Consider the following 100939-nt stretch of genomic DNA (forward strand, 5'->3'; position numbering starts at 1 on the left):
TGTAGCATTTGTGGCAGGCCCAGTTGCCCGAAGGGTGCTGAAAACCGGGGCGCCTGTCCTGTTTGCGGCGGCGCTGGTTGGTGCTTTGGTCACGCTAGGTGCGGACACCGCAGCGCGCATGCTTCCTGTCGTTCAACTGCCCGCAGGGGTCTTTACCGCCGTGATTGGCGCCCCCGTTTTGATGTGGCTGCTCGTCGCCCAATTTCGCAAAGGAGCCCTCTAGACCATGAGCGCAGAACCCCGCCTCGCAGCCTGTGAGCTGAGCGTCAAGTTTGACCGAACCACTGTACTGGATCACCTGTCAGTCGGCTTGCCCGATGGTCAAGTCACCGCAATTGTCGGCCCAAATGCCTGCGGAAAATCGACATTGCTGCGCAGCCTTGCCCGGCTACAAAAAGCGAGTTCCGGGCAAGTGATCCTGGACGGTCAAAGCATCGCAGCGCAAAACAGCAAATCCATCGCCCGCCGACTGGCTATCCTGTCTCAGTCCCCCGTCGCGCCCGAAGGATTAACGGTGCGAGATCTGGTCCTGCGTGGACGCACACCGCATCAATCAGCTTGGCGACAATACTCTGTCGTGGATGCGGCCGCCGTTGCAGCAGCCATTTCTGCCACTGGCCTCAACGGGCTGGAAGAGCGCGTATTAGACACATTGTCCGGGGGTCAGCGCCAGCGCGCATGGATCGCCATGGCATTGGCCCAAGACACAGAGCTCCTGCTGCTTGATGAGCCTACAACCTACCTAGATCTGCCGCATCAGATTGAGTTGCTCGAACTCGTACGCAAACTCAACCGTGAAACCGGTCGTACCATCGCTATGGTTTTACACGATATCAATCTCGTGGCCCGGTACTGTGATCACATCGTTGCCCTACGCGGGGGACAGATCCACAGCACCGGCACCCCGCAATCCGTCATTACTCAGAACATGACGCAGGAGGTTTTTGGCCTGTCCTGCACGATTATTGCCGATCCAAATCACGGCACACCTCACATCATTCCAACCTGAAAAGGACGCTTTCATGTCCATACAAGAGCAGTTCCCATTCGCAGCGCATACTTTGCTGCCAAACCTCTCGTATCCGACCTTACGCAACGCGATCCAGCATCGTGCAAAGGAATTCGACTTACCGCTGGCGCAAGACAGCAAAACCGAAATTCAACTCAAAACCGCCTATGGCACCTATCGCTTTTGGCAAGGGGATGAGGCTCCTATTGCAGAAATCGGGTCGAGCCGGTCTGACTGGCTTTATGTGCTGAAAGAAAGCCTGCAGGATATCGTGCACGAACTGTCGCCCGAAATTGCAAAGGCAATTCATTGGTCAGATGCTCAGGAAAGTGCTGGCAACCGACCACCGAACTTTCAGTTTATAACGATCGAGGACGTGACAGCCTTGGCCGGTGGATTCTTGCGTGTCACCGCACTGGCAGAAGACCTGTCGCATTTCACCACAGACTCTATCCATTTCCGCCTCGCTCTGCCTGATCCCGAACGTCAGGAACCACAATGGCCGTATTTGTCAGACAGTGGCCAAACCATCTGGCCCAAGGGTGAGGCCGCATTGCATCGGCCAGTTTATACCGTGCGCGACATGGATATATCCACGTCTCGCCTCACCTTTGATATCTTCGTCCATGAAGGCGGACGCGCGACTGCATGGGCGCAGAACGTGACGCCCGGCACTCGCGTTGGACTGACGGGGCCAGGTGGTGGTGGCATTCCAGAGGTCAATCAGATCACGATGTATGCGGATGAAACCGGCTTTCCCGCCGTGGCGCGCATCCTTGAGGCACTGGAGCCAAACGCCAGTGGGCATGTGGTTTTGCAACAGACCTGCAGCGCCTCAGCCCATTATCCGATGCCAACCCACCCCGGTGTAAGCATCGAATATGTGCAAGAGTCAGATTCCGACCTTGGCGATCTGGCAATAGAAACGATGCGCAACAGACCCGATCAAATGATCTGGCTTGCAGCCGAAAAGGCAGCCGCGCAAAAATTGCGAGCCGCTTTTAAAACCGAGGGTCTGAATACCAAAGAGCATTATATCGCCGCATATTGGACCCGGCCTGCAATTTCCAATACGCAGGGTTAACTTGACAAAAATGCTATGCTAAATTAGGCGCCAATTCAGGAGGGCAATCCTCCACTAGCCATCTTCGGCAAGCACTATGATGCGCGCCGTGTAGCCAAGTCAGCCTGCCAGCGAGATGCCCCCTAAGAGCACCGTTGCGCCATGTATTGCTACACGGAGCCGAATATGAAAACGTCCCTACTTATCTCGACCTTTTTGCTGCTGCCGGGTTTTGCGCTCGCGCAGAATATCGCTCCAGAAGTAGAGACCCCGCAACCGCCTGTGCCGGAAGTCGGCACAGATATGGTTGCACCACCTGCGCCCGAAACGCCAGAATTCACAACGGCACCGCAGACAAGCGCAGCTGGTGATGCGAGTATGAGCGCGCCTGATGACGCTGCAACTTCAGCACCCGTAGCAGAGGCCGCCGTGGATGATCCTGCAGTGCAAGAACAGCCCATCCTCGAAGAGCCCGCAGCCCCTGACGACGTTCAATCAATGGCACGCGGCGCGTTCGAAGAAGCAAAGACATTCCTGCAAGATGGTGGCCCGTCCATTTGGGCCATCGCGGCACTGTCGGTTGTCACCCTTGCTTTGATCCTTTGGAAAATTTGGCGTCTTGCGCTCATTGGTGCATGGTCGAAGGGCAAAGCCCGTCAGGCAATTCTCGCCTATGAGGCGGGTGATGCGGATCGCGCGCTGGCGCTGGTTCATGGCCGCCGAGGCGTGCGTTCCAAAGTGGTGGCTGCAGCACTAGGCGCTCTTAAGTCAATGCCGGAGGCCCATGCACGCGAAGAAACAGCACGCGTCGCCAAACGCGAACTGGGCTCTGCGCGCAGCGGTTTGGGGGCGTTGGAGCTGATCTCGACCATTGCACCTCTGTTGGGTCTTCTCGGCACGGTGATGGGTATGATCGCAGCCTTTCAGGCATTGCAGGCCGCCGGGTCTAAGGCAGATCCGGCGATGCTCGCTGGCGGTATCTGGGAGGCCCTTTTGACCACCGCTGCCGGTATGGCCGTGGCGATCCCCGCCTCCGCCGCGCTGACGTGGTTCGAAGCCGTGATCGATCGTATCCGCCGCGATGTCGAGGATGGGGCAACGCGTCTCTTTGTCAGCGAACAGCCCAGCAAGATCCGCCTTGCGGCGGAGTGATCCGCAATGCTGTTAAACGACATGCCACAGCGGCCACGCCGCAAACCCAGCCTCACCCCGATGATCGATGTGGTGTTCTTGCTGCTTGTCTTTTTCATGCTGGCATCACGTTTTGGGATTGATGCTGCACTGAGATTGCCGCTGGCTGCGGGCGGTGGCGAATATACCGGGCCGCCCCGATTGATCGACGTCGCCCCAACGCGGGTCTTTGTGAATGGACGTCTCGTTCCAGAAGAGGCGCTCGCACCTGCATTAGAGCCCCTGATGGAACACAAAAGCGACGTTTTGATCTTGCGCGGCAAAGATGGTGCAAACCTGCAGCGGATCGTGACCCTGACAGAAAGTCTGCGCAGCGCTGGATTCACCTCAGTGGTGCTGGTGGAGTAACCGCAGATGGATTTTACAGACGCCCCCCGCCGCCCTCGCGCGGAATCAATTGTGCCGATGATCAACGTGGTGTTCCTGCTGCTGATCTTCTTCCTCATGACGTCCCGTTTGGCACAGCCTGACCCGTTCGAGGTCACCCCGCCAGAGGCGGCTTTGGACACTCCGCTCGAAGCCCGAGCCACGCTCTATGTGGATAAGAGCGGAAAGCTATCATTTGACGGCTTTGAAGGAGACGCCGCTCTGTCGCGGTTGGCAGATGTATCGTCGCAGGATGCCGTTTTACAATTGCGTGCGGATGCAGAACTAGAAGCCGCCGCCGCTGCCGGCCTGCTTGGTCAATTGTCGGCGGCAGGCTTTGCGCGTGTCGAACTGGTGGTGAGCCCAAGATGAAACATTGGATCGAAGGCAGCCTATTTGCTGGCCTCGCACTTGCTGTTCATGTGGCGATATTCGCCAGTTTCCCACAAAACGGCAGTGAGGCCGGTGGGGCTGGGGGCGAATATGTCGTCTCAATCGCCGGCGCTGCTCCGACGGTTCGAGAGATGGTGCAACAGTGGGAAAAACCGCCAGAAACGCCGCAAGTTCAGCAAGAGGTTCTGGATGCGCCAGAGATGGATACGCCTCCTCCACCCGAACTTGCGCAACTGGATAACACCCCTGCCCCCCGCGCCGAAGTGCGACTGGCTATGGCTGAACCTCAAAAGATAGATGCACCCGAAATCGATACGGAAACAGCGCCGCCACCACCGGAACCTGAGCCAGAACCGGAACCCGAGCCTGAGCCAGAACCGGAAGAAGCTCCTGAAACCGGACAAAAAGCGCAAAACAACAGCGCCGGGCGCACTGAACAACGCGCCGCCGGTTCGGGTGGCTCATCGCAGGCAGGAACCTCGACGAGCGCCAATACAACCCTTAACAAAGGGCAACAGGCAAAACTCGTTGCAGTTTGGGGCGCAAAAATTCGCTCGCGTATCGAGCGACGCAAACGCTACCCCTCAGGGGGGCGTGGCGACGGTTCGGTTGTTGTGCGACTGACGGTCAGCCGCGATGGGCAGCTGCTGAATTACGGTATCGCGCGGTCCTCAGGACAGGCTGCCTTTGATCAGGCGGCGCTCAGCGCAATCAAGAGCGCACGCAGGTTCCCCAAAGCGCCGAATAATCTGCCGGGAACTCAGTTCCCATTCTCCCTGAAGATCTCATTTAGCCGATAAGCTTTGGCAACAAACAGCGTGTCCGGGGTGGAACCATCCGCTCCGGGCGCGCGCTTTTTACGGCGCTGCCTGTCTGCTGTTCTCATGCCCCGGCTCAGTGATCAAACAGTGTTTCAATCCGCCCATCGCCAAGGGAACAATTTCCCACGTCATGCGTATTATTCACCATGTCGGACCTGTCTGCATGCGTGGCATTGAAGTTGCGCCGCCTGATCGATACCTGCGGGTCAAGTCAATGGAGCTTACCCATGAAGAAACAGATCGCCATCACCGCACTCACCCTCGCCACCGCATTCGGCACTGCCCATGCGGAAACCATCAATGTCGGCATGTCCGGCGGCTACTTTCCCTTCACCTTCGTCAAGCTGGATGAACTGCAAGGGTTTGAAGTTGATGTGATCAACGCAATCGCCGAAGAAACCGGCGATGAGGTGAATTTTGTCACCATGTCGTTCTCGGGCCTGATTGGCGCATTGGAATCCGGCCGCATCGACACCATCGCAAATCAGATCACCATCACGCCCGAACGCGAGCAGAAATTCGCGTTTTCTCAGCCGTATGTCTACGATGGCGCGCAGGTCGTGGTAAAACGCGGCAATGAGGGCACCATCAAATCCACCTCTGATCTGAGCGGGAAATCCGTAGCCGTGAACCTTGGCTCCAATTTTGAGGAGCTGCTGAACACACTTCCGAACGCCTCTGAAATCGAGATCCGCACCTATGAAAGCAACATCGCACAAGATACCGCTCTGGGTCGTGTTGATGCTTTTGTGATGGACCGGGTGTCTTCGGCGCAGCTGATTTCTGAAAGCCCGTTGCCACTTGCGCTCGCGGGGTCTCCGTTCAGCGAAATCCGCAACGCTCTGCCCTTCCGCACTGATGAAAACGGTATCGCGCTGCGTGACAAATTTGATGCCGCGCTGACCACGCTTAAAGAAGACGGCACCCTGTCGGAGATTTCGAACAAATGGTTCGGCACTGACATCACCGTGGCGGAGTAATCCTGTGCAAGGCCTGAATCTGGAATACATGTGGGATCTGGTTCCGATCCTGCTGGGCTACGTGCCCCTGACGCTGTTCATGGCTGTTGTCGGCATGGCCTGTGCGCTGGTGCTGGCATCGATCCTTGCAGTCGAGCGGGTCTTTCAGATTCCGGTTCTTGATGGTGTGGTACGGCTGTTCATCAGCTTCTTTCGCGGCACACCGCTGCTGGTTCAGCTGTTCTTGTTCTATTATGGCTTGCCACAGGTGCTATCGTTCCTTGGCACCATCAACGGCGTGACCGCAACGATCATGGGGCTGACGCTGCATTTCTCGGCCTATATGGCCGAGAGTATTCGCGCAGCCATTCTCGGGGTTGATCGCAGCCAGTGGGAAGCCGCCCAAGCGGTTGGCATGACGCAAGGCCAGATGATGCGGCAGATCATCCTGCCACAGGCCGCCCGCGTCGCAGCTCCGACGCTGGTCAACTACTTCATCGACATGATCAAAGGCACGTCTCTAGCGTTTACGCTGGGCGTCACCGAACTGATGGGCGCAACGCAAAAAGAAGCTGCTGGCAGCTTTCTCTACTTCGAAGCCTTTCTGGTCGCCGCCGCGATCTATTGGGGCATTGTCGAGGCGCTTTCTTATAGTCAGCGTCATCTGGAAACCTACCTGAACAAGGCGCACGCACGATGAGCGAGACCGCAGGCATCAGCATTTCCGGCCTCAGCAAATCTTTTGGCGAGACAACCGTTCTTCGCGATATCTCGCTTGAGATCGAACCGGGTGAGCGCGTGGTCATTATTGGCCCGTCTGGCACCGGGAAATCCACGCTGCTGCGCAGCCTGAACTTTCTCGACCAGCCGGACCGCGGATTGATCCGGGTTGGCGATTTGACGGTGGACGCCGCACAAGCAAGCCGAGCCGATATCCTCGCGTTACGGCGGCGCACGTCCTTTGTGTTCCAAAACTATGCGCTCTTTGCCAACAAGACCGCGCAACAAAACATCACACAGGCTCTGATCACGGTTAAGGGCCTCTCTCGCCCGGAGGCCGATGCGCGCGCAGAGGCGATTTTGAAAGAAACCGGCCTGTTGGATAAGGCGAACGCCTACCCAGCTGCACTTTCAGGCGGGCAGCAGCAACGGGTTGGGATCGGTCGTGCGATGGCATTGGATGCCGATCTGATGTTGTTTGATGAGCCAACCTCTGCGCTCGACCCTGAATGGGTGGGAGAGGTGCTTGATCTGATGCGCCGGGTTGCAGAAAAGGGGCAAACCATGTTGATCGTCACGCACGAGATGCAATTCGCCCGCGAAATCGCAGATCGGATCATTTTTATGACTGGGGGTGATGTGGTCGAACAGGGCCCGCCAGACCAAATTCTCAACACCCCCCAAGACCAGCGCACGCGCGCCTTTTTGCGCCGCGTCTTATAATTGCGCCTGCGAATGAACTGGTCCGTAGCCGCGCGACCGAAAAGGCCCCGAGCTCAGGATTGAACATTAGCCCGGCCCTGACGGGCTCGTCTGCCCACTGCCGAGACACAGCCATTCGGCAATGCCTCACAGCCGAGCGCTCAAAGCTGCAACAAGGCGCTTTCTCGCGACTTTAGCGTCAGGCGTGCGGAGGGGCCGTAATTTTGCCAATCTGACATGAGTTCCAGAACCTCGGCCCGTGTCTCGGTATCAAATGCCTCAAGCGTTTCGGCACCGGGGTGATAACTTTCACTTTCCAGCCCGTTTCCACACACGATTTCATGGCGGTCAAAGAGCAGATGCACATAGGATACAAGCGCACCATCTGCCTGAAACCGAATGGTATCACCATTGACGAGATGCTTTGCCTTAACCAGCACTTCGGATTGACCAAACTGCAACTCCGCCAGTTCAGACGTAACAAGAACGCGGTGATTGGGCGACAACGCCACTTGTCCGTGGTTCCCTAATGCACCGGAGGCAAAAACGACCGGTGCATTGTGCCCGGTTGCATAGCGCCGACTGCGCCCGATCCAGCGTAGAGGCTGTAGCCCGTGGTCTCGTGTCACAATCTGCATACCGATGCTGAGATCTTCGACCGCGATCGGCCCTACCTCGGTATTGATCAATGTGCCTGCCACAAAACAAGGTGGCGGCGTGACCTTGGTTTCTACCTGAACCAACCCGGTGTCACTGTGTCCTTGGTCGTCCTTGACCGTATAGGTGAAACTGCTGGTTTCATCATGGGGTGTGTCGTTGGTTATCGTGAGCGTACCATCCGCATTCAGCGTCACCACCTCACCGCTGCTCAGCGTCACCGTGTCCCCGGCGGAAACCGGCTTTCCTGCAATATGAGTGATGGTCAGTGTAGTGCCGTCGGGATGTTCGTCATTGCCCAAGATATCAATGGTTTCCGATCCATCCCCGGAAATCGAAATCACATCGTCAATGGCGACAAGCTCAGGCTCAAATGGGCCAGTCAACGTGTCGATATCGGACTTCCAGACCAGATCCCCCAACAAACCCCCACCCGGAAGGTCGGTGAAGTCAATCGTCATCGTGGTGTAGAGGTCGCCAACAGGTGCGTTGCCATTCAGGCCCGCAATACCAGAGTAGGTCGTGGTGATCTTACCGCTCAAATCCTCATAATCTGGGGAAAGTTGGAAAGGAAAACCCTCCTTCGACCCTGTCGTCGAGGGGTCATCTGGATTGCCGTCACTGGCGTAGGTAGTATCGAAAACAGAGTTTGCAGGCGCGAGATCAATTTGCAGCGATGTCAGGGTCTTGGTCGTGGACAATTCGTGCCAGTCATACCCAAAGAACATATCGATGTTGTCGCCGGTGGCTCCGCCGGCAGTGTAGGGGTCCAGCGCCTTCCAGGTAATGGTCTCGGTTGTTCCATCTGCATAGGTGGCAACAATCTGCGCCCCCTCAAGATCAACCCCGCGAGACGCCGTGTCCGCCCGAATGCCATGGTCGCTTTGCCGGGGATCCTCGTCGAGCCGGATAATGTCGATTTCGGGCATGGCCTACGCCTCTTCGTAACAAACACACTCTGCCAATGGCAGAATTAGGTAAAGATATCGAAACACCCCGCACACATGTGACCCACCTCATAGGCGGCGCAGGCACGCGATATGGCTTCGATGTATCCCGGCACTTTCGCCATGAAGGCGATGACAACCGGCATTCATTGCATGTGTTACGTCTTGGGTAGGCAGTGTGATATTATGATGGCAAAAACACATCATGTTTGCGGCACATACCATTCACGGAAGGTGACATATTCAGACGATGTCACAAAACTTGGCGCGCATCCGTCTCACCCATCTTGTTGATGCGTCGCCCAAGACCCCCCCATATGGTGAGGTCGTTTCCTGCAAGCATGTTTGGCAATCCTACATCCGAGACCTGTTGCCTCTACATCTCAATACGCGCAATGGCAGCGTTACAAGCGCCCTCAACCTGTTTTACCACGCCGTTGACCCGCGCCGGAGATAGACCCAGCTCGGCGGCAATATCCTTCTGACGCTCGTCCTTTAGACGACAACGCAAGAATATGTCCTGCTTTCGCTCTGGTTGAGCATTAAGCGCCTTTATCACCTCGCAGAGCGTTTGCTTGTCCTCCAGATGCACGCGCCCGCAAATCGGCGTTATCTCTGCCCAACCCGTCACTGCCTCATCATCAAAGTCGGTCGGCAACTCTCGTTTGTGTTTGCGCAGGTAGTCGATAGAGGCGTTGCGAACCATTTGTGCAACGTAACATTTCAGATTGCTCGGAGTTTGGCTCGGTGGCTTTATCATGCATTTTAGGGCGGTATTTTGAAGCACGTCTTCGGCTGCCTCCCTTTGTTTGACGACCTTCAATGCTTCACAAAGGTGCAGTTTTCGGCGCGCAACCAGCTCACGAATGAGCAGTTCGCACACCGGGTCTTGGTGCGGGAGAGACATGGCGAATCCTAGGGTCAAATGGCCGAAAAAGAACGCGGCCGGCTTTCAGAACGGGCGGAAACTGCCTGAGGTGAAATCGTCCCTAGGTTGTATCTCGCTCGATACTCGCTCGCGGCTTCCCGGTCAAATGGTTCCTGCTGCGGTCAACAGCAGTCAGCCAAATATCGCCATGTCTTGTCATCACTCCGCCGCTGTCAGAGCCTTCGGCATCGGCGTGAGCCCGGATATCAGGCTATGCGTAATTTCTTCGGCGCGTCTGGGCAAAATCGACAGCAACGTATCGCTCAGCCCATGGGTTGCCTCGCAGTATCCCTGCAGGAAAAGGCGCGGTTGGAAACCCTCACGCGTCGGCAACTGATAGCTGCGCTCGGCCTCCTCTGCGGTCAGCCACGGCGCTAAGTCCGACAATATCGTGTCATCAAGACGACGCGTGTATCCGGTGGCCAGAATGACAAGATCGTATCGTTGCCGAGACACGTCACCGCGCTGGCTCAGCGTGAGTTCGACTCCATCGTCCACCGCCAGTGCGGAATGAACCTGCGTATTGCGCCATAGCTTATGCGGCTCGGTGCCGGTGACGTCCTGTTCATAAAACACGCCATAGATCTGGTCGATCAGATCGCCATCGACCACGGCATAATTGGTGTGGGCGTATTCCGTCAGAAAGGCCTCGCGCACGGCCTTGGGGCGGTTGTATATGTCGCTGGTAAACGCAGAGTCGAAAATCTCATTTACAAAGGGGCTGTCATCCGAAGGCTTCAGCGCCTGACCGCGGAAAATCAGGTCCACATTGGGTTGCGCAGGATCGTTGACCAAGTCCCAGAAAATCTCAGCACCACTTTGCCCGCTGCCGATCACGGCAATACGCAATGGGTGTTCTGCAGATGCCAGTTTCGGTTTGCCTTGGGTCACATAGGACGAACTGTGCAAAACCGCTGAGTTTCGCCGCAAGTGGGCAAAGACCTCTGGAATATTAGGTGCGCCACCGATGGCCAGAACCAGATCTTTGGTGCGGCGGCGGCTTTCTCTGCCGCTTGCATCCGTCGTCACGACGTCCAGCAGCTCAACGGTGCCGCTGTTTCCCTGAACAGGCGCAACTGCCTCAACGCGCTGGTCATAGGCGCAGACGTCCTGCATCTGGTCCGCCGCCCATGTGAAGTAGTCGTTGAACTCATGGCGGCTTGGAAAAAATGTCTTGCGGTTCACGAACCGCTCCATCCGGCCCTTGGCATGGAGGTAGCTGAGGAAAGAGAATGGGCTTGCCGGGTTTCGCAGTGTCACCAAGTCCTTGATGAAGGATACCTGCATGTCGGAATTATCCAACAGCATGCCCGGATGCCAAGCAAACTCAGGCTTGGCCTCAAGGAACAAGGCGTTGAGCGGTGCGGCACATTCCTGCAGTGCAATCGCAAGGGCGAGGTTCGACGGGCCAAACCCAATCCCAATCATGTCGTAGGGCGTGTGGAGATCTGTCATTTCGTATTTCCTCGGGTCAACAGGGCAGAACAGGACAGGCGTAACGGGCGACCGGGGTCTTCTGGATCCGGGCGCGCCCAAAGGCGGGATTTGAAGAAATAGTCACGTTCCAGACGCACAAGCGTCGCGCGCTTATGCGCAAAATCGAAATCTTTCACGCGGGCAAAGCCCGACCGCGTCAGGTTTCGGATTTGCTGGTGATGACTCGCTGCAGGCTCTCCGACCAGCGCCTGCGTCCGAGGCTCTGCAAGGAACATGTAGTGCATCAGGGACGGTAACCATGCGGTGATATAGTCAGCGCCACGGGCGTGCTCTTCACCGACAAGAACATGCCAACCGCGATCCCAGGCCCCGGCCTCATAATGGGCACCAATGCGATTTTCACGCGCCCAATAGAGCTCAAAGTAAAACAGCGGCACCCCGTCCAGGCACCCAAACACCGGCATCATATGCGGATCATCAGCCATACGCGCCAAGTAGCCTCGGTGTTCCGCCATCGTTCCGGCCTCGTCAAAGAAAGCGGCCACTCGGGTGTCGTTCATCCAGTGGTGACACAGTGGAAGATCCGCTTCGCGCTCCAATGCGCGCAGGCTGAACACCTGATCGAGCCAAGGGATATATCGGTGATAAAGCGTACCAATAGGCTTTGCCGGGCGCAGCGGATGCGCGCCGTGCGGACCCGGCATCATCACCTGTGGAAACACTTTATGTGGTTCGGGCAACCAGAGATCCGGCAATTGCCACAAGAGCTCAGGAAAAACACCGAGTGCATCGCTATCCAGAACCTGAGCACAGCCGGATTTCAGCAGTTGCGCCTCACGCGCGCTCCAAAGCACACGGTCCAAAACCACCAATACCTCTTCGGTGGCGTGATTGCTCAGAGCTTCACAGGCCGCAAGTGTCTCATTGTGGGTTGGCACGCCCTCTGAAGCGAGTCTCAGCGCCAGCCGTCCACCGCCCAGATGGGCAACCGGCAGGTTGATCTCTCTGCCGTTGCCACGAACCTGAACCACATCACCGTGTCGTCGGGCGCGGATCGGCATGGGCTGTGAAGTGAGTGTATCCAGTGACAAATCATCCTCCGTTCGCAATCGCCTGCTCAATCGGGCAGGCTTGCTAAAGGGACGGAGGAAGTCGGCAGAAATTCAGTCCCACCACGCAGAAAATATGAGATTTACACGCGACCTTTTGCGCAGACGTCAACTCAAGGCAAATACCCGCTGGATCGCACGGTTCACAGCCACGGGCAGCACCGACATGTGGTTTTCCCCGCCATAGGTCTCATAGTCTGTGGTAAGGCCCGGATGTTTTGACAGGGCGGCGGCCATCTCTTGTGCGGCGGCAATTGTGCGGGTCTTTGCCTTCTCTTTCAAACGCTCTGCAGCATCGGGTGCTTGGGTTTGAAAGAGGGCCAGGTGGTCGCCCTCCCATTCGCCCGCCGACAAATGCACATAGGCTTGCGCCGCACCCGCATCAAAGCGAGACAAATGATCCAGTAGGAAACTCTCCTCCCAAGTGATCGCAGGGCTGGCCGCGATCCAGTGGCTAAAGGCCTTGGGGTTCTGAAACAGCAGCCAGAGCGCAAACAGACCACCAAAGGAATGACCAAATAACCCTTGATGCTCTGGATTGACCCGGACCTTCGCGGCCACAAAAGAGCGCACATCCTCCAGCAGGAAGCGCGCCATTTCGCCGCCGCCGCCGGTGCGCACCTCCTCACCGTCCTCCCAGAAAGGCGGGTAATTTTGCCCCGGTGGCGGGCCGAGGTCCCAGCTTCGACGAAAAGGATCATAGGCGTCGTCGGTGGGATAGCCAATCGCCACCAGAACACCCCAGCCGGTGTTGGTTCCCGAAGGGTAGCAGGCCTGTGCGCGCATTGCATCGATTGCTGTCGCGATCACCGCATTGCCGTCGGTCATATAGAGAACAGGCCAGCCCTCGGTCGGTGCTTTTCCTGCGGCCTCAGGCGGCACCCAGAGGAAGACACGTCGCACCGCGCGGCTTTCGCGATCTGCAAGGTCGTACCATTTTGCCCCGGCCCATGCTTCGCCCTCGGCTAGCGGTTTGATTTCCGTCACCTGCGACCCTCCTCTATGGCGTTCAGCACGTCCTCTACCAAGGCCTCTTGGTGTTCAAGCCCTGCCGTGATGCGAACCGATCCTGCCGAAGTGCCAAACCGCTGAAACACATTGGCCGCACCAGATAGCCCCAATGCAGCCTGCGCCGGGATCACCAAACTCTCGGGCCCACCCCAGCTCACGCCGATTTTCGCCACCCGCAAGGCGTTGGTAAATCGCGCGATATCGACGCTGTCATCCAGATCAAAGGCGAAGAGCCCGCCATAGCCTGACAGGCAGGCGTTGCCGGGGTTCGCCTCAAAGGCCGGATGGCGCACATGTGTCACCGCGGGATGGGCACTCAGAGCGCGCCCCAACGCCAGACCGTTTGCACAATGGCGCGCCATTCGCAGGTGCAAGCTGCGCATACCGCGCAGCACCAACCACGCGTCAAAGGGAGACATTTTGCCACCAAGGTAGTGATAAGCCTCATGATTGATCCGGTCCATCAGGGCCTTTGGCCCTGCCACCAGCCCGGCGATGGTGTCGGAATGTCCGGCGAGATATTTGGATGCCGCGTGTATGATGAGGTCGATGCCAAACTCTGCCGGTCGCTGAAACAGCGGTGTCGCCCAGCTGTTGTCGATCACCGAGACCACCCCGAGCCTACGTGCTTCGGCCCCTATGGCGCGAAGATCCTGCGTGGTGAAACTCCATGAGGTGGGGCTTTCCAGATAAATCAGGCTGGCACCGGGCAAGGCTGCCAGAACAGCTTCTGTATCGGTGCCATCCACGTAATCTGTGGTAACACCGAATTTTTTCAGCACGCACTCAAACAGGCGGAAGGCATCAGAATAGAGATTATTGACAGCCACCACCCGGCTGCCCGCCTCTACAAACGGCAGCACCGCAGATGCAATCGCCGCCATGCCAGAGGCGAAACCACGCGCGGCCTCGACCCCTTCCATGCGGGCGATCAGTGCCTCTAGTTCTGCCACAGTGGGATTGTTGCCTCGGGTATAAATGTAGCGATCAGATTGACCTGCAAAGACTGCGGCCATGTCCTCATAGCGATCAAACAGGAAAGAGGACGTCTGGAAGATTGGCACTGAACTGGCATCATGAGGCATCGCGGCCTCAGGTCCAATCAAGGTTTCAGTCAGGCGATCCAGATCGCTCAGGTGCGGGATTTCGTGATCTTTCATGCGAGAACTCCGGAGTTTGAGGGGCGTGGCATGCGCCACAGGATCAGCGCCGCACCGACGCCGGTCAAAAGCGTGGCGGCAGCGAGGCTGAGCGCGAGAGCATCAAAGCCAAATCGCGGAACCAACCAGATGAGCAGCGGCAAAAGCAGCCAACCCAGTGGAGCCAGTGCCAATACAGCAGCGAGCCGTACTCTGAGCGTGGCCTGCAACAGCACTTGCGTGGCGTGCCGCAGGGCGACGGCAGGCAGCGACATCGACAACAGGCAGACAGCGGGCACGGCAAGTGCTATGACGGTCTCGTTGTCTGTAAAGAACTGAACGAGCGGTAGAGGTGTCAGCAGCCCTGATGCCGCCATCAGCACACCGCCAGAAACGGAGACACCCGCGATCCAGAACATCGCGCGGCTCAATCGGAGCAGATTTCCAGCCCCGGCTGCATGTGACAGCAACGGCTGCGCTCCGAGGCAAAAACCCTCAACCGGAAGGCTCGCCATCAGCCAGAGCCGCAAGGCGATCCCCATGGCCGCCTGCCCTTCTGCCCCCTCAAGCCGACCTGCCATATGGTACATCACCACAAACGCAAGGCTCGTCAGCAGGACCGACCCCGCCTCTGGCAGCCCGACACGCAGTACCGGCCAAAGCCACGCCCGCGCCGCAGGGTTGAGGCTAGGGCGCAGACGCAATGCGCCGCGCTGGCGCGCGAAATACCACACATAAAGCATCAACGTCGCAAGCTGCGCGAGCACCGTGGCAAGGGCTGCGCCCGAAACGCCAAGCCCTGCGGTAAAGATCAAAAGCGGGTCGAGCAGGATATTGAGACCAAAGCACAGACAAAGCGTCAGTAAGCTAAACCGTGCGTTCCCTTCGCCTATCGCTATGAAATCACACAGGATTTGCACCATACCCAAAGCGGCGGAAAACGCCATGATCGAAAGGTAGGCCTGCGCCGGAGCTGCGACGCCCTCTGCCGCGCCAAGCAGATCCGGCAGCACCCCACGCCCGCTCCAAAGGACACCGGCTAGGATCGTCGCAAGAAGCAGACACAGTCCCATTGCCGCAGAGGCCACCTGCCCGGCTTCGGCGCGTGTCCCCGCGCCGAGCGCGCGCGCGACATGGGTGGCACAGCCTACCCCCAACCCGACCCCAAGCGCCGCAGTCACCCCCGCAAGCGGTAATGCCAGACTGACGGCGGCCAGAGCTTCGGGCCCCAGCTGACCAACAAAATAGGCATCCACCCCTTGATGGGTCGCGTTGATCGTAAGACCTCCGACTGTTGGCAATGCAATCCGCAACAAGGTGCGCCCCAGTCGCGGGCTGCCAAGGTCAATAGGGCTCAGGTGCGGCATGGGAGCAAAATCCAAATATGGGCGTTGGGTCGCGCGGCGCGGGTTTCGTCCCAATAGGACGCAAGAGCGGCCCGAAAATTCACTCTGGCCCGAGAAAATCTCTCCCGAAGGGTGAATTTCACGCGGCTGCTGACGTCTCAGACCCGATACGTTTTTAATGGGAGAGCCCGATGACGCACCCTGACCCCGAACTCTGGATCTGCGTGAAAAACACCGAAGACCGATGGTCGATCTGGCCCGCCGCGCTACCGGTGCCTGCAGGTTGGCAGGCACAAGGCGCACCCGAATGTCACGCCGATTGCCTTGCGAGGGTGGAGCAGAACTGGCAGGATCCCCGCCCTGCTGCGCTGAAGGAGGCTATGGCATGACGACGGATACCACCCTCCCCCACACCCATGATGCGCTCTCGCACGCGGAGGCACAGATTTGCGCCCATGATCAAGTGGGGCAACTCGCACCTTTTGTGATCCAGCGCCTACGTCTCGCCATTGATCCTCGGTGGAGTGTTGTCGATATCTGCCGCGCTGCGACGGAAATGATTGCGAATAATCCGGTTTTTGCCACCCGTCTGGTCCGCCAAGCTGGGGGCACCTTTCGGCGCAAGGAGACTGCCTCTCATCAGATCGCGGTGAGCGAAGTCCCAATAGAGGAGTTTGAAACCACCCTTACGAAGGCGCGTTTCTCTCTCGACTCAGGGCCGCTGGCCGCCGTTTACGTCGGCAGTGGTGAAACAGGCAGCCTCCTCGGCGTCGCCTTTCATCCGGTTCTGGCGGATCAGGGTGTCCTTAATCAAATTGCTGCCCGTTTTGCGCAGGCCTTAACCCAAGAAAGCACGTCTTCGGAAGATCTGCCGAAGCCGATCCCCGTATCAACCGAGACAGAACGCAAGCGCCTCGAACACTGGCGTAAGCTGCTGCAAGACCCCGAAATCCTGAATGTCCGCTTGCCACAGCGTTACAACGGCAAAGAAGGCACCTTCCGCGGCCATGCAAAACTCTCAATTGACGCGGAGACCCTCTCCCCGTTTGGGATTGACGCCACCGCGGCGGAAACCGCGATAGCTACTGCGCTTGGCATTGTGCTGATGCGCTACAGCGGTCAAAGCCGCCTGCGCTTTGCGCTTGGAGAGACCCGCCTCTTCAGCCAGCGCCGCAGCGAGGATCTCCTGCCGCTTTGTCTTGCGCTAAACCCTTATGCATCATTCCCCTCAGCGCTGCGCCATACAGCCGACGCGATATCAGAGGTACGCGCGCGGCCACTTTCGTCTGCGCAACTGGTACAGGATATGTTGCGCAGGGATGGGGCAGATCGTCATATCATGGGGGCCGTCACGTTGCATGTCGTGGGTGATCAATCCCTGCCAGAGGGGCTTCGCCGCCTTGATCCCCCGCAGCCTGCCACACAGGGCGAATGTCTACTGATTGCGCAACAGCACCAAGACGGCGGTCTCACTTTACACGCCAATTACGCTCGTGACCTGTTCGAACCCGCGCTTATCGAGCGGTTGCTCACCCATCTGGCGCGGGTTTTGTGCACCGGCCTCAAAGAGCCCGAACTCCCGGTGGCGCGCATCCCACTTCTTATGGAGGATGAGCTTGACCACCTCTCTGCGCCTTATGCGGACGACGCGGAGAACGATCCCCGTCCAGTTCACGACCTGATCGCAGAGCACGCGCGCCTGACACCGGAAAAAACAGCACTGATTTCAGATGGCGAGTCCTGGAGCCACGGTCGCCTGAACCGCAGCGCCAATCAATTGGCTCACCACCTCATCGCGCGTGGTGTGCGCGCCGAAGTGCCAGTGGCGATTATGTTGGAACGCGGGATCGACGCTGTGATGGCGATCCTCGCCGCGCTGAAGGCGGGTGGGGCCTATATTCCAGTCGAACCAGACCACCCGGAGAGCCGCAATCACCATATTTTGACGGATGCGGGTGTCGCTGTTGTGGTGACCCGTCGCCGCTATCTGAGCCGCCTCCCGCAGGGGATCGCGGCACATGTCTTGTGCCTTGATGATGAACCCGGCGCGGAGCAGCCAGAACATAATCCCGAGGTCACCATCCACCGCGAACAAATCGCTTATATCATGTATACCTCCGGCTCCACCGGCAAACCCAAGGGGGTCGCGGTGGAACACGGCCCGCTGAGTGACCACCTGCAAGACACCGCTCGTGTCTACGAGATGAGCGCCGAGAGCCGAGAACTTCCCTTCTTGCCGTTTTCTTCTGACGGTGGTCACGAACGCTGGATGAACCCGCTGATGATGGGCGGTTCAGCAGTGATCCCCCATGGCCCGCTTTGGACGCCAGAGCAAACCTTGGCCGCGATGCGAACCCATGGCTGCAACAATGCCTCGATCCCGACGACATACCTACAGCAACTGGCCGAATGGGCGCGCGAAACTGGCGAAGCTCCGGAAATGCGGCTTTACTCCTTTGGCGGTGAAGGGCTCGCTCAAAGCACCTTTGATCTGCTGTCAGATGAACTGCGCGCGCCCCTTCTGATCAATGGTTACGGACCAACAGAGACGATTATGACGCCGATGGTCTGGAAGGTGCGGGCGGGCACTAAATTCGAGGGCGCATACGCCCCTCTGGGACGCGCTGTGGGGCACCGCCGCGCCTATGTGCTTGATGCAAACATGATGCCCTGCCCAATCGGTGTCGTGGGTGAGATCCATCTCGGTGGCGAAGGTGTTGCCCGCGGCTATATAAACCGCCCCGGCACCACCGCAGAGCGGTTCATTCCCGATCCATTTGCACCCGATCTGGACGGACGGGACGCTGCGCGTCTTTACAAATCCGGCGACCTTGGGCGCTGGCGTGAGGATGGCACAATCGAGTTTCTGGGCCGCGTCGACCTGCAGGTCAAACTCAACGGGTATCGCATTGAACCCGGTGAAATAGAGGCCGCATTGTTGGAACAGACAGATGTCTCTGAAGCTCTGGTGCTGTTGCGCGAAGATGACGGACACAAACGTCTGGTCGGCTATGTAGTCGCGCCGCCTCAGGTGCGGGAAGAAGATCTGATGCGGGCGCTGGAAGCGCAACTGCCTCGCCACATGCTCCCTGCAGCGATTGTGGTACTGGACCGGATGCCGACCAACCCCAATGCCAAACTTGACCGCACCGCCCTGCCCTTACCCGGAACGCGCCAGAACGCCACCAAGAATGTGGTGCCAGAAGGCGAGACCGAGACCACCATGCTCAGGATTTGGCGCACGCAGATCGGCAATTCAGCGCTTGGCGTCACCGATGACTTTTTTGCGTGTGGTGGCAAATCCCTGATTGCGCTCAAGGTGATTGCCGAAATGCGCAAGCACTGGCCGGCAACACCGTTGACCATCGCAGATCTGTTTGATGCGCCCACTGTGCGGCAACTGGCCGCGCGGATCGCAACAGGGCATTCCACAGGACGGCAGGCCATTGCACTGCGCGGCACCGGCCATCGGCCGATGCTTTATTGTTTTCCGGGGCTTTTGGTTTCCACCCGCGAATACATGCGCCTCACCGCTGCATTGGACGCGGACCAGCCTGTCACGGGTTTTCTCTGCCATTCACTCAACGAGGAAAAGCGCCTCAATGTCTCGGTGCCGGAGGTCGTTGCGGACTATGTTGATCACATTCGCCGCGAGAGCAAAGGGCGCCCTTGTGCTTTCCTTGGCTGGAGTTGGGGTGGCCTTCTTGCGTGGGAAGCGGCCCGTCAATTGCACGATGACGTCGATATTCAAATGGTAGGAATGGTGGATGTCTGCGATCTGGGTCGCGATTTTGCGCCGGGCGCAGTGCCAGAGTTCGCCCCCGGCGAACGGGAGCAACTGGAGGTGGACCTGCGGCGGTGGCTGGCTCAGACGCAGATGCGCGCGCAGTGGGATGCGCTGATCGATGTGATGGATGATCTGTGTTACGCGCAATTCCTGCGCTTTATCGGCAATGAGGCCGACCCTTTACCCATTGATGGGCCAGAGGTGTCGAGCCGAGAGCACACCTTTTGGGTGCTGATCGACAACGCATTGGTATTTCGGCGCTATCAGGTGTCGCGCTTGGATATCCCGGTGCGTTCTTACAGTGCCGGAGACAGTCTGAGCCGCGGCCTCAATCTGGTGGACTGGCGACGCTACTCCTCGCGTGCGTCAGCAGCCACGGTGGTGCCGGGAACCAACCACCTGCACATCATTGGCGATCAGATGTTCCACGCACAATTCCGAACAGATCTGAACCAAGCATTCGATTTGTGATGTCTCTAATTCAGCGGGCCTCAGTCTTTGGGCCCGCTGAATTACGATTGGCCCCAAAACGCCATCGAACATGCCAGTTCTGCCTCCAACCACGCCCGAAATACCCTTACAGCAGGGTTGCGCGCGGCATGGGGCGCGACGGCAAACCAATAGGTGGCCTTTGTGTCGGCGCGATGGGCTATAGGAGCAGAAACCTGCCCCCGCTCCAGCGCGTCGCACGCCAGAGTTTCCCATGCCATGAACACGCCCTGCCCGGTCATCGCCGCATCAAGGCAGAGCGAGGAATCCGCAAACGTCGGTCCGGCAGGGATTTCCTGCTCTGCCAGTCCAATGTGCGCAAGCCAAGGGGCCCAGCCATAGAGCCGCTCATCCTCCCGGATCACTGGAAAACGAAACAGATCTTCTGGTGCGCGGATCTGCGCTGCGATCTCAGGCGCGCAAACCGGGAACACCCGCTGCACCAACAGCGGCGTCGCCTCTGCGCCCAGAGGACCGCTTCCGCTGACTCGGATACCGATATCGACGTCAGAGGTGTTCAGATCAATCACATCCGCGGTGGGTATAACGCTGAGCCGGATGTGCGGATTGGTGTCATTGAAGCGCCGCAGCCGCCAGATCAACCATCGGCTGGCAAAGATCGGTGCCACCGTCAGCGTCAGCGCATCACCCTGCCGATTTCGCACCTCGCTCAGTACGGCAGACAGCTCTGCCATGGCGGCGGTCAGCCGGGGGGCGATCCGCGTGCAAATCTCTGTTGGGTGCAGACCCTTTGAGGTCCGGTGAAACAGCACGTGCCCCAAAATCTCTTCGGCCTTACCAAGGCGCTGGCTCAGCGCGCCGGAGGTGACGCCCAACTCCTCAGCGGCTGCGCGCAGGGTGCCATGGCGCGCGATTGCCTCGATGGTGCGTAACGCAGAGAGGGGAACGCTGTTCAAATTATGCATTTAGATAATCTAAACACTCACCTTCGCGAAGTCGATAGCCATACATGCGCTTCTGAGACAGCATAGACGCATGACACAGGTTTCTTTCTTCCGTTTTATGGTCCTCTGGTTGAGATGCAAAACGCGCATAAAAACCTGCGCGAGTAGGTCAATTTATGATCGTGACCCCCTGTCGCACCCGGACATTGCTCGGATGACCGAACGCGAAAAAGCCGACTTGCCGTTTTGCCCTGAACGTATCCTTGATAGTTAAACGCAAATAGCCCCCGGCTTTGCACCGGAGGCCTTTGTCTGAGCAGCGCTGGAATTAGAATTTGCGGCTCAGCGCTAAGGTAAGCTCACGCCCTTCGCCACTGATACAACCGTAAGAAACGGTTTCACATGTGGCCGCATAATCCTTGTCAAAGAGATTGGTCACGCCAAACGACACCCGATAATCATCCCATGCGTAGCTGACAGAAACATCCGCGAGGATGTAGTCATCGACTTTGCGGCTGTTGGCGTTGTCGCCCCAGTTCTCACCGACATAGCGCACACCACCGCCCAATTTCAGCCCCTCTAGACGCCCTGCGAAAGCGTAATCCAGCCAGAGCGACGCGAGATGTTCAGGCACTTTGGCAGCAGTATTGTCCTTGTCGCCGTTGTTGGACTCGGTGATCTTCGCATCAATGTAGGAGTAGCTGAAGATCGCCGCCAGTTGCTCAGTCAACTGACCACGCGCCTCCAGTTCCAACCCTCTGTGCCGGACCTCACCGGTTTGCACCTGAAAATTCGGATTTAAGGGATCAGCGGTCAGAACGTTGGTCTTGGTCACGTCAAACACCGCCGCCGACAGCATCAGGTTGCGACCCACCGGTTGATAACGCAGGCCAACCTCGAACTGTTCACTCTCGGTTGGTTTGAAGGCAGTCCCGTCAAAGCTGCTGCCGATATTTGTCGTGAACCCTTCGGCATAGGAGGCAAACGGCACATAGCCATTGCCGAGATCCCAAGTTGCCCCAAGTGACATGGTCAGAGCATCATCATCCTGCGAACTGGTGGTATTGGTGAGGCGATTTTCGGTCTCGGTTTCGACCCATGATTTGCGCAGACCCGCTGTCAGGGTGACGCCATTCTCAAACCGTGTGTGGTTTTGCACATAGAGGCCAGTTTGATCTTCGGTGGTCTTGCGGTCGATGTAGTTTCCCGGATCACTGACACCAAAACCATAGCTCGGGTTGGTCACATCAATCAGGTAGCCAGCGCCGAAACCTTGCGTGCCATCCACAATCTGACGGGTATAATCGAGCCCTGCGACCAGAGTGTTTTCAGCGGCACCCAAAGTCGCGCGATATTCGACCTGCGTGTCCACTGCGAAAGTCGATGCCGTTTCAAACACAGTGAAATCGTAAAACTGCATCTGAGTGGCGCTGGCCATACCGCTATAATAGAGGTGGCGGTAGGTCGTATCCTGCTCGCTGTAGCGCAGGTTCTGACGCAGGGTCAGTTGGCTGTTCACCTCATGGCGCGCCTGATAACCGATGGACCAGCCTTCGGTATCAAACTGGTTGAAGTCGTGCTGACTGTCGACAAAGCTCTGCGGCAAAGCACCAAAGCTGGCATCGTAGTCTTCGCCCGCGACAGGCAGGAACATATTTGGCGCAAGGTTATCTTCCTGATAGTGACCGAGGAACGTCACTTCGGTGCGATCAGTCGGCGCCCACGTCACACCAAAGGCACCAAGCAGCCGGTCATCCTGTGCGTCCTCCACCTCATTGCCGCCATTGCGCATAAGCCCCGTCAAGCGCCAGGCAAGGGTTCCCGCGGCATTACTATTGCCAAGATCAATCGCCGCCTGTGCGGTGTTGTGGGAGCCATATTGCAAACGCCCTTCGGCGAATTTTTCAAATCGCGGACGTTTGCTGACGATATTGACCATCCCGCCAGCCTCGCCGGGGCCATACATAACACCGGTCGGGCCACGCAGCACATCAATGCGTTCCACCATCCAAGGGTCGGTTTTAAAACCCGAAAAGTTGATGCTTTTCTGGATCAGCCCGTCGCGGTAGATACCCTTCGATCCAGTGTCAAAACCACGGATAGTGAATTGATCGTAACGGTCATCCACCCCCCAGTTGGAGGCACTGACACCCGGCGTATAGGCGAGTGCGTCCTCAATCTGCACAGGCGCACGGTCGGCGATTTCCTGTGCGGTGACCACAGAAACCGAACGCGGAACCTCTACGAGCGAGACCCCGCCCTTGAAACCTGCGGTGGTTTCTTCGGCTGTGTATCCGGTGCCACCCGACAGTGGCGAGGCCTCGTCAGCGCCCGTCACGACGATAGGCTGCAGTTCAGTTGGCGTGTCCTGCGCAAAGGCTGCGCTGCTTAGCAAAGTGGTGCCCATGAACAGCACCAGTTTGGAAACGCGCGGGCGGGCGCGGGTGATAGAATTATCTGTCATTGCGATCCAGTCTCAATCAAGCCGACTGGGTGTCTCCGCGACAAGGTCGCAAGAGTGGGAGAGTACCGGGCCAGTGGCAGTTGCATTTCAGGGCACACATGCCCTCGGGACTGCCTTGGTGGGATATCGATTCCGCGCCTCGGTTGAGCCGGTGCTATTGCACTATCCCTATGCGGTCAACGCATATCCTGCCGTCGAAGGGACTATTCTGTCGCGCCAGTGTTCGGATTGCCATCCGCCGCAGCCACCAAAGCGGGGACCAATTGATCCAGCGCCCATTCTATCGACAATGGCGACTGAAAGCTGAGTGCGCCGGTCAGCGTTTCATCTGCCCAAATGGACCGACCCTCCCGCGTGATCCTTAGTGCGTCATAACCCGGCAGGCTCTCGATCTTTGCACGCGCAGATTCATCCGTCAGCCAAAGCACAACGTCGAGATCAAAGAGATCGATCCGCTCTGGGCTGACTGTAAAATTCCCCCCCGGCCCGGCCATTTGATCAAAGGTGGCGGGGGTCTCCACTCCGAGACGGTGCAACAAACGATTGCCGCCATCCTCAGATCGATAGCCCACGATCTGCCCCCCGGCAAAATGGGCGACCGTGCCACTCAGCCCCTGCAACTGCGGATGTTGTACCGCAATTGCCGCTATACGTTGATCCAGATCGGTTATGATCTTTTCTGCGGTCGACACTTTCCCGGTCGCCGCCGCAATCAATCGCAACTCCTCCTCCCAAGGTGCCCCCCACATCGGGAAATCTGCGGGCGGCCCCACCACTGGCGCAATACGCGACAACATCGCGTAGGTGCGCTCGTCCAGTGGCGCAAATGTTGCGACAATCAAATCCGGTTGCTGCAACAACACCCACTCAAGGTCGATCTCAAATCCTCTCTGCACCTCCGGCATGGCGGCAAGTTCAGAGCGGGCAGGCTCTGCCCAAGGCCATGTCGCATAAGCGTGCCCACCAAACCACTCATGCACACCAACCGGCGCAACCCCCAGTGCATAAAGGAAATCCTGCTCATGATACCCAACCGAAACCACGCGCTGTGGCGCGGCCTGCACAACGGTCTCGCCATAGGCGTGTTCGATCCGAACCGGGAAATCTGCAGCCTGAACTGAGGCCGCAAGCGATAAAAAGAGGAAGATAAAGATCCGCATAACCGTTCCCAATGAAGAAGCATCAAGCAGACCTGGCAATGCGCAGTCTCGCGCTGGCTGGGAACGGGCAACGGCTACTTGGCGACAAAGCACGGGTCAAGCCCTGCTCTGCGGCACCTGCGCTGCCATCTTGCTTGACCGCACCACACCTTTGGTTCACTCAGGCGCGGCCAGCTTTCGCCAGCCCCTCTCAAGAATTGTCAGACAGGTTCTCTGGTATTGCGCGGCTCCATCTCTCGCTCCAAGCTTTCGATCTCTCTTCAGGGCAGCCTTTGCCTGACGGCCCTCGGGCTGGGGGTGATCGCATCCCTGAGCTTTGGTGCCAGAGATGTACCGGCCGCCGTGGTCTGGCAGGCCTTGTTTCACTTCGACGCCTCTGACCCACTACACGCGTTGGTGCGTGGGCTGCGATTACAACGTGCCCTCACTGCTACGGCCTGTGGTGCTGCTCTCGCCATTGCGGGCGTGCTGATGCAAAGCCTCACGCGCAATCCACTGGCAGATCCAGGGCTGATGGGGGTCAATGCTGGCGCTGCTCTCTCTGTGGTTGTGTTGACCTGGAGCCTTGGACCGCAACCCACAACAATCCTGACCCTCACCGCCAGCTTCGGTGCGGGGATTGCCGCGCTGACAGTATGGCTGCTGGCAGGAGGCACAAAATCGACGGTTGGTCGTGGCCTCTCCATCCGGCTCCCCCTTGCGGGTACTGCAATCAGCAGCCTGTGTCTGTCTCTGGTTGCAGCCATTGTCCTCCTGCAAACCGAAAGTCGCGAAGTTTATCGGTTTTGGATGGTAGGAGCGCTCGGGCAAACTGATTTTGAGACTCTAACCTTAGTCTTACCATTCCTTCTGTGTGGGATTGGGCTTGCGGCCCTCTGCTGCCGAGGCCTGAACGCGATGGCGCTCGGGGGGGATATTGCATCTGGTCTTGGGGTGCATCCCGCATTGGTCGCAACCCTCGCCCTTATTTCTATAACGCTTCTGTCGGGGGGCGCTGTTGCATTGGCTGGGCCTATCGGTTTTGTCGGCCTCGTCATCCCACATATCGCACGCGCAATCTCCGGAGCCAGTCTTGGCACCACCCTCGCGTTTGCCGGTCCGATGGGAGCTATACTTGTGCTGGCGTGTGACACAATTGGACGCATCGCTGCCCGCCCCTCAGAAGTCCCCATAGGGTTGGTTCTGGCCTTAATCGGCGGCCCTGCTTTTATGATCGTGCTTGCGAAAATTCTGGGGGAGCGATCGTGAAACCGGTACTTGTCATAGCCGCCCTGCTTGGCCTGCTGCTGCTCGCGCTCTCGGCTGGGCGAGTTTGGCTTTCACCCGATCAGCTTTTGATGAGCCTGCGCGCCGGGGCTGAGGAAGATGTGTTGCTGTGGCATTTGCGAATGCCGCGCGCCCTCGCAGGGCTTTTTATCGGCGCGGGCCTGGGCTTAGCGGGCGCAGTGTTTCAGTCATTGCTGCGCAATTCTCTTGCTTCGCCCGATATCATCGGCGTTTCTCAGGGTGCGGCGCTGGGTGGGGTGGCCGCCCAACTTGCCGGGATCGTCACAATGCTGGGCGCACTGAGCGGAGGTGTGTTGGCCACGGCTTTGATTTTTTCGTTGTCGCTCTCTCGTAGGGCGGGCCTCGATCCACGCCGGTTGATCCTCTACGGAATCGGAGTTGGCATCACCTGCTCCGCCGCACTTAGCATCCTGTTGATCCAGGCAGGCGACGCGGCAGCAGGACAGGCGATGGCATGGCTCGCAGGGTCCCTTAACGCTATGGGCTGGCAGGAGGTTCAAATTGCCGCGCTCGCACTTGCGGTAGGCGCGCTCATATTATTGCCCGCAGCCCACACACTTGACCGCTTGGAATTCGGTGATGACCCGGCCCGTGGGTGGGGGCTTGCAATCCACCGATTGCGGCCCCTCCTCTTATTGAGCGCGGCTCTTCTTGTCTCGGCTATGGTGGCTTTGGCAGGTACTTTTAGCTTTGTGGCATTTGTATCAGGCCCGCTTGCACGAAGGATGGGGCGGGGGCAGGTGAACTTGGTCGCAGCAGCGGCTTTCGGTGCCGGATTGGTCACGCTTGCCGACATAGCAACACGCGTACTCGCCCCATCAGCCCTCATGCCCGCCGGAATTTACACCTCTTTGATCGGTGCTCCTTTGCTGGTGTTGATCCTCCACCAAAAAGTTATTCGCGACCAGATCTGATCAGCGCGCAAGCGGCCACTATTGGCACTCTAATCCCACCGACCCTCTAAGCCGTCGGCTCGACCGACTGGCAAAGGCCGTGGAGCGCGACATTCACAAGATGCACGCCTTCGCCCGGTTTCGCGAATTGCCCACGAGTGGCGCGCGCCGCCGCTTTGCCGCGTGGTTCGAGCCAGACCACCGCATTTTGGAGGCCGCTTCGCCATTCTTCGCGCGCCGCTTTGCCGATATGGACTGACTAATTGCGACCCCTTTCGGATCGGCTTTTGGACGGCCAGCTTGATTTTGATCTGCCGGAGGATGCATCAGAGGCGCTTTGGACGACGTATTTCATCCATATATTCAACCCGGCGAGGGTAAAGATTGGGGCAATGAAATCCGAAATGCCGCTGAAGTACTGGAAAAATCTCCCCGAGGCCCGCGCGATCCCGACCATGTTGCAAGACGCCGAAGCGTGCGTGCACCGGATGCGGGACGCGCTGCCGACAGAACTGATCCTCCCCCACTGAAGTGGTGCACCCCTATAGTTAGGAAACAGAGGATCAAACATGGGGATCAGACTTGTCCAAGACCGGGATGTGGGGAGCAACCTGCTGGTCAACCAAAGCCCAGCATCGGGGCCGAGCCATACCCGTTAGTATACCATCGATAGTGCGCAAAAACGGAAGAAGCGATATCTGAAGTGGTCCCGGTTTTCCGGAAAGCTCAGCGGCTGATCCAAGGTGTATCCGGTTTAGGTCTCATGCTGCTCTCGGTCGCTCCAAGCCTGCCCAACATGCGTCGTCCGGCGTTCGCCAATCAGGCGCGAAATTGAGGGCGCTTGGTGTTTTAGAAGCTCATCCAGTCCTTGATAGCACGCCAAGCTTGGAAGCCATCGGCAATTTCTTCGAGATAAATAGACTCCTGCTTCAGTGATCGCCGCAAGCGTTCGACGAAGTTGGTCTAAAGCTGGCCTGTGAAGTTTTGGCGTTTCGCCATGTTCGTATCTCTTCAAAGGTCTAGGGTACCCTACTTGCGCCACATGTTTCTGACCGGGATCATACCTGCTGCTTTACTGTTTTGGCCGCGCATCACATATGCACGGGTCCGGGGATTGCTGTGGAGATTTCCGCTGACCATAGCGGCGAGTTTCCTGCTGACATTTGGGTTCTTGTTCGTGAACCTCAAGGCGAATGTTTCCATCATTCGCGAGCATCACGAGCTGCTGGGTAGTTACCAGCCCGGTGCCACGATCGGCGCCGTTGTGCGGTATGCAAAAATGGAACTCCGTGCCGGGAATGTCGAAGTTAATCCGCTGGGGCAGGATGCGGCTAAGGGGCCTGCTTTGCTGGCGACAAAGAAGCCGGTTTTGCTCGTCCTGTTTGCTGGTGAAACGGCACGTGCGCAGAACTTTGGGCTGAATGGATACAGCCGTAACACCACGCCAGAGCTGGCCCAACTCGATGTCTTCAATTTCAAAGACGCCACATCCTGTGGAACTTCGACCGCAGTGTCATTGCCATGTGTGTTTTCCCCATTTGATCGCTCGGACTACAGTCACGAGCGATTTATGGGCAGCGAAAATCTGTTGGATGTGCTCGCCCACGCAGGTGTGGACCCGGTGTGGGTTGACAACAATACAGGCGATCAGAATATCGCCAGACGGACAGGCGCACGGATGGTCGATGTGACATTGAATCCAGCCGCATGTGCTGATGGCGAATGCACTGATGCGGCTCTGTTGTCGGAACTCAGCGCCCAGATCGGCAGCATCACTGAGGATACGGTTCTGGTTCTACATATGATCGGTAGCCATGGTCCCGCGTACTACCTGCGCTATCCGGAAGGTTTTGCACCGTTTGTTCCAGACTGTCGCACGGCTGAGTTCGACTACTGCAGCCAGCAGGAGATCGTGAATGCCTATGACAACAGTATTGCCTTCACCGATTATATCGTCGCCAGCGCCATTAAAATGCTGGACCAGCAGGACCGCGTGTTGCCCGCTCTGTTTTTCCTGTCTGACCATGGTGAGTCTTTGGGAGAGGCAGGGCTATACCTGCATGCTGCTCCGATGTTCATGGCACCCGAAGTTCAGACGCAGGTGCCTTTTCTGATGTGGTTGCCACAACAATTCCAAGAAACCATGCACGTTAACGCTGCATGCCTGACTGACCGCACTTCACAACCGGTCAGTCAGGATAATCTTTTCCATACAGTACTCGGATTGATGGACATCTCCACTGAGGCCTATCGGCCAGAGCTTGACTTAACTGCCAACTGCCGCACCGAAAGGACCCCGGCGTGACACAACCTACAGCTTCACAAAAGACGTCTCCGCAAATCCCACCTAAGGTGACAGGACTTGCGCATCTGTTTGCCGCGGCTCGCTATTCTCTGGGCGGTTTTCAGCGGCTGATCGAAGAAGCTGCGGCAAGGCAAGAACTTGCAATAGGGGGCGCAGCGATCATTTTACTCTGGGTTTTGGGTGTGCCGGGAATGCAGATTGGAGCATTTTCCATTCTTTTCCTGTTGCTACTAGCGATTGAAGCGCTCAACACTGCCATCGAAGTCCTGACTGATTTGGTTTCGCCCGAATGGTCTCAACAAGCAAAGCACGCAAAAGACCTTGGATCGCTGGCGGTCGCGCTCTTGATTGGGGCAAATACCGCCTGCTTTGCCATCATTCTGCTGTCACTCCTGAATTAGGCTCGGGGCACTTCTTCGACCAAGTATCTAGCCTTGGTCCAGTAAGGCAAGCCAGGCGATTTGTTACGGCAAGCTCTCGCGTTAACCTCATAGCGAATGGCAGCTTTTGCCACTGCATAAGCAGCCAAACCGTTCATCGGGCCCCTAAGTTCTACGACCTTGCAAAGGGTGCTTTCTGCGCTTCGCTGTAATTCGACCAGGGCGCAGCACTGTCCGCGGTAGTTGTCCCAAAATGAATGTCCGGTTCAGGGTGTTTGGCCACGAGTGTTCGCGCCCGCAGCAAATTCTTATCTGAGCCTGGTTCGAATGTCGCGAAAGGGCTGGAAGCTCCTATCATCATGGATGATCGCTGCCCTGCATGGTGGCGGCGCAATCACTCTGGTTTGTGTGACGCTCTCGGGCATCGGTTGCGGGCACGCCCTGGAAGGGGCATGTGGAAGGTTAATCTCCACTCCTGTATCGGCATGATATGGTTTCCCAGCTGCCCCTTGGGGCAGGTTCTGACCGAGGTGGAACGCGAAGGCAGCGAAACACCACATATGGTCGCCGCATTCCGGCTGTTGATCCTGACCGGCTGCCGGTTGGGCGAGATCCAAACTTTGAAATGGGACTACATCACCGCAAACGGAATGGAGCTGCCCGACAGCAAAACCGGGGCGCGGCGTATTCCCCTGCCCCAACCAGCGCGGGAGGTGTTGGCGCGCCTGCCGCGCAAGCGACGTGATCGAGACCAACCGGGCCGAACACATGCGTATGCTGGACCGACAAATCCTTGGCCTTCTGGTGTCCCGTGCAGCAGAGTCAGAGGTTCAGCCGCATGAGTTCGCGGAGTTTCTGGACACGCATATCGAAGCGATCCGGCGTTTGTCTGAAGAACACCCTACGCCACTGGCAGAGCGTATCGGCAAGGCAGCGGGGCGGTACCGGTTCAGGTAATCCTGAACCTGTCTGCGCACCGCTTCAAAAGTCAGCAAAGCGCAGGAAAGTGACCTTTGCAAAGTCCCCTGAACCCGAGGCAGCGCGAAAGACCTATGCTGCACGAGCACTAGGCGAAGCCGACCTTCTCCGCGGATGGCGTTACCTTGCCCATATTTAAAATCGCATGCTCGCACACGGGGCCGCAGACTTTGGATGCTTCAGTCGCCAAAGCTAACATTTGGAGAACCTGCGTCAGCCGCGCCCCCGCATGATATTGCATCGCCCACACGACCAGCAGGTTTCCCGTTCACAAAAACTGATCCTGAGCCCCCCGACAAATTCCGCCCGTGAGCCGGAGCCGGGCAAACACCGCACCCATGGTCTGCATACGCATCACCTTGACGAACGACCGCGATGCCGTTCACGTACACGTCAGGAGAGGCTCCGGTCGATGGGGTCGGCGGGAAATGGCACCCGTGCCCGGAGCCTATGTCACCTAGGACATGTTGACAAAAGGGATTCACACTGGGGCTTCGACGTGATTCAAACTGGTATCTGCTATGGAGATCAGCTTGCCCCGAAACCTGATGAGCGACGACGAGTGGTCGCTGTTTGAATACTTCATTCTTGCGATCCGAGCCCGGAATGGGCGCAAGCCTACCAACCATCGCCTTGTACTGGATGGGATATTCTGGATTGCACGCACCGGATCACCTTGGCGAGATTTGCCCGAAGAGTTTGGCAAATGGTCCAGTGTTTACCGCCAATTCCGGCGCTGGACGTTGGCTGGGCTGTGGGAGGACATACTCGAAGCCTTGAACCAAAGCGGGGCCGTTCCAAACGCTCTCCAAATGATCGACAGCACTGTTATTCGCGCGCATCATCAAGCAGCGGGCGCAAAAGGGGGACTCCGAGACAGGGTTTTGGCCGTTCAAGAGGTGGCTTCACGACCAAGATCCACCTCCGCGTCAACGCGCACGGGTTGCCCATGAGAACAGACATCACACCGGGGCAAACTTCGGACTACCTTGGTTTTGATCTCGTCATGTCTGATAATCTGCCTGAGCCGAAAGTGCTACTGGCAGATCGGGGCTATGATGCTGATCGCATTCGGAAAAACATGAATGAACGTGATATCCTGACCCAAATTCCGATGCGAAAGACCCGCAAGATGCGCGTCGGCGTGGATCATGGGCTGTATCGATTGAGAAACCTGGTCGAACGGTGTTTCAATAAACTCAAGAACGCCCGCCGCGTTGCTACCCGGTATGACAAAACTGCAGAAAGTTACCTCGGGTTCATCGACATCACATCCATCCGGCTCTGGGTGCGCCATTTGTCAACATGACCTAGGTAAAACATTGACGGATCAGAGCGTTAGATCCTAGCCCCCGGCGCGACCGCCTGTGACCCGCCAGGGGGAGATTTTCCACATAAATGCGACCTGACGACGCCCTTAGCCATGAGTTTCGGGTCCTCGTCACCTACCGCACCCTCTATGATCAAGGGAACAGCCGCACCCCGGCACCAACCTTTGATCATGAGCGCTTCGGGCCAGCCCGCGAGCGGGTAGGAGACTTCGGCCAATGGCACGAGACCAAGAGAGATTTGCCCAAACTGGCCCATCTAATCCTGTGCGGGCGGGCAATGGCACAGCAACACCCCCTGCCCTCCGCTTACTTGTCCGCCTGCTCGCGCGCCATGCCGCAGAAGAAGATGCTGCCGAGATGAGGAAGGGCCCAGAACAAAAGGACTGATCCATGCCAGCCACTGCCCCTCTTCGCGCTGCTATCTATGCCCGCTATTCCACCGACAAGCAAAAAGAGACCTCCGTTGAGGACCAGTTCCGTCTCTGCCGCCGCCACTGCGACCAAAAGGGGTGGCAGGTCACCCAAGTCTTCGCCGATCACGGCATCAGCGGCACCAGCAGCCAACGCCCTGATTACTTGCGCCTTTTGCAGGCCGCAGAGCGCGGCGAAGTCGACATTATCGTGGCCGAAAGCCTCAACCGCCCGTCGCGGGATCAAGCCGACACCGCGCCTTTGTTCAAGCGGATGAGCTTCTTCGGGGATCGCTTGCACACTATCGCAGATCAGGACTTGGACGAGTTGAAGGTCGGAGTCGGCGGTCTCGTCTCCGCACTCTATATTAAGGACATCGCTCAAAAAAACCCGCCGAGGCTTGGAGGGCCGTGTTGTCTCGGGCAAGCCTGCCGGAGACAACAGCCATGGATATCGTGTAAAGCGAGAGATCCGCGCGGCTGGAACGGCCACCACCGAGCTGGAAGCGGAACAGTCGAGATTGCAGTCGGTGTTGGCGGAACGCGCCGAGCCCCCTGCCCTGCGGCTGCATCCCAGCCTGTCGACCCGGTACCGCGAGCTGATTGACGATCTCGCTCGCTCTCTGAACGCGCCCGACGTCAAACGAGAAGCTGCAGAAGCCCTTCGAGGGCTGATTTCAGAGGTTCGTATGGTGCCGGACCCGACAGCGCGCAATGGCCATGCCATTGAACTTATTGGGGAACTTGCAGGTATTTTGCGTTTGGGAGGACTGGATGCAACAAAGCCCCCGCGTTTTGCGAGGGCTTTGTCGGAAACGATGGTTGCGGGAGCTCGCATTGGTCACTGTTTCATTCAAGCCTAAACGATCAGCACAAGGATTTATTGGAACTGCTCCCATGAGATATCTAGTAACGGTCGGTCACCTGACCTAGTACAACGAACAATCTGCGACAGGCCTTAGTCTTCTACGCAACTTTGGCAACGATCGACGGTGCCAACGGGCTTGTCAGCCCGATCACTCGCCACTAGGTTGTTGATCACTTATATTGCTCGGCAGAGTAAGGCCGTATACGGATCTGCACAATTTTGATTTGAGTATTTTAAGAGGCCGTTTTGAACCAGCTTGAGGATGACTACTGGTTACGCTTGGCGCAGGATGGATCAGAGAACGCCAGTCACTTGGATAGCACGCCGGGCAAGCACCAGATAACACAGATTGACGGTGTCGAACCCTTAGACTCGCAGTTCGGCGTCTGGCCGGTCAAGACAGTGCCTGACAGATTGCTGGATCCGCTTTTCGGTTCGTTGGACCCTTTAGACGGCGACCGGGACCCTACAGCACCTGCATCTCAACAGCAAACATCAACCTACGCCATCCTCGACGCTGCCAAAATTCGAAATTTGCCAGAACGGCTGGAAACATCAGGCTTGCGGTTTCGTTGCCTTTTCAAAGGTGATGCATTCAATGAGTTGAAAGACGTCGCGCCGTGGATTGTGAAGCTCGAGGAAGATAACACATTTACTCAAAAATTGTTCACGCAGGTCGATTCTAATGCTGACGTATGGCCAGCAGAGGCCGGAATTTACCTCCGAGCCGATGGAACTCTGGAAGATCTTTGGCGTCATTTTCGACGGTTCACCAGAGTCCAAGACAATAACGGGAAGTGGTATTATCAACGTTTCTGGGAAAGCCACATGGCTGTGAGCTTGCTCCACAGAAACACATCTCCTTTCGTTAACATCGAACCAACGCGCATCCGATCCGCGATCTTTATCTCAGGCCGATCCGCACAGATAGCAGACATCAGCGCAATTTCCTCCGCACCCACACCACCCATACTTCTAAAGGAAGACCGCGACGCCTATGACATGGCGGTAGAGCAGAAATTTTCGATAGATTTCTCACATTCTTTGGCTCAATGCGTGCCCGAACAACTGCGAATTCTGGGATTGATAGATACCCTACCAATTTCTGCAATGATTACTGGTCTCATTGATGATCTACGGCCGCTAGGGTTCCGCCGCCGTAGCGATATCGGTCGCTTAGCTGTTCTAGGTCTTTATTACGGTAGGTGGTTTCTGGCGGACCCAAGAGTCGCACCTTCCTCACAAGAAATACTTGGTCAGCAGCATTCGTCTGCAGCTCTTCGGGCGCTGCGTATGGAGGAGACACTGGCACAACGGCAGTGGCACCAGCTGGTGACGACTCAGAAAGGATTGCAAAGCACGATTAAAGATCTGCGTGCTTTCTCAAACAACCCTGCCACGAGCCTCAGTTTGGAACCGGAATGGGACTTTCAAGATCAAAGTACCCGTGCCAGCTTTTCGCATACCTGTCATATGCAACAAGTGCGTCATTCACTTCCTGACGGAACTTACAACGATCACCGTCATATTCACACAATTCTTGCTCGTCTTTGGACGCCTTTTTTCTTGGATGATCCTATGCATAAGCCCTTGAAAGCGCTGTTTGATAGCCGTTCTGCCACGATTGCAATCGACATAATTGATATGCTTGAGAGCCGACTACCCCGCTCTCAGCGAGGGACAGATCATGGCTGATGGTGGATATGATGCAGCCCAAGCCGCTGCCGCTTCACAATCTGGGAATGCCGTCGGAGGCGGATGCGCAGAATGCCACACAGGTAACTGGATACATGTACGCTATGAGTACACTGAAGGTGATCCGGTTACAGATGCAGTCTATGTTGTTCAGACACCAAACGATGGCGCTGCTGGTGGTAGCGTCATTGCAGAAGGCGTAATTTCTATCGGTCCTGATGCCGAGCACAACTATGTTCATGTCGACTTAGGCGATCACTCTGGACCGGTCGAAGTATTTGTCTTCGATGATCCGACCGAACCCGCACCATATGAGGAGCCTCAGCCCGTAGAAGATGAGGCCGGCTGGTTGTCCCGCGCAGCTAACGCAGTGATGAGTGGTGCCGAGTGGACATGGGACGTAGCACAGGGTGATTTCAATGAGGACATGTCAACCGGGCAGATTATCACCAATGCGGTGGTGACAGCTGTCCCTGGCATCGATCAGGTCGCAGACGCTCGCGATCTGATTGCCAACGGCAAAGCACTGATCTGGGATCGCCGGTACACAGAGCTTGTGGTCTGGGTTGGCGTATTTGCGTGCTTGATTGGTCTTGTTCCATCACTCGGATCTTTGGCCAAAGGTGTCATAAAGCTAGTCTGGCGTAATGCAGGTGAAGTCGGCAAGATCCTGATTTACATCAACAAGGCACTTCATAAGACGGGTATGAAGATCAACGGCTATCGGTTCCTGAAAGAACTCGCGGATGAACTACCAGGGCACGTCGGAACCGTCACTCAGAAATTTAATAGCTTTCTCGATAGCTGCTTGCGTAAACTGCCGAGCTGGGGGGGCGCACAACTACGTGAGAGCATCGAACATGTCCGGGGTATGGCCAATTCTATGTTCCCCCGCGTGGCAGATGAGATCCAGCAGCGCCTGCTGCGCGGCCTTGCCAACTTCGCCTCCCGTGCATGGCGTGTCGTGCCCGGTCAGGGAATTATTGTGCGGCGTTCAATGCAGGCTACACGACAAGCCTATGACAGCTGGCAAGATACTATGCGACGAGTAGGGTTTGACAAGACGGCACTGGAAGCAGGGGCAGAGCCGATTGACGCCTCAACCGCACGTTTCTTGGTTGATATAGAAGAATTATCGGCCAAATGGGCTGAAGAATTTCTCGCCGACCCGAACCTACCGAGGTATTTGCGTGAACAGGCCGAAGCATCACCAGAATTCTTTCGTAAGCAATTAGCCACTTTTGGCAGCAAGCCACGCTACGAAACATTTGCGCCGGGTCAAAGCCTATACCGTGTGATAGACAATGCGGATGGGCACACCGGCGGTTTTTGGAGTAAGTCCATGCCGCCTGATGAGGAATCTGTGTGGCGCGCCCGGGATGCTGTATTGAATGACTGGAATGAAGCCGGTGCGTTTATCCGTGCAGAACTTCCCCCACCACCAGCCGGCTTCATCGGAGAAATTGCGCCTCAAAAACTCGCGGATGGTCAAATGCTGCGCGGCGGGGGAGAACAGGTCTGGCTTCCTGGACCACGTTCTGGATCCGTTTCTCGAGATCAAGTGAAAGATTACTGGCATACCACGTGGAATGATCGTGCCCCAACATCCCCTTCACGCGCATCGTTGCGTGCGGGTAACCCTAATGAGTGTGACCTATGAAACCACAAGTTAATTCTTTCAAGTCCGCTCTCGTGAGAATTGCAGACTATTCGAACATCCTGACGCAAGCGGCCCAGCACCTAAGCGCAGGAGACCGATCCGAAGACCTAATCGTTTCCTTAATGCGTGATGAAAAAGGCCATCTAGCAAGTGATTTAGTTGAAGGCCTGCGAGACGGAAGTACAAAGGCAAAGATCTATAATCAGCGTATATTGTCGTCATTAAAAAATGCCGATGCTAAAGAGGCTTACTTGGATGTCCTCACTGTCTCACGCTATCTTGACGGTTGCCTAGATAGATTTCTTGATATGCAAAGTCCGGCGCATGCGCGAGTACCTCCGCCCTATATATTCTTTAGGCCGATAAAAGTTCAATTTGCCGCGACTTTCCCTCGGAACATTGGTGACCCTGCCGATACCCCCACAGTTCTGGCGTTTCAAAAGTTCCTCGAAGGCCCGGACAACCCTTGGCGCTGATTGTTCACATAAGGCTCGTACGCAGTTCGTAGAGAATGCCCATTATGAACCGGCTTTTCTGCACAAATCGGGGCTGAGCGGGTTTTCCCTTCTCTGAGCAGGCTTAGGGTCAGGATTCATAGCCAATACATGGCGCTGTTGCACAAATTGGGGTCTGAGCGCGGTTCCCCTTTTCCCAGACGGACCTATGCTACGGGGCCTTGTTGCAGAAATCGGTTGAGGGATTCACTGCGTGAATCCAGCGTGATAGCTGGGATGCATGAACAGTTGGACCCCAACGAAGTATAAGACCACGAACTGGTCGACTTACAATGAGGCACTGAGGCGGCTCGGTTCGCTGACAGTGTGGTTTATCCCGATATGGTTTGGAAGCCGCCCGCGACGGGACAGCGAGGCCGGCCGCCGGTTTTCAGTGATGCCGCGATCCAGACGTGCCTGACGATGAAGGTACTCTTTGGCATGCCGCTGCGGCAGACGACCGGCTTCGTGCAGAGCCTGCTGCAACTGGTCGGGCTGGACTGGCCGGTGCCGGACTTCAGCACCCTGTGCCGCCGCCAGCGAAAGCTGAACGTGAGCATCCCCTATCGTGGCGGTGCGGGTCCGCTGAACCTGCTCGTCGACAGCACTGGCATCAAAGCCGAGGGTGTTCAAGAATTCATTGAGGAGGGAGCAGATGTCTTCGCCTTCGTTCCCGAAAAGGCACCGCAGCTCGGCGGACGCTAGCATTCCACGCATCCGTACAATCAACGTATTGCAGTAGTTCAATGTACTGTCGGCCTTGCCGCCAAACACCCTCGGATTTCGGTTGTCACTTGGGATCGCCGCCGCCCCCGCACTCTTTTCTCTGGGCTGATGACCTGTGGCTGCTGCGGTGGGGGCATTGCCAAAGTTTCAAAATCATCCTTCGGCTGTTCCTCCGCGCGCAACAAGGGCAAAGCGGTCTGCGCCAATATGCGCACCATCGCCCAGACGGATCTGGAAGCGCGGGTCCTGAACGCCCTGACCAATCACCTGATGGATCCAGAGGCGCTTGCGGCCTTTTGCGAGACCTATGCCGAAGAACGCAACCGGCTGCGCCGGGAGGCCAAGGGCGCGAGAGAGACCCTGGAACGCAGCCTCGCCCAGACCAAACGCGATCACCAAAATCTGGTGGACGCGATTATCGCAGGTGTTCCAGCGGAGCAGGTGAAGGAGCGGATGATTGAGCTCGATCAGCAACGGCAGCAGCTCGAGCGCAGGCTTTCCGCCTCCCCTGCCCCGGATCCGATCCTGATCCATCCATCAATGGCGGTGACCTACCGCGAGCGGGTGGCGGCGTTGATTGCGGGTCTGGGGAGAAGCGCAGAGATGCCCGCTGCGAAGGAAGCGCTGCGGGCTTTGGTGGATCGGATCGTACTGATCCCAGCGAAGGAGAGCACGGGCGTTGAGATCGAGTTGGAGGGAGATCTTGCGGCGCTATTGCGTCTTGCGACGGGGTCGGCGGCGGTCATTGCAACGCCGAAGGCCGCGCACTCTGGCGAGGCACGGCTGGAAGGCGTTGATATTGTTGGGGAATTAGTATTGGTTGCGGGAGCACACAACCGCCGCAACCTACCGACCCTTTCGGCTGCGGTTTAACTTGGGTGCAAGCACGGAATGAGCCGCAACCCTACAGAGCGTCGGGTCTGGGCAGACACCGCCTATCGCTCGGCCGAGATCACGATGGCAAACATAGTCTACAACATGGACCGATTGCGCTGGCTTCCCAGCCGAAGTGCGCCCGCCTGATGCCAAACCCGGGCAGAAGACCCACCGAACGAACTCAAAGTGCCGCGCAAGCGGTGCATCAAAGCCTTCGACCGGACAACCGCAGGCTGAACGGCGGGTTATCTGAGGTGTCCAAATCGTCACATCACCGCGCTCTGCCGCATCTGCCCTCTCACCGGGGGCTGCCGCCCGGCGAGAGGGCGCATGTTGACCGTGCGATTGCCCATATCGGGCTTGCCCCCCTGCGCCAGCGTGCCGCGTCGCGCCTATCGGGGGGAGAGCAGGCGCGGGTCCTGATCGCCCGCGCCTTGGCGCAGGACACGCCGCTTTTGATGGCAGATGAACCGGCGGCGGGGCTCGATCCCGCGCATCAGATCTCCACTATGGAGGTCTTTGCCGAACTCTCGAAAGCCGGGCGCGCGGCCTTGGTCTCCATGCATTACCTTAGTCTTGCGGCGCGCCATTGCACCCGCGTCCTGCTGATGATCGAGGGGCGCATCCTCGCCGATGGCCCACCTGCGGAGGTGCTGACGCCGGATCTGATGGCGCGGGCCTTTGGTATCTCCGTCTGGCATGAGCAGACCGGACAGGGGCCAGTGTTCCAGCCGCTTGAGGTGCTGAGCTGGGCGGTCAATCGGCCCGGATTCGTGGTCGCTGACGAAATCCTCTGGCGAGAGGTGCGCAACCGCGACCTGCCTCGTGATCTCGACGTCACCGGTTGGTTTTCGTCGGCATAGGCCGCATCGGTAAACCCCGCAGCCTCACCCGCGCCAGACTCAATACAGCACTCAAACCCCAGCTTCTGAAGATCAAGCGCCGACAATGGCGTCATTGCTACACGCGACTCACCCTCGGCTATCTCTTTTGGTGTGCCTATTCTCACCAGTCGTCCCCCTGGGAGTGGAGTGTGAATGATCTCGCTACGTACAGTCGTACTCAACCTTGTGCCTAGACGCATCAAGCAATCAAGAAACGAAAATGCCCTAACGCTTCTGCAAACCTGGGTCTCAACCAATGGTCGAGCGACACGGTCCCACCGCCAACAAACGCAAAGAGTGCTGTGGCAAACATCCAGAGTGCAGGAAACTCCCAGCCTCCCGTTGGCAGAACCCAAACATACCCAATCGAATAGTGCCCACCGAGCCCGACCGAGACAAAGAGATAGACTGTCGCTCCTACGGCCGCGATCCGCGTCATGAAGCCAAACGCAAGCCCGATGCAAACCGCAAGTTCGATGAGGCCGGCGAGAACTACAAAGGCTGACGGAAAAGGCAAACCGATCGAACCGAAATAGTCGACAAACACCGAGAACGGGATCGGTCCGCCGAATATATGCGCCGCGAAATGGGCAATGAACATCAGGCCGACATAGACCCTTAGCGCGGTCATGCCCCATTCGGCGGTGCTGACCTGGCACTGGAGAAACGTGCCTGAAGCGCCGGATCTGTTGCGACTGGTGATCAAGAGAAAGTGCAAGGCGAGGGTGATCACTAGAGCCGTCGCGGTATACGTGATCGATGGAAACCCCGGTCCGGTTTCGGCAATCAACAGTGGATCGAGGGCTTCAAGTGGCACATCGCCGTCTCCTTCGAGCCGCATTGTCGAAAACAGCCTTCCGATCACTAATGCCCCGAACAAGGCTGCAATCGTGGCGAATACGTTCATCCGGTTTCTGGCCACGGAAAATATGCCGCCGAGCATTATCGCGAGGAAACCAATGGACGAAATGCTTGTCCATTGCGCCACCGGCATCGTCACGATCGTCCAAACGGTCAACCCGGCGACGATGAGACCGAGGACCGCTGCAGCGGCGGCCGAAAGGTCGTAGGCAAACTTCATGGTATCTCTCCCTAGTTTGGACGGCAGCGAAAGGTCTGCCGCAAGGGTGGGTTGCAGAACTACGCTCCAGTATCGCTTTTCCGCGAAAGCGCTACGCGTAGTTCCGCGATAAGGTTAGAGGTCGCGCGGTGGGTTTTGAGGCGTATCCGCTTGTTCCATGGCGAATCTTGCGATCTCATCCTTTCGCATGAAGGCCACACCATCATGCTGGCGCGCATAGGTGAGGAAGCGATCGAGCGCATTGATAATACCGGGCGCACCGGCAATACGGTCATGAGTGCTGATAGACATCATTCTGCGACGCGTGGCGCCTTCTGCGTATAGCACGTCGAACTCATCCTTCAGTTCCTGCTCGAACGCAGCGGCCGTCATGCCCTGAGCTCCGAAGCGAACGATATCATTCGTTCTCAGCGTGTAGGGAACAACCATGAACGGCTTACCGCGAACCGGCGTGATCGACGGCTCGTTTCGCGTGAGGTCGTCGATGTGATAGAGAAAGCCCAGGTCCTGCAGGATTTCGAGCGTCGCAGGCGTTTGTCGCATCCAGAAGGCATTGAAGCCGATGGGACGTTCGCCTGTGATGCGTTCTACAACTTCGATGTTCTTCTCGTATGATGCACGTTCCTCGTCAGGGGTCATCGAATACTGGGGCGTCCAGCTATAGCCATGTGCGGCTGCTTCGTGCCCGCGCGCGACAAGATCTTTGGCGAGATCAGGTTGCAATTCGACCGCGCGCCCCACCATGTGCGATGTGACCTTGACATTGTGCCGGTCCCAAAGGTCGAGCAGCCTCGGCATACCCTCGGCCATGCCGTAGGCATACCAACTCGGCGTGATCGTATCGACATAGCCCGCTTCCATCGGAGGGAATGGCCCTTCGGCATCTTTGCCCTGTGCACCAGCTTCAAACTGTGACGAGATCGAGATTACCAATTGCGCGCCACCTGGCCAGAATTTCCCATTGGCATCCGGCTTCGCATCTGCCGCCGTGGTTTGAGCATTGGCCGCGTTTGCCAGAACGGACGCTCCTGCGGCGACGCCCACACCGGCCTTGATGAAGTCTCTGCGTGAGGTAGTCATTTCCCAATCTCCTTTGTTGCGGGGGAAGAAGTTTCTGGAACACCGGCATAGCCATCCGGCAGGTAGACGATGATGAGAGAAAGCACAGCCGCGCCGCCGATCGCGTAGGTTGAGGGAACGAGCGCCAAGCCGAGAGCGCCAAGCCACAGCAGAAGGGTCAGGATGCCGCGCTGATCCCACGCTCTGCCGCTCGCCAGCATGGCTATGGCACAGGTAATGACGATTGCGCGTAATACGCTGAGAGCTATGTCGGCGGTGTCGCCCTGCCCCAGAAGCCCCGGTATGAACAGGAACGCAAATGGCAGAAGATAAATCGCGCTGCTGAGCCGGATGGCCTGTTTGGCTACTGCGAACCATGAGGTTTTTGCGATACCGGAAGCCACGAACACCGCCACACAAACTGGTGGCGTAATCGCGGAGAGAGCAGCAAAGTACAGCACAAACAGGTGTGTTGCGAGCGGATCAAAACCGATGCGGATCATCGCCGGCGCCAAGATCGAAGCAACTAGGATATAAGCGGCGGTCGTCGGGACACCCATGCCGAGAACAAGACACGCCATGGCCACAACGACCGGAGCCAGCAAGGGCCAAGATGAAAACCCGTCCACGATCAGAGATGACAGGGCCACGCCCACTCCCGTTAGGTTGATGATCGACACCAGAATCTGGGCGCCGGCAAGCAAAACGGTGATGGTAACAAAGCCGATGCCGGCATCTTTTGCCCCCGCCAGAATAGCCTTTGAACAGATCCGCAGATCTTCTTTCCCGCGAATGTTAAGCGTCAGGTAGACACCTAGCAGAACCATGGTTCCAATGAAGGCGGAGAAGGCGATCGACCGGCCGCTGAACACGGCCACAATCAAGGCGGTCAGCCCGGCAATCAGTGGCAGCAGGCGTTTCAGATCCAGCGCTTCGCGCCAGGCCGGCATGTCCTCTTCAGGGACCAACGGCAGTTGCCAGCGCTTTGCAAGCAAATGAAGAATGACGAAGATGGACGTGTAGAACAGCAAGGCTGGAATGACCCCAGCCTTCACGATAGTCAGATAGCTGACGCCGACAAGTTCTGCCATCACAAAGGCGGCCGCCCCCATGATCGGAGGCGCAAGTTGCCCACCCGTGGAGGCGACAGCCTCTACCGCGCCTGACAGTCGCGCAGGGTATCCTAGCCGTTGCATGAGCGGGATCGTCAGGTTGCCCGTGGTGGCGACATTTGCCACCGCGCTGCCGCTAACCATGCCGAAGAGGCCCGAGGCGACCGTCGCCATTTTTGCAGCACCGCCGGGAGAGCGTCCACTGACCCGCATCGCGATGTCCATGAAAGTCTGGCCGCCGCCAGTATTCAGGATCATCGACCCAAACAGAACGAAGGGCGCAATTGTTGTTGCAGCGACGCCTGTAAGCAGCCCCCACAGGCCGATATCGCCAAGAAACAGTGTCTCCGTCAGGAACCAGATATCGACGCCACGGTGGCCAAAAGTACCCGGAATGACATTACCCCAAAGCGCATAGGCAAGCGCCAGGATGACAAAGCCAGGGAACGCCCAGCCTACCATCCGGACCATTAGGGTGATCGATGCCAACAGAAGGGTGATAAGAAGTACAAGGTCGAGTGGTTCGGCGAAAGGCAAGGAGGTTGCGATGATATCCGATCGCCAGATGATCGAGGCACAGGCAGCGGTGCCACCTGAAGCCAGGACAATATCGACGATCCATCCAGCTTTTCCCAAGTTTTTCGCGGGATAGAGCGCATACCCGAGCAAAATTATTAGCAACAAAAAGGCTGGGCGTTGGACGAGGTTGGTAAACTGACCAAATCCAGATGTTAGAGCGACAAAAGCAACGGCGCAGAGCGCCAGCACAATCCCCACCAAGGGCCGACTGCCCTCAGAAGTGGATGAGGTAGTATCAGACATGAGGCTTTTCCTCCCAGGAGGGGGCGGCGCCAGACGCCACCCCGGTCAGTTTCAGAGGGCGAATTCAGGGGCGCAAATCGTCCAGTACCTTGTAGCCCTTTTCTTCGAGGTAGCGGATCGTACCGGGATGCAACGGCGTCGTGGCGACATCGATAGTCAACTGAGCCAAGTCGAATTCTCCGGTAACGGCAAAGGCACCGCGCTGAATTTCCTGGTCTTCAAAGATCGCTTTGGCGATGCGATAGGCGGTCTCTTCATCGAAATCCGGCTTCACGACAGTGGCAAATCCCATCGACCAGGTCGTATAGGGCTCCGCACCTTCAATGGCACCCGCCGGCACGTCCATAAGGGTCACGTCGCTGACCTGTTCCGAGATAGACTGTTTTTGCTCGTCGGTAAGCCCCAAGATCTTCACCGGAACGAAGGACGCGAGATCAAGCGTTGAGCCGTCCACCTTGTACCCGACACCTGATTTGACGTATCCCGCAACGCGGTTATCCTTGATCGCGTCGACAGTATCCCCCGTGGAGCCGCGCACGAAATCAGGCTGAACACCCATTGCCGCAAAGACTCGTTCAGCGGTGCTCTCAGTGGCGGAACCACGGATCCCAGGGTTGTATTGGACGCCCTCGAGATCGGCGATGCTATCGATCTCTGCATCTGCCCTCACAATTACGTTTTGCGGCAGTTGTGCATAAATCCAGAGCGTCTGGGTATCGCTTTGCTGAGGGATCGATTCGTGCCCTTCGGCTGCCAATTTGGCGATATTCGTCGTGACGAGCCCCATATCCACCTGACCACGGTCAAGTCGCCGCAGATTGTCAAGCGATGCACCGGTTTCGACGACCTGCAAGTCGACCCCGACGGACTTCAAAACCTGAGCCACGGCAACGTAGTAGCCGTATTGACTTGATGATGATGAGGTTGTTCCGACCGCCAGGCGATCCTGCGCAAATGCCGGCGCGGCAAGAGCAAGACCTAATCCCAATATGAGGCCGTGTTTCAGGCCAGCAACAGTGTTCATGATATTCCTCCACACGATTGTCCTACAATCTACAATAGACATTCTATAGTCCATCAAGTAATCTTGCGTCAAGGACATGAGGAAAGGAGCTGACATGGCCATTTACGAAGAGCGAATTTATGAGATCCAACCGGGTCGTCTCGGGGAGTACCTGCAGCGCTACAAGGAACTGGGCTACGATGTTCAGACAAAGCATCTGGGCAGGCCGATCGGATATTTCGTATCCGAGATCGGAGACTTGAACCTTGTCATCCAGCTGCGCCGCTACGACTCACATGCGGATCGCGATTGCCGACGTGCTGCCATGGAATCGGATCCGGACTGGATTCACTACCGAAAGGTAAATTCCCTTCAAATCAGTCAAAAAAACCGGATACTCAAGTCACAGGAGTTTTGCCTGCTCAACGATGAAGAAGAACACGAATGACAGAAACCACGTCTCTTGCCACTGATCTGGAGCTTTTGCGCGGTACAAGCATCGCTTCACTGGTGCGCTCAAAAATTGAGGACGAGATTATCTCTGGCCTGAGGCGAGGTGGGGATCACGTAACTGAGCAAGAGCTTACAAGTAAATTTCGCATCAGCCGCGGACCTGTGCGCGAGGCACTCCGCGCGCTCGAAGGCCAGGGCCTCCTCGAACAGAAGAAAAACAAGGGCTGGTTTGTAAAGGTCCTAGATCAATATGAAGTCGAGTGCGTTTTTGAGATGCGCGCCATTCTCGATAATGGATTAGCTGCTCTTTTGATGTCAAAAAACGCCACTCGTTCCTGGGAAGAAGGTTTGAAGAACCTGAAACGCCAGGTCGCCGACATGGATAAAGCAATCCAAGCGAACGACACAGGTCACTATGCCCAGCACAACCAGGCGTTTCACGACACGCTACTCGGCATGGCTGGAAACGATCACCTGGCACGAACATATCGTAACCTGATGGGGCAACTCGCCTCCCACGTCGTGAATAGTTTGACGATCGGCAATGCTATGAAAAGCTCTAACGCTGAACATGTGGAGATGATTAATGCAATTTCCGACGGAGACGAAAAGAGATTGCGCCAAATCTTCACCTCACACAGGGTGGAGACCCTGAACAGAATGACCCATGTGTCAAACCGGAGCGCCGCAACGGGAAAGGCCAATTAGGTAAGTTTTGGAGCTGTGCTAAAATTCGACACAATGGAAGCAAGTAACGCCCGAACTCGGCGCGGTTGCGTGCGCCCTGCCGGCATGACGGCCTGCAGGGAGATAGGAGCAACTTCAAATTCTCGCAAAAGCGGGATGAGCCGCCCTGCACAAATATCCTGATGCACATCCCATTGCGATTTGCGCATAACTCCACGCCCTTCCAAAGCCCAGCGTCGTATCAGGTCGCCGTCATTGGCAATCCGGTCTCCCCGCACCGTGACCATTTGCCTCCCACCATCAATTGCAAAGGGCCAAGCACGGTCCACATCCGATCCAAACCTCATGAGAAGGCAATTATGGCTTTCTAGGTCGATGGGATGCACTGGCGTTCCAGACCGCTCAAGATAGGACGGAGCGGCGCAAACGATCCGCGAATTGTCGGCCAAACGCCGGACGACCAAACTACTGTCTGCCAAATCGCCATAACGTATTGCCAGATCGAAACCCGCTGCGGAGACGTCGACAAAGCCATCACTCAGATGCAGATCGACTGTAACTTCAGGATTTTCTTCAAGAAACTTGTCGATGATCTGGGCCAACCGATTGCGCCCCAGATCGGACGGCGCACTCACCCGGACTGGGCCGGCAATGCGTTCAACCCCAAGCCGGATGCGCGCTTCCAATTCGTCCGATTCTGCCAGCAAACGCTGCGCGCCATCAACCAATTCGCGCCCTTCTTCCGTCAGACTGATAGAGCGTGTTGTCCGGTTCAATAGCCGTGCGCCGTAATGTGCCTCGAGCGCGGCAACGCGTTCCGACACCGTTGCTGGCGACAACCCCATCTCACGTCCACCAGCCGCTAGCCCGCCCTTTTCGACGATACGCAGAAAGAGCGAAAGATTGTCCAGTATCATTGTTCGCGATTCCCGAAGTATTATTTCGAAAATTACTCAATTCTATTGATGCACCGCAAGAGGCAATTTGTTGACAACCGAAGGACCAGCACGATGCAACTTGACCATGTGACCATTCGCACCCGAAACCTCGCTGGCACGCGAGACTTTTTTATCGATGTATTCGGACTTGAAGAAAAGCCGCGCCCCAAGGTCATCCAGCGGATTCCGGGCCACTGGCTCTATGCCGGCGACGACCCAATTGTCCATTTGATCGGTTCGCGTGGGCTGGGTCCCAACGCAAGCCCCGAAGCCTGGGACCACGTCGGATTTCGCCTCACCGGCTATACCCCCTTTCGCAGGAGCCTCGATGAAAAAGGCATCCGGTATTCAACTATGGACCTGCCCGAATTGAACGAGCGGCGTCTATTTTTCCATGCACCTTGCGGACAGCTCATCGAAGCCGTGTTCCGCGAAACCACCCCCCTCCCAGGAGATGAAAATGACTAACATGATCGGAAAGAAAGCCATCGTGATCGGCGGTACGTCGGGTATCGGCGCTGCCGTGGCAGATGCCCTGGCTTCACGCGGGGCCGAAGTCGTGCGCGCCAGTCGCGCGACAGGACTTGATGTTTCAGACGGCGCCGCTCTGACCAGTTGGATCGCTGACCAAGGCCCGGTCGACCATCTTGTCTTCACCGCAGGTTCACAAGCGCCGGGCGGAGCCATTGCATCCCTCGATCTTGACGCCGCGCGCGCAGCCTTCGACATAAAATTCTGGGGCAGCATCCGCGCGGCTCAAGCTGTAGCCCCGAACCTACGTGAGGGCGGCACGATCACGTTCACCAGCGGATTTTTGGCCCGCCGCACTGTCCCCGGGACATTCATTAAGACGGCGATCAACGCTGCTCTTGAAGCCAGCACCAAGATCCTCGCCAAGGAGCTTGCCCCGATCCGCGTCAATGTTGTCAGCCCGGGCCTGACCGATACCGAGGCCTATGCGAACATGGAAGCCGGTGCGCGCAAGCAGATGCTTGACGGGGCAGCGTCCCGCTTGCCCGCCGGTCGCGTGGCCCAACCGCAGGACGTGGCAGCAGGTCATCTCTTTGCCATCGAAACCCCCTCCGTTACCGGCGCCGTGATCGACATCGACGGCGGTGCGTTGATCAACTGAACAGGAATATTCCAATGTCTACCGGATCAAATCTCCCCTTACAGGTCTGGATCCTCACTCTTTCCGCCTTTGCCATCGGCACCGCGGAATTCGTAATCGCAGGCCTGCTCACCCAAGTCGCCGAGGATTTGGGCATCACCGAAGGCCAGGCCGGGCAACTCATTACCGCTTATGCAATGGCGATTGTGATCGGTGGTCCGATCCTGACGCTCTGGCTTGCGCGGTTCGACAAACGCAACGTATTGCTCGGCTTGATGGGCCTGTTCATCGCAGGCAACATCATGTCCGCCTTTGCCGGTGACTATGCCACGCTTTTGATCAGCCGCATCATTGCCGGTCTGACTCAGGGCCCCTTCTATGGCATTGGGGCCGTCGTTGCTACGCGCCTCGTTTCCAGGGATATGGAAGGCCGGGCCGTCGGGCAGATGTTTGCCGGCCTGACTCTTGCCAACGTGCTGGGTGTGCCCGGCGGTGCCTGGGTCGGCAATAACTTTGGCTGGAACACCACCTTTCTGATTGTGGCGGTTCTGGGCGTGGTCGCCTCACTCGCCATCCTGTCCGCAATTCCGCGTCAGGGTCGTGAAGAGGTAACATCCATTCGGGACCAGATTGGTGTATTTGCCGACCGCAACCTGCTTGCGAGCCTCACCTTTACCGTTTTGGCTTGGACAGGATTCATGGGGTTCTATGGCTACATCGCCCCCGTGGCCGAGCAGGTCGCCGGATTTCCGCGCGCTGATGTGACGTGGGTTCTGGTCATCGTCGGATTGGGGCTGGTGCTGGGCAACACTTTGGGTGGCCGGACCGCAGACGCCAATCTGCGCCTGTCCCTGATCGGCTGGCCCATCGCGATGATCGCCTCCCTTGTCGTGGTTGGTATTACCGCACCTTCCAAATGGCCCTTTGTCGTCGCTGCTTTCCTCTTTGGCGTGATGAGCTTTGCCAATGTACCCGCGATGCAGATGCGGGTGATGAAGTTCGGCACAAAAGCGCCCGAGCTCGCTGCGACGGCCAATATCTCTGCCTACAATATCGCCAATGCGCTTGGCGGAATCATCGGCGCTGCCGTCGTCGACAGCACGCTGGGCGCAACGGCAATTCCCTTTGCAGCAGCTGTGGTTCCGATCCTCGGTGTGCTGTTCATCATAACGCAGGAACGCAAACCCCGCTTGGGCGCACAACACAAAGCCTGAGCCAACGAAACTGTCGTTCAGGCTTAACTTCTCCATAAAGGATAGAACAATGACCACTCTTTTTGATACAGCCAAAGTCGGTCCCTTTGATCTGCCATCGCGCATCGCACTTGCCCCGATGACGCGCTGCCGCACCGACCAGCCCGGCAACATCCCCAATGCGATGATGGCTGAATACTATGCCCAACGTGCCAATGCGGGGCTGATCATCACCGAAGCCACTCAGATCACCCAACAGGGTCAGGGATACTCTTTCACCCCGGGTATTCACTCGCAGGAACAGGTTGCAGGCTGGCGCAAGGTGACCGATGCTGTACATCAGGCAGGCGGACGCATCGTCAACCAGCTTTGGCATGTCGGCCGGATGAGCCACGCGATGTTCCATGAAGATGGTCAGCCCGTCGCACCCTCGGCGATTGCCCCGGATTCAACCGTCTGGGTCGTGGATCCCGAAACGGGTGAAGGCGGCATGGTGGAATGCCCGACACCGCGCGCGCTGGAAACAGATGAAATCGCAGGCGTCATTGCCGATTATGCACAGGCGGCCCGCAACGCCAAGGAGGCTGGCTTCGACGGGGTCGAGATCCACGCAGCCAACGGTTATCTGATCGACGAGTTCCTGCGCGCAAGCTCGAACAAGCGTACGGACGTATACGGCGGCAGCGTTGAAAACCGCATTCGTTTCGCGGTCGAGGCTGTCGAGGCCGTGGCTGCCGAGATCGGTGCGGATCGCGTCGGTATCCGCATCTCGCCCTTCATCACCCAGCGTGGGATGGACGACCCTGAAGCGCCGGATACAATCCTAGCGATGGCTAGGGAACTTGGGCGGATCGGGATTGCATACATCCATATCGCGGAAGCCGACTGGGACGACGCGCCGGAAACACCGCGTAGGTTCCGTGAAGCTCTGCGTGAGGTTTTCCACGGTGCGATCATCGTTGCGGGCGGCTATGACAAGGAAAAGGCCGGTGCCATTCTAGCCGAAGGCCTGGCTGATGTGGTGGCCTTTGGACGCCCCTTCATCGCCAATCCGGACCTGCCGCGCCGCTATGCCGACGACCTGCCGCTGGCCGAGTTCGACGGAGATACGCTCTTTGGTGGCGATCACAACGGCTATACCACCTACGGAAACTATGAGGTGGCGGCATGAGCCGCCCCCTTTCCAAAAGCGAGATTGAACGCGCCCTGGGCAACGATCGGATCGGGACCGAACTGGTTCCCGAAACCGGGGGCATGAGGATCTGACACTTGCGTCTCGCCCGTCGGCATAACCGGCCCGACACCTGAACGGTTCTGACCGATGGGCAAACCAGTTCCTGCTACAGGGATGGCCGCATCGAGAATGTCACATCTACCAATGGCCAGAGGCTGCACTTTCCCGATCTGTCACCTGACAAGACCTTTGTCCACGACCTGACCAATACCGGAGAGAACAAATTGGTCTTTGTCACCGTTGAAATGGGGAAACCTTGTGCATAGACGACTGAGCGTGTTGGGTGAACTGATCTGTGCGTCACGTGACGAGCCCTGAAAACATATCGACCACCGGTTTGGGCAAGGCCGCTGCGGCATCCATCACATAAATGCAACGATACTCACCAAAGCTTGGTATAACTGCCCTATCTGGTTGTACAATTTGTTAGGTCACAACAATGAATGCTGAAAAGCTTGATCTGTCACACCTACAGCATCAGGAGAAACTCGTCCAATCTGCATACGCGGCCTTTGCGGATAACCCGGAAGTCGTGGCAATCGTCTTGCTGGGTTCGCTTGCCAAAGGTGCGGGGGATCGTGTTTCAGATGCAGACCTCGTGGTGTTTACCCAGGATGGGTTTCACATGCGGGCATCGCATTGCTTTGAAACATTTGAGGCGGACAAGGACATCTTCTATCGGCTGGAAGGTGAAAATGATCAGGCCTCTTTCAAGAAATATATCTTCACCGATCTGACCAGCGCGGAAATCCATTGCATTGATACGCAAACCATCTTTCCGCTGGCTCACCCGCATGTCGTATTGATGGATAAGGGCAACATTGTTGCAGGAAGACTGACAGACGAAGCACCGCCACAACACGCGGACTTTCCGGTCTATACGTCAGGCGATGACGGTCTGATCTGGGAGCTGTTTGATTGCATCAAATGGCTGAGCCGCGGAAATAGCGACCTTGCAAAAGGATATTTGTTGAAACTGGCCGGGGAAATCCAAAGGCAGGTATGATCGCGCCATGCGACCAGAGGAAATGCGATGCGCAAGCACCGTTCGATCTATGCGCCAAAAAACACTCGGAAGGAGGCATCCCACATGCTTACCAAACTACAACTGACCGGCTTGATTGGAGCCATTGCAGGTCTTGTTTTCCTGCTTCTGGAACGGCTGTTCTACGGCGATCTCGACGAAAACGGCGTCCTGCAAGAAAGTTTCTTTTTGCCGCTGGGTTTTCTTCTCCTGATTGCAGGTATTCTTCTGTTCGCTATCGGCACAGTGAAACGGATGCTGGCCCATAAAATATAATGCAGCGATCCCATCTGAAACTTCTTTGAAAGAAAATGTTTCCCGCCATGATACGAAAACGACCCCTCTTTGCGCCCGCGCTAGTCGCGACGTTCGCCCTGCCATTGCTGGCTGGGTCAGTGCAGGCTGAACAGAGCGTTCTTCTCGACACCGAAGCTTACGAGTATATCCATCAGATCGATGCAATTACCATGAGCCAGGACGGAAGTTCTGTTTATGCGGTGCATGCGGCACCAGGTACGCCCTGGCACATTGTTCGGATCCCGGCGTCCGGCGGGGAACCGACCGAAGTTTTCGGCGCATTGCCCGGCAATGTCGGACCACTTCAGGTCGCCCCAGACGACACACAACTGGCTTTCACGTTCGACCAGGTTGGTGATGAACGCTGGAAGCTTCATATCGTTGATCTTGAACATGAACGGTTTCAGGTGGTCACCCCGGAAGGTATGCTCGACATGCCCTGCACCTACGCGCCGGATGGCAACGCAATCTATTCCGCACGCGGCAGCGCGATCTGGGGCGAGCGCGAAATCGTCCGCGTGGATACGGAAACAGGCGATGCAGAGACAATCTATAGCGAACCGCAGGCCGCGCTGAACTGTCTTGACCTCTCACCGGACGGGCAATCTCTGTTGCTCTCAAAGTATATCTCGAACGAGCTCCGGCATCTTGGTCTTTTTGATCTGGAAACCGGTGCCGTTGATTGGTTTGCGGAAGAAGATGCCAATGCGTCTGGAGCGTTCTTTCACGACGGGTTTGTCTATTTCACCTCAACCCGTGACGGCGGAACTGCCCGGGCGTGGCAGTGGGTGCCGGGCGGCGAGATTGAGCCAGTTTCGCTGCCGATCGAAGGTCGGCTGAACGGGTTTGTCATCAATCGTGCCGGCTTGTTGCTGGTGTCGTGGCGCGATGCACTTCAGCCGCGCACAGGGCTTTTCAAACGCGATGCAGAAGGCGGCTGGACGGAAATGCAGTTGGCTCCGGGCGGAACGATGCTGTCGGGTGTATCCATCCCGAAAGCCGCCGCTTTGCCGATTGTTTTTTCCGTCGAGGACGGCAGCCCACCGATTTTCTACGGAAAGGACGACGCCGGAACACATCTTTTGCTGGACACCGATGCGTCGGGCTTGCCCGATAGCGCATTCGCCAACTACGAAAGTGTCCTCTTCGAAAGCTTCGACGGGACGAAAATTCCGACACATATCCTCAAGCCAGCGCAGGCCTCAACCGACAATCCGCTTCCGATGGTGCTTTATGTACATGGCGGGCCCGAAGACCATGTCGACCCGACCTATTCAGCAGCGCGTCAGGCGGTTGTGAATGCGGGCTTTGTCGCGGTTCTGCCCAATGTGCGTGGGTCAAGTGGGTTTGGTCAGGATTACGCGGATATGGATGATGGCGACTGGGGCGGTGCCCATATTCGGGATCTCCTTGCCGTTGCCGACCATGCAGCGGAATTGGACTATATCGCGGACCGGCCACGGTTTATCATGGGCGGATCCTTCGGCGGCTTTTCGGTTTTGTCCACCATCACCCAATACCCCGACGCCTTTGATGGTGCCGTTGATCTGTTTGGGATCTCTGACATCGAAAGTTTCGTTGCTGGACTGCCCGCCGGGGTGACGCGCTATTTCCTCAAGGAAATAGGATTTGATCCTGCCGACGATCCGGAACGGGCCAGGGCTATGTCTCCGCTTTATGCGGTGGACCGGATCAAGACGCCTCTTCAAATTCATCAGGGCATACACGACCCGCGTGTACCCGTAGAGCAATCCCGCGAGATCGTTGAAGCCCTCACGGCGCGGGGCGCGGACGTCCGCTATTTCGAGTACGAAGCAGGTCACGGCTTCGCGTCCCCGAACGACAACCACATGTCACAGCAGCGAATGATTGAGTTTTTCAGGGAGTTGTCGCAATAAAGCGTTCGGCCAATAGCTGTAAGCCAGTTTTTTGGCGGACCGCTTCAAGTTGCCCTGAAGGATCAAGGCGGGAGTTCGCACGAGATGGGCAACGGCATTCTTTGCTGTGCCCAAACTATGATTTTGGGTGTGACCTGATGGTCCTGGATCGACTCCTTGCTAGCGTTTCCTGATTAACGACGCTATCAAGAGAGTGGGCTTATGACTTTCCCGAGATCCGACCTTCACCTTCTTGAGGATTTGGAGCGCAAGGCATTGTGGTTGTCGACCTGGACAGTGCACAACGCCAATGCAATCCGCCTGAAAACGGATGACCTGAAGGTCGGTGGACATCAGGCATCAAGCGCATCCCTGTCCACATTGATGGCAGTACTCTACGGAGTCCTGTTGCGCCCCGAAGACCGGGTTGCGGTCAAACCTCATGCTGCCCCGATCTTTCACGCTTGGCAGTACCTGTTGGGGCGGCAGACCCGCGAGAACCTTGAGAACTTCCGCGGGTTTGGCGGTGCGCAATCCTATCCGTCGCGCACCAAGGACGCCGATGATGTGGATTTCTCGACCGGATCAGTCGGGCTTGGCGGCGCGATCACGGTCTTTGCCTCCATGATTCAGGATTATCTTGCGGCGAAGAATTGGAACAAGGGAACGCCGGGTCGGATGATCTCCATCCTTGGCGATGCGGAGCTGGACGAGGGCAACCTCTATGAGGCGCTGCTTGAGGGGAAAAAGTACAATCTGCGCAATTGCTGGTGGTTCATCGACTACAACCGCCAGAGCCTTGATGCGGTTACACAGGATGCGCAAAATGTCCTGTATCGTGACCTTTTTACCTCGCTCGGCTGGGAGGTTATCGAACTGAAATACGGCCAACTGCTCAAGGCCGCCTTCGCAGAGCCCGGAGGCGAGAAGCTGCGTGCATGGATCGATGCCTGCCCCAATCAGGATTTTGCAGCGCTGACCTTCAAAGGCGGTGCCGCATGGCGTGCAAGGCTTATGGATGACCTTGGGGACCAGGGGGCGTTTACCCGCCTGATAGAAGCGCGCAGCGACGATGAGCTGGCCGCTTTGATGGCCAATCTCGGCGGGCACGACATGGGTTCTTTGTTGGATACTCTGCAAGGGATCGACCATGATCGGCCGGTCTGTTTCCTGCTTTATACCGTCAAGGGGTACGGGCTCCCGCTTGCGGGCCACAAGGATAATCATTCCGGCCAATTGAACGGCACCCAGATGGACGCTTTGCGCGAAGATCATGCCATCAAACTCGGTCACGAATGGGAGCCATTCGAGGGGTTGCCCGCTTCCAGAGTGGAGTATCAACGCCTGCTTGACAGCGCACCCTTCGTCGCCAAAGGCTTACGCCGCTACACGGCCGAGCAGATTTCTGTCCCGGCCTTGCCCGTACCTGCCACGCGCGGCCATATGTCGACGCAAGAGGCCTTCGGCAAGATCCTCGACGACATTGCAAGGGGCACATCGGATCTGTCACAGCGCGTCGTGACAATGGCCCCGGATGTTGCCACGTCGACTGGGCTGGCGGGATGGGTCAACCGCACGGGCATTTTCGCGAAAGCCCCGAAAGAGGACCGTTTCCGGGATGAAGGCATCCCGTCGATGCAGAAATGGGCGGCATCGCCCGAAGGCCGACATATCGAGCTTGGTATTGCTGAAATGAATCTCTTTACCCTTCTGGGGGCAGCGGGGCTGTCTCATGCGCTCTTTGGCGAACGGCTCATCCCTGTTGGAACGCTGTACGACCCCTTTATCGAGCGTGGCAAGGACGCGTTGAACTATGCCTGTTATCAGGATTCCCGCTTCATCGTCGCCGCCACGCCGTCCGGTATTACCCTTGCACCCGAGGGTGGTGCCCACCAATCCATTGGAACGCCGCTGATCGGGATCAGTCAGGACGGGCTGGCCAGTTTCGAGCCGGCCTATGTCGACGAACTAGCTGCAATCATGGAATGGTCATTCGACTATGTGCAACGCGACGGCGAAACCTCTCCTGATCCGGTCGACTGGCTTAGGGATGAGACCGGTGGCGCGGTCTATCTACGACTTTCGACCAACAAGCTAGAACAGCCTGATCGAAACCTGAGCGAGACGCAAAAGCGCGACGTCATCAACGGGGCCTATTGGCTGCGCGAACCTGGGCCTTCCTGTCGCCTGGTTATTGCCTATACCGGTGTCGTGGCCCCCGAAGCGATAAAAGCAGCAGGGGCCATTGCCCAGGATCAACGCGATGTTGGCGTGCTTGCGGTGACATCGGCGGATCGGTTGAACGCTGGCTGGCATGCCGCCGACCGCGCCCGCGCGCTGGGGCATATGGAGGCTCAGTCCCATATCGAGCAGCTGCTTTCCAACGTCAGTCGCGATGTGGATATCGTCACGGTCACCGATGGGCACCCGCTGGCGCTGTCCTGGCTGGGCTCGGTACTGGGGCAACGCGTTCGCCCGCTGGGCGTCGAGCATTTCGGACAGACCGGAACAATTGCAGACCTCTATCGCGCTCACCGGATAGACAGCGCCGCCATTCTGCGCGCGGCCGAGGTCGCTTGCGGGGGCCGGCCGTTCAGACTGTCACGCATCGCCTGAAGCACCACTAGGAGGAAACCATGAAACGCATTCTGACAACCCTAGCCCTAGGGCTGACATGCCTTGGCTCGCAGCCAGCACAAGCTGACGCAGACAAGACCGCCGAAGTTTTTGCCGAACTGCCCGAATCTGTTGGGAACGTGACGTTCACGCCCGATAACCGCGTGATCTATAGTCATCACCCATTCTTTGGGCCCGATATACGCGTGGCGGAACTGAATGCAGATCACACATCATATTCGCCCTTTCCAAATCTGGAATGGAACACACCCCGCGATGGTACCGACGGCTATTTCGACAGCGTGCTGGGCTTGCGCGGCGACGAAAACGGCATCGTCTGGATTCTGGACATGGGGCAGCGCAATGGTCTGACACCGAAGATCGTCGGCTGGAATACGTCCGAAAACAGGCTTGAACGGATTTACTATATTCCCGCACCTGCATCGCTGCCCGAAAGCCAACACAACGATCTTGTCGTCGATCACACGCATGGTGTGTTCGTGATTGCTGATGAAGGCATCGGCCCGGGTGGCGACGGCACCACGGCGGCACTGGTGACAGTTGACATGGTTACCGGAGCTACCCGCCGCCTTTTGCAAGGCCATGTCTCAACCTTGCCCGAAGATGTTCCCATCGTCGTTGATGGAAAGGCGCTGACGATCGCGGACGGCAATGGCGGTCAAGTGGCCATCCAAGTGGGCGCAGATGGCATTGCGGCGGACAAGGATTTTGAATGGCTTTACTACGGCCCGCTCAACGGATCCGCGATCTACCGGGTGAAATTCAGCGACCTGCTGGATGAAGACCTCTCCGCCGACGAATTAGGGCAACGTGTCGAACGCTATGCAGACAAGCCCAATAACGGCGGGCTGTCGATCGACGAGGCTGGGAACCTTTACCTGACCGAAGTGGAATCCAATGCCGTTGGCATCATCCCCGCAGATACACGGCAATACCGGCGCTACGCCGAAGCCGAAGGACTATCCTGGCCCGATGGTGTCAGCAATGGCCCCGACGGTTTCATGTATGTTTCTGCAGCTCAAATCTCCCGGGCGGCCCTGTTCAACAACGGCATGGCGCTGAACGAACCCCCTTATCTGATTTACCGGTTCCGGCCCGAAGCCCCCGGGCGTCTTGGTCACTGATTGCATTTACTAATCTGCGTGCCGAGCAATCGGCGCGCAGTCTTCGGTAGGCCTGAACTCAACTAGTGTAATATGCGGCCCCGTCAGTTTCCTGTCTAGACAAGCATCAAGCCAAAGAGTTGGATAAGCGGGATATGTCTTTTGATCTGAAATCGCTGGAATTGTTTGTCCGCGTTGCAGCACTTGGCGCCCTGGGGCGAGCGGGAGAGGAAATGAACCTTTCTCCGACAGCCACAACACAACGCATTCAGGCGCTGGAATCCGCGTTGGGAACGAAGCTTCTCAACCGAACGACCCGCGCCATTTCGCTGACAACCGACGGAGAGACCTTTCTGTCTCACGCGCAACAGATCCTCGATTGCGTTGAAAGCGCCCAAGCATCCATGTCCTCATCGCAACAACATGTGACCGGAGAACTGCGCGTGACCGCGTCCGCCTCTTTTGGCCGCAGCCAGATCGTGCCGCATGTTGGAGAGTTTTTGCGCCTTTACCCGGATATTTCGCTCAAACTCGACCTCAATGACTCCATGACCGATATCGTAGAACGCGGGTATGATCTGGCAATCCGCATCGGGTCGCTGGTGCCTTCATCTCTTCTGGCGCGCAAGTTGAGTCCCAACCGTAGAATGCTGGTCGCGTCACCCGGCTATCTGGAACGGGCAGGCATTCCGAACTCACCCGGTGATCTGAAGAATCATAGCTGTATCGTGTTGGGAGAAAGCCGGAACTGGAGCCTTGCGGATGGATCAGGCAATATTACCGATATCAGGGTTGCGGGATCGTTCACGACTAATTTTGGAGAAGCTATCACGGACGCTTTGTTGCAGGATCTCGGAATTGGATTGAAATCAGTTTGGGACATTTCGGAGCATCTTGTGACGGGACGGCTGGTGCCTATCTTGCCAGACTACACCGCTCTGCCAGAATGGCAGATTTGGGCTGTACGCCCTCCCACCCGGGTCATGCCGCTTCGGGCCCGTGCTTTCATCGAGTTCTTCGAAGAGAAATTCAAGACTGCGCTGAACCGTGGCTAGATTATTCGTATGAGGCAAAATATCTTTTCGAAAATCATGATATTATCCATTGCTGACAAATTACCTACCTTCTTGACAGTACGCGACGGCAATCCGTTGCATAACGAGAAGGTTCAAATTGATGCGTCTACCCACCCTGTTGCCGATGACCCTGATAGCCTTGATTGGCACACAGGCCTCCGCCGAGTTCCGCGTAACCAGCCCGGATCTGACGGCCGACCAACCAATTTCGGCCGCGCAATTCTGGAACAACTTCGGATGCACCGGTGAAAACCTGCGCCCGGCACTGAACTGGGTTGACGCGCCCCAAGAAGCAAAAAGCTTCGCGGTGACCTTTTATGATCAGGACGCACCTACGGGCAGTGGCTTCTGGCACTGGGTTGCCTACGACATTCCGGCAGATGTAACCGGCATCGCGGCAGATGCGTTACCCGAAGGCACCATCGAAGGCAACACCGATCTGGGCCAACCGGGTTTTTTCGGGCCCTGTCCCCCCATTGGCCGTCAGCACAGCTATACGTTCACGGTGCATGCGCTCGATACCGATCACCTTGAGGCACCCGAAGGTGCTACCGCAGCACTTACCGGCTTCTTTATCTACCAACACAGCATCGCTCAGGCCACTGTTTCCGTTCTGGCGGGCCCCCGCAGCGAATAAGGAGACACATTATGAACGCCATCACGAGAACCAAGGCCGTTGCCCTGACCCGCTATCTGCCAATCACAGAGCCCGACGCTTTCATCGACACTGATCTGCCCGTTGCTGCCCCCACCGGGCATGACCTTTTGGTCGAGGTGAAGGCAATTGCCGTGAACCCTGTCGACACAAAGGTACGCGCCCCGAAAGACAAGATCGAAGACCGCCCGCGCGTGCTGGGTTGGGATGCGTCCGGGATCGTCAGCGCCGTCGGCCCGGATGTGACGCTTTTCAAACCCGGCGATGCGGTCTTCTACGCAGGCGATATCACTCGTCCCGGCACCAACCAGCAATACCAGTTGGTTGATGAACGGATTGTCGGGCGCAAACCGACAACCCTTAGTCACGCCGAAGCGGCCGCCCTGCCCCTGACCACGATCACCGCCTATGAAGCCATGTTCGACCGTCTCGGCATCGACCGTGACGGCGCGGATGCCGGTCAGTCGATCCTGATGATCGGTGGCGCTGGCGGTGTCGGCTCGATTGCCATCCAGCTGGCCAAGCGCGCCGGTCTGACCGTGATCGCTTCAGCTTCGCGCCCCGAGACGATTGGCTGGGTTAAGGAACTGGGCGCGGATCATACGGTCAACCACCGCGAGGACATTGTCGCACAAACCCGCGCTCTTGGGTTCCAGAATGTCGATCACATCGCGATCTTCAACGACATGCGTCACTGGGAAGCATCCGTCGAATTGATCCGCCCTCAGGGCGGGATCGTGACAATTGATGACACTGATCTGCCCATGCCGATGGACGGCATGAAGATGAAAGCTGCAGCCCTGCATTGGGAGTTCATGTTTGCTCGCGCCATGCATCAGACACCAGACATGATCGGACAACACAAGCTGCTGAATTTTGTGGCTGATGAAATCGACGAGGGCCACATTCGCACCACGGTGAGCGAGATCCTCACGCCGATCAATGCTGCGAACATGCGCCAAGCCCATGCCGCAATCGAAGCTGGCACTGCAAAGGGCAAGATCGTGCTGGAAGGGTTCTGATGTCAGACGCCACAAAAAAAGACGGAGGCCGGTGCTCAGACCCTCCGGCCTCCATCACCCCTCGACCAACGCGCGCCTTCGTCATGCTCGGCTTGTCGGTTCTGTTGCTTGGCTTGAACTGGCCTGTAATGAAACTCGGGCTAGACCACTATTCACCCTTCTGGATGGTCAGCCTTCGCTTTCTGCTGAGTGCTCCCGTCGTTGCTGTCCTGATCGGCCTCGGCAGGCGCCGTCTGCCGATCCTGACACTAGGAGACCTGCCAGTCATATTGGGTGTCGCGGCCTTGCAGTTTGTAGGCATGATGGGTCTGGTGACCTTTGCGTTGACGTTTGTTCCGGCGGGAACGGCCAGCATTCTGATTTATACGACACCTGTCTGGCTCATCCTGATCGACATGGCTTTTGGCGATACCTCAATCGGATTGAAACGCAAGGCAACCGCAATGCTATCCGCCGCAGGTTGCGCAACCATTGTGCTTTCTTCGGGACAGCCCGGTGTATGGGGCGCACTTTTTCTTATCTTGATTGCCGCGGCCCTTTGGGCAATCGCCATGCGACTTGTAAACCGACACGAGTGGCACGGTAGTGTGCGCGACGCGCTGTTCTGGCAGATGCTGGTCACCGGACTGGTCCTTCTTCCGGTTGCCTGTATTATTGAGGGTCCCTTGGAGTGGCAGTCTTTGACACCAACCTCCCTTGCCCTGCTTCTGTTCATCGGCCCTTTGGCCAGCGGAGCGGGATTTGGGTTCATGATTGCGGCTGGCCGCAGTCTGACGACAGATAGCGTCGCCCTGATCAGCACCGGAACACCGCTTATCGGGTTCATCTCGGCAACTTTGGTCTTGAGTGAACCCGTGAACGTCGCCACGATAATTGGCGGCGGCGTGATGTTGATTGCACTGGTCCTGGGCGCAATGCCCGGAACGCGTACCCGTTCCTAGTGCCGCGCCGGTGCAGACCCGCCCTGGAACGACCTTGCATAAGCCGATGGTGTCCGCCCCACATATTCCTGAAACGCAACAGAAAAAGCCGAACTCGACGAAAATCCAACTTCAAAGGCCGTTTCCGTAATCGAGCGCCGCTCTCGGCGCAGCATCTCCATCGCTCGGTTCATCCGCATTTCGCGAATGAACTCGCGCCAGCTTTGCCCCAGCTCCGATTGCATGTGACGGCGCAGGGTCCGTTCCGACATGCCCGCATGTTCGGCCACCTCCGAAAGTGAGGCCGAGGGACCCTTTCGCCGCGTGTAATCGATCGCTTTTTGAAGTGCAGAGGTATTGGCATAAGGCGTCCACATGATGCGTTCATGCTTGAACCACTCCGGCAACATGCCACCAAGCGTGGTGAAAAACGCGCGTGCCTGGCGGTTTCCCGAGCTGGTATCCGCCCCCCATTTCAAACCGTAGTCCATCATGTTCGCTGCAAACTCCCGCACCGGACCAACCCAGCAACCGTCATGTGTCCAAGCTACCTCCCGGCGACAGAATTTGATGACCAGACCAGACGCTGGCGTTCGTGCGCGAAGACGAAACATCCGACCCTCGGGAATATAAACCATATGATCGGGTGGGATCACCCATTCACCAGCATGGCCGAACAGTTCAAGCTCACCAGTCCGGCAGCGCACAAGCTGACCACCGTTCTCAGCTTCGGTCATGAAGTCGAAGCGCTTGGTTCCAAAACACAGGGTATGGCTGGTCATTTCGTTTGTTACCGAAAAGGCCCCATTGATTTGTGCGCGTTCCATTCCACTCCTCCGTGCGTTCGTTTCAAAAGCGGTTTCTGATTTCCTACACAAACTGATGGTCACCACCAAAAGGTAATACGTCTCATGTCCGATTATCAAAGCAATTAGTCCGTTTATCGAATGCAGTCCGTGACCGGTCAGGGCAATGTTGTCTAATATCGTCGATCACAGGCCATGCCTTACGATGGTATGATGGGAGGAGTTACACAATATGGCACTGGATAACGCAGATTCTGCGAACGCAGCGGTATTGTCCGTGGCGGGCGTGAGCAAACGCTTTGGTGGAACGCAGGCCGTCAGCGAGGTGAGTTTTGCGGTGAATGCCGGCGAAATCGTTGCCCTGCTTGGCGAAAACGGCGCCGGGAAATCGACACTTATCAAAATGTTGGCCGGTGTCTACACAAGCGATGAAGGCAGCTTTAGGTTCAAGGACAATCTTTTTGATCCCCGCGATAACCATACCGGCATCGCCTTTATTCATCAGGACCTTGGCCTCATCGAATGGATGACCGTGGCCGAAAACATCAATCTGATGCAAAACAGCTACCCGGTGCGGTTTGGCCTGATCGACTGGAGGAAAGCACGCGAGAACGCACTCCAAGCATTGGCCGAGGTGTCCGAAGCCATTAATCCAGACATGCGGGTGCAGGATCTGACCCGGACTGAGAAATCGCTGGTCGCCATCGCCCGAGCCCTAGCGCGCAAGGCCACACTCTTGGTGCTGGACGAACCCACTGCGTCGTTGCCCCAGTCGGACGTCGAGATGTTGCATGACGTACTCTGCCGCCTGCGTGACAACGGAGTGGCGATGATCTATGTCTCGCATCGGCTTGATGAGGTCTTTGCCATTGCCGATCGCGTAGTGGTTCTGCGTGACGGCTTCCTCGTCGGGGACGAACCGATCGGCAAGCTCGATCCCGACAGCCTGATCCAATTGATCATCGGCCGCGATCTGGAAGACGTCTTTGTCCATACGGACCCGCCTGAAGACGCCCCTTGCGTATTGAAACTGGACCGGGTTCAGACCGAAGATGTTGGCCCAGTCAGTTTCGAATTGCGACGTGGGGAGATTCTGGGGCTTGTCGGGCTACGCGGCGCTGGCCAGGATGCAGTCGGTCACGCGCTTTTCGGGCGCAACCCGGTGCAGTCAGGCGAGATTCGTTTGGCCGACGGCAAAGGCTTTCATGCCACACATCCGCAGGATGCCATTCGGCAGGGCATCTGTATGGTGGCGGGTGATCGCAACGCCGAATCCGTGGCACAGGGACTAACCATCCAAGAAAACCTGTTTCTCAACCCCGGCCTGACAGGGCGTGGATTGGGGTCGTTCCGCACACCCGAAGACGAGGCTGTCGAGGCGCGCCGCATCGGCCAGACCTTCGATATTCGTCCAAACGACCCCTTTGCCCCCATCGAAACCCTTTCCGGCGGCAACCAGCAAAAAATCGTCATGGCTCGCTGGATGAGCGTGGGCGGACAGGTGCTGATCCTCGAGGATCCGACCGCCGGGGTCGATGTCGGTTCCAAGGCCGATATCTACGCCCTGCTGGTCCGCACCCTGAAGGAAGGTCTGGCTGTGCTGCTCATTTCCACCGATTTCGAAGAAGTCGCGGCCCTGAGCCACCGCGCCTGCGTCTTTCATGACGGCCGTATCGTGGCCGAACTGAGCCAGCGGAACATCTCGATCAAAACATTGTTGAATGCCGCCTCGATGGAGACGGCCCGTCAGGAGGGAAACTGATGCAATCTCTTGAATCCAACGCGCTGGAGCCGACCAAGTCCGAACTCGAAGGGCTGTCTTTCGGCGCCCGCCTGATCAGGTTGCTTCCCGTCTACGGCTTGCCGATCCTGACCGTTCTGCTGATCATCTTGTTTTCACTGATCCTGCCCAAGACCTTTCCGACCTTGCTGAACCTGCGGGCGATCCTGGGGGAAAAATCCGTCATCGCGTTACTTTCGCTGGCGGCGATGATCCCGATGATGACGGGCCGGATCGACCTGACGGTCGGCTATGGTATCGTCATCTGGCATGTGCTGGCCATCAGTCTGCAAACCGACTACGGCCTTCCTTGGTCCGTTGCAGTGCTGATTGTCCTGCTGGGCGGCTGTCTTCTAGGCGCGCTCAACGGGTTGCTCGTTGAGGTGGCAAAGATTGACAGTTTCATCGCGACGCTCGGCACAGGCACTGTGATCTATGCGCTGGCACTTTGGTATACCGGTGGTCGGCAGGTCATCGGAGCGCTGCCCGATGCCTTTACAGGTATATATACCACAACCCTTTTCGGCCTCCCAATTGCCGCCTTTTACGTACTGGCCATCGCGGTGGTCCTCTGGGTGGTTACCGACTATCTGCCGATTGGACGCAACCTCTATGCCATCGGTGCCAACCCTCGTGCCGCCGAATTAAACGGTATTCGCACACGGCGTTTCGTGATCGGCGCGTTTATTGCCTCGGGCCTGGTCGGAGCGATCGCCGGGGTGGTTCTGGCAGCAAAACTGCGGATCGGACAGGCCAGCGTTGGCCTTGAGTTCCTGCTACCAGCGCTGGTCGGAGCTTTTCTGGGCTCAACGACGATCAAACCGGGCCGCGTCAATGTCTGGGGCACCTTGATCGGCGTCATCATCCTCGCGGTGGGCATCTCGGGTATCCAGCAACTTGGCGGCGCCTTCTATGTCGAACCGCTTTTCAACGGGACCATGCTGCTTATCGCCATCGGCATTGCGGGATATGCGCAGCGCAAGCGCAGCTCGGTTAGGCACGCGCGCAAGCCATCCGACAACAAGTGAATTCACCCGTTCCAAGGAGGAGAGAACGCATGACCATCACACTGAAGCCCCTGCTCGCCACAGCCCTGCTGGCCAGTACCGCACTTGCCGGTCTTTCGGCCGCCGCCGATGCGGTCAGCGACGCCAAGGCCTTTGTCGCCGAAGCTGCCAAGCCCAACCCGCCCTGGACCGGCCCCACCACTGGACCTAAGGCACAGACCGGCAAGACAATCGTCTATGTCTCAGCCGACCAACGCAATGGAGGCGCTCTGGGCGTCAGCGAAGGCGTCAAAGAAGCCGCAGCTGCCATCGGCTGGGATATGCGCGTGATCGACGGTCAAGGTAGCGTCTCTGGTCGGTCCTCGGCCATGCAACAAGCCATCGCCCTGCAACCCGACGGCATCATCCTCGGTACTGTGGATGCCAACGAACAGGCCGAAGCCATCCGCCAGGCCGATGCTGCAGGTATCAAGGTCGTGGGCTGGCATTCCACCGCCTCGACTGGCCCATCGGACAAACATCCGATTTTTACCAATATCACCACAGACCCGCTTGAGATCTCCCGTGCTGCCGCATCGCTGGCCGTGGCAGACAGCAACGGTACGGCAGGCGTGGTGATCTTTACTGACAGCGTCTATGAGATCGCGATTGCCAAATCCGATGCCATGGCCGAGGTCGTCAAAGCCTGTGAGGGCTGCCAGATCCTGTCGGTTGAGGACACGCCACTTGCCGAGGCCAGCACTCGGATGCCGCCGCTGACCAATGCGCTGCTGCAGCGCTATGGCGACGACTGGACCTATTCGCTGACCATCAACGACCTGCCCTACGATTTCATGGCTCCGGCGCTGATCTCAGCCGGAAAACCCCAGGGCGGCAAGCCGCGCAACATTTCGGCCGGAGATGGATCCGAGGCCGCCTTCCAGCGCATCCAGCAGAATTTCTACCAGTATGCCACCGTGGCCGAACCCCTGAGCCTGCATGGCTGGCAGGCCGTGGATGAGATGAACCGCGCCCTGGCCGGTGAACCCGACAGCGGTTTCGTTGTGCCGGTTCACCTCTTCACGCCGGACAACATTCAGGAGGATGGCGGCGCCGACCTCTCCTATGACCCCGGCAACGGATATCGCGACATATATCGCGGCATTTGGGGCGTGAATTGATCCAATCCGGACGGCGCAGCCGATAGGCTGCGCTGTTTCCCCTAGTTTTTGAATAGGAGCGAACACATGACCAAAACCTACTGGCCCAACGACGCCCGGCTTGTCATCTCGATCTCAATGCAATTTGAGGCGGGCGGCGAGGCCCCTTATGGACCCGGCGGCCCCTTCTCCGGCTTCATCGACATGGACCCGGCCTATCCCGACTTCCCGACAAAAAGCTGGTATCGTTACGGCCATGTCGAAGGCATCCAGCGGATGCTGGACCTGTGGGACAAGCACGGCGTCAAGGTCACCTCGCACATGGTCGGCAGCGCGGTGGATCGCAGCCCGGAGGTTGCAAAAGAGATTGTCGAGCGCGGCCACGAAGCCGCTGCACATGGGCGGGACTGGATCATGCAAGTCGACCTGCAAGAGGCGGAAGAGCGCCGCTTCATTGCCGACAATGTTGCCTCGATCAAGCGCGCTACCGGCGTTGCGCCGGTGGGCTACAACGGTGCTGCAATGCGTGGCACGATCAACACGCTGAAGATCCTTCAGGACGAGGGATTCAAGTATCATATCGACGATGTCAGCCGGGATGAACCCTTCGTGATCCCTGTTCGCAACAAAGATTTCGCAGTGGTGCCCTATTCGGTGACGCTAAACGACATCATCCAGTTCGAGGGCTACAAGTTCACGACGACGGAATACGAACGCCAGCTCAAGGACGAGTTCGATCAGCTTTATGAAGAAGCTGGGCATCGCCGTCGGATGATGGCAATCTCCACCCATGACCGCGTGCAAGGCCGCCCCTACCGGGTAAAATCGCTGGACCGGTTCCTGGAATACGCGCTCAAACACCAGGGTGTGGTGGTGATGCGTAAAGACGATATCGCCGATTTTGCCCTGTCCGAGCCGAGCATTATTCGCGATCCCAACCCGCACGATGAATGGGCGGAGTGGGAACGCAAAAATGGTGATCAGAAGATCAACCCGATCACCTGATCGCCGCGCCGGGCGTGTGCCTGCTGCATGCCCGGCCACCGCTGGAAATCATGACATGACCGATATCACAATCATCGGCGGCGGCATCGTCGGCATCGCAACAGCTCTCGAAATCCAACGCGCCTGGCCTGGCCTGGCCATCCGTGTGCTGGAAAAAGAACAGGCACTTGCGTTGCACCAGACCGGGCGCAACAGCGGGGTAATCCACGCCGGTATCTACTATGCCCCCGGAAGCCTGAAGGCAGAGTTCTGCCGCCGTGGGTTGGAGGCGACCGTTCGGTTCTGCACGGAATATCAAGTGCCCTTCACGCAATGCGGCAAACTGCTGGTTGCGACCTCGCCTCTGGAAGAGGAGAGGCTAGCCACACTGACTGACCGTGCCCGGAAAAACGGGCTCAACGTCCGCCCAGTCTCGGGCGCCGAACTGCGCGAGATCGAACCGAATATCGCGGGCCGGGTCGGCCTGCTCAGCCCCGCTACCGGCATTGCCGACTATGGGGCCATGGTGCGCAAGATGGCCGAGCTGTTCACCGCCGCCGGGGGTGAAATAACCCATGAGGCCGACGTGACCGGTATCGTGGAAAGCCCCAATGAGGTGACCCTGAGCTTGGCCGACGGGCAGCGCCTGAAGACCCGCCGCCTGATTGCCTGCTCCGGGCTAAATGCAGACCGGCTGGCGGGTATGTGTGGGCTCGCCGACGACTTCGCGATTGTCCCGTTTAAAGGGGAATACTATCGCCTTGCCGCGCGCCACGATGAGATCGTCAATCACCTAATCTACCCGGTGCCCGACCCCGACCTGCCCTTTCTCGGCATACACCTGACGCGAATGATCGGCGGCTATGTCACTGTCGGTCCCAATGCCGTGCTCAGCCTGGCACGCGAGAAATATGGTAAACTGGGGGTCTCACCACGCGATCTGACCGCGATGGCCCGCTTTCCCGGCTTCTGGCGCACGCTTGGAGCAAACCTGTCCTCCGGCCTGACCGAAATGGCCAATTCCACCTTCCGCCGCCGCTACCTTCGGGCCTGTCAGCGGTATTGTCCGTCGCTCGAACTGAGCGACCTGCAACCGCACCCGTCGGGTATACGGGCGCAAGCGGTGATGCGTGATGGCACATTGCTGCATGACTTTCTGATCCGCAATACTGCCCGCACCATCCATATTTGCAACGCCCCCTCACCCGCAGCCACCTCGGCCATCCCCATTGCCGAACATATTCGCAACGAGGCTGCGCGCCTGTTTGAACTCAAGGACCCCGCCAATGCTCTATGATCTCCGCACCTGCCGCTGCCGTCCCGGTACAATTGGTAAGCAGCTGGGCCTCTATTCCGAACTTGGTTTTAACGCACAACGTCGCCCTCTGGGTGACCCGCTATTCTATGGTAGCGTCGAAACCGGCGATGTGAATGCCTATGTGCATCTATGGCAGTACCGCGACGCGGCCGATCGGCAAGCCCGTCGCGCCGCGCTCTACGATGATCCCGATTGGTTTGAATACCGCACGCGCGGTGCCGGACTTGGCTATCAGACGGAACAGCGCAACACGCTTCTACGACCTGCCGCCTTGTGGACACCCCCGCACCAGGAATGAAAGGATGCCTCCCATGACTCAATGGCGCGCTGATCAGCTTCATTGGGGCCACGGCCCCCGCGTGTTCGAGATGTTTCTTGAGCCAACCTGCCCGTTTTCCGTGCGGGCATTTGGCGAGTTCGATGAGTTGCTGGCAGAGGTCGGAGAAGATCGGATTACCGTCAAGCTGCGACTGCAATCTCAGTCCTGGCATATGTATTCTGGAGTTGTCACCCGCTGTATCATTGCAGCCTCAACGCTGGAACGGGGCAAGGAGGCCGCGCGGCGCGTGATGTAGGCTGTGGCGACGCACCGTGACACCTTGGAGTTTGAGGATCATTGCCGCGGGCCCAACCCGGACGTCACGCCGCGTGACATCATCTCCCGTCTCGAAGATCTGTCCGGTGTGGAGTTGGCCAAGGCTTTTAACATGCCTGATCTTGATCGCGAGGTTAAATGGCATTGCAAGTATGCGCTTCAGAATGGAATCCATGTCTCCCCGACGTTCATGATCGATTGTATGATACGCCCTCAGCTGAGCAGCGGCGATCCCGTCTCAAGATGAGTGCGAGAAGTCACTACGCGGTAAGCTTGCAAACAGGACTCATGCAAGTGTTTATAATCACCAGTTCGGATAGGTTAGGTATCGATAAACCAATCTGAGCGTCGGCCTTTTTGCCAACAGCATCAGTAGGCCGATCCTTCACAGCTACCTAAATGTATCAATGCAGCCCCGCTGGAGGTCAACTGAACCTCAAAGCGTTCGGTCAGCGAAATAGATATTCAGTCACGCGCGATAATACGACGATCGCACCGTCAGCTCATCGCCACGCCGACACAGGACGAACCGACCATGACGTTTGAGACTTAATTTTGCAGTGGCATGTTACCTCCTCACCGATGATGCCTTCGCCGCGCTAGCTACGTACCATTTTCGGAATCATCTGCATCCACGGGCGGGCTTGTTCAATCTCTCGGCAGAGCGCGAGCAGTCGGCCCTCTTGGCCGAAGCCTGCGGTAAGCTGTACGCCGATTGGTAGACCTGAACGATTGAAAAAAGTGGGAAGACTAGCAGAGGGCTGGCCGGTTAGGTTGGCAATCAGCGTGAAGCCTAGAAACTCGAAGAAGCGCTCCATTACCACATCGCCGTTCACTTGGGCTGCGTCGAAATAGCCAAGCTTCGGAGGTGGTGTGCCCAAAGTCGGGGACAACACGAAGTCGAAGTCAGCGTCATGCCGACAAATCTCGCGTGATCGTGCATGAAACCACGCGTGATCCTGAAGGTATTGCGCGGCAGAAATTTTGCAGCCGTGCTCGTAGAGGTGCTGGTTGAACGGCTCGCTTTCCGCCGCCACGGCGTCAGCCTGCCGCCCAGTGGCCGTAGCTGCCGACAGGATGCCGCGCGTTCCTGCCAGCGCCCAAAGCCGCGCATAACGGGTCCGGAATTCCTCGATTGGTAGAGAAATTTCGGTTTCTACGACGTCGTGCCCAAGGTTGCGCAAGAGTTGCGCGGCATCATCCACCGCCGCAACGCAATCAACATCTGTCTCGGTGCCCAGTCCGGTCTGACGACGAATGCCGATTTTCAGGGGTCCTGTACCGCGCATGCTGGCAGCCAAAAAAGTTTCCGCTGGAGGGGGTGCGGTGTAGGGATCGCCCAAGGCAGCACCGGCAGTGACGTCCAGAAGGGTCGCGCTGTCTCGCACTGACAGGCTTAGCACATGTTCTGCTACAATCCCCGACAGCCCTTCGCCGAGATCGGGCCCCAATGAATTGCGACCGCGCGTGGGTTTCAGCCCAAACACCCCGCAACATGATGCAGGAATTCGGATGGAGCCGGCACCGTCGCCGCCATGCGCCGCCGGAAGTATGCGGGCTGCGACCAAAGCACCGGCCCCGCCGCTGGACCCTCCGGAAGAGTGATCAAGGGACCAGGGGTTGCGCGTCGCGCCATGCATGACGGGTTCACATGTACCTAGAGTCCCAAATTCACAAGTATTGCTACGCCCCAGAATGCGCAGACCTGCGCGACGATATCGCCGGACAATTTCGGAATCGTGATCCACGACATTTTGCGCCAGCGCCTTGCAGGCTCCGGTGGTGACCTGCCCCTCTACATGGGCGTAAAGATCCTTGATAAAGAAGGGGACCCCGGCGAATGGCCCGTCGCCCGGTATTTCTGAAGACGGCGTGTCATAGATGGCGACAACAGCATTTATTGCCGGGTTGACCACCTCGATACGGCGGAGCACCAGATCCTGCAGCTCCTGTTCGGAGATCTGCTTTTCCCGGATCAGCCGCGCCAGATCGGTCATGTCACACGCCTGGAATTCGTCGTTGGTCAACGTCATCGTTCGCGCTTTCAAGATTGATAAAAAGATGCGCCCCCTATGAGAAGCTAGGGGGCGCACCAAGGTCTCAGCTGGCGGACAACCAGGTCTCGAACCGTTTCGACAAAGTCTCTTGGTTGTCGATCCAGAAATCCGAGCTGAGGGGGAGAGCTGATTGCAGATTGTCGGCAGCGGTGGGCAGCTGTGTCAGCGTCTCGGCAGGCAGACTTTCCAAGGCCTGTTTGTTGGTGATCCCATACAGAATTTTCTCAGGGAACCGTGCCTGTTGCTCTGGTTTGATCGCATGGGCGATGAATTGTTTCGCAAGATCCAGATGCGGAGTGCCCTTCACGATTGCCCAGAAATCCATCCCGTAAATCTGTCCAGCCCATTCCAGAGCAAAATCTTTGCCTTCCTGATTGGCATTGCTGACGCGGCCGTTAAACGCTGCGGAATAGGCCACATCCCCGGCCGCAAGCCGTTCGATCGGCTGAGATCCCGTGGTCCACCAGACGATATGCTCCTTGATGTCATCGAGCTTGGCAAAGGCACGATCCTGTCCCTCTGGTGTGGACAGCACTTGGTAGACCTGGTCAGGGGCGACCCCATCGGCCATCAACGCCAGCTCCAAGGTCATTTTGGGCGTCTTGCGCAAGCCACGGCGCCCCGGCCATGTTTCAACATCCCAAAATTCCGCCCATGTTTTAGGGCCGTTTTCGACCTTGCTGCGATCATAGGTAAAGACCATCGACCAGACGAAATACCCAACCCCGCAATCAGCCTGTGTCGCCGTTTCAACAAAGTCATCTGGATTGCCGAACTCGCTCCAATCAAGCGGCTCGAACAATCCTTCATCGCAACCAGTAACCACATCATCCTGTTCCACTTGCATCACGTCGTATGAAACAGTGTTTGTGCGTACCATGGCTTCAACCTTGGCCATAGCCCCGGAATAGCTTTCCTCATTCACTGTAACGCCAAATTCTTCGGCAAATGGGGCATAGTAGGCATATCTCTGTGCGGTTTGCAGGCTACCGCCCGCCCCAACCACATTCAGTGATTTTTCTTGGGACAAAGCTGGTGCCGCCACCAGAATCGCAGTCAACAAAGCGCCAACTGACGCCCCCAGCGAGCGTTTAATGGGTGTTGTTAAAGTCATGGCCTTCCTCCGATTGATGTATGATACATTATATTTTCGTTTGTACTCTTCCTCATTAAGGCCCTGTCATATCGACATGCACAGGTATTTCAGTTCCAGGTAATCCTCGATCCCGTATTTGGATCCTTCCCGCCCCAATCCAGACTGTTTGACACCGCCAAAAGGGGCCACCTCGGTCGAGATTAATCCGGTATTGATGCCTACCATCCCGTATTCCAGCGCCTCGGACATGCGCCAAATGCGCGACATGTCACGACTGTAGAGATAGGACGCCAGCCCGAATTCGGTGTCATTGGCACTGGTAATCACCTCGGCCTCGCTTTCAAACCGGAAGACGGGCGCCAAAGGCCCAAAGGTCTCATCCCGTGCCACCGCCATATCGGGCGTCATGCCAGAGATCACCGTGGGTTGAAAATATGTGCCCCCGAGCGAATGACGCCCACCACCGGTGACAAGGCTAGCTCCTTTGCTAATCGCGTCTGCCATGTGCGCCTCGACCTTGGTCACGGCAGCGGCGTTGATCAATGGGCCGATGGTGACGGCTGGATCGGTGCCCGGACCGACCTGCAGGTCAGCGACCCGTTCCGCCAGCCCCGCAACAAACGCGTCGTGGATACCGGACTGGGCGTAGATGCGGTTGGTACAGACACAGGTCTGGCCGCCATTTCGGTATTTCGACACCACGGCCCCTTCGACAGCGGCTTCAAGATCCGCGTCATCAAAGACAATAAATGGGGCATTGCCCCCCAGTTCCAGCGATAGTTTTTTGATCTGGCCAGCAGATTGGCGCATCAGGATCTGCCCGACCCCAGTGGAGCCGGTGAAAGACAGTTTGCGCATTTTGTCGTTTTCACAGAATTCACGCCCCGCCATCCGACTGTCAGAGGTTGGGACGACATTCAGAACCCCAGGCGGCACCCCGGCGCGGTTGGCAAGCTCGACAAGCGCCAGCGCTGACAATGGTGTTTCCTTGGCAGGCTTCACCACCATCGTGCAACCCGCCGCCAGGGCCGGAGCCGCCTTGCGGGTGATCATTGCGTTTGGGAAATTCCAAGGTGTGATTGCTCCGACGACCCCGACCGGCTGTTTTAACACCAACAGGCGTTTATCGGGCTGGTGCCCTGGGATCACATCCCCATAGACCCGGCAGGCCTCTTCGGAGAACCACCGAATGAAACTGGCCCCATACACGATCTCCCCCCTGGCCTCAGACAGGGGTTTGCCCATTTCAGCGGTCAGGATTGCCGCCAAATCGTCGGCATGTGCAACCACCAGATCATACCAGCGGCGCAGGATGTCCGCCCGTTCAGCGGCGGTGCAAGCGGCCCACGCTGACTGCGCCCCCTCTGCGACATCAATCGCAGAACGGATCATATCCAGGTCACAATCCGCAACCTGCGCGAGGATGTCCCCCGTGGCCGGGTCGCTTACAGTAAACTGTTGCGCGCCTGCGCACCAATCCCCGCCAATCAGGGCGTGTTGGCGCAACAGATCCTTGTCGGAAAGTGTCAGCATTTTGTTCATCCCGCCTCTGAAATGGGAAAGACCCGCGCGTGTCGGTCCGCAAACTGCACTCGCAACTGATCACTGGTCACATCTTCAATGGCACTAGCCGGCAGGCGTGCCGTGATCTCTTCACCCAACTGGGTACGGCAAATAACCGAAGCATGAGCGCCATGATAAATCGTTTCGACCCGCTCGGCGGCGATGCCAGCCTCACCCGCTTCCAGAGTAATCCTTTCAGGGCGCACTGAGACCTGCGTCGACTGCCCGGTCGAAAGCCCCCCGGCATTGGCCACCTCAACCATCGTGCCGTCCCGCAATTCGATTTGCGCCCTTTGCCCTGACACAGCCGCCACCGTTCCGCGCAGCATATTGGTGTCGCCAAGAAACGAGGCAACAAAGGCGTTGTCCGGTGCTTCATACAGGGTCGTCGGGTCAGCGATCTGCTGGATTCTCCCGTCATTATAGACCGCAATGCGATCCGACATGGTCAGGGCTTCATCCTGATCATGCGTCACGAAAACGAACGTCACGCCCAGGTTTTCATGCAGGTGTTTCAGCTCGATCTGCATCTCTTCGCGCAGCTTTTTGTCCAGCGCGCCAAGCGGTTCGTCCATCAGGATAATTTCCGGATTGAAAACCAGCGCGCGGGCCAGTGCGACCCGCTGTTGCTGCCCGCCCGACAGTTGAGCAGGGCGACGGTCAGCAAAATGTGACAGCTGCACCATGTCCAAAGCAGCACGAGCCTTATCGGCGGCCTCGGCTTTGGACACGCGTCGCATGGCCAGCGGAAAGGCAACATTTTCCAGAATGCTCATATGCGGAAACAAAGCGTAGTTCTGGAACACCATCCCGAAATTGCGCTTATGAGCCGGGATCGAAGCAAGCTCGCGCCCTTCGTAAAGGATCTGTCCCGCGGTCGGGCGCTCAAACCCGGCCAGCATCATCAGTGTGGTGCTTTTGCCGGATCCTGAGGGGCCGAGCAGGGTAATGAACTCGCCTTTTTCAATGGACAGGTTCATGTCGCGAACCGCGAAAACCTCGCCATCATAGGTCTTGTCGATATCGCGAAACTCGACAAAGGTGTCGGTGTTTCTTGTCATGTTTTCCTCCCAGTAAACAGATTGCCACGCAGCTCAGGCGGCAGCATGAAGATCAGCCCGCGTGGCATTCAGAGCAGCTCGCAGGCGTTTGATCATAATTTCGAACTCGTGGTCGTTCATGATATACGGCGGGCACAGGGCGATGGTGTCACCCATGTTGCGCACAATCAGCCCTTCGCGCAGCGCATTGTTTTCAAAGCGCCGTCCAACGGACAATTCGGGTGCAAAGGGAGTGTGATCAACCTTGTCGGCCACCAGCTCAATTCCCGCGATAAAGCCTTCGACCCTGACTTCGCCAATCATGTCATCCGTCGCCAGCACATTCAGTGCGGCGTGCAAATCACGTCCCCGCCGTGCGGTCAGCGCAGGGGCATCCATCTTGTGGTATTGTTCAAGCGCTGCCAATGCGACGGCTGAAGCGGTCGGGTGGCCAGAATAGGTAAACCCATGACCAAATACACCTAGCTGGTTGCTTTGCGCCGCAATAGCCTCATAAACAGAACCAGACATGGCAACAGCACCCATTGGGATGTATCCGGCGGTCAGTCCTTTTGCCATGGCAATGATATCCGGCTGTGCACCATAAGTTTGTGCCCCGAACCAATTGCCGGTCCGACCGAACCCGCAGATCACCTCGTCCATCAGCAGAAGGATCCCGTGTGATTTCAGCAGAGTACTCAGTCGGCTGAAATAGCCTTTAGGCGGTGTCAGAACCCCCCCCGCCCCGATGATCGGTTCGGCAATCATCGCGGCAATTGTATCGGCTCCACGTGTGGCAATCACGTCTGCGACCTCGGCAATCAATCGGTCACAATAAGCCGCTTCGGTTTCAGCCACATGCGCCTCGCGATAAAGGCTGGGGCGCGACACCTGCACGATCTCATCAGTAGCGGGCAAGTTGAACCCGTCTTTCATATGAGGCAAGCCACCCACTAGGGCTCCATATATTGAGGAGCCATGGAACGCCCCTTTGCGTGAGATGATCGTGCGGCGTGTGCTATTGCCCTTGGCTTCATGATAATACAAGGCCATCTTGATCATGCTATCAATCGCCTCAGACCCCGAGTTGACATAGAATAACCGGGCATCTTTCAATGGCACAATCTGCGCCAATTGCTCGGACAGTTGCGCGCACACATCATTCGAACGGTGATTGAACGTGTGGTAGGCGGGAAGCTTTTGCAATTGAGTATAGGCGGCCTCGACCAGTTCCTGATTACTGAAGCCTAGATTGGCGTACCAAAGCCCGGACATGGATTCGAGGTATTGGCGCCCCTCGACATCAGACACATACACGCCGTCCCCCCGAGTCAACATCAACGCCCCCCTTGACTGGTGGGCAACGGCATTTGTTTGAGAATGTAGATGATACCGCGCGTCGATCGCGCTGAGGTGAGTGGCATAGTTTGTCACGATTATTGGTCCTTCTCAGTCGCTGCTTATTCAGCGTTTGACTTGATAATGTATAATACATTATATTCTGTCAACATCAAACCCGGAGGATCCGATGACACCTACACAAACAGCAGCACGCATACCGAAGGACTGTGCGCTAACCCCTGACCACCTATACTATCTTAAAGACCGTGCCTTGTTCTGCCGCCTCGAAACAATTCGGTTGATTCAGATCGCCAAAGTCGGACACTACACTTCGGTCTTTTCCTGCGCCGAGATATTTGCAGCCCTCTACTACGACACGATGCGCTTAATGCCAGGTGTGCCGGACTGGGAGGATCGCGACCGCTTTACCATGGGCAAAGGCCATGCCGCCGTAGGGCTTTACCCGATCCTCGCCGACCTCGGTTTTTTCGACCCTGCACTGCTGGACGGCTACACGAAACTGGGAAATCCGTTGGGCGATCATCCTGATATGCGGAAAGTACCTGGCGTAGACTTCAGCTCCGGTTCCATCGGCCATGCCATCTCCGGTGCTCTTGGCATGGTGCTCGCCGGACGCGCGCAAGGTAAGGACTTCCACGCCTTCGCCTTGGTGGGCGATGGCGAGATGCAGGAAGGTCAAGTCTGGGAGGCTGCGCTGAGCGCAGCCCATCACCAAGCCGCCAACTTGACAGTTATCGTAGATCGTAACGGCTTTCAGCTGGACGGCGACGTTGATGAAATAATCGGGGTCGAGGATCTAACCCAGAAATGGCAGGCCTTCGGGTGGGAGGTTCACCGCATTGACGGCCATGACTTGGCTGAACTTGCCACGCTTTTGAGGCAAGTGCGCGCCGACTCCAGCCGTACCCGCCCCTGCTGTATCATCGCCGACACCGTCAAGGGCAAGGGCGTAAGTTACATGGAGACCGAGCCTGGCTGGCATCTGGGATACCTTGCTCCCGAAGACGAAGCCCGCGCCATCGAGGAAATTAAACAAGGAGCCGGACTATGACCGCCCCCCTGCACAAAGACAGCTGGCAATATCGTGAGCTAAACTCCCTGAATCCTGGCCTGCAAACACTGTCCGATGGCCTGACGGATCTCGTCGAGGATGGACATCCAGTTTTGGCCTGCACTGCCGATCTGCAGTATTCCAATGGGTTGTCCAAGTTTGCGGCAGCCCATCCTGACCGGTTTTTGCAATTCGGCATTTCGGAACAGAACATGGTCTCGGCGGCGGCTGGCATGGCTGCGACAGGGTCGATGCCGTTTGTGGCCACATTCGCCTCCTTCCTTGCCCTTTTGTGCTGCGAGCAAATTCGCACAGATATTGCCTATTCTGCACTTCCAGTGCGATTAGTTGGTCACCACACCGGGATTTCGCTGGGGTTTTATGGCACCTCGCACCATGCGACCGAGGATATCGCGATCATGCGCTCCATTGCCGACCTAACGGTTGTTGCCCCAGCTGATAATAGCCAACTGCGCGCCGCCATTCGGGCCTCAGCCAACCACACCCAGCCGATTTACTTTCGCATCGGGCGCGGGCGCGATCCAGACGTCTATGACATCGATACGCCCTTTGAATTTGGCAAAGCAATTTCACACGGCAATGGAGAAGAGCTGACCATTATCGCGACAGGGTCGATGGTGCATCCCGCGCTAAAAGCGGCCCAATCCCTGCGGGCCGAAGGCCGTTCGGTCGGGTTTCTAGATATGCACACAATCAAGCCCCTTGATCGCGATGCAATCCTCAAAGCCGCTGGACACAGCCGAACCATCATGACAGTTGAAGAACACAACGTTCTGGGTGGACTTGGCGGTGCCGTAGCCGAGGTGCTAGCAGATGAAGGTGCAGGATGTCGCCTGATCCGGCACGGGATCGAGGACGAATACAGCCTGATTGCGCCACCCACGCATCTCTATGCACACTATCAACTGGATGCCGCGGGGATTGAGGCTCGCGCACGCGAAGCGCTAGCCTAACAACGCGGCAGATTAGGCTCGCACCACGGGTGACTTTCAACACCCGTGGTGTACTAACGGCTAAGATACCTGAATAAATCTGCGCGCAGGTAGTCGCCAAGTCTCGCACCTTTCGGTATATGATGTTTTATAAGCAAAAAAATCCGGAACGAGCCTCTACAAGCAATGCCAAAATTAAGCCTCTCCAAGCCCGTAAAGCTTTCCACTAGAATTCACAAAGAATTTCAAGGCCTTCTGATTGCAGGGGAATTTAAACCCGGCGAAAAACTGCGGGTCGCGGATCTTGTGGAACAGACCGGCACCTCCATCACACCAGTGCGCGAGGCATTGATTCAGCTAGTGAGCGAGAGTGCGGTAGAAATGTACTCTCCCCGGGCCTTTGCTATCCCGGCACTTTCACTGGAGCGTTATCAGGAAATCCGCGCGATGCGCATCGAGTTAGAGCGTATCGCCACCGAGGCTGCTACACCACACCTGCGCCCCGATGAAATTGAACGGCTTCAAAAGCTTCATAATGCCTTTGTCGCCGCCGAAGAAACACGGGATGGAAAATCCACCCTAAACAACAACCGCGAGTTTCACTTTCTGATCTACCGCGCCGCCAAAATGCCCGTTTTGCTGGCAACCATTGAACGGCTTTGGGCGATGATGGGGCCCATTTTAAACGTCTTTTATGAAAAGATGGAGACAGACTACACGGGTGCAGAAGAGCATTTGAACATTCTCGCAGCCCTGCGAGCGGGGGACGCAACCAAAGCGGGGTTAGCCATGCAAAATGACCTGCGTCGTGGCGGAGCTAGCATGGAGGCTTATATTTCACAGATAACCGAGATAGGTGAAGCGGACCGAGACAAATAATGAGCGGGCGAGCGCCACAAGTGCACACGCCCTTCCTATTGTAGGTTAGTCAAAGATCCCAGCAGTCTCGCCGCCATCCACGGGAATAATCGCGCCATTCACAAAGCTTGATGCATCAGAAATCAACCATGCGACCACATCCGCCACTTCCCGCGGTTCAGCTAACCGGGCGGCTGGGATAGTGGCGACAGTGGCTGCCAACCGCTCCGGATTATCCATGATTTTTTGCATCATCCGGGTACCAATTTGCCCCGGCGCTATGGCGTTAAACCTCACCTCAGCCCCATATTCCAGCGCCAGCGCTTGTGTCAGCCCGATCAACGTGGCCTTCGACGCAGTGTAAAGCGCCAGTCCGCGCTGCCCGACCAAGCCTGCCACAGAGGAGGTGGTAACAACGCTGCCTTTAGCCGCCCGGAGGCCCGGCAAGGCCAATCGTGTCATCAGGTAAACGCTGCGTGCATTTACGGTCATGATCCGATCCCAGTCTTCGGCCTGTGTCTCTTCGAACGGCAAACGTAATGACATACCAGCATTGTTAACCAATCCAGCAATTTGCCCCTGCCCCAGTTCCATCGCACGGTCCACAGCTGCTGCACATTGATCGTCATCTGCTACGTCGCATCGCTGAAAAATGGCGCCACTTCTTTCTGCCAGCAGCCGGCCAGCAGATACGTCGCGCCCAGTGAACAATACCGGATATCCCTGCTCGCTTAGCGTTTCGACACAGGCCCGACCGATACCATGTGTGCCGCCCGTGACGATGATAATTGAATGTTCAGTCATACTACATTTTTCCTGTCTGCCAGCGTCATTGCCACGCGCTCCACTTTTTCCATGGTCTCTTCCAATTCTGAAGGGCCATGCGCGGTACCGATCATCAAATTACCACGCCCAAAGATCCAGATTCCCTCGGACAGAAGCTCCCGATGCACCCGGGCAAGCAAGGCCACATCATGAGACAGAGTATCTCGGTAGCACTTCGGCGGCGTTGTTGATGCAAAAATCGACAGGACCGGCCCTATCCCCTCAGCACAAAGTGGAAGGTCGTAGCGATGAAAAATATCGTTGAATCCCATGATTAGATCGCGACCGTAATCAGAAATCCGAGTAAAGGCTGCTCCATCCTCTGCGGCAAGCGTGTCGATCGTTGCGAGAGCCGCGACAGCTGAGATAGCGTTAGAGTTATAGGTGCCCAAATGACTGACCTGATTGCCATCAAGAAGCCCCATCAGGTCATGTTTTCCGGCGAAACCTGCAATCGGCATCCCGCCAGCCATCGCCTTGCCAAAGGTACACAAATCGGGTGTCACCGCGTAATATCCCTGTGCGCCCGAAAGGCCCAACCGGAACCCGCTGACCACCTCGTCGAAGATCAAGACGATACCATAACGATCACAAAGTGTGCGCAGCGCTTGAAGATATTCTGTGCCGCTGTCCATGCAACCGTTATTGGTCGGATAAGGCTCCAGTATTAGCGCGGCGATCTCGCGGCCTTGGTCTGACAAAATTGCTTCAAGCGCTGGCAGATTGTTCCAAGGGGCGACTACCACATCCGACAGGATGCTCTCGGGTTGGCCAGCGGTCATACGCAACGCATGGGGGTGTCGTTCCAAGCCGCTATGCGCCGAGGCCTTGACGCTGACATAAATATTGTCACCCCAACCGTGGAAATGACCTTCGAATTTCAGTACCTTGTCCCGCCCGGTTGCCGCGCGGGCCAAGCGTAACGCCGCTTGCACCGCTTCAGTACCCGAACTGGTGAAACGGCACATATCCGCACAAGGCCAGCATGCAACCACCCGCTCGGCTAGTTCCAGTTCCGCCGGACAGGCCGCACCGAACATAGTACCCTTTCCCAACGCAGTCTGAATCGCATCGACCACGGGCGCGGGCTTGTGCCCCAGGATCAATGCGCCGAACCCCATCATATAGTCGATGTAGCTGTTCCCATCGGCATCGGTGACACGGGCGCCAGAACCCTCGGTCAAAAACAACCCGCGATGGTCAATCCGCCCCCCGCTGCCGATACCGCCCGCCAGGACCTGGGATAACCGCCGGGTCGCTGCATGTGATTTTTGCTGATCCAGCATCGTGGATCCTCCTTCTTTGAATCTCATGATGTTTTGCGCGCCAGCCAGGCCGTGGCTGCCAGCATAAATATCGAGATCACCACCAAAAGCGATGACATCGCCAGAATTGAGGGCTCAATATTGTCTCGGATCCCGTCAAACATCTGTCGTGGCAGTGTTTTCTGAGCAGGTCCCGCTATGAACAGCGCCACCACCACCTCGTCAAACGATGTTGCAAAGGCAAACAACGCACCCGAAATTACCCCCGGCGCAATATTAGGCAGTGTCACGCGGAAAAAGGCGTTAACCGGCGTGGCCCCAAGTGAATTCGCCGCACGCACAAGATTAGTGTCGAACCCGCGTAGCGTTGCCATGACCGGGATGACCACAAAGGGCACCGCCAGCACGGTATGGGCAAGGATCAATCCGGAAAAAGTAGCTACCAAGCCCAGCTTTGCCAGAAAGAAATACATCGCCACACCAGACACGACTAGCGGAATGATCATTGGTGAAATCACCACACCCATCAGAAACTGCTGCGCCACCAGATTGCCGCGTGCAAAGCCCAATGCCGCAAGTGTTCCGAGGATCGTGGCTAATGTGGCCGACGCGACCCCGATGATCAGTGAGTTGAGCAGCGCGCTCATCCACGGATCGTACTGGAGCACTTTCTCGTACCATTGCAGCGAAAACCCCGGCAACGGATAGCTCAGGAAACTGCCCGAACTAAACGAGATCGGGATGACCGCAAGGATCGGTCCGACCATAAAGATCGCGACAAGAACGCTCAGAACAAGCTGGCCGTTTCGCATCGAAAAAGTTGTTTTCATTACACCATTCCTCACTTGTCAATTCCCACCAGTCGGCCAATGCCCACATAGCGACCGAGCCCGACGTAAAGTACCAAAATGCAGCTCAGCAGGATAAAGCTCAGCGCCGAGGCCATGCCCCAGTTCAGCCGTGTATTGGTGAAGAACGCGATGAAATAGCCGATCATCTGGTCCTGCGCACCACCGACAAGCGCCGGGGTGATGTAGTACCCAACCGCTAGAATGAAGGTCAGCAGACATCCCGCCCCGATCCCCGGTAGAGTCATCGGCAGATACACCCGCCAAAAGGCCTGCAAGGGGCGCGCACCTAACGATGCCGCCGCGCGCATGTAGCTGGACGGGATCCCCTGCATCACCGAATAAAGCGGCAGCACCATGAAAGGCAGGAGGATGTGGATCATCGCCACATAGACGCCAAATCGGTTGAAGATCAGCTCAAGCGGATCATCCACTAACGACAAACCTGTCAGAACATCATTCACTAGCCCCTCACGTTGCAAAACCACGATCCATGCCGATGTGCGTACCAGAAGTGAGGTCCAGAACGGCAAAAGGATCGATAGCAGCACAAGAGCGCGCATCCGCGGTCCGGCGACGACGATGTAGTTGGCCACGGGGAAGGCAACCAGAAGACAGACGGCCGTCACCACCACACTGACCCAGAGCGAGCGCATCAGTATATCGACGAAGATCCGCTGTTCAGGTTCAACACGCACAACGGAGCCGCTGTCATCAACTTTCAGATCAAGAGCAGCTAGGAGGTAATATGAGGTGGTAGGCGAGACGGCACGACGCAGGGCATGCCAATACGGCATCTCACCCCAGCGAGGATCGAGGGCGATCAAAGCAGCCTTTGGGTCCGCGATAATCTCATCTTGCACCTGACCAATTTTACGGGCGGTCCCAATGACCAGAGTGCGATAGCCAGGCACTTCGTAGTTCAACCGCCGCGCGGCCGCGGCACGCTCCGAACGTAGATCTGGATTAACCAGATCCATTGCCAAAGCTTGGTATATTTTTGGATTGGGAAGCCCTTCACCTGACCAATCACTCAGGTTATGTGCCAGAGTTGGCAATCCGGCACGCAGTTCCGGATTTTCCACCGAACGCGACAACATCACCAATATCGGGCCGATAAACAAGAGCGCGATAAAGAGCAAAAGAGGCAGCACCAGTAGATGTGAGACCAGACGCTTACGCCTTACATCACGTCGAAATTCCTGCTTTTGGCCGGCTGAAATCGCCGGCCAGGCCGGGTGTTCGCTTGTCACCGTCATCATCTATTCCTTGTTGGCGGCAAAGCGCATGTACGCGCACGCGCTTTGCCTCTTTCAGATCAATTGGCGAGCCACTGTGTGAAACGGGTCTGCAACACTTCTTCATGATCAACCCAAAATGCGGTGCTCAGTGGCAGGGCTCCATCGAGGTTTGACGGATTTGTCGGAAGTTGCGGCGCGATCTCGGGCTCAATGAGAGGGTTGGCCTCGACGTTGGTCACGCCATAAGGGATCTGATCCGTGAACGCTTTCTGGTTTGGAGCATCCATCGCAAAGGCGATGAATTTCTTGGCTGTCTCAAGATCACCGCCCTTAACTACGGTCCAGAAATCCATGGCGTATAGCTGGTTGGTCCACGCAATGCCAAAATCGCGACCTTCTTCGTTGGCACTGGCAATTCGCCCGTTATAGGCTGCGGTCAGCACCACGTCGCCCGAAGCCAACCATTCGGGAGCCTGGGCACCACTTTCCCACCAGACGATGCTATCCTTGATTTCGTCCAGCTTAGCAAATGCTCGGTCAGCCCCCTCGGGTGTGGCAAGCACATCATAGAGCGCTGACGGTGCCACACCATCCGCAAGCAAAGCTATTTCCAGCGTCATCCGAGCCTGTTTGCGGAGACCGCGCCCACCAGGCCAAGTCTCCAAATCCCACATGTCGGACCAGCTTGTAGGTGCCTTTTCCTGACGCGCACCATCATAACCCAGAACCATCGACCACACGAAGAAGCCTACGCCACAATCAGAGGCCCGGGCCTGATCAAGCAGGGACCCATCAATTCCAAGACCAGCGGCCGAGACGGTTTCCAAAAGCCCTTCATCACAGGCCAATATCATTTCGTTTTCGTCCATCTGAACGACGTCCCAGACAACACTTCCAGTATCGACCATAGCCTTGATCTTCGAGATGCCCCCGCCATACGTGTCTTCGTTTATTTTGATGTCAGTGGCGGCTTGGAACGGCTCAAAGTAGGCGGCTCGTTGGGCATCCTGAAGGGATCCACCAAATCCAGTGACCGTCAGATCCTGAGCGCTTGCACTAGCAGCTGTGATCGCCGCGCACGCGGCAGTAAGAATTAAAGATTTCATGATAGTCCTCCCATTAGTGCCGTATAATGTATTATACATTATATAGTCTGACAAGATGCATTTGCTTATTTCCAGGGCCAGTTCTTGGTGAAGTTCAACAATCACGGGGCCAGGGAGTACATTTGCTATACTTCAGGCACGCAGGTCCCGCGCCAGCATGCCTTCAGCGAAGGCTACCACGAGCTTCGCAGCTCCGTTCTGCTGGCGCAGGGGGATATCAACAGTTTCCGCGCAGCAAATACCGCCCAGCAGGCAAGCATCCTCAAGAAGATCACGGCCCCCACGTTTCTGCTGCAGTCAAACCCTATGGCAGAGTCAAATTTTCGACCGGTACGGTGGACGAGCAGGGATAGCTCGACCGCGTAAGCTCCTTGCCTTTGTACCATGCGCAAACATTCTTCTACATGTGCAGCCCTCAGTCTATTCACTGAAGGCGCGCACCTGCTACCTGAGGAGTGTTTACGCGCAGGAGGCACCGAACCCCGCTGTCTCAAGAAAACTGGTGTAATGACGTCAAGAGGCGGCGATCAAGCCGTTATTATAGTACTCAGAAATAAGCTAATGGGTGAACTGCCTTCCCACCAAACGCTGCTATCGTGCCAGGCATGCTTGGAGAGAGGAGCATCTGATGGACATCAAGGTTTTGGGCATTGATCTGGGCAAGACCGTTTGAAGTCTCGTCGGGCTGGATGATGCGGGAGCGGTTGTGTTTCGCAAACGGCTCCAGCGGCATCGACCGTTGGACTTTCTTGCTACGCTCCCGCCCTGCGTGGTTGCCATGGAGGCCTGCGGCGGGGCGCATTACATCGGCGCTTTTGTCTTCAGAAGGGACATGAGCCTCATTTGATGTCGCCGCTCTATGTCCGGTCCTATGTGAGGGTTCCCAACGCGCTACTGAGAAATGTCTTGGACATGTACTATGGCGATGATCGACCGCCAGGTGGATCTGGAGTTCTAGGGGACGCCCGTCGTACCCGTGACGCGGCTCCGCCTGCACTGAACTCGGCGCCTGCGCGCGTCATGCAGCATTCAGGACGCCGGAAATGAACCGACATTTTACGCTGACCCGAGCCCTTGCTCTGTGCCTCGCTCTGCTCGGCATGGGTCAGCAGGAGATCACTCTCCTGTTGATCGTGATCGTGCCGGGGTGATCGCGATCATTCTGGCCCTATTGCGGCCCCGGCACGGCGCTTTCCGGGTTTATCAGGATCGATAATATGGGATTGGCCGGCTTGAGCCATATTATCGAGCCTTGCTGGAGGTCTGCGTGAGCTCGGATCGCAGTGGAATAAAACCGATCCTTGAATCACGCCGGATTTGCCGGAAACTGATCTATCTTAGTTTCGCGGCCATATCTGATCTTTCCAGAGCCGCAAAGAAGTTCGCTTCAGTTGGTAGGGAGTTCCCAATTGGCTCCGGCAGTCTGCGATGGTTGAACCAGTCGACCCAGTCCAATGTCACGAAACCGCTGCCCTCATCAGGCTCTTACCATTCGCACACCTGCCTAGGCATTCAGATTAGCGGCCTAGCAGCGCCTCCGACAGTCCGAATGCGCGGCCTGACATGGACGTTGCAGTTCCCGACTTCTCCACCTCATCAACGACCATGACTGGATTGCCGACATGTTCCAAAAGGATCGTGGAAATGAGACGCCCCGGTCCGGCGCTTCCCCATCCGCGTTGCGAACCGACGACACCGAAAGAAGCATTCTCATTGGTTGTGTTGATTGTCACTGAGAACTGACCCGGTATTTTCACCGAGATTTGACCCACCCTCAATTATGCGCTTTGGTCTATGACGCGGTCAATGTTTTGGTCTCCTTCCCTGTTTTCTTTGCTGCCTCAGAACTGGCCTTGAACCGATAGCTGTCGTTGCCAGTTTCCAGAATGTGGCAGCGGTGCGTTAGCCGGTCGAGAAGCGCGGTTGTCATCTTCGCATCGCCGAAGACTTGCGCCCATTCCGAGAAGCTGAGGTTAGTTGTGATGATGACGCTGGTGCGTTCATACAGCTTGCTGAGCAGATGGAAGAGAAGTGCTCCGCCGGTCGAACTGAACGGCAGATAGCCAAGCTCATCCAAGATAACCAAATCGACTTTGGTCAGCATCTCGGCCAGTTTCCCAGCCTTGCCGAGCGCCTTCTCTTGCTCCAGTGCATTGACCAGCTCCACGGTTGAGAAGAAGCGAACCTTCCGCCGGTAATGTTCGATCGCTTGAACGCCGATAGCGGTTGCAGTGTGGCTCTTGCCCGTTCCAGGCCCACCGATCAGTACGACATTCTCGGCGGATTCGATAAACTCGCAGCGGTGCAGCTGCCGCACTTTCGCTTCGTTGATCTCACTCGATGTAAAATCGAAGCCGCTGAGATCCTTGTACGCCGGGAAGCGGGCAATCTTCGTGTGGTATGCAATGGACCGCACTTCGCGTTCCGCGATCTCGGCCTTGAGGAGCTGTGACAGCATTGGAATGGCGGCCTCGAATGCCGGCGCGCCTTGGGCGCCCAAATCTTCGACCGCATTTGCCATGCCATAGAGCTTGAGACTTCGCAGCATGATTACAATGGATGCTCCGGCTGGGTCATGACGCATGGCGCGTCTCCCGGGCCTGTCTCAGTCCGTCATAGCGATCTACGTTTGCTTCTGGCGTTGTTTGCAATGCGAGTACGTCAGGCGGCTCGACCTCGGGGTGGTCGGTCGGTTTGCGATCAATCAATCGATGCAGCAGGTTCAGGATATGCGTTTTGGTTGGCACACCCGCTTCCAGCGCCAGTTCCACTGCGCACAGGATGTCTTCCTCATTGTGCTGAAGAACCAATGACAGGACATCGACCATCTCTCGGTCTCCGCCCTCTTTGCGCAGCATGTGATCCTGCAGCTGGCGGAAGGCATCCGGCATCTCTGTAAACGGCGCGCCATTGCGAAGGGCACCTGGTTTGCGTTGGAGCGAGGCCTTGTCCGCCATTGGTCCGAGGACAATGGGCGAGCGCAAGATAGTGGCGCCAGTCATAGATGACCTTGCCCGGCTTGCGTTTGGATCGATCAATAATCCGCGCATGCTCGCAAACCGTTTGCCCCTCGGTAACACCGCCGGCCGCACACAAAAGTGCCTGGCTGTTCTGTCGAGCAATTTCGTCCGCGATCTCGGGAACCAGCGCGAAGGTGCCACGCGCCTCGCCATGGCCGCCGGCATCCGCTCCCTGCGCAACAATGATGTCCGCGCCGCACGCCAGCGCCTGCCGTGCATCGCGCAAGGTCTGTACCTGGCAGATCAGTGGCACTCCGGCATTCCGGATCGCAGGCGCAAACTGCTCCGGGTTGCGAAAGGACAGGAAAACCGCCACAGGTTCGTGCGCCAGTACCAGGTCAAGCAGTTGCGGCTGCTCCGCAAGCTTCCAGGTAATCAGCCCGCAGCCGACGCGGGCACCTGCGGCGATGCCGAACTGCTGTTCGATCCATTCGGCATCTCCGTAAGCACCTCCGATCATGCCCAGCCCTCCGGCGCCGGAGACGGCGCTGGCCAGCGCGCCGCCCGCAGCAAAGGCCATCGGCGCCTGGATCACCGGACAAGTGATCCCAAACGCCTCTGTCAGCCGAGTCTTCATTGTGCCTGCTTCCGGTATTCCTGCACCGGTAGACCGCCGACACCCCAATCCTCCAGCGCAACCTCGTCGATCACGACAAAGGTCGTTGCCGGGTTCTTCCCCAGAATGTCCCGCAGGAGACCGGTGACCCCGGTAATCAGCTGCGCCTTCTGGTCTGCGCTTGGGCCGGTGCCGTCCGGGCCGCCTTCGCGAGTTACCTTGATATTCACATAAGGCATCGATCAGTCCTTTCGCGGAACATAGGAAAACACTTTTGCCACGATGCGCCACTCTGCGCCGTCGCGGACCAGGGTCAGGAAGTCATGGAAGTCGCGGCCCATCATGGTCATCCGGGCGCTGACTCGGGCCAGCCTGCCGCTGGCAAAGGCAATCTCCAGGATTTCCTCCTCCCGCGGGTCCCCACGTTCAGCGGGCGGCTCGCGCCCGTCCACGCGGGTCATGTAGGTCTCAAGATCCAAATAAAGCTCATCGCCTTCCGTGGCGCAGACATAGGCCAGTTGCGGGTGGAACACCTCGCGCAGCATGGCGCTGTCGGCCTGATGGAGACCCTCGAAATAGGTCTCCATCAGGTCGCCGACCTGCTTGTGGGCGGCGGGCGTCATTGGATCAGCCCCTCGGCCCGCATCGCTGCCTGTGCCGACGGGCGGGCAGCACTGCGGCTCACAAAGGCGGCCAGATTGGGCCAGCGGGCCAGATCGATACCGGTGAAATTCGCCCAGTTTGAGACCACGAACAGGTAAGCATCCGCCACCGAGAACCGGCCTTCAACCAGCCATTCACGGCCATCCGCCAGCTGGATTTCGATGAAATCGAACTTGCCCGCAACAGCGGTACGCGCGGCGTCCTTGCCGGCCTCGGACGTGCCCTCGCGGAACAGCGGGCCGAAAGCCTTGTGCAGCTCGGTCCCGATCCAGTTGAGCTGTTCCTGCATCCGGGCGCGCGCCAGGGTGCCTGCCGCCGGGGCCAGACCTGCTTCAGGGCTGCTGTCTGCGATATACTGCAAAACTGCCGCCCCCTCGGTCAGAACGCTACCATCGTCCAGGCCCAGGGCCGGAACATAGCCCTTGGGGTTGATCGCGCGGTAGTCCGCACCGCTTTCGGTCCGGCCAGCCGCAGTATCGACGGCTTCGATTTTAAACGGGCGGCCGGTTTCATGCAGGGCGATATGGCTTGCCAGAGGGCAAGCACCGGGCTTGTAGTAGAGTTTCATGACAGTCTCCTTTGGTTGGTGATGTCCTCTGACTACCTTCCGATATGATCGATTGATAATATTGTATTATCATCATTATGATCATAAAAATAGATCATGTTGGAAGCTCATGAAACACGACCAGCTCATTGCCCTGGATGCCATTGTCGCAACCGGCACATTCCGCGGCGCGGCAGAGCGCCTGCACAAATCACAATCCGCCATCAGCCACACAATCCGCCAGCTGGAAGAGGAGCTGGAGCTGGAGCTCTTCAGCCGCGAAGCCTACCGCCCCGCGCTCACCCCGGCAGGTGAAATTTTCTACCGCGAAGCCTCCCGGGTGCTGCGGCAGATGCAAGGGCTGCGCACCACCGCGTCCCGTCTGCGCGCCCGCGAAGAGCCGGAACTGACAATTGCCGTCAGCGCAACAATGGATCTGGCCCCCCTGCTGCCTGCGCTTGCAGATACCGGGCGGAGCCACCCGGCCACCCACCTGCGTCTGCGGATGGAAATGATGGGCGGCCCGATTGCCCGGCTGATGGAGGGCAAGGCGGATATCGCGCTCGCCTCCCTTGACGGGGTCCCCCTGGACGAAGTGGAGGCAGAGGCGGTTACAGAGGTCACGATCCGGCCGGTGGCCGCCCCCGGCCTGGGCCTGCCCGCCAGTTCCCGGGCCTTGTCCGCTTCCGAAATGCAAAGCCATGTGCAGGTGGTCGCTGCCGGCACAGGCGGTGCAGCCCATGAACAGAGCCGGGATCTGCTGCCGGGCGGGTTGAAATGGACAGTTTCAGACCTCGTAGCCAAGAAGCAGGTGATCCTTGCAGGCCTTGGCTGGGGCGGCTTGCCCGATCACATGACGGTGGAGGAGCGGCGGTCCGGGGCTTTGCTTTCCCTGAACCTGGAAGGGTTCCCGCTTCGCCGGACCATGATCTTCAAGATGAGACGCAGAGACCAGGCAATTGGCGTCGTTGCCGATGAGCTTTGGAGCAAAATCGGGACTGCTAAGCCGGAGTAGAGCAGGAATCGTGCAGGACAGCTGATCCTCAGCAACTGAGGTGATCCTGTTAAATCTTTGGTTTTCTGCCGCAATGATAACTGTCATCCTAGGCGCGATCTTTTCGATTGTTGCCTCTTCCTGGGATTTGCCGAAGCGGCACTCAGTCTTCCAAGGCCTCTGAAAATCTGCACGCAGTTGTCTGAGCTCACAAACAAGTTAATTCGGGAAACTGTTCCCAAGAACTCTCCTTAGAGAACATACACATTGTCAGGCTGTTGCTCACCTACGGAGCGATGGGTGGAGTACAGCAATCATGTTGGCTGCCGCATTCGGCCCTTACCTGCCATTGACGATTGGCCGCCACGCCGCAGTGCAGCTTCCCTTAAGCGGACGTTGGCGACCAGATCAGCACATGAGCTATCATTCGTCCGCGATGAAATCTATGTGGACGTGATTGCCATCGGGGTCGCGCAGGTGGAATTGTACAAGCTTGATCGTATCCAACACGAACCGTTGGTGTGGAATGGCCCCTTTGCTTAGCGTTTCTTCAAACGCCACGCGGCCTGTCGCGGTCAGTGCGAAGTGTTCGAGCTTCAATTTCACTTCGGAACCAACCGCCGGATCGCCACTTTTCCCCGCAAGATGGATCACGGTCGTATTGTCCGCATAAAGCCATGTGCCCGGAAATGGAAAATCCGGACGCGGGCCGGTGCGCATGCCCAAAATATCACGATACCAGGCCACCATGTTTTCAACTTGGGTGGTTTGAATGTTGACGTGATCAGGCCTGCGCACCTGCATCTCAGAAGCCTTCCAATGTGATCTTGCCTTTGGCCTTACTGCTTTCAATCAACGCATGGGCACGTTTGAGGTTTTCGGCATTGATCGTCCCGAAGCTTTCGGTCGCGGTAGAACGGATTTTACCTGCGTCGATCAGGCCAGCTACGGTATCAAGGATTTCACCCTGACGCGCGATGTCATCGGTGGTGAACAAAGACCGGGTGAACATCAGCTCCCAGTGGATCGAAACCGCCTTGCCTTTGAACGGCATAATGTCAAAGCCCTTGGGGTCGTCGATTAGACCAAACCGGCCCTGCGGTGCGATGAATTCGGCAATCTGCGTCACATAGGTTTCAGAATAGTTGGTCGAAAACACAAAGGCTGGCGCGCCGATGTTAAGGGCTGCGATTTGTTCGGCCAGTGGTTTCGAATGGTCCACAACGTAATGCGCGCCAAGCTCCTTAACCCACTCTTGCGTTTCAGGACGCGAGGCCGTTGCAATTATCGTCAGGTCTGTCTGTTCGCGCAATAGCTGGATCGCGATGGAGCCGACCCCGCCCGCTCCGCCGATGATAACGATGGCATTGGCCGCGCCCGGAACCGGATTTGTGGCGTTCAGACGATCAAAGATCATCTCTTGCGCTGTCAGTGTTGTCAGCGGCAGGGCTGCTGCGGCGGCGGTATCGATGGATTTTGGCGCATGGCCGACGATGCGCGCATCCACAAGGTGGTATTCGGCGTTGGTGCCTGTGCGATTGATCGCACCTGCATACCAGACCTTATCGCCCACGTTGAACTGCGTGGCCTTATCGCCCGTATCAACGACCTCGCCCACGGCATCCCAGCCGAGGATCACAGGCGCATCGTTTTCCGCGGGGCGGTTCTGGCGGACTTTAACGTCGACAGGGTTAACCGAAACGGCGGCAACCTTGACCAGAATGTCATGGCCTGTCGCTGTTGGTTTATCGATCTCAAGATCGATCAGGGCATCAGCGCGATCAATCGCGCCGTTTGTTGTGTAACCGATGGCTTTCATGTCTCATTCTCCGAATGTGAAGGGGAATTGCGCGGCGCCTATGTTGGACGCCGCGCGATGTTTGATTACGGCTGGGTCGTCAGAATGACATAGGCATGGTCGCTGCCGTCTTCGCCCATGTTCAGTGCGGGATGCGTGTGCAACTGGTTGGCGACGATATAAAGTGTGCCGTCCGGTGCGAAGGCAAAGCCATCGGCCCACCGCAACAGCGTGTCGTCTTGCGCGAAGACCTCAAAGCTGTCGGGTGTGGAAACCGTCACGGCGTTGCGGGTCACATCGCCAGAGAACACGCGGCCCTCACCGTCGATGATAAAGCCGTCATTCGGCCCTTTTTCAGCGTAGCGGGTGATCTGTGCGGCCAGCGCGGTGTCGTCTTGTGACGCGTCCGCCAAAGCAGCAGCAGGGATGGACCAGATATCGCGGCCATTCATGGTGCCGAAATAGACATTTTCAAACGTCGGATCGATTGAGATGGCGTTCATCGACAGGTGCCATGGGGTGGCGTTCCCTTCCGCGTCTTTGAACCCGACAAGATTACCGTCGATTACCACATCTTCGTCAGAGGCCATGAAACGTTTCGTGGCCTCCAACAAACGGCGTGCGGCACCTGTTTCAATATCGATCACAATCAACGCGGGCTTCAGGTCGGCAGCAGGTGCAGTGAAGGTCATGTCGGCGATGTAGATCTGGCCGCGTTCTTCATCGAGGGCAAAGTCCTGAAGGAAAGAAATCGGGGTCACAACGTCGGACGGAATGTCGATGATCTTGTGCAACGCATCGGCTTGTGTGTCCCAACCGACCAGTTTCGGCGCGCTGTCGGCTCCGCCCATATCGAGGATCCAAACGATACCGTTTGCGTCTGACTTGATCCCGATTGAACCAGCAATACCAACTTCGCCAGTTTCGGGGCCGTCGGCCCAGTCCTGCGTTGGGAACGGAACCTTCGTGCCGTCTTCAAGAACTTCAACAACCCGCAATGTCGGACCATCCAACGGCTGCTGGGTGATGATGACGCGGTTGTCGGGTGTGACTGTGATGTTGCCGGGGCGCGTGTCGCTGATTTCTGCGAAGGTTGTCAGATCAGCGCTGGCGTCCGCAGATGTTTGCGCGGCGAATGCGAAGGACAATGCAATCGCGGACGTGAGCAGTTTTGTCGGTGTCATGGTGGGCGCCTTTCAGGGGTGCGAATGGGATTTAGGAATGGGGCAGCGTGGGGCACACCTCCCCCGTGATCCGGCAAGCAAATGCCAGATTTCTGATATTCACGGGAAAGGATTTTGGTGTTGGTCGGTCGGATGATTACTTGCGAAAAAAGCGTCGTAACCACCCGGCCAGATCGACGGCGGATGCCCCCGAGCCATGGTTCCGGATTCCAGCCAGATCATGTGGCGACAGCCGCGCCACTGGGCGTTTTGCGTCCTTTGGTTGGACATCTACTGGGGTGGCGTGGGTTGTTTTCATGATGCGGTCTCCGGTTGTAGTAACGTGGCTCAGTCGATGTGAGACATCTCGTTCAGAATGAATTCGGCAACAGCACCGTCAGTGGCTTCCATATAGGCAGCGAGGTGCGGCGCGTTCATGTGTGTCTGCCACAGCTCACGGCTTTCCCAGTTTTCATAGAACGTGAAATGCGCTGGGTTTTCGTTGTCTTGGTGCAGGTCGTAGTTGATGCAGCCTTCTTCGGCGCGGGTGATCGGAACGAGCTTCAGAAGCTCGGCTTTAACCAATTCGATTTTGTCTGCATTGGCTGTGATGTTGGCGACGATTGTAAGCTTGGACATCGGTGTGTTCCTTTGAATGTCTGTTTTGATGACAAACATATACATCGCAGGCATATACGGATAAACAGACTTCATTCGAAATGATAATCCGAGAAATCCGTTTAATGCTGATCGACAATATCCGCCTGTTTTTGACCATCACCGAAAAGGGCAGCCTCGTCGCCGCCGGACGCGAAGCGGGCCTGTCTGCGACCACCGTTTCCGAACGTTTGGCCGCACTCGAAACCCATTACGGCGTGGTTCTGTTCAACCGGACAACACGCTCGCTTAGCTTAACAGACGAAGGGCGCACCTTGCTCGCCGGAGCCAAGGTCGTGCTGGGGGAAATCGAAGATCTTGAATCACGCATCCGGCACGGCGCCGATACATTGTCCGGCCCAATCCGGGTCAGCGCGCCAATCGACATTGGCCGCAGCATCGTGTCGGACGTGATATCGACTTTCACCGCAGACCATCCCGCAATCTCAATCGAGCTGCTGCTATCGGACGGCTATGTCGATATCGTCGGGCAAGGTTTTGATCTGGCCCTGCGGTTCGGTGCCGTCACGGACAGCACGCTACGCACGCGCAACCTCGGCCAGTTCCGCCGTATTGTCTGCGCCGCGCCATCCTACATCGCGCAGCACGGCGCGCCACAAACGCCCGCCGATCTGGCCCACCACAACTGCCTGATCATGCGGTTCGGGACGACCCTCGACAACGTCTGGTGCTTTGGCTCAGGCAAGAAACCGCAAACCGTAACCGTGCGCGGCAACAAGACCGTGAACGACGGATCACTGGTCAGGAAATGGGCGCTGGACGGGCATGGGATCATTTTGAAGTCGGAGCTTGATGTCATCGGAGACGTTGAGGCAGGCAAGCTTATCGCTCTGCTTGAAGATTTTGCACCGCCGCCCAATCCGCTTCAAATGATGTTCCCCCCGGGCCGCGCACAACCACGACGCGTGCGCGCCTTGGCCGACGCATTTTCGCAAGCATTGGCAGCACGGAAGCCAATATAGCGCGCTAAGTAACCTCGGAGCCATGCCTCCCTCTATTGATGTCTGCTTTAACACCTTAAATCATTTCGCGATCGTTGCGCAGCGAACTTCCGCTTCCCGCCCTTTCTACCGAAACTCCCAACCTCAGGCTGGTACGGACACTCAAAATGGATAACTGACAACTGCGCGCTCTTCACTTGCTCCAATCCGCATCCAGATCCCGTGCTTCCTTCTCCAAGTCCTTTGGTAGATCGGAACGCACCATGAGGTTCCGCACGCGGGTCATCATCACTTCGACCCAGCTTGCGCGCTTCTCTGTTTGATCGATTTTCCGCACCAGTCGCAAAATTGCCGGCATCAACCGGTCACGGAGACCTTTAGGAGCCGTGTAGATCGGTGCGGGGTCCTCAAGGGCGACCTTTCCGTTTTCACCTACCCAAATCTTCCCCTCTTCGACCGCACCAACCACGTGATCAATCGCCGCCAGGCCCGCATTGAGCTCTATCCTTTGCGCCCTCACCTCCTCCGCCTCCGTCACCAGTTCTGACCGGGCCGTTGCCACTTGCTCCTTCTCCAGGGAAATTTCGCCCGCACGGGCATCCAGATCCGCGGATTTGATCCGCGCTTCTTCTGCCTGTTCTTCCTGGCGCTGCTCTCGCTGCGCCAGCTCATGTTCTCGCGCCACGTGCGCGCGGGTATTTTCCGCCAATGCGGCTTCGGCCGCTTCCACAGCCTCGGTCCTTTGGACCAGAGCCACCTTCTGCGCCGCGATAGCGGCTTCTTTTTTCGCGAGGCGGGCCATATAGGTCCGACGCCGTTTCTCCTTCTTTTCTGCAGCCACCGCCTTGGCATCGAGCTCTGCCAGGTGGCGACGCGTCTTCTCAGCGGAGGCTATCAGCGCATCAAGTTCCGAGCGATGCGCTTTTTCGTCCTCTTTAATTCGCGCAAGTTCCAGCTGTCGCGATTGCAGCTCTTCGCCAGCGAAATCGAGATCCGCATCGAGCTCCATTTTCTGAATGTCCCGATCTTCGACGAGCGCCTCCAATTCTCGTTTCGCTTCCGCAGACTGCTGACGCAGCGTTTCGATTTCCAGAGGAAGGTCATAATGCAACTCGCGCACACTGCGGTGAAGGGTATCAGCATAATCCGCGCCGGCCGCGATACGGTCCCACTTGCGGTGCCCGCGTTCGATTTCACTGTGGTAGCTCTGCATGACCGCCGCTGCGAGATCCTGAACCCTCGAGAGTGTGCCGCGTTTTGCGGCTTCACTCATCGAAAGACCCGCATTGGTGTATGCGCGCAATGTGAAATGCGCATGGATGGTCGTCTCGTCCAAGTGAACCACGAGCGATTCGAGCGATGTATTCAGCTCCGAAGCCACCCCCTTTGCCAGCTCCCGAAATGCCGCGTCCTGTTGCTCGACAGGAAGGGACTCGAACAATTTGGCAGCCACAGTCCCGAAAGTGATGATGCCCGACATGATCACAGGCGCATTCTGCTTCATGGCCCTCTGTCGAGATGCCTTGATGCGCAGTTCGGCATTTTCTTTCTTGATCTGGCCAAGCGGACGCAAGGGCATCAGCGTACGATTGAGTTTCACGCGATCGGCTTTCACGTACTTCGGTAATTTTCCAATACGGAAATCATGCCGCCGCGTCCCCTTGGCCTTTGACATCGTGCGGGGTTCGATACGGATCGAGACAGCCTGGGGATTGCCGTCTTTCGATTTCAGAGCGGGTGTGTCGGTCAGATCTTTCATGGACATAAGAGTCCGCGAAAACGCCGAAAATCCGAAATGCGATTTGTCGTCAGATTATCTGCTTTGCCCCCTCCCCCGCTGGGGATGGCGGAACCTACTAGAGATAACCCTCGGACTGCCGTCCGGTCTTATCTCTCTTCGGCGAAGAGGAAACGCTGCGCATCCCCCTTTCGAAACCCCCAGTCCGAAGGGGCTCCGCCCCTCTCGACACCCCAAGCGCGAACGCGCTTTTCCCAGAACCCAACGCGGTTCAGCTCCTCCGCAGCACCGGCTCTGGATCAATCCTCGCGCATTTGGGTCAACTCGAACCACTGGACCAACGCGCGCCGGATCATCTCGGGCCGAGTTGGCAAATCTGGCTCAGCGCGGCGGCGATCGTCGATCATATCTATTAACTCTCGGGGAAGCCGGAGCGTAAGAGCTTCGGTGTCTTTCTTCGGAGGTGCCATCAATAATACCATTTTGATGTTGACATCATAATGGCAATATCACATATTAAGCGGGCGAAGGCAAGAGATCCTACCCTCCTGCCTTGCCCTAACCACATTGATCATCAGGAGATCAAATATGGCTGAACATGCCTGTACCACGCCTCAGCGCGTGACGGAACCACGTACCCATTTTGCCCACAGCCCAATTTCTCGCACTTTCAGCGAGTTGAACGGCGCACTTGCGCAGTACATCGAATATGAGCGCGACATCGAGTGCGCGAATGCTTTCGACCCGGCTTTTGCCGACTGGGTGGCCGATGCTGAAGCTGCACGACACAATGTGCTTGATCGCATCGCTTCGATCACGACAGCACCGATTTCGCGGGACGCGGACAAGCCGTTCCAGCGGATCTCTTTGCTGACCCGAGCGCTCATCATCTGCGAAACAGGTGCGGATTTCACCGCACTCTACGCCCTCCTTGGCAGTCACGGCCATTTCTTTGCCTGCTTTGAGAACGATCCGGTTGGCCATCGCGTGCAACTGATGCTGGAGGTCCATCAGGATCACTTGCGCGCGCTGGCGGATCTCAGCGAGTTCGCAGAGGATCCCCTCTCCTTCGACGGCATCGACGGCACAGATGACCAACGCGCGATGACGGCAACAGCCGCGGCCTAACCCCAACTCGATCGATCCGCCTATGCCGGTGCCTTGTTGGGCACCGCGCGAGGTCGCTTGTCGTTTCACTGCGCCCATGCACGGGCGCGGCCAGATCCCCTTTTCCCGGAGGTCACTATGACCCTTTGTCCACAAAAATCATCTACAGCGTCATTCCCGACTGTCATCCACGCCCATTGGGCGGAGGCCGCGCAAGCGAAAGGCTTCACCATCACCGATCGTGTCGATGATCGCTACCACCTCTTGCTGCGTTGCGAGGCCTGCGGCGGAACCCACCGAGCCAAACTGTTTGTGCTGATGAACAACCAGCCCATCTGCCCACACTGCACCGAGACCTCCTGGAAGGAAGATGCTGCGGCCGCGGGCCTGGTCTGGCTTGGACGTGACCCGGAAGATCGCCACTATGGCTTTTACGAAGCCCCCTGCGGCCACAAGCTGCGGCGTCAGTTCGAGCTTATCAAGCGCATCGCTGACGGCGAATGCTCACACCGCTGCGAGACCTGCCAGAACGCGAAGGAACAGGCGGAAGCGGAGGCTCAAGGCTGGGTTCTCCTCGGCGCCGCACCCACGCGCGACCTGAACTATCGCAGCTACCGACATAGCTGCGGGCACCAACAGGTAATCGCGCGCGTGAACATGCAAACCGGCCGCTTCAATTGCGAGGCCTGTGGCAAAGGCTGGGCCTCAGCCCCCAGCTACATTTATTGTATGCGCTTCAACCTTCCCGAACTGCCGCCAATGGTCAAACTTGGCTTTTCCCGGAACCCGGAGAGCCGGTTGACCTATCAGCTCAAAAGGCGCCCAAACCTTCAAGCGGAGATCTTGCACAGCGTCGCCCTACCGACCGGCCACAAAGCGCTCTGCGCGGAAAAGCAGATGCACGCCGCTCTCAAGCGCGACCATCCCCTCTCCATGATCCCGCCCGAGATCTATGCACCTTGGCTCCGGGTCAAATCGGAGATCTACACTGCAGATCTGGTACCCGTCATCCTCGATATGCTCGACGCACTGCCACTCCTGCCGGACGCCTGACCTCCGCCCCCTCATCTGATCATTTCAAATCGGCCTTGGCCGACCCCGAACTTATGGAGAACGCTCATGTCCAATACTCAGAGCTGGGGCCCCTATGCCCGCGATATCCTGCGCCGTTTGCGCCACGCTCAAACTGTCGTCACCAACGATCTCTTCGATGAAGCAAAGCAAATCGCCCCTGTCGAGGATCCGCCCGCCCGGAACCTCCTGGAATCCCTCAGCGAACTTGAAGGGGCGCAAACACGCGACAGCCAGGAGCTCGCCGAACTGCGTGAGGCGGGCACCGATGGCTGGGCGATGGATGAGAATGGCAACGACAAGCCAAAACAATGTATCCCGGCTGACAAGATCTTAGTGTGCCTGCAACTCGCCGCCAGCTTCGGCAGGACCGGCAGAAAGCAGCGAAGGCGCTCATTCAGATCGAGACCAAGATCACCAGCATCCTCAAGGCCATTGAAGACGGCCTGTACCACGCCTCGATGAAGGCGAAGATGACCGAGCTGGAAGCGGAACAGTCGAGATTGCAGTCGGTGTTGGCGGAAAGCCCCGAGCCCCCTGCCCTGCGGCTGCATCCCAGCCTGTCGACCCGGTACCGCGAGCTGATTGAAGATCTCGCTCGCTCTCTGAACGCGCCCGACGTCAAACGAGAAGCGGCAGAAGCCCTTCGAGGGCTGATTTCAGAGGTTCGTTTGGTGCCGGACGCGACAGCGCGCAATGGCCATGCCATTGAACTTATTGGGGAACTTGCGGGTATTTTGAGTTTGGGAGGACTGTATGCAACGAAGCCCCCGCGTTATGCGAGGGCTTTGTCGGAAACGATGGTTGCGGGAGTAGGATTTGAACCTACGACCTTCAGGTTATGAGCCTGACGAGCTACCTGGCTGCTCCATCCCGCGGTGTTTGTTTTTGATTTATCGATTTAGAGAGAATTTGGGTTCTTATTAGGTTTGGCGGTGCCCTACTCTCCCACACCTTAAGATGCAGTACCATCGGCGCAACAGCGCTTAACTTCCGGGTTCGGGAAGGGACCGGGTGTTTCGCTTGTGCTTTGGCCACCAAACCGAATAAGAACCCATGATCTTCGATCCTGGGTTTTTATTCGGTCGGCTGTGAGAGACTTTTGAAGCAAGTCTCGTAAGCCGCCGGAAGGCTTGTACGTTTGTACGAGCCACCCAGGGTCTAGATTTATCAACGTGTTGATCGTCCTGTTTTCAGGAGGTCAACGAGTTGTCCAAGTCAGTTTTGCTTTTTGGTGTTTGGCTGTCTTTTACTGGATCAGATCAAGCCAATCGGGCGATTAGTACCGGTCAACTGAACGCATTGCTGCGCTTACATCTCCGGCCTATTGACGTGGTGGTCTTCCACGGCCCTCAGGGATACCTTGTTTTGAGGGGGGCTTCCCGCTTAGATGCCTTCAGCGGTTATCCTTTCCGAACATAGCTACCCAGCACTACCGTTGGCACGATAACTGGTCCACCAGTGGTTCGTTCACCCCGGTCCTCTCGTACTAGGGGCAACTCCTCTCAAGTATCCTACACCCACGGCAGATAGGGACCGAACTGTCTCACGACGTTCTAAACCCAGCTCACGTACCTCTTTAAACGGCGAACAGCCGTACCCTTGGGACCTGCTCCAGCCCCAGGATGAGATGAGCCGACATCGAGGTGCCAAACACTGCCGTCGATATGGACTCTTGGGCAGTATCAGCCTGTTATCCCCGGCGTACCTTTTATCCGTTGAGCGATGGCCCTTCCACTCGGGACCACCGGATCACTATGGCCGACTTTCGTCTCTGCTCGACTTGTCAGTCTCGCAGTCAGGCTGGCTTTTGCCATTGCACTCAACGAGCGATTTCCGACCGCTCTGAGCCAACCTTCGCGCGCCTCCGTTACGCTTTAGGAGGCGACCGCCCCAGTCAAACTACCCGCCACGCAGGGTCCCGGACCCAGATAATGGGCCGCGGTTAGACATCAAGAGTGCGAAGGGTGGTATCTCAAGGAAGGCTCCACCGCGACTAGCGTCACGGTTTCGATGCCTACCACCTATCCTGCACATCACAATCCTGATGCCAGTGCGAAGCTGTAGTAAAGGTGCACGGGGTCTTTCCGTCTAACCGCGGGAAGCCTGCATCTTGACAGGCAATTCAATTTCGCTGAGTCGATGTTGGAGACAGCGGGGAAGTCGTTACGCCATTCGTGCAGGTCGGAACTTACCCGACAAGGAATTTCGCTACCTTAGGACCGTTATAGTTACGGCCGCCGTTTACCTGGGCTTCAATTCGGAGCTCTCACCCCTCCTTTTAACCTTCAGGCACCGGGCAGGCGTCAGACCCTATACGTCGTCTTGCGACTTCGCAGAGCCCTGTGTTTTTAATAAACAGTCGCCACCCCCTGGTTTGTGCCCCCGGATTCCACTTGCGTAGGACCCGGGCCTCCTTCTCGCGAACTTACGGAGGTATTTTGCCGAGTTCCTTCAACATCGTTCTCTCAAGCGCCTTGGTATTCTCTACCAGTCCACCTGTGTCGGTTTAGGGTACGGTCTGATGGAGGGCTATTTCCAGGGACTGCTCAGCAGCCTGCTCAATCCGATAAGAGCAAACTACCTTCGCAATCCGTCACATCCTCCTGGCCCAGGAATATTAACCTGGTTCCCATCGCCTACGCCTTTCGGCCTCGGCTTAGGGGCCGGCTTACCCTGCTCAGATTAGCTTTAAGCAGGAACCCTTGGACTTTCGGCGAGAGTGTCTCTCACACTCTTTGTCGCTACTCATGTCATCATTCTCGCTAGTGATCTCTCCACGGGATCGCTCACGCGCCCGCTTCATCGAAAGAACTGTTCCTCCAATACGCCCGAAGGCGTTAAGGAGGAGCTGTTCTATGTCACACTACGCTCTGCTACCATGCACTATGTGCATCCTCGGCTTCGGCTCATGGCTTGAGCCCCGTTACATCTTCGCCGCAGGACGTCTTATTTAGACCAGTGAGCTGTTACGCTATCTTTAAAGGATGGCTGCTTCTAAGCCAACCTCCTGGTTGTTTTGGACATCCCACCTGCTTTCCCACTTAGCCATGAATTAGGGGCCTTAGCCGGAGG

General features: G+C 57.2%; 91 protein-coding genes, 1 tRNA gene, 2 rRNA genes and 8 pseudogenes (2 of these 102 running past the window's edge). 59 read left to right on the plus strand and 43 right to left on the minus strand.

Features of this window, described 5'->3' with window-relative positions; all coding sequences use genetic code 11:
• The 10 genes from K529_RS16270 to K529_RS16315 form a co-directional block, all read left to right on the plus strand.
• On the plus strand, nucleotides 1-223 hold the final stretch of the coding sequence (locus tag K529_RS16270; RefSeq protein WP_005614084.1) for a FecCD family ABC transporter permease. It extends 812 nt beyond the left edge of the window; 223 of the gene's 1035 nt are visible here — the last part of the coding sequence; the start codon falls outside the window, past its left edge; the stop codon is at nucleotides 221-223.
• Nucleotides 224-226: 3 nt separating this feature from the next.
• Nucleotides 227-1009: an ABC transporter ATP-binding protein gene (locus K529_RS16275; protein WP_005614087.1), complete on the plus strand. Its 783-nt coding sequence runs from the start codon at nucleotides 227-229 to the stop codon at nucleotides 1007-1009.
• Nucleotides 1010-1022: 13 nt separating this feature from the next.
• Nucleotides 1023-2093: a siderophore-interacting protein gene (locus K529_RS16280; protein ID WP_005614090.1), complete on the plus strand. Its 1071-nt coding sequence runs from the start codon at nucleotides 1023-1025 to the stop codon at nucleotides 2091-2093.
• A 165-nt stretch (nucleotides 2094-2258) separates the two neighbouring features.
• Nucleotides 2259-3224, plus strand: coding sequence for a MotA/TolQ/ExbB proton channel family protein (locus tag K529_RS16285; RefSeq protein ID WP_040641646.1), 966 nt, complete (start codon nucleotides 2259-2261; stop codon nucleotides 3222-3224).
• A gap of 6 nt (nucleotides 3225-3230) precedes the next feature.
• Nucleotides 3231-3611, plus strand: coding sequence for an ExbD/TolR family protein (locus K529_RS16290; protein ID WP_005614093.1), 381 nt, complete (start codon nucleotides 3231-3233; stop codon nucleotides 3609-3611).
• A gap of 6 nt (nucleotides 3612-3617) precedes the next feature.
• Nucleotides 3618-4001, plus strand: a complete 384-nt coding sequence (locus tag K529_RS16295; protein WP_005614094.1) for an ExbD/TolR family protein — start codon at nucleotides 3618-3620, stop codon at nucleotides 3999-4001.
• A complete protein-coding gene (locus tag K529_RS16300) occupies nucleotides 3998-4822 on the plus strand; it encodes an energy transducer TonB (protein ID WP_005614095.1) in 825 nt (274 codons plus the stop codon). Before K529_RS16295 ends, K529_RS16300 begins: the two co-directional genes overlap by 4 nt.
• A gap of 248 nt (nucleotides 4823-5070) precedes the next feature.
• Complete coding sequence (locus K529_RS16305; RefSeq protein WP_005614096.1) at nucleotides 5071-5823, plus strand: amino acid ABC transporter substrate-binding protein; 753 nt, start codon at nucleotides 5071-5073, stop codon at nucleotides 5821-5823.
• 4 nt (nucleotides 5824-5827) lie between these two features.
• A complete protein-coding gene (locus K529_RS16310) occupies nucleotides 5828-6502 on the plus strand; it encodes an amino acid ABC transporter permease (RefSeq protein WP_005614098.1) in 675 nt (224 codons plus the stop codon).
• A complete protein-coding gene (locus K529_RS16315; protein ID WP_005614099.1) occupies nucleotides 6499-7245 on the plus strand; it encodes an amino acid ABC transporter ATP-binding protein in 747 nt (248 codons plus the stop codon). The genes K529_RS16310 and K529_RS16315 overlap by 4 nt, the downstream gene beginning before the upstream one ends.
• A 140-nt stretch (nucleotides 7246-7385) precedes the next feature.
• Here K529_RS16315 and K529_RS16320 read toward each other — a convergent pair whose 3' ends face one another.
• The 7 genes from K529_RS16320 to K529_RS16350 all read right to left on the minus strand — a co-directional run bounded on the left by K529_RS16320 (nucleotide 7386) and on the right by K529_RS16350 (nucleotide 15819).
• Nucleotides 7386-8810 carry a Hint domain-containing protein gene (locus tag K529_RS16320; RefSeq protein WP_005614100.1) on the minus strand — a complete coding sequence of 475 codons (1425 nt, stop codon included), beginning with the start codon at nucleotides 8808-8810 and terminating at the stop codon, nucleotides 7386-7388.
• A 394-nt stretch (nucleotides 8811-9204) separates the two neighbouring features.
• On the minus strand, nucleotides 9205-9735 hold the full coding sequence (locus K529_RS16325) for an RNA polymerase sigma factor (protein ID WP_005614103.1): 531 nt from the start codon (nucleotides 9733-9735) through the stop codon (nucleotides 9205-9207).
• Nucleotides 9736-9915: 180 nt separating this feature from the next.
• Complete coding sequence (locus K529_RS16330; protein ID WP_005614105.1) at nucleotides 9916-11211, minus strand: lysine N(6)-hydroxylase/L-ornithine N(5)-oxygenase family protein; 1296 nt, start codon at nucleotides 11209-11211, stop codon at nucleotides 9916-9918.
• Entirely contained in the window at nucleotides 11208-12284 is a 1077-nt protein-coding gene (locus K529_RS16335) for a GNAT family N-acetyltransferase (RefSeq protein ID WP_198528125.1), read from the minus strand. The genes K529_RS16330 and K529_RS16335 overlap by 4 nt, the downstream gene beginning before the upstream one ends.
• Before the next feature lie 126 nt (nucleotides 12285-12410).
• Nucleotides 12411-13289: an alpha/beta hydrolase gene (locus K529_RS16340; RefSeq protein ID WP_005614109.1), complete on the minus strand. Its 879-nt coding sequence runs from the start codon at nucleotides 13287-13289 to the stop codon at nucleotides 12411-12413.
• Nucleotides 13286-14473: a PLP-dependent transferase gene (locus K529_RS16345; protein ID WP_005614110.1), complete on the minus strand. Its 1188-nt coding sequence runs from the start codon at nucleotides 14471-14473 to the stop codon at nucleotides 13286-13288. Before K529_RS16345 ends, K529_RS16340 begins: the two co-directional genes overlap by 4 nt.
• Nucleotides 14470-15819 carry an MATE family efflux transporter gene (locus tag K529_RS16350; RefSeq protein WP_046002681.1) on the minus strand — a complete coding sequence of 450 codons (1350 nt, stop codon included), beginning with the start codon at nucleotides 15817-15819 and terminating at the stop codon, nucleotides 14470-14472. Before K529_RS16350 ends, K529_RS16345 begins: the two co-directional genes overlap by 4 nt.
• 170 nt (nucleotides 15820-15989) lie before the next feature.
• Here K529_RS16350 and K529_RS16355 point away from each other — a divergent pair, with 170 nt between their 5' ends.
• The gene (locus tag K529_RS16355) at nucleotides 15990-16187 is read left to right on the plus strand and encodes an MbtH family NRPS accessory protein (RefSeq protein ID WP_005627534.1); all 198 of its coding nucleotides are present in this window, start codon (nucleotides 15990-15992) and stop codon (nucleotides 16185-16187) included.
• Entirely contained in the window at nucleotides 16184-20056 is a 3873-nt protein-coding gene (locus K529_RS16360; RefSeq protein ID WP_005627525.1) for a non-ribosomal peptide synthetase, read from the plus strand. Before K529_RS16355 ends, K529_RS16360 begins: the two co-directional genes overlap by 4 nt.
• Before the next feature lie 41 nt (nucleotides 20057-20097).
• On the opposite strand, the gene K529_RS16365 is transcribed toward K529_RS16360, so the two are convergent.
• The 3 genes from K529_RS16365 to K529_RS16375 form a co-directional block, all read right to left on the minus strand.
• Nucleotides 20098-21000 (minus strand): LysR substrate-binding domain-containing protein, encoded by a 903-nt coding sequence (locus K529_RS16365; protein WP_005627520.1) that lies wholly within the window; start codon nucleotides 20998-21000, stop codon nucleotides 20098-20100.
• A 307-nt stretch (nucleotides 21001-21307) separates the two neighbouring features.
• A complete protein-coding gene (locus tag K529_RS16370; RefSeq protein WP_005627517.1) occupies nucleotides 21308-23443 on the minus strand; it encodes a TonB-dependent siderophore receptor in 2136 nt (711 codons plus the stop codon).
• 203 nt (nucleotides 23444-23646) lie between these two features.
• Nucleotides 23647-24603, minus strand: coding sequence for an ABC transporter substrate-binding protein (locus K529_RS16375; protein ID WP_005627514.1), 957 nt, complete (start codon nucleotides 24601-24603; stop codon nucleotides 23647-23649).
• A 219-nt stretch (nucleotides 24604-24822) separates the two neighbouring features.
• On the opposite strand from K529_RS16375, the gene K529_RS16380 reads away from it, so the two are divergent.
• The 8 genes and pseudogenes from K529_RS16380 (at nucleotide 24823) to K529_RS16405 (ending at nucleotide 30425) form a co-directional block, all read left to right on the plus strand.
• Nucleotides 24823-25851, plus strand: coding sequence for a FecCD family ABC transporter permease (locus K529_RS16380; RefSeq protein ID WP_005627512.1), 1029 nt, complete (start codon nucleotides 24823-24825; stop codon nucleotides 25849-25851).
• Nucleotides 25848-26804, plus strand: coding sequence for a FecCD family ABC transporter permease (locus tag K529_RS16385; RefSeq protein ID WP_005627509.1), 957 nt, complete (start codon nucleotides 25848-25850; stop codon nucleotides 26802-26804). The genes K529_RS16380 and K529_RS16385 overlap by 4 nt, the downstream gene beginning before the upstream one ends.
• A 67-nt stretch (nucleotides 26805-26871) precedes the next feature.
• On the plus strand, nucleotides 26872-27042 hold the full coding sequence (locus tag K529_RS24070; protein WP_406707308.1) for a DUF4130 domain-containing protein: 171 nt from the start codon (nucleotides 26872-26874) through the stop codon (nucleotides 27040-27042).
• Nucleotides 27043-27070: 28 nt separating this feature from the next.
• Nucleotides 27071-27313 carry a DUF4130 domain-containing protein gene (locus K529_RS24075; RefSeq protein WP_040642763.1) on the plus strand — a complete coding sequence of 81 codons (243 nt, stop codon included), beginning with the start codon at nucleotides 27071-27073 and terminating at the stop codon, nucleotides 27311-27313.
• 503 nt (nucleotides 27314-27816) lie between these two features.
• Complete coding sequence (locus K529_RS16395; protein ID WP_406707200.1) at nucleotides 27817-29088, plus strand: phosphoethanolamine transferase; 1272 nt, start codon at nucleotides 27817-27819, stop codon at nucleotides 29086-29088.
• Between the two features lie 47 nt (nucleotides 29089-29135).
• Nucleotides 29136-29489: a diacylglycerol kinase gene (locus K529_RS16400; RefSeq protein WP_005627503.1), complete on the plus strand. Its 354-nt coding sequence runs from the start codon at nucleotides 29136-29138 to the stop codon at nucleotides 29487-29489.
• Nucleotides 29490-29977: 488 nt separating this feature from the next.
• Nucleotides 29978-30250 (plus strand): annotated as a pseudogene (locus K529_RS24130) (integrase); the annotation flags it as partial.
• On the plus strand, nucleotides 30210-30425 hold the full coding sequence (locus K529_RS16405) for a hypothetical protein (protein ID WP_040642761.1): 216 nt from the start codon (nucleotides 30210-30212) through the stop codon (nucleotides 30423-30425). The pseudogene K529_RS24130 and the gene K529_RS16405, both read left to right, overlap by 41 nt.
• A 200-nt stretch (nucleotides 30426-30625) precedes the next feature.
• Here the strand turns inward: K529_RS16405 and K529_RS23165 are convergent, their stop codons facing one another.
• Nucleotides 30626-30931 carry a PAAR domain-containing protein gene (locus tag K529_RS23165; protein WP_081284876.1) on the minus strand — a complete coding sequence of 102 codons (306 nt, stop codon included), beginning with the start codon at nucleotides 30929-30931 and terminating at the stop codon, nucleotides 30626-30628.
• A 63-nt stretch (nucleotides 30932-30994) separates the two neighbouring features.
• On the opposite strand from K529_RS23165, the pseudogene K529_RS23170 reads away from it, so the two are divergent.
• From K529_RS23170 to K529_RS23185, 9 genes and pseudogenes are all read left to right on the plus strand, one after another.
• A pseudogene (locus tag K529_RS23170) lies at nucleotides 30995-31755 on the plus strand (IS5 family transposase).
• Between the two features lie 412 nt (nucleotides 31756-32167).
• Nucleotides 32168-32449, plus strand: a pseudogene (locus K529_RS23890) (recombinase family protein); the annotation flags it as partial.
• A 139-nt stretch (nucleotides 32450-32588) separates the two neighbouring features.
• Nucleotides 32589-33050 (plus strand): hypothetical protein, encoded by a 462-nt coding sequence (locus K529_RS23895; RefSeq protein ID WP_046002666.1) that lies wholly within the window; start codon nucleotides 32589-32591, stop codon nucleotides 33048-33050.
• A 251-nt stretch (nucleotides 33051-33301) separates the two neighbouring features.
• Nucleotides 33302-34750, plus strand: coding sequence for a DUF4123 domain-containing protein (locus K529_RS16435; RefSeq protein ID WP_005626114.1), 1449 nt, complete (start codon nucleotides 33302-33304; stop codon nucleotides 34748-34750).
• On the plus strand, nucleotides 34743-36410 hold the full coding sequence (locus tag K529_RS16445; protein WP_131665001.1) for a hypothetical protein: 1668 nt from the start codon (nucleotides 34743-34745) through the stop codon (nucleotides 36408-36410). The genes K529_RS16435 and K529_RS16445 overlap by 8 nt, the downstream gene beginning before the upstream one ends.
• Entirely contained in the window at nucleotides 36407-36886 is a 480-nt protein-coding gene (locus K529_RS16450) for a hypothetical protein (protein WP_046002665.1), read from the plus strand. Before K529_RS16445 ends, K529_RS16450 begins: the two co-directional genes overlap by 4 nt.
• A 259-nt stretch (nucleotides 36887-37145) precedes the next feature.
• Nucleotides 37146-37543: pseudogene (locus K529_RS16455) on the plus strand (IS5 family transposase); the annotation flags it as partial.
• A 192-nt stretch (nucleotides 37544-37735) separates the two neighbouring features.
• Nucleotides 37736-38503: a zinc ribbon domain-containing protein gene (locus K529_RS16460; RefSeq protein WP_323807505.1), complete on the plus strand. Its 768-nt coding sequence runs from the start codon at nucleotides 37736-37738 to the stop codon at nucleotides 38501-38503.
• A gap of 149 nt (nucleotides 38504-38652) precedes the next feature.
• Entirely contained in the window at nucleotides 38653-39369 is a 717-nt protein-coding gene (locus K529_RS23185) for an ABC transporter ATP-binding protein (RefSeq protein WP_080929622.1), read from the plus strand.
• Here K529_RS23185 and K529_RS23190 read toward each other — a convergent pair.
• The 5 genes and pseudogenes from K529_RS23190 to K529_RS16485 all read right to left on the minus strand — a co-directional run.
• Nucleotides 39360-39515 (minus strand): annotated as a pseudogene (locus K529_RS23190) (hypothetical protein); the annotation flags it as partial. The gene K529_RS23185 and the pseudogene K529_RS23190 overlap by 10 nt on opposite strands.
• 74 nt (nucleotides 39516-39589) lie before the next feature.
• Nucleotides 39590-40471, minus strand: coding sequence for a DoxX family protein (locus tag K529_RS23195; protein ID WP_005610983.1), 882 nt, complete (start codon nucleotides 40469-40471; stop codon nucleotides 39590-39592).
• 114 nt (nucleotides 40472-40585) lie between these two features.
• Nucleotides 40586-41551 carry a polysaccharide deacetylase family protein gene (locus tag K529_RS16475; RefSeq protein ID WP_005610982.1) on the minus strand — a complete coding sequence of 322 codons (966 nt, stop codon included), beginning with the start codon at nucleotides 41549-41551 and terminating at the stop codon, nucleotides 40586-40588.
• Nucleotides 41548-43464: a TRAP transporter permease gene (locus K529_RS16480; RefSeq protein WP_005610980.1), complete on the minus strand. Its 1917-nt coding sequence runs from the start codon at nucleotides 43462-43464 to the stop codon at nucleotides 41548-41550. The genes K529_RS16475 and K529_RS16480 overlap by 4 nt, the downstream gene beginning before the upstream one ends.
• Before the next feature lie 64 nt (nucleotides 43465-43528).
• Nucleotides 43529-44488 carry a TAXI family TRAP transporter solute-binding subunit gene (locus tag K529_RS16485; RefSeq protein ID WP_005610977.1) on the minus strand — a complete coding sequence of 320 codons (960 nt, stop codon included), beginning with the start codon at nucleotides 44486-44488 and terminating at the stop codon, nucleotides 43529-43531.
• A gap of 94 nt (nucleotides 44489-44582) precedes the next feature.
• Here K529_RS16485 and K529_RS16490 point away from each other — a divergent pair, with 94 nt between their 5' ends.
• Complete coding sequence (locus tag K529_RS16490; protein ID WP_005610975.1) at nucleotides 44583-44915, plus strand: NIPSNAP family protein; 333 nt, start codon at nucleotides 44583-44585, stop codon at nucleotides 44913-44915.
• The gene (locus K529_RS16495) at nucleotides 44912-45628 is read left to right on the plus strand and encodes a GntR family transcriptional regulator (protein ID WP_005610973.1); all 717 of its coding nucleotides are present in this window, start codon (nucleotides 44912-44914) and stop codon (nucleotides 45626-45628) included. Before K529_RS16490 ends, K529_RS16495 begins: the two co-directional genes overlap by 4 nt.
• Here the strand turns inward: K529_RS16495 and K529_RS16500 are convergent.
• The gene (locus K529_RS16500) at nucleotides 45625-46524 is read right to left on the minus strand and encodes a LysR family transcriptional regulator (RefSeq protein ID WP_005610972.1); all 900 of its coding nucleotides are present in this window, start codon (nucleotides 46522-46524) and stop codon (nucleotides 45625-45627) included. The genes K529_RS16495 and K529_RS16500 overlap by 4 nt on opposite strands.
• Before the next feature lie 93 nt (nucleotides 46525-46617).
• On the opposite strand from K529_RS16500, the gene K529_RS16505 reads away from it, so the two are divergent.
• The 13 genes from K529_RS16505 to K529_RS16565 all read left to right on the plus strand — a co-directional run bounded on the left by K529_RS16505 (nucleotide 46618) and on the right by K529_RS16565 (nucleotide 60715).
• A complete protein-coding gene (locus K529_RS16505; RefSeq protein ID WP_005610970.1) occupies nucleotides 46618-47013 on the plus strand; it encodes a VOC family protein in 396 nt (131 codons plus the stop codon).
• The gene (locus tag K529_RS16510) at nucleotides 47006-47677 is read left to right on the plus strand and encodes an SDR family oxidoreductase (protein WP_040641366.1); all 672 of its coding nucleotides are present in this window, start codon (nucleotides 47006-47008) and stop codon (nucleotides 47675-47677) included. Before K529_RS16505 ends, K529_RS16510 begins: the two co-directional genes overlap by 8 nt.
• A gap of 14 nt (nucleotides 47678-47691) precedes the next feature.
• Complete coding sequence (locus K529_RS16515) at nucleotides 47692-48870, plus strand: MFS transporter (RefSeq protein WP_005610967.1); 1179 nt, start codon at nucleotides 47692-47694, stop codon at nucleotides 48868-48870.
• 49 nt (nucleotides 48871-48919) lie between these two features.
• Nucleotides 48920-50020 (plus strand): alkene reductase, encoded by a 1101-nt coding sequence (locus K529_RS16520; protein WP_005610965.1) that lies wholly within the window; start codon nucleotides 48920-48922, stop codon nucleotides 50018-50020.
• Nucleotides 50021-50522: 502 nt separating this feature from the next.
• Complete coding sequence (locus K529_RS16525) at nucleotides 50523-51089, plus strand: nucleotidyltransferase domain-containing protein (RefSeq protein WP_005610963.1); 567 nt, start codon at nucleotides 50523-50525, stop codon at nucleotides 51087-51089.
• Between the two features lie 84 nt (nucleotides 51090-51173).
• Nucleotides 51174-51383 carry a DUF3955 domain-containing protein gene (locus K529_RS16530; RefSeq protein ID WP_157859744.1) on the plus strand — a complete coding sequence of 70 codons (210 nt, stop codon included), beginning with the start codon at nucleotides 51174-51176 and terminating at the stop codon, nucleotides 51381-51383.
• Between the two features lie 35 nt (nucleotides 51384-51418).
• Complete coding sequence (locus K529_RS16535; protein WP_005610959.1) at nucleotides 51419-53302, plus strand: prolyl oligopeptidase family serine peptidase; 1884 nt, start codon at nucleotides 51419-51421, stop codon at nucleotides 53300-53302.
• A 201-nt stretch (nucleotides 53303-53503) separates the two neighbouring features.
• A complete protein-coding gene (locus K529_RS16540) occupies nucleotides 53504-55897 on the plus strand; it encodes a transketolase (RefSeq protein WP_005610957.1) in 2394 nt (797 codons plus the stop codon).
• A 20-nt stretch (nucleotides 55898-55917) separates the two neighbouring features.
• Nucleotides 55918-57042, plus strand: coding sequence for an L-dopachrome tautomerase-related protein (locus tag K529_RS16545; RefSeq protein ID WP_005610955.1), 1125 nt, complete (start codon nucleotides 55918-55920; stop codon nucleotides 57040-57042).
• 134 nt (nucleotides 57043-57176) lie between these two features.
• A complete protein-coding gene (locus K529_RS16550; protein WP_005610953.1) occupies nucleotides 57177-58076 on the plus strand; it encodes a LysR family transcriptional regulator in 900 nt (299 codons plus the stop codon).
• A 121-nt stretch (nucleotides 58077-58197) separates the two neighbouring features.
• Entirely contained in the window at nucleotides 58198-58734 is a 537-nt protein-coding gene (locus K529_RS16555) for a YbhB/YbcL family Raf kinase inhibitor-like protein (protein WP_005610950.1), read from the plus strand.
• A gap of 11 nt (nucleotides 58735-58745) precedes the next feature.
• A complete protein-coding gene (locus K529_RS16560) occupies nucleotides 58746-59774 on the plus strand; it encodes a zinc-binding alcohol dehydrogenase family protein (protein WP_005610947.1) in 1029 nt (342 codons plus the stop codon).
• Entirely contained in the window at nucleotides 59774-60715 is a 942-nt protein-coding gene (locus K529_RS16565; protein ID WP_005610943.1) for a DMT family transporter, read from the plus strand. The genes K529_RS16560 and K529_RS16565 overlap by 1 nt, the downstream gene beginning before the upstream one ends.
• On the opposite strand, the gene K529_RS16570 is transcribed toward K529_RS16565, so the two are convergent.
• Nucleotides 60712-61521, minus strand: coding sequence for a helix-turn-helix transcriptional regulator (locus K529_RS16570; RefSeq protein ID WP_005610941.1), 810 nt, complete (start codon nucleotides 61519-61521; stop codon nucleotides 60712-60714). The genes K529_RS16565 and K529_RS16570 overlap by 4 nt on opposite strands.
• Nucleotides 61522-61732: 211 nt before the next feature.
• Here K529_RS16570 and K529_RS16575 point away from each other — a divergent pair, with 211 nt between their 5' ends.
• The 7 genes and pseudogenes from K529_RS16575 (at nucleotide 61733) to K529_RS16605 (ending at nucleotide 68570) form a co-directional block, all read left to right on the plus strand.
• Nucleotides 61733-63262 carry a sugar ABC transporter ATP-binding protein gene (locus tag K529_RS16575; protein ID WP_005610938.1) on the plus strand — a complete coding sequence of 510 codons (1530 nt, stop codon included), beginning with the start codon at nucleotides 61733-61735 and terminating at the stop codon, nucleotides 63260-63262.
• The gene (locus K529_RS16580) at nucleotides 63262-64308 is read left to right on the plus strand and encodes an ABC transporter permease (RefSeq protein ID WP_005610937.1); all 1047 of its coding nucleotides are present in this window, start codon (nucleotides 63262-63264) and stop codon (nucleotides 64306-64308) included. Before K529_RS16575 ends, K529_RS16580 begins: the two co-directional genes overlap by 1 nt.
• A gap of 29 nt (nucleotides 64309-64337) precedes the next feature.
• The gene (locus tag K529_RS16585) at nucleotides 64338-65447 is read left to right on the plus strand and encodes an ABC transporter substrate-binding protein (RefSeq protein ID WP_005610934.1); all 1110 of its coding nucleotides are present in this window, start codon (nucleotides 64338-64340) and stop codon (nucleotides 65445-65447) included.
• 66 nt (nucleotides 65448-65513) lie between these two features.
• Nucleotides 65514-66431: a polysaccharide deacetylase family protein gene (locus tag K529_RS16590; protein ID WP_005610930.1), complete on the plus strand. Its 918-nt coding sequence runs from the start codon at nucleotides 65514-65516 to the stop codon at nucleotides 66429-66431.
• 55 nt (nucleotides 66432-66486) lie between these two features.
• Nucleotides 66487-67707 carry an L-2-hydroxyglutarate oxidase gene (gene lhgO, locus K529_RS16595; protein WP_005610928.1) on the plus strand — a complete coding sequence of 407 codons (1221 nt, stop codon included), beginning with the start codon at nucleotides 66487-66489 and terminating at the stop codon, nucleotides 67705-67707.
• On the plus strand, nucleotides 67697-68026 hold the full coding sequence (locus tag K529_RS16600; protein WP_005610925.1) for an NIPSNAP family protein: 330 nt from the start codon (nucleotides 67697-67699) through the stop codon (nucleotides 68024-68026). The genes lhgO and K529_RS16600 overlap by 11 nt, the downstream gene beginning before the upstream one ends.
• 13 nt (nucleotides 68027-68039) lie before the next feature.
• Nucleotides 68040-68570: pseudogene (locus K529_RS16605) on the plus strand (DsbA family protein).
• A 352-nt stretch (nucleotides 68571-68922) separates the two neighbouring features.
• Here K529_RS16605 and K529_RS16610 read toward each other — a convergent pair.
• The 5 genes from K529_RS16610 to K529_RS16630 all read right to left on the minus strand — a co-directional run bounded on the left by K529_RS16610 (nucleotide 68923) and on the right by K529_RS16630 (nucleotide 75513).
• Entirely contained in the window at nucleotides 68923-70356 is a 1434-nt protein-coding gene (locus K529_RS16610; protein ID WP_080929621.1) for an amidase, read from the minus strand.
• A 67-nt stretch (nucleotides 70357-70423) separates the two neighbouring features.
• Complete coding sequence (locus K529_RS16615) at nucleotides 70424-71494, minus strand: ABC transporter substrate-binding protein (RefSeq protein WP_005628222.1); 1071 nt, start codon at nucleotides 71492-71494, stop codon at nucleotides 70424-70426.
• Nucleotides 71495-71560: 66 nt separating this feature from the next.
• The gene (locus K529_RS16620) at nucleotides 71561-73009 is read right to left on the minus strand and encodes an NAD-dependent succinate-semialdehyde dehydrogenase (protein WP_005628224.1); all 1449 of its coding nucleotides are present in this window, start codon (nucleotides 73007-73009) and stop codon (nucleotides 71561-71563) included.
• Nucleotides 73010-73014: 5 nt separating this feature from the next.
• Entirely contained in the window at nucleotides 73015-74100 is a 1086-nt protein-coding gene (locus K529_RS16625) for an ABC transporter ATP-binding protein (RefSeq protein WP_046002664.1), read from the minus strand.
• A 33-nt stretch (nucleotides 74101-74133) separates the two neighbouring features.
• Entirely contained in the window at nucleotides 74134-75513 is a 1380-nt protein-coding gene (locus K529_RS16630; RefSeq protein WP_046002663.1) for an aminotransferase, read from the minus strand.
• A gap of 94 nt (nucleotides 75514-75607) precedes the next feature.
• On the opposite strand from K529_RS16630, the gene K529_RS16635 reads away from it, so the two are divergent.
• From K529_RS16635 to K529_RS16645, 3 genes are all read left to right on the plus strand, one after another.
• Nucleotides 75608-76492 (plus strand): transketolase, encoded by an 885-nt coding sequence (locus K529_RS16635; protein ID WP_080929620.1) that lies wholly within the window; start codon nucleotides 75608-75610, stop codon nucleotides 76490-76492.
• The gene (locus K529_RS16640) at nucleotides 76489-77466 is read left to right on the plus strand and encodes a transketolase family protein (protein WP_005634479.1); all 978 of its coding nucleotides are present in this window, start codon (nucleotides 76489-76491) and stop codon (nucleotides 77464-77466) included. The genes K529_RS16635 and K529_RS16640 overlap by 4 nt, the downstream gene beginning before the upstream one ends.
• Before the next feature lie 165 nt (nucleotides 77467-77631).
• Complete coding sequence (locus tag K529_RS16645; RefSeq protein WP_005634482.1) at nucleotides 77632-78324, plus strand: GntR family transcriptional regulator; 693 nt, start codon at nucleotides 77632-77634, stop codon at nucleotides 78322-78324.
• A 45-nt stretch (nucleotides 78325-78369) separates the two neighbouring features.
• Here the strand turns inward: K529_RS16645 and K529_RS16650 are convergent, their stop codons facing one another.
• The 11 genes and pseudogenes from K529_RS16650 to gstA form a co-directional block, all read right to left on the minus strand.
• Entirely contained in the window at nucleotides 78370-79107 is a 738-nt protein-coding gene (locus tag K529_RS16650; protein ID WP_005634485.1) for an SDR family NAD(P)-dependent oxidoreductase, read from the minus strand.
• Nucleotides 79104-80414, minus strand: coding sequence for an aspartate aminotransferase family protein (locus K529_RS16655; RefSeq protein ID WP_005634488.1), 1311 nt, complete (start codon nucleotides 80412-80414; stop codon nucleotides 79104-79106). Before K529_RS16655 ends, K529_RS16650 begins: the two co-directional genes overlap by 4 nt.
• A 23-nt stretch (nucleotides 80415-80437) precedes the next feature.
• Complete coding sequence (locus K529_RS16660; RefSeq protein ID WP_046002662.1) at nucleotides 80438-81223, minus strand: ABC transporter permease; 786 nt, start codon at nucleotides 81221-81223, stop codon at nucleotides 80438-80440.
• A gap of 11 nt (nucleotides 81224-81234) precedes the next feature.
• The gene (locus K529_RS16665) at nucleotides 81235-82503 is read right to left on the minus strand and encodes an ABC transporter permease (protein ID WP_005652678.1); all 1269 of its coding nucleotides are present in this window, start codon (nucleotides 82501-82503) and stop codon (nucleotides 81235-81237) included.
• A gap of 56 nt (nucleotides 82504-82559) precedes the next feature.
• Nucleotides 82560-83588: an ABC transporter substrate-binding protein gene (locus tag K529_RS16670; protein WP_046002661.1), complete on the minus strand. Its 1029-nt coding sequence runs from the start codon at nucleotides 83586-83588 to the stop codon at nucleotides 82560-82562.
• A gap of 1792 nt (nucleotides 83589-85380) precedes the next feature.
• On the minus strand, nucleotides 85381-86172 hold the full coding sequence (gene istB / locus K529_RS16685; RefSeq protein ID WP_065317488.1) for an IS21-like element helper ATPase IstB: 792 nt from the start codon (nucleotides 86170-86172) through the stop codon (nucleotides 85381-85383).
• Nucleotides 86162-86660, minus strand: a pseudogene (locus K529_RS23985) (IS21 family transposase); the annotation flags it as partial. The gene istB and the pseudogene K529_RS23985, both read right to left, overlap by 11 nt.
• Nucleotides 86652-87185, minus strand: a pseudogene (locus tag K529_RS23990) (nitronate monooxygenase); the annotation flags it as partial. The pseudogenes K529_RS23985 and K529_RS23990, both read right to left, overlap by 9 nt.
• Nucleotides 87182-87403, minus strand: coding sequence for a tautomerase family protein (locus K529_RS16700; RefSeq protein ID WP_005694648.1), 222 nt, complete (start codon nucleotides 87401-87403; stop codon nucleotides 87182-87184). The gene K529_RS16700 and the pseudogene K529_RS23990, both read right to left, overlap by 4 nt.
• 3 nt (nucleotides 87404-87406) lie before the next feature.
• Complete coding sequence (locus K529_RS16705) at nucleotides 87407-87787, minus strand: nuclear transport factor 2 family protein (RefSeq protein WP_046002847.1); 381 nt, start codon at nucleotides 87785-87787, stop codon at nucleotides 87407-87409.
• On the minus strand, nucleotides 87784-88395 hold the full coding sequence (gene gstA / locus K529_RS16710) for a glutathione transferase GstA (protein WP_046002846.1): 612 nt from the start codon (nucleotides 88393-88395) through the stop codon (nucleotides 87784-87786). Before gstA ends, K529_RS16705 begins: the two co-directional genes overlap by 4 nt.
• Nucleotides 88396-88504: 109 nt before the next feature.
• Between gstA and K529_RS16715 the strand changes: the two genes are divergently transcribed.
• Nucleotides 88505-89389 (plus strand): LysR family transcriptional regulator, encoded by an 885-nt coding sequence (locus K529_RS16715; protein WP_065317490.1) that lies wholly within the window; start codon nucleotides 88505-88507, stop codon nucleotides 89387-89389.
• A gap of 402 nt (nucleotides 89390-89791) precedes the next feature.
• Here the strand turns inward: K529_RS16715 and K529_RS16720 are convergent, their stop codons facing one another.
• The 4 genes from K529_RS16720 to K529_RS16735 form a co-directional block, all read right to left on the minus strand.
• The gene (locus tag K529_RS16720; protein ID WP_005636544.1) at nucleotides 89792-90172 is read right to left on the minus strand and encodes a VOC family protein; all 381 of its coding nucleotides are present in this window, start codon (nucleotides 90170-90172) and stop codon (nucleotides 89792-89794) included.
• Nucleotide 90173: 1 nt separating this feature from the next.
• The gene (locus K529_RS16725) at nucleotides 90174-91187 is read right to left on the minus strand and encodes a zinc-binding alcohol dehydrogenase family protein (protein ID WP_005636542.1); all 1014 of its coding nucleotides are present in this window, start codon (nucleotides 91185-91187) and stop codon (nucleotides 90174-90176) included.
• A 65-nt stretch (nucleotides 91188-91252) separates the two neighbouring features.
• A complete protein-coding gene (locus K529_RS16730; RefSeq protein WP_005636540.1) occupies nucleotides 91253-92350 on the minus strand; it encodes an L-dopachrome tautomerase-related protein in 1098 nt (365 codons plus the stop codon).
• A 327-nt stretch (nucleotides 92351-92677) separates the two neighbouring features.
• Entirely contained in the window at nucleotides 92678-92968 is a 291-nt protein-coding gene (locus K529_RS16735) for a putative quinol monooxygenase (RefSeq protein WP_040643017.1), read from the minus strand.
• Nucleotides 92969-93072: 104 nt separating this feature from the next.
• On the opposite strand from K529_RS16735, the gene K529_RS16740 reads away from it, so the two are divergent.
• Nucleotides 93073-93969 (plus strand): LysR family transcriptional regulator, encoded by an 897-nt coding sequence (locus K529_RS16740; RefSeq protein WP_005636536.1) that lies wholly within the window; start codon nucleotides 93073-93075, stop codon nucleotides 93967-93969.
• Nucleotides 93970-94141: 172 nt separating this feature from the next.
• On the opposite strand, the gene K529_RS16745 is transcribed toward K529_RS16740, so the two are convergent.
• Nucleotides 94142-95707: a plasmid recombination protein gene (locus K529_RS16745; RefSeq protein ID WP_065317491.1), complete on the minus strand. Its 1566-nt coding sequence runs from the start codon at nucleotides 95705-95707 to the stop codon at nucleotides 94142-94144.
• Nucleotides 95708-95985: 278 nt separating this feature from the next.
• Complete coding sequence (locus tag K529_RS23720; RefSeq protein ID WP_198528133.1) at nucleotides 95986-96156, minus strand: hypothetical protein; 171 nt, start codon at nucleotides 96154-96156, stop codon at nucleotides 95986-95988.
• A 118-nt stretch (nucleotides 96157-96274) separates the two neighbouring features.
• Between K529_RS23720 and K529_RS16750 the strand changes: the two genes are divergently transcribed.
• The 3 genes from K529_RS16750 to K529_RS23640 all read left to right on the plus strand — a co-directional run bounded on the left by K529_RS16750 (nucleotide 96275) and on the right by K529_RS23640 (nucleotide 98329).
• Nucleotides 96275-96814, plus strand: coding sequence for a hypothetical protein (locus tag K529_RS16750; protein ID WP_005632318.1), 540 nt, complete (start codon nucleotides 96275-96277; stop codon nucleotides 96812-96814).
• A gap of 117 nt (nucleotides 96815-96931) precedes the next feature.
• Nucleotides 96932-97846, plus strand: coding sequence for a hypothetical protein (locus tag K529_RS16755; protein ID WP_005632315.1), 915 nt, complete (start codon nucleotides 96932-96934; stop codon nucleotides 97844-97846).
• A 66-nt stretch (nucleotides 97847-97912) separates the two neighbouring features.
• Complete coding sequence (locus tag K529_RS23640) at nucleotides 97913-98329, plus strand: hypothetical protein (protein WP_157888510.1); 417 nt, start codon at nucleotides 97913-97915, stop codon at nucleotides 98327-98329.
• Between the two features lie 336 nt (nucleotides 98330-98665).
• On the opposite strand, the gene K529_RS16765 is transcribed toward K529_RS23640, so the two are convergent.
• From K529_RS16765 to K529_RS16775, 3 genes are all read right to left on the minus strand, one after another.
• Nucleotides 98666-98742, minus strand: a tRNA-Met gene (locus tag K529_RS16765).
• A 49-nt stretch (nucleotides 98743-98791) separates the two neighbouring features.
• A 5S ribosomal RNA gene (gene rrf / locus K529_RS16770) occupies nucleotides 98792-98906 on the minus strand.
• Nucleotides 98907-99122: 216 nt separating this feature from the next.
• A 23S ribosomal RNA gene (locus tag K529_RS16775) occupies nucleotides 99123-100939 on the minus strand; it runs 1026 nt beyond the window's last position.

Origin of the sequence: Tritonibacter mobilis F1926 (assembly GCF_000376545.2) — a bacterium.
In the GTDB taxonomy this organism is placed as follows: domain Bacteria; phylum Pseudomonadota; class Alphaproteobacteria; order Rhodobacterales; family Rhodobacteraceae; genus Epibacterium; species Epibacterium mobile.

Bases quoted from the DNA above. Each gene is read 5' to 3' on its own strand.
- K529_RS16275 (WP_005614087.1), top strand. From the start codon at position 227: ATGAGCGCAGAACCCCGCCTCGCAGCCTGTGAGCTGAGCGTCAAGTTT.
- K529_RS16280 (WP_005614090.1), top strand. From the start codon at position 1,023: ATGTCCATACAAGAGCAGTTCCCATTCGCAGCGCATACTTTGCTGCCA.
- K529_RS16285 (WP_040641646.1), top strand. From the start codon at position 2,259: ATGAAAACGTCCCTACTTATCTCGACCTTTTTGCTGCTGCCGGGTTTT.
- K529_RS16290 (WP_005614093.1), top strand. From the start codon at position 3,231: ATGCTGTTAAACGACATGCCACAGCGGCCACGCCGCAAACCCAGCCTC.
- K529_RS16295 (WP_005614094.1), top strand. From the start codon at position 3,618: ATGGATTTTACAGACGCCCCCCGCCGCCCTCGCGCGGAATCAATTGTG.
- K529_RS16300 (WP_005614095.1), top strand. From the start codon at position 3,998: ATGAAACATTGGATCGAAGGCAGCCTATTTGCTGGCCTCGCACTTGCT.
- K529_RS16305 (WP_005614096.1), top strand. From the start codon at position 5,071: ATGAAGAAACAGATCGCCATCACCGCACTCACCCTCGCCACCGCATTC.
- K529_RS16315 (WP_005614099.1), top strand. From the start codon at position 6,499: ATGAGCGAGACCGCAGGCATCAGCATTTCCGGCCTCAGCAAATCTTTT.
- K529_RS16320 (WP_005614100.1), bottom strand. From the start codon at position 8,810: ATGCCCGAAATCGACATTATCCGGCTCGACGAGGATCCCCGGCAAAGC.
- K529_RS16325 (WP_005614103.1), bottom strand. From the start codon at position 9,735: ATGTCTCTCCCGCACCAAGACCCGGTGTGCGAACTGCTCATTCGTGAG.
- K529_RS16330 (WP_005614105.1), bottom strand. From the start codon at position 11,211: ATGACAGATCTCCACACGCCCTACGACATGATTGGGATTGGGTTTGGC.
- K529_RS16345 (WP_005614110.1), bottom strand. From the start codon at position 14,473: ATGAAAGATCACGAAATCCCGCACCTGAGCGATCTGGATCGCCTGACT.
- K529_RS16350 (WP_046002681.1), bottom strand. From the start codon at position 15,819: ATGCCGCACCTGAGCCCTATTGACCTTGGCAGCCCGCGACTGGGGCGC.
- K529_RS16355 (WP_005627534.1), top strand. From the start codon at position 15,990: ATGACGCACCCTGACCCCGAACTCTGGATCTGCGTGAAAAACACCGAA.
- K529_RS16360 (WP_005627525.1), top strand. From the start codon at position 16,184: ATGACGACGGATACCACCCTCCCCCACACCCATGATGCGCTCTCGCAC.
- K529_RS16365 (WP_005627520.1), bottom strand. From the start codon at position 21,000: ATGCATAATTTGAACAGCGTTCCCCTCTCTGCGTTACGCACCATCGAG.
- K529_RS16370 (WP_005627517.1), bottom strand. From the start codon at position 23,443: ATGACAGATAATTCTATCACCCGCGCCCGCCCGCGCGTTTCCAAACTG.
- K529_RS16375 (WP_005627514.1), bottom strand. From the start codon at position 24,603: ATGCGGATCTTTATCTTCCTCTTTTTATCGCTTGCGGCCTCAGTTCAG.
- K529_RS16445 (WP_131665001.1), top strand. From the start codon at position 34,743: ATGGCTGATGGTGGATATGATGCAGCCCAAGCCGCTGCCGCTTCACAA.
- K529_RS16450 (WP_046002665.1), top strand. From the start codon at position 36,407: ATGAAACCACAAGTTAATTCTTTCAAGTCCGCTCTCGTGAGAATTGCA.
- K529_RS23185 (WP_080929622.1), top strand. From the start codon at position 38,653: ATGCCAAACCCGGGCAGAAGACCCACCGAACGAACTCAAAGTGCCGCG.
- K529_RS23195 (WP_005610983.1), bottom strand. From the start codon at position 40,471: ATGAAGTTTGCCTACGACCTTTCGGCCGCCGCTGCAGCGGTCCTCGGT.
- K529_RS16475 (WP_005610982.1), bottom strand. From the start codon at position 41,551: ATGACTACCTCACGCAGAGACTTCATCAAGGCCGGTGTGGGCGTCGCC.
- K529_RS16480 (WP_005610980.1), bottom strand. From the start codon at position 43,464: ATGTCTGATACTACCTCATCCACTTCTGAGGGCAGTCGGCCCTTGGTG.
- K529_RS16485 (WP_005610977.1), bottom strand. From the start codon at position 44,488: ATGAACACTGTTGCTGGCCTGAAACACGGCCTCATATTGGGATTAGGT.
- K529_RS16490 (WP_005610975.1), top strand. From the start codon at position 44,583: ATGGCCATTTACGAAGAGCGAATTTATGAGATCCAACCGGGTCGTCTC.
- K529_RS16495 (WP_005610973.1), top strand. From the start codon at position 44,912: ATGACAGAAACCACGTCTCTTGCCACTGATCTGGAGCTTTTGCGCGGT.
- K529_RS16500 (WP_005610972.1), bottom strand. From the start codon at position 46,524: ATGATACTGGACAATCTTTCGCTCTTTCTGCGTATCGTCGAAAAGGGC.
- K529_RS16505 (WP_005610970.1), top strand. From the start codon at position 46,618: ATGCAACTTGACCATGTGACCATTCGCACCCGAAACCTCGCTGGCACG.
- K529_RS16510 (WP_040641366.1), top strand. From the start codon at position 47,006: ATGACTAACATGATCGGAAAGAAAGCCATCGTGATCGGCGGTACGTCG.
- K529_RS16515 (WP_005610967.1), top strand. From the start codon at position 47,692: ATGTCTACCGGATCAAATCTCCCCTTACAGGTCTGGATCCTCACTCTT.
- K529_RS16520 (WP_005610965.1), top strand. From the start codon at position 48,920: ATGACCACTCTTTTTGATACAGCCAAAGTCGGTCCCTTTGATCTGCCA.
- K529_RS16525 (WP_005610963.1), top strand. From the start codon at position 50,523: ATGAATGCTGAAAAGCTTGATCTGTCACACCTACAGCATCAGGAGAAA.
- K529_RS16530 (WP_157859744.1), top strand. From the start codon at position 51,174: ATGCTTACCAAACTACAACTGACCGGCTTGATTGGAGCCATTGCAGGT.
- K529_RS16535 (WP_005610959.1), top strand. From the start codon at position 51,419: ATGTTTCCCGCCATGATACGAAAACGACCCCTCTTTGCGCCCGCGCTA.
- K529_RS16540 (WP_005610957.1), top strand. From the start codon at position 53,504: ATGACTTTCCCGAGATCCGACCTTCACCTTCTTGAGGATTTGGAGCGC.
- K529_RS16545 (WP_005610955.1), top strand. From the start codon at position 55,918: ATGAAACGCATTCTGACAACCCTAGCCCTAGGGCTGACATGCCTTGGC.
- K529_RS16550 (WP_005610953.1), top strand. From the start codon at position 57,177: ATGTCTTTTGATCTGAAATCGCTGGAATTGTTTGTCCGCGTTGCAGCA.
- K529_RS16555 (WP_005610950.1), top strand. From the start codon at position 58,198: ATGCGTCTACCCACCCTGTTGCCGATGACCCTGATAGCCTTGATTGGC.
- K529_RS16560 (WP_005610947.1), top strand. From the start codon at position 58,746: ATGAACGCCATCACGAGAACCAAGGCCGTTGCCCTGACCCGCTATCTG.
- K529_RS16565 (WP_005610943.1), top strand. From the start codon at position 59,774: ATGTCAGACGCCACAAAAAAAGACGGAGGCCGGTGCTCAGACCCTCCG.
- K529_RS16570 (WP_005610941.1), bottom strand. From the start codon at position 61,521: ATGGAACGCGCACAAATCAATGGGGCCTTTTCGGTAACAAACGAAATG.
- K529_RS16575 (WP_005610938.1), top strand. From the start codon at position 61,733: ATGGCACTGGATAACGCAGATTCTGCGAACGCAGCGGTATTGTCCGTG.
- K529_RS16580 (WP_005610937.1), top strand. From the start codon at position 63,262: ATGCAATCTCTTGAATCCAACGCGCTGGAGCCGACCAAGTCCGAACTC.
- K529_RS16585 (WP_005610934.1), top strand. From the start codon at position 64,338: ATGACCATCACACTGAAGCCCCTGCTCGCCACAGCCCTGCTGGCCAGT.
- K529_RS16590 (WP_005610930.1), top strand. From the start codon at position 65,514: ATGACCAAAACCTACTGGCCCAACGACGCCCGGCTTGTCATCTCGATC.
- lhgO (WP_005610928.1), top strand. From the start codon at position 66,487: ATGACCGATATCACAATCATCGGCGGCGGCATCGTCGGCATCGCAACA.
- K529_RS16600 (WP_005610925.1), top strand. From the start codon at position 67,697: ATGCTCTATGATCTCCGCACCTGCCGCTGCCGTCCCGGTACAATTGGT.
- K529_RS16610 (WP_080929621.1), bottom strand. From the start codon at position 70,356: ATGACGTTGACCAACGACGAATTCCAGGCGTGTGACATGACCGATCTG.
- K529_RS16615 (WP_005628222.1), bottom strand. From the start codon at position 71,494: ATGACTTTAACAACACCCATTAAACGCTCGCTGGGGGCGTCAGTTGGC.
- K529_RS16620 (WP_005628224.1), bottom strand. From the start codon at position 73,009: ATGCTGACACTTTCCGACAAGGATCTGTTGCGCCAACACGCCCTGATT.
- K529_RS16625 (WP_046002664.1), bottom strand. From the start codon at position 74,100: ATGACAAGAAACACCGACACCTTTGTCGAGTTTCGCGATATCGACAAG.
- K529_RS16635 (WP_080929620.1), top strand. From the start codon at position 75,608: ATGACACCTACACAAACAGCAGCACGCATACCGAAGGACTGTGCGCTA.
- K529_RS16640 (WP_005634479.1), top strand. From the start codon at position 76,489: ATGACCGCCCCCCTGCACAAAGACAGCTGGCAATATCGTGAGCTAAAC.
- K529_RS16645 (WP_005634482.1), top strand. From the start codon at position 77,632: ATGCCAAAATTAAGCCTCTCCAAGCCCGTAAAGCTTTCCACTAGAATT.
- K529_RS16650 (WP_005634485.1), bottom strand. From the start codon at position 79,107: ATGACTGAACATTCAATTATCATCGTCACGGGCGGCACACATGGTATC.
- K529_RS16655 (WP_005634488.1), bottom strand. From the start codon at position 80,414: ATGCTGGATCAGCAAAAATCACATGCAGCGACCCGGCGGTTATCCCAG.
- K529_RS16660 (WP_046002662.1), bottom strand. From the start codon at position 81,223: ATGAAAACAACTTTTTCGATGCGAAACGGCCAGCTTGTTCTGAGCGTT.
- K529_RS16665 (WP_005652678.1), bottom strand. From the start codon at position 82,503: ATGATGACGGTGACAAGCGAACACCCGGCCTGGCCGGCGATTTCAGCC.
- K529_RS16670 (WP_046002661.1), bottom strand. From the start codon at position 83,588: ATGAAATCTTTAATTCTTACTGCCGCGTGCGCGGCGATCACAGCTGCT.
- istB (WP_065317488.1), bottom strand. From the start codon at position 86,172: ATGCGTCATGACCCAGCCGGAGCATCCATTGTAATCATGCTGCGAAGT.
- K529_RS16700 (WP_005694648.1), bottom strand. From the start codon at position 87,403: ATGCCTTATGTGAATATCAAGGTAACTCGCGAAGGCGGCCCGGACGGC.
- K529_RS16705 (WP_046002847.1), bottom strand. From the start codon at position 87,787: ATGACGCCCGCCGCCCACAAGCAGGTCGGCGACCTGATGGAGACCTAT.
- gstA (WP_046002846.1), bottom strand. From the start codon at position 88,395: ATGAAACTCTACTACAAGCCCGGTGCTTGCCCTCTGGCAAGCCATATC.
- K529_RS16715 (WP_065317490.1), top strand. From the start codon at position 88,505: ATGAAACACGACCAGCTCATTGCCCTGGATGCCATTGTCGCAACCGGC.
- K529_RS16720 (WP_005636544.1), bottom strand. From the start codon at position 90,172: ATGCAGGTGCGCAGGCCTGATCACGTCAACATTCAAACCACCCAAGTT.
- K529_RS16725 (WP_005636542.1), bottom strand. From the start codon at position 91,187: ATGAAAGCCATCGGTTACACAACAAACGGCGCGATTGATCGCGCTGAT.
- K529_RS16730 (WP_005636540.1), bottom strand. From the start codon at position 92,350: ATGACACCGACAAAACTGCTCACGTCCGCGATTGCATTGTCCTTCGCA.
- K529_RS16735 (WP_040643017.1), bottom strand. From the start codon at position 92,968: ATGTCCAAGCTTACAATCGTCGCCAACATCACAGCCAATGCAGACAAA.
- K529_RS16740 (WP_005636536.1), top strand. From the start codon at position 93,073: ATGCTGATCGACAATATCCGCCTGTTTTTGACCATCACCGAAAAGGGC.
- K529_RS16745 (WP_065317491.1), bottom strand. From the start codon at position 95,707: ATGAAAGATCTGACCGACACACCCGCTCTGAAATCGAAAGACGGCAAT.
- K529_RS23720 (WP_198528133.1), bottom strand. From the start codon at position 96,156: ATGGCACCTCCGAAGAAAGACACCGAAGCTCTTACGCTCCGGCTTCCC.
- K529_RS16750 (WP_005632318.1), top strand. From the start codon at position 96,275: ATGGCTGAACATGCCTGTACCACGCCTCAGCGCGTGACGGAACCACGT.
- K529_RS16755 (WP_005632315.1), top strand. From the start codon at position 96,932: ATGACCCTTTGTCCACAAAAATCATCTACAGCGTCATTCCCGACTGTC.
- K529_RS23640 (WP_157888510.1), top strand. From the start codon at position 97,913: ATGTCCAATACTCAGAGCTGGGGCCCCTATGCCCGCGATATCCTGCGC.